The organism is Bacillus siamensis (assembly GCF_051628075.1).
Classification (GTDB): Bacteria; Bacillota; Bacilli; order Bacillales; family Bacillaceae; genus Bacillus; species Bacillus siamensis.
Genome location: NZ_CP155579.1, coordinates 2,276,888 through 2,392,230, shown reverse-complemented (window position 1 = coordinate 2,392,230; position 115,343 = coordinate 2,276,888). Strand labels below are relative to the sequence as shown.

Below are 115,343 nucleotides of genomic sequence, written 5' to 3'. Positions count from 1 at the left end.
CAGGATGACTTAGTTGACATGCTGAGAGAAGAAGGGTATAAGGTAACCCAGGCGACTGTTTCCAGGGACATTAAAGAACTGCATCTCGTAAAGGTGCCGACCAATAACGGTTCCTACAAATACAGCCTGCCGGCGGATCAGCGGTTCAACCCGCTGTCAAAACTGAAGCGTTCATTAATGGATGCGTTCGTAAAAATTGACTCAGCAAGCCATATGATCGTACTAAAAACGATGCCGGGGAATGCGCAGGCAATCGGCGCTTTGATGGATAATCTCGAATGGGAAGAAATCATGGGCACGATCTGCGGAGATGACACCATTTTAATCATCTGCAGGACGCCTGAAGATACGGAGGGCGTTCAAAGCCGTCTTTTGGAGCTGCTGTAGCGTAATTATCAGATAAAAGGTGGAATGCTGTTTGTTAGCTGAACTATCAATAAAAAACTTTGCCATTATAGAGGAACTGACGATTTCGTTTGAACGGGGGCTCACCGTCCTGACGGGAGAAACAGGGGCCGGCAAGTCAATTATTATAGATGCCGTTTCCCTGTTAGTCGGCGGCCGCGGGTCGTCTGAATTTGTCCGTTACGGTGAAACAAAGGCCGAGCTTGAAGGACTGTTTCTTTTGGACAGCGGCCATCCCGTTTTTGAGGTGTGCCGTGAGCAGGGAATAGACGTATCTGACGACATGATTGTCATGAGAAGAGACATTAATGCCGGGGGAAAAAGCGTCTGCCGTGTCAACGGAAAATTAGTAACGATTGCGGCTTTGAGGGAGATCGGCAGACTTTTATTAGATATTCACGGGCAGCATGACAACCAGCTGTTAATGGAAGATGACAAGCATTTAGAGCTTTTGGATAAATTTGCGGGTGCTGAGGCCGAATCAGCGCTTCAGGCATACCAAGAAGGCTACGACCGTTATATGAAGCTGCTCAAAAAAGTGAAGAAGCTGTCGGAAAGCGAACAGGAAATGGCGCATCGGTTAGATCTGATCCAGTTTCAGCTTGAAGAAATCGAATCAGCGAAGCTTGAATTGAATGAAGACGAGCTTCTTCAAGAAGAGCGGAAGCAGATATCCAACTTTGAAAAAATTTATGAATCATTGCAAAACGCCTATAATGCGCTCCGCAGCGAACAGGGGGGGCTTGACTGGGTCGGAATGGCCTCTGCCCAGCTTGAAGACATTTCGGATATCAATGAACCGTTGCAAAAGCTGTCAGAAAGTGTGTCAAGTTCCTATTATCTGCTGGAGGATGCAACCTTTCAAATGCGCAATCTGCTGGATGATCTGGAGTATGACCCGGAACGGCTGAATTTTATTGAAACCCGTTTAAATGAGATTAAACAGCTGAAGCGTAAATACGGAGCGACGGTCGAAGACATTCTGGAATACGGCTCCAAAATAGAAGAGGAAATCGATCAAATCGAAAACCGCGACAGCCACCTTGAAGCGCTGAAGAAGGAGCTGGAGTCCGTCGGCAAAGATGTGGCCGTAGAAGCCGCCAATTTATCAAAAATCAGAAAAGCCTGGGCCAAAAAACTGGCGGAAGCAATTCATCAGGAATTAAAAAGCCTGTATATGGGCAAATCAACGTTTGATACGGAATTCCTCGTGAAAACCGATCCGTCTGCCAGTGAAGCGCCGGTTGTCAACGGACAGCCTGTGCAGCTTACCCAAAAGGGGATTGACCTTGTGAAATTTTTAATTTCAACGAACACCGGTGAGCCCTTAAAACCGCTGTCAAAGGTCGCATCCGGCGGCGAACTTTCAAGGGTGATGCTGGCGCTGAAGAGTATTTTTTCTTCTCAGCAGGATGTCACCTCCATCATCTTTGATGAAGTGGACACCGGCGTAAGCGGGCGGGTTGCCCAAGCCATCGCGGAAAAAATCCATAAAGTATCGACCGGTTCACAGGTGCTCTGCATTACACACCTTCCGCAGGTTGCCGCTATGGCGGATACGCACCTTTTGATCGCAAAAGAATTCAAAGACGGACGGACGACAACGCATGTCACGCCGCTTTCCAAGCAGGATAAGGTAGCGGAAATCGGCCGCATGATTGCGGGTGTTGAAGTGACTGATCTGACAAAACGGCATGCGCAAGAGCTTTTAAAACAGGCCGGACAGGTAAAAACGACAGGATAAGCTGCTGATACAGGCAGCTTATTTTTTTGTTCCATTTCTCTAACAGTGTATCCAATGTTTTTCTTCGTATGCCGGTTATAAATCAAGCGCAGGAAGGCAAAAGTATAGATGTAGCAGAAAAAGAAAGTGGTGTGGGATAGGAGCGAGGAGAGTGAAGGAATGAATGCACGATAACATGAGGAAAGCAATAGGTGTAATTCTCCTTGTTTCTTTACTAAGTGTAGGCTTTTTTAAGCCGTTTAAAGAATATTTACTGATACCGTCAGAAATGAGCGTCTTTGAAAAACAGACACAAGCCGTTCCGGTCAATGCATCAATAAGCGCTGAAAAGGGCGAATTATCAGAAGCCTTTACGCTGAAAGAAGAGCACGGTCATGCAAACATAACGGGGCAAAAACAAGGCCGGTCAGAAGTAGTATATGATCTTGCCGGGTTTCCCATAAAAAAAACGAAAGTGCGTGTCCTTCCTGAATTGAAGGTCATTCCGGGCGGACAGTCCATCGGTGTAAAACTGCATTCAGTCGGTGTTTTGGTCGTCGGCTTTCACCAAGTGATGACAAAGGATGGGAAAAAGTCTCCGGGAGAACAAGCGGGAATTGAATCTGGCGACATCATTATTAAAATGAACGGACATAAAATTGAAAAAATGAGCGACATCGCCCCGTTTATTCAAAAAGCGGGTAAGACCGGGGAATCTTTGGATTTATTGGTGAAACGCGATAAGCAAAAAATCAAGACAAAGCTGATTCCGACAAAGGACGAAGCTGAGGGAAAATATCGAATCGGCCTTTATATCCGTGATTCGGCAGCCGGCATCGGCACGATGACATTTTATGAACCGAAAACAAAAAAATACGGCGCATTGGGCCACGTCATTTCTGATATGGATACGAAAAAACCGATTGTTGTGGAGGACGGCGAAATCGTCCGTTCAACTGTAACATCAATTGAAAAAGGAAAAGGCGGCAATCCCGGCGAAAAACTGGCAAGGTTTTCGTCAGAACGGAAAACGATCGGCGATATTAACCGCAACAGTCCGTTCGGCATTTTCGGGAAACTGCATCAGCCGATTAAAAACAACATCTCAGACAAAGCGCTTCCGATTGCTTTGTCAAATGAAGTGAAAAAAGGTCCGGCGAAAATGCTGACGGTTATTGAAAACGATAAAGTAGAGACATTTGATATTGAAATCGTCAGCACCACTCCGCAAAAATTCCCGGCGACTAAGGGAATGGTGTTAAAAGTGACCGATCCGAAACTGCTGAAAAAAACCGGCGGAATCGTTCAGGGAATGAGCGGAAGCCCGATCATCCAAAACGGGAAGGTCGTCGGAGCCGTAACCCACGTGTTTGTCAATGATCCGACAAGCGGCTACGGCGTTCATATCGAATGGATGCTTTCTGAAGCGGGTGTTGATGTTTATGGAAAAGACAAAGCAAGCTGACTGCCGGATCATCCGGCAGTTTTTTTATGTGCGCGTTCTTCACTTCTTTCCAGGATTCATGTAAAATAAGACATGAAGATTTTTCGACAAATTCACGTTTCCTGATTTGTCAAACTTAATTTTTAGTCGAAAAACCTAGAAAATGCTAGAAAAACAAAGATATTCCACTATTATTGGTAAATATGGATTTTTTAAAAGGGGAAGTAGTGGTTTTGTCGAATGTAACATGTAGCAGTCAAATAGGTTGTGTCCTGTTAATACATTGGGGGAGGAAGAAACGTGGAGAAAATTAAAGTTTGTGTTGCTGATGATAATCGAGAGCTTGTAAGCCTGTTGAGTGAATATATAGAGGGACAGGATGATATGGAAGTAATCGGCGTTGCTTATAACGGACAGGAATGTCTTTCTTTGTTTAAAGATAAAAATCCCGATGTGCTCGTTTTAGATATTATTATGCCGCATCTGGACGGACTTGCGGTTTTGGAGCGGCTCCGTGAATCAGAGCTTGAGAAACAGCCGAACGTTATCATGCTGACGGCATTCGGTCAGGAAGACGTTACGAAAAAAGCCGTCGATTTAGGCGCGTCCTATTTCATCCTGAAGCCGTTTGATATGGAAAACCTTGTCGGCCATATCCGCCAGGTAAGCGGAAATGTCAGCAGCGTCACACACCGTGCGCCGTCTGCACAAAGCAGCATCATCCGCAGCCAGCCGGAGCCGAAACGGAAAAATCTCGATGCCAGCATTACAAGCATTATCCATGAGATCGGTGTGCCTGCCCATATTAAAGGCTATCTTTATTTGCGGGAAGCCATTTCCATGGTGTACAACGATATTGAACTCCTCGGCAGCATCACAAAAGTCCTTTATCCCGACATCGCCAAAAAATTCAACACGACCGCAAGCCGTGTAGAACGGGCCATCCGCCACGCGATTGAAGTCGCTTGGAGCAGGGGAAATATTGATTCCATTTCTTCGCTGTTCGGGTATACCGTAAGCATGACAAAAGCAAAACCAACCAACTCAGAATTCATTGCGATGGTTGCTGATAAGCTGAGATTGGAGCATAAAGCTTCGTAACGCAAGCTTTATGGCAAGATGACGTTTTACGCCTTCTTTTCCGTGCATGAATGCGGAAGAGAAGGCGTTTTGAGTTTTTGATGACGAAGATCCCTCCGGCCCGAGGAACCTTGAAGCTGCATAAAAGCGGGATTTACGGCATCTACACATATAACACGGGAGCTGATACTTTGATGATTTCGCCGTCTCTGATATAAAAGCGGGGGACGCGGCGGCTTAACACAGATACGACTTCGTAGTTAATCGTACCGAGCATTTCGGCAATTTCATCAACGGAAATCTCGGCTCCTTTTTGTTTTCCGTAAATGACGACTTCTTCTCCTTGTTTGCCCTCACTATCACCCAAACTGACCATAATCATATCCATCGTCACTCTCCCTGCCACCGGCACTCTTCTGCCGCGGTGAAGAATAAACCCGCGGTTGGAAAGGGCGCGCGAGTAGCCGTCAGCATAGCCGATCGGAATTGTCGCGATGATTTCACCCGGTTCGGCGATATATGTGGCGCCATAACTGACGGTCCGGGGCTCTGTCACCATGGCTTTCACATAAGCGATACGCGCCTTTAAGCTGAGTGCGGGCGTGAGATCTACGAGGTTGAGATCCTTTATATAAGCGGACGGGTATAGTCCATATAAACCGATGCCTAAACGGATCATATCGGCGCTGAATTCGGGAAAAGCGATAGCGGCGGCTGTGTTGCACATATGGACAGTAGGCAGCGGGATGTCTTGATTTTTTAAAAAGCGGAGAAAGCTGATAAACTTTTCATGCTGCAGCATTGTCAATTCAGTATCAGGTTCATCCGCTGTTGAAAAATGGGTAAAGATCCCGTCCCATGACAGGTATGTACTCGACTTGAGCGCTTTTACAACTGCTAAAAGGTCTTCTTCTGTGCGTACACCCAGCCGGCCCATTCCGGTATCCACATTGATATGAATGGACAGCCGTTTCGAATCAGCTTCTTTTTCCAATATCTGATTTGCTTTTTTGACCCAGCTGACTTGAAACGCTGATAATGTTATATTCCAAACAGCAGATTTTTTCACACAGCTGAGAGCTGTAAAGCCGAGCACAAGGATAGGTGCTTTAATTCCCGCTCTCCGTAACACAATTCCCTCTTCGACGCTGGCAACTGCGAGCTCGCTCGCGCCGCTTTCCAGTGCCTGCCGCGCTACTTCCACAGAGCCGTGGCCATAGGCATTTGCTTTTACGACGGCCATAATCTTCGACTTCTTCGGAATATGGCGGCGGATCGCCCGTACATTCTTTTTGATCGCATCAAGGTCAACTTCAATCCAAACTTCCCGGCAAAGTTTTTTCATCGCGATTCCTTCTTTCCTTAATGAGATTCAGTACTGACGTGTTTTCATGCTTTCAATCTGCATTTTATTCACACCGAACTGAAATCATTCAAAACATGAGAAGGTGACCGCTGATGTTTAAAATCAAGTTCTCGGGAAATCAGTGCGCCTGCTTTATTTATGCAGTAAGGGCTGCATGGCAGCCCTTAAATTGACTTCACAATATTCTGATCTGAAAATTGGTGTTCAAACATTTTGGACTGGCTTACAGCATTGTTTTGAATGACAATGCCGATATTTCCCCCTCCGGCACCGAAAACGGTTTTTGATGCAGTCAGCGGACTGATGGATATGGCGCCGCCAACATTGACAACCCCGTTTCCTGATACGTTGTTTATCGTAATCGGGCAACCGCTCATTCTATTTTTTCTCCTTTCTCTCACAATCTACTATCTATATGTACGCTGTAATATGAAATAAGATTAAACAAAACGGCAAAAAAAACCGGCTGCTGTGAGCCGGAAAGGGAGGGAAATACAGATATCATAGTGTTTTCGTTACATTTTGATCAGAGAATTGCGAGTTTAAAGATTGAGCCGTGCTGGATTGGTTTAATTGCAGAACAATCCCTGTATTTCCTCCTCCTGAGCCGTAGACGGTTTTTGATACGGTTAAGGGGCTTATCGAAAACGCACCGCCGACATTGAGAACCCCGTTCCCGGAAAGACTGTTAATCGTAATAGGAAAACCAGCCATCATATACGGTCTCCTTTCTATTAATCTATTTACTATATGTACGCTGCGTATCAGAAATAGGAGTAAACAAAGCGGTAAAAAGTTATGAAACAAAAAAACTGCCGGACATCCGGCAGTTTTTTGATTACTTTTCAAACGGCACCCAGCCGCCTGTATTCTGGATCATTTCCCATAACGGTTCAGGAAGTCGGTATTTCTCAATTTCAGATGCTTTAATGGCTTTTTCAATTTCCTGTTCGCGGCCTTCTTTGACCAGCACCGCCCATTCAGGGTTAATTAAAATGACACGTCCCAGAGCCACCAGCGGAATCCCGCTTTCTAATACGGCGAGCGCTTCGTCCGCGGTATAGATGGAACCGACCGCCATCAGCGGCACTTTGTGGCCGACTCGTTCGTTTAATAAATCCATCCGTGTCCGTGAAGTATCTGCGCCGCGGCGGGCTTTGGAATTGACATCCATCAGTGAAATATGCAGATAATCCAAGTTTTCTTCCGCAAGCGCATCAACGAGCATGAATGTTTCTTTCATTGTAAGCCCCGGCGTTTCCGGCTCTTCCGGTGACAGGCGGTAGCCGAGAACAAATGGATGTTCAGCGTGTGCATCAATCGCCTGTTTGACAGCGTCAACGACTGCAAGCGGGAACGCAAGGCGCTTTTCATCGCTTCCGCCCCAGCGGTCTGTGCGCTGATTTGTTTTCGGAGAATAAAATTGTTGAATCAAGTATCCGTTTGCCCCGTGAATTTCAACACCGTCAAAGCCGGCTTCAATTGCTCTGCGTGTCGCTTCGCCGAATGCTTTTACAATGTGCTCAATCTCTTGTTCAGTGAGAGCCCGGGAAGTTTGTCTGCCGTCTTCTTCTGAACCGCTTGGGCTGACGACGTCGTTATTCGGCACGAGTTCAGGAGGGCATTCCAATCCGCCATGGTGAATCTGCACAACGGCTTTCGCTCCTTGAGACTGGATCGCTTGAGCGAGTTTTTTCAAGCCCGGAATGTGAGAATCATCATAGATGCCGGGCTGGCCGGGAAACGCTTTGCCGTCAGGCGTTACGTTTGCACATGCCGTAATGACCATGCCCATTTCTTTTGAACGGGGAGTAATGTAGCTCAATTCACGTTCGGAAATCGTTCCGTCATCGTTTGATGAATAGTGTGTCATCGGCGCAACGGAAATACGGTTTGGTATGGTAACGCCGCTTTCGAACGTAAAAGGTTCAAACAGCGGTTTATATGTTTGCTTCATGATTTCGCCTTCTTCCTTGAAAGTTTAACTCGTCCGTATTCTAGCTTATGTTTTAATTGTGTGCAATTATTTTGCTTGTTCTTCTTCCTGAGGGTTATGACCGGCCGAACCATTTAAACGACTGAAACGGTTTTCTCCGTTCCTTTTCAGGATCTTTATACCCGCCTGAAATTTGATGGCCGATCGAGCTGAATATGACAGCGGCGGCGAAGAGGAGAATGATTTTTTTCATATGCATATCTTCTTTCTTATCTTTTACAAGGTTATTTATAAGCATACGCTTGTGTGAAAAAACCGTCAAATTTGTTTTTTATTCTTTTTTCCACTTTCCTGCGGCGAATATCGTTCCGATCTGAATCACAACACTTAACAGAGCGCACACTGCCACAACTGTGTTGCTGTCCATAGAAGACACCTTCCTTTTTGTTAGGTTAATGTATCATATGACAGCTGTCTCTGTTTTGACAAAACTGTAATGCGGTGTTTCATATTTTTCAACAAAAAAGGGCGCTTTTTAGGCGCCTTTACTTTTTTTTCAGCCGATGCAAAGCGATTTGAACGGCGATGGCGTCATCCAGATAGCCGATCGGAAACATGTAATCCGGAATCACGTCTGTCGCTAAAATATAATACAGGAGCGCACTCCCGAGAATCGGGCGGTCTTCAGCCGGTGTTGATTCATCCATATATTGATGATGCATGTTTTTCAAGTGATCAATAAAAGGGCCGACACTTTCTTCATTATTCATTTTCTTTTGAAACTCATCACAAATCAGGCGATGGCCCTGCTGGGTTTTGGCATATTGTTCATATCTGGTCAGCTCGCGTTCAATTTGTTCACGGGAAAAAGGCTGATCAAACATCTCCGCCATGTTCAGCATATCCTGAATCGCGTGCATCGGATCTTGCGGCGCAGTCTCTTTTTCATGGCCGATGTCTATTCCTGACGCTTCAAGCAATTCCTCCAGCGGGGTGCGGAGGTGCTTTGAAAATTCCTGAAGATGCTTTAAATTGGCCTTTTGCTTGCCGTTTATAATCCGGGAGATGGTGGCCGTATCAATGTTGGCTAATGCGCCGAGTTTTCTCATGGAGAGAGAGTGCTTATCAAGCAGTGATTTTAAAAGGGGGCCCAATGTCTTATGTTCATTTTCTGCCAAGGGTGTCACCTCGTTTCCGCCGGAATGATGATAATCAGTCAATAATTTTTGCAGAAAAGGTACCTTTTCTGTGCTGATGAATAGGATAGTGTAGATTGGAACAGCACAACATGTTGAAAAGACATCAAAGAATGGGGAGAACATAACATGGCTTGGTTATTGATTTTAGGTTTGGCAGTGTCCTCGAGCATTGATAATTTAGGAGTGGGGATGTCATACGGCATCAGAAAGATCAAAATATCGCACGCATCAAATACAATGATCGCTTTTATCTGTTTTTTATTCAGTTATATCGGAATTTATTTCGGCAAATGGATTTCAGCCGTTTTACCGGGCTTTTTCCCCGTTTTGCTGGCGGCTTTTATTTTATCTGTGATCGGCATCCGCATCATCCTGCTGGCTGTGCCGAGAAAAAAAGGAAATACAGCGCCTGCTGACACGTCTGGAAAAAAAGGCCGTTTCGCCGGTCTGCTGCAAAATCCGGAGACAGCGGATGCTGACGGTTCGGGAGAAATCGGTATACTGGAATCCATGGTTCTCGGGGTGGCCGTATCCGCAAATGCGCTGACCAACGGATTAAGCGCGGGCCTGATCGGGCTTTCTCCCGCTGCCATTTCTATCACTGCGGCGATCGGAAGCTTTCTGACCATATGGATCGGCTGCCTGCTTGGGAAAAAAGCTGCGTCACTGCGCATCGGTTCTTTCCATGTCGGACAGTTCAGCACGGTGCTGAGCGGAGTGATTATTCTCATCATTGCCGTCAATACGCTGCTCTTTTAAGTTGTCCCGTTCATTTTATGAAAAGCTCAAAATAAATATGAATCATTCTATTCGGGAGAGCGCATGACGGGCTCTCTTTTTTTGCCGATCTGTCATTTTTTCAAAATGAATAGAAAGTCGGCCGTTTCCGTTAAATTTTGCATATCCGGCCATCAGACAGAACCTTTTTCATAGACGGATCAGCTCGCTTTCTTTCTAAGTTCAGGTAATCAGCGGGTCAGAAAGCCTTTATTCCAAATATGGAAAATCGCTGGAGGGACGAAGGCGCCCTTTACAAATCCGCCATTCTGTACAAAGATAAAGCCGAATGAGAAAACGTGAGGTGATCTGTGTGAAGTCTGTCATACTTCTGATCTTCACTGCATGGCTGCTATCAGGCTGCGAGTATACCGCTGAGGCGGATTCGGCGCCGTCATTTACACAGGAAGGAACATTTATAAAAGCGGCCGGAAACGATACGATCGCACTGGAAATTGACGGAGAGCGGCACGAGGTGAAGGTGCCTTTTGCTAAGCGGTTTGAATGTCAGTTTCTGCCTGAACATACGGCGGTGCAAATCACCTATAAAAAAGAGAGCAACGGACAATTACGGCTTGAAGAACTGAAAAAAGAAACAGATATGTGAAAAACGGGGAGGAAAAAACGTGGGCTTACTGACAAAAAGCGCTGCTGCCTTCGGTGCCGCCCTGCTTCTGCTTGCGCCGTCCGCTTATGCAGCCGAACCTTTGCAAGGGAAGACCATCTATATTGATGCCGGACATGGCGGAGAAGACAGCGGGGCCGGGGGAAATGGACTGCTGGAGAAAAACATCAATTTAGCGGTGTCAAACAAGGTAGCCGCCAAATTGGAAGCAGAAGGTGCAACACCTGTTGCGTCAAGGACTGACGATACTTTTTTAAGTTTGGACGAGCGGGTGGCGAAAGCAAGCGCCAGCCAATCCGATTTATTCGTCAGCCTTCATACGAACTCAGCCGTATCGACAGCATCGGGTACAGAAACGTATTTTAATTCAACATATGAAGGAGCAGATAGCGAAAGGCTTGCTTCTGATATCCAACAGCAGCTTGTTTCGTCTCTAGAGATGAGGGACAGAGGTGTAAAAGAAGCCCCTTTTTATGTCATTACATATTCAAAAATGCCTAGTGTGCTTGCTGAATTAGGCTTTATCACAAATCCTCAAGATGCGGACAAGCTGAAAAACGCTAACGGGCAAGAACACGCTGCCGACGCTATTGTAAATGGGATCGAGACCTATTACAGCGGCCAATAATCGTAAAATATGTGTAAATAGCGCCCTCCTTACGTGCATAACGATTATAATAGAGAAAACCGATGACAAACACCTGAGGTGACACATATGACGACTATTTTTGCCCACCGGGGGGCGTCGGGCGACTATCCCGAAAATACGATGCCCGCGTTCACAAAAGCGATTGAGGACGGGGCGGACGGAATCGAACTTGACGTACAGATGACAAAAGACGGCCGTATCGTGGTCATTCACGATGAAACCCTTGACCGAACGACGTCTTTACAAGGATTTGTGAAAGATACGGCGTATGACAAAATCAGAACCGCCGATGCCGCCGGAAAATGGAAAGATTCTTTTAAAGGAGTCAGAATTCCGCTTTTGTCAGACGTGCTGCGTTTTGCGGAGCGCGCCGATTTTCTGATCAATATTGAGCTGAAAAACAGTGTATTCCGCTACGAGGGAATGGAAGAAGAAGTGATCAAAAAAGTCAGGTATTACGGATTGGAAAAACGCGTTATTTTTTCTTCATTTAATCATGAGAGCCTCGCGCTTTGCCATGCCTTGGCGCCTGAGATTGAACGGGCGGTGCTGACGATGGATGTGCTGTACCGGCCTGAACGGTATCTCGCTTCAATCCCTGCTTCAGGTTATCATCCGAAGCTTGGTACGCCGGCGGTCAGCGCTGAAGCCGTCAGACATCTAATAAAACACCAAGTGAAGCTTCGTCCGTTCACCGTTAATCGTCCGGAAGATATGAAGCAGCTGATGAAAGCGGGAGCAGACGCATTTTTTACCGATTATCCAAAGCTGGCTGTTTCAATAAAAGAAGAATGCCGCCATTAAGAAGACTGTTCAGACAGTCTTTTTTTTATGGGCAGAAACCGGAGGGGCGATCATAACATGATCAGGAGGTTCATATAGTGTAACAGGGCGTTTTATGTAAGCGTTATCTTTTAATTTATTGAAAGTGAGGTAAAAGTGTGGGGAAAACGGTTATCGTCAGTGCGGCAAGAACACCGTTCGGAAAATTCGGCGGTGCATTAAAAGAGGTAAAAGCAGCCGAGCTTGGCGGCATTGCCATAAAAGAAGCAATCAAGCGCGCCGGCATCGGTGAAAGTGAAGCAGAAGGAGCTGTGATGGGAATGGTCGTCCAAGCGGGTGCGGGGCAGATTCCGGCACGGCAGGCTGCAAGGTATGCCGGGCTTCCATGGTCCGTTCCGGCTGAAACCATTAATAAGGTTTGTGCATCGGGGCTCAGAGCCGTTACTTTCTGTGATCAAATCATCCGGGCGAATGATGCGGACGTGCTGATTGCAGGCGGAATGGAAAGCATGAGCAACATCCCGTACGCCATACCGGCCGGCCGCTGGGGTATAAGAATGGGAGACGGGGTTTTTCAGGATTTAATGATTCATGACGGGCTGACCTGTGCGTTCGATCAGGTGCATATGGCTGTCCACGGAAGCGCTGCGGCCGAAAAGTACGGCATTTCCCGAGATGAACAGGATCATTACGCTCTTTTAAGCCAAAAACGCGCGGCTGAGGCAGCTGAGACGGGCAAATTGCAAGAAGAAATCGTTCCCGTCACCTGGACCGGCAAAAAGGGCAAACAGCATACTGTTACGCAGGATGAGGGGCTGCGCCCTGATACGAGCCTTGAGCAGCTCGCAAAGCTTAAGCCTATTTTTACAGCCGGCGGAACGGTAACAGCGGGAAACGCTCCCGGTGTAAATGACGGCGCCGGAGCATTTGTGCTGATGTCAGAGGAAAAGGCCGCGAAGCAGCATGTCAGACCGCTCGCTGCGATACTTGGCTTTGCGTCTGTCGGACTGGAAGCGTCTGAGCTTGCCAGCGCACCGGGAGAGGCGATCAGCCGGCTTTTGAAAAAAACCGGTCTGTCCGTTGACGATATTGATTTGTTTGAAGTAAACGAAGCATTTGCGTCCGTCGTGCTCGTAAGCGAAAAGATTGCCGGATTCAGCCGGGAGAAAGTGAATGTAAACGGAGGAGCGATCGCGTTCGGCCATCCGATCGGCGCAAGCGGCGCCAGAATCATCATGAGTTTGATATACGAATTAAAGCGGCGTGGGGGAGGTTTAGGCATAGCGGCTATATGCAGCGGAGCGGCCCAAGGAGACGCCGTCCTGCTCGAGGTGTACTGATATAACGAGGGGAGCGTCAGATGAAAATGAAAACAATCATGGTCGCAGGTGCGGGTCAGATGGGAGCAGGTATCGCACAGACGGCTGCAGAAGCTGGGTTTTCCGTCAGGTTATATGATGTGGAGCCGGAATCGGTGACAAAAGGCCTTTACCGCATAAAGACAAATCTGGAGAAAGATCAGGCGAAAGGACGCAAGACACGGCATGAAACAGAATCCGTTTTCAGCCGCATCTCCCCGGCAGCGCTCACAGAAGCGGGAGATGCTGATTTTGTAATAGAAGCCATTGCCGAAAACAAAACAGCAAAGACTGAATTACTCGGCACACTTGACAAAATGTGTCCCCCTCATACCGTATTGGCAAGCAATACGTCTTCTCTTCCTATTACGGAGCTTGCCGCTGTCACAAAAAGGCCTGACAAAGTAATCGGCATGCATTTTATGAATCCGGTTCCTGTCATGGAGCTTGTCGAGGTCATCAGAGGGCTTGCTACGTCGGAAGAAACGGCGGAAACAGTAAAGAAGCTTGCCGTCCGGATGAAAAAAACGCCTGTCGAAGTCAATGATTTTCCCGGTTTTATATCTAACCGTATATTAATGCCGATGATTAACGAGGCAGTATATTGCCTTTACGAAGGGGCGGCTTCAAAGGAAGCGATTGATGAAGTGATGAAGCTCGGCATGCGTCATCCGATGGGGCCTTTAACATTAGCCGACTTCATCGGATTGGATACATGCCTTTCCATCATGGAGGTTCTCTATGCGGGGTTCGGAGATTCGAAATACCGCCCATGCCCGCTGCTCAGAAAATATGTCAGCGCCGGCTGGCTCGGCAAAAAAAGCGGGCGCGGTTTTTATGAGTACAACAGATGACATAAAAATCATGGGGGAGGCCTGCAGCCGTGCATTTTACAGAAGAGCACATCATGATGAGAAAAATGGTGCGCGATTTTGCACGCAAGGAAATCGCACCGATGGTTGAGATCATGGAAACAACCGATGAATTTCCGGACCGGCTGATTAAAAAAATGGGAGAAGCGGGGTTAATGGGCATCCCCGTCCCGGAAGTATACGGCGGAGCGGGGGCTGATACAACATCTTACATTTTAGCGATTCATGAAATATCAAAAGTCAGCGCGGCTGTCGGCGTCATTTTATCCGTCCACACATCGGTAGGGACAAACCCGATTCTCCATTTCGGGACAGAAGACCAAAAACAAAGGTATATTCCAAAGCTGGCAGCGGGCGAATACGTCGGGGCTTTTGCGCTTACTGAGCCTCAATCCGGATCTGATGCGGGAAGCCTGAAAACAACGGCTGTGCGAAAAGGCGGTTCATATATTCTGAACGGTTCAAAAATCTTTATTACAAACGGCGGAGCGGCAGATCTGTATCTGACATTTGCCTTAACGGACCCGGATAAAGGGAGAAAGGGGATTTCCGCTTTTATCGTTGAAAAAAACACACCCGGCTTTTCTGTCGGAAAGAAAGAAAAAAAGCTCGGATTGTTAGGTTCCAATACTGTCGAATTGCAATTTGACCAAGCGGAAATTCCAATTGAAAACCGGCTCGGCGAAGAGGGCGAGGGTTTTTCAATCGCCATGAAAAACCTAGATGTCGGACGGATCGGCATAGCAGCTCAGGCGCTCGGAATTATCGAAGCGGCGCTCGGCTGCTCGGCGGAATACGCTAAAACCCGCAGCCAGTTCGGCAGGCCCATTGCCTCGAATCAGGCCGTTTCTTTTAAACTTTCTGACATGGCGACGAATGCGGAAGCTGCCAAACTATTAGTCTATCATGCCGCTGATCTGTATCAGCGCGGGCTTCCGTGCGGAAAAGAAGCATCGATGGCAAAGCAATTCGCGTCTGATGCGGCGATGAAAGCGGCAGTGGAGGCTGTGCAGATTCACGGCGGCTACGGCTATATGAAAGAGTATCCCGCGGAGCGTTTATTTCGGGATGCGAAGGTCACGCAAATCTATGAGGGCAGCAATGAGATTCAAAGGCTGATTATTTCTAAGTATCTTCTTCAATAAAAAGCGCGGAAAAGGAGCGAAACCATGGAATCTTATTCTCCCGGTTTAGATGGCGTCATTGCGGTGGAAACGGGAATTTCTTTTTTGGATACACAGCAGGGCAGGATTTTAATCAAAGGCCATGATCTGATCGAGCTTTCTAAAACGGCCGGCTATATGGACATTGTCCATCTCTTATTGGAAGACAGACTTCCTGATGCGAAAGAGAAGGCGGCGCTTGAAGATGACATCCGGCGCGGCGGAGACCTTCCCGAGGAAATCTTGCATATATGCCGTCTGCTGCCTGAACATACTCATCCGATGGACGGTCTGAGGACAGGCTTGTCCGCACTTGGCGGCTTTGACAAGGATATTAATGACCGCACCTCTTCTGTAAATCGGCACCGTGTCCGCGGGCTGATAGGCAAAATGCCCAATCTGACCGTCAACAGCTATCGTGTCATAAACGGTCAGGAACCTTTAGCGCCTGTCGGAACCTTATCGTACAGCGCAAACTTTTTATATATGATTACCGGAAAAACGCCGTCCTCCTTGGAAGAAGAAATATTCGACAGGTCGCTTCTTTTATACAGTGAGCATGAATTGCCGAACTCAACATTTACGGCCCGTGTCATCGCTTCGACGCAATCGGATATTTACGGCGCTCTCACCGGAGCCGTCGCCTCGCTTAAGGGAAACCTTCACGGCGGAGCGAACGAAGCGGTTATGTACATGCTTGAAGAAGCGAAGGATACAGACGGGTTTATTCAATTGTTAACTCAAAAACTCGCAAACAAAGAAAAAATCATGGGCTTCGGCCACCGTGTCTACATGAAAAAAATGGACCCGAGGGCGCTCATGATGAAAGAAGCGCTGAGAAAGCTGTCTGATCTCTCTGGGGATTTCCGTCTCTATCACATGTGTGAAGCCGGCGAAACCGTCATGCGGGAGAAAAAAGGCCTTTATCCGAATTTAGATTACTACGCAGCGCCGGTCTATTACATGCTCGGCATTCCGATACCGCTGTACACGCCTATATTCTTCAGCGCACGAACCGTCGGCCTGTGCGCGCACGTCATTGAACAGCACAGCAGAAACCGGCTTTTCCGCCCGCGTGTCCGCTATACCGGAGCGCGCCTGTAAACAGACAAGAAAGGAAGATGAAAACATGACAGAAACCCGCCGAATGGACGCCGTGATCGAAGAGATTTCTGATTACGTGCTCCATCAGGAGATTGACAGTTCAGAAGCTTTCACTACGGCAGGACATGTGCTTCTTGATACGATAGGCTGCGGCATTTTGGCACTCAGCTATCCCGAATGTACAAAACTGCTCGGCCCGATTGTCCCGGGAACCACTGTGCCGAACGGCAGCCGGGTCCCGGGCACGCCTTTTGTATTAGACCCCGTCACGGCCGCCTTTAATATCGGATGCATCAACAGGTGGCTCGATTATAATGATACGTGGCTTGCGGCTGAATGGGGTCATCCGTCTGACAATCTCGGAGGCATATTGGCTTGTGCGGACTATATTTCCAGAGTGAGAATGTCAGAAGGGAAAGAACCGCTTACCATACGCGATGTGCTTCGCGCAATGATCAAAGCGCACGAAATTCAAGGAATCCTCGCTTTAGAAAACAGTTTAAACAGAGTCGGGCTTGATCATGTGCTGTTTGTGAAAGTGGCGACTGCGGCTGTTTGCGCCCACATGTTGGGAGGCTCAAAAGCGGAAATCAATAACGCCGTATCTCACGCCTGGATTGATAATTCAAGCCTCAGAACGTACCGGCATGCGCCGAACACCGGATCGCGCAAATCATGGGCGGCCGGTGACGCGACAAGCAGAGGTGTGTATTTGGCCCTGATGGCGCAAAAAGGTGAAATGGGGTACCCGACGGCGCTGACCGCACCGGTGTGGGGATTTCAAGACGTATTATTTAATCGGCAGGAAATAAAGCTTGCCCGCCCGCTTGGGTCCTATGTGATGGAGAATGTATTGTTTAAAGTATCCTATCCGGCAGAATTCCACGCCCAGACAGCGGCGGAATGCGCGGTCCGGCTCCATCCGCAGGTGAAAGACCGCATCGGGGAAATCGAAAGGATCACGATTATGACGCATGAATCAGCAATCCGGATTATCGATAAAAAAGGGCCGCTTCACAATCCGGCAGACCGGGATCATTGCCTGCAGTACATTACGGCAATCGGGCTTCTTTTCGGAGATATAAAGGCAGATCATTATGAAGAGGAAACGGCGTCTGACCCGCGAATTGATACATTGCGGGGTAAAATGGAGGTGACGGAACACAAAGCGTACTCAAAGGATTACTTAGACCCGCATAAGCGATCTATCTCAAATGCCGTACAGGTGCATTTCACAGACGGCACAGCTACGGAACGGATCGAATGTGAATACCCGCTCGGGCACCGGTTCCGCAGAAACGAAGCCGTACCGAATATTCTTGCCAAGTTTTCAGCAAACATCAGCACTCATTTTTCATTGAAGCAGCAGCGTAAAATAGAAGAAGCCTGCAGACATAGCGGACGGATGCAGCAGCTCAGCGTTATTGAATTTATGGACTTATTTCTCATATAAAATAGGAGGGTGACAAACATGACGTGGATCGTCAGCAGGCAGTCGTCTCAAGAGGAGCTTGCAGAGCGGTTCCGTACGCTGATGACAGCGCCGGATATATTGCAGATCCCCGGCGCTCATGATGCGATGGCTGCTCTTATCGCCAAGAAAACGGGGTTTTCGGCTCTTTATTTATCAGGCGCGGCTTACACGGCGAGCAGAGGGCTGCCCGATTTAGGCATCATCACGTCGGCGGAAATGGCTGAACGGGTTAAAGATTTGGTCCGCTCGTCTGATCTGCCCGTCCTAGTGGACATTGATACGGGTTTCGGTGGTATCCTGAATGCTGCCCGGACGGCGAAAGAAATGTATGAAGCGCGCGCAGCCGCCGTGCAGATGGAGGATCAGCGCCTGCCGAAAAAATGCGGGCATCTGAATGGAAAGCAGCTCGTGCCGATTGAAGAAATGGCGCAGAAAATCAAAGCGATCAAGCAGGCCGCGCCGACTCTTCTCGTTGTTGCAAGGACAGACGCCAGACAGCAGGAAGGGCTGGAGGGCGCCATAAAAAGAGCGGACGCTTATATAAAAGCGGGGGCTGACGCTATTTTTCCGGAAGCGCTCCAATCAGAAAGCGAATTTAGAGCGTTTTCCAAACAAACCAGTGTGCCGGTTCTCGCAAATATGACCGAGTTCGGGAAAACGCCGTATTACAGTGCGGAAGAATTTTCCGATATGGGCTGTCACATGGTCATTTACCCGGTCACATCACTCAGAACGGCGGCCAAGGCTTTTGAGCGTATTTTCCGCCTTATAAAAGAAGAAGGCTCGCAAAAAGCGGGGCTTTCCGATATGCAGACGAGAAAAGAATTATATGAAACGATCGCTTATGATGACTATGAAGAACTGGATCAATCCATTGCCAAAACGATACTGCCGGACGACTGAAAAAGCCCTTTTTTACAAGGGCTTTTTTTACAGCTTTTTTTTCCTGAACCGCGGGCTGACTTGGTTGCGTTTCCGATCTCTGTACAGAATAAACCCGGCCAGAATATAAAGGCCGAATAAAAAAAACGCCAGTCCGGCAGCTCCCTGAAGAAAAAGGGACGGAAACGGGGCAAACACATGCCCGAATAATGCATCTCTCATCAACTTAATGCCGAGCGCCGCGACAGCGCCGGGGAGGACGAGAATCAAAAGCGCAACAAGCCGGCTCATATTCAGAAAACCCCTTTACGATGTGATTTCCTTTATTGTCCAATCGAAAAAATATTTTGTCAAGAGATGAAAACATGGTAACATAGGGGTTGTGCAAATTATTGCAACGGAAAATACAGGTGTGCAAATTTTTTCATATAAAGGGGTATCGGGATGCAGAAGGTGCTGATTATAGGTGCTGGTAAAGGAGGCACGGCGCTCTTACAGATTTTGATGAAAACAAAGCTGATCCAAATTATTGCGGTGGTTGATCAAGATCCGGAGGCGCAAGGGCTGCAAGAAGCCCGGAAATATGGAATTGCAACCTCATCAGATTGGAAATCTTACATAACCGAAGATATAGATATCATCATCCATACAACGGGCGACAAAGCGGTCATGGATGAGCTGCTCCAACAGAAAAAAGAGCAAACCATCGTCATGCCGGGAAAATTGGCGTACATGATGTTTCAGCTGATGGAGGAAAAACAGGAGCTTATTCAAATGCTGAAGTCCCAGACGTATAAGCATGACCGGATTTTTAATTCAACGCACGACGGCATGATTTTTATAGACGTCAATGAAACGATCATTTTATTTAATCAGATGGCTGAAAAAATGGTCGGTCAAAAACGGGAAGATGTCATCGGCCGCCAAATTAAAGACGTAGTGCCGAACACAAAACTGCCGCGGATTTTGGAAACGAGAGAGCCGGAGTATAACCAGAAGCAGCTCCTCGGAAAGCACCTTCAGATTGTCACGACAAGACTGCCGATCATTGATGAAGGCGGGAAGCTTCTCGGGGCGTTATGCGTGTTTAAAGACATCACGGACGCGGTTGAGCTGGCAGAAGAGGTCACGAACTTAAAACAAATCCGCACTATGCTTGAAGCGATTATTCAATCGTCAGACGAAGCCATTTCCGTCGTTGATGAAAACGGCATCGGAATGTTAATCAACAAAGCGTATACAAAAATGACCGGGCTGGCAGAAAGCGAAGTCATCGGAAAACCCGCCTCCACCGATATTTCGGAAGGGGAAAGCATGCATCTGAAAGTATTGGGGACAAGGCGGCCCGTACGGGGGGTAAGGATGAAAGTCGGCCCCAATAAAAAGGATGTCATCGTGAATGTTGCCCCCGTTATTGTTGACGGTATTTTAAAAGGCAGCGTCGGCGTCATTCACGATGTGTCAGAAATTAAAACGCTGACGGCTGAATTGAACCGGGCGCGCCAGATCATCCGCACGCTTGAAGCGAAATACACGTTTGATGACATTATCGGCACGAGTGAACAAATGCTGGTCGCCCTTGAACAGGCGAAGCTCGGGGCGAAAACGCCGGCGACGATTCTGCTGCGGGGAGAATCCGGCACCGGAAAAGAACTTTTCGCCCACGCCATCCATAATGAAAGCGACCGAAAATACAATAAATTCATCAGGGTCAATTGTGCGGCCCTGTCTGAATCACTGCTTGAATCCGAGCTTTTCGGCTATGAGGAAGGCGCGTTTACGGGCGCGAGGCGCGGGGGCAAAAAAGGGCTTTTTGAAGAAGCGAATAACGGCAGCATTTTCTTAGATGAAATCGGGGAGCTGACCCAAAGCACCCAGGCGAAGCTGCTCAGGGTTCTGCAGGAAAAAGAAATTATCAGAGTCGGCGGCGCTAAAGCGATTTCTGTCAATGTCAGAATTATCGCAGCGACAAATGTCAATATCGAAAAAGCCATGGCGGAAGGGACGTTCCGGGAAGACCTGTATTACCGGATTAACCGCTATCCGATTTCCATCCCGCCGCTTCGGCAGCGTAAAGAAGATATAGAAGCGCTGAGCATTAGGCTCATTGAAAAAATCAATCAGGATTACGGACGCAACGTAAAGGGACTCTCGCCCAACGCGCTGCGTGCTTTATCAGCCTACAGCTGGCCTGGAAACGTACGAGAGCTCGAAAATGTGCTCGGCCGGGCGATGATATTTTTAGAGCCGAACATGGAGCGGATCGAACAGCAGCATCTGCCTGTTTTTGAAACAGAGCTGAATGAAAAAAACGGCGCCCAGAGTGATTTTCCGGATGTGGAAGGAGAAAAACTCTCTCAAGCCGTTGAAAAATTTGAAGCGCATGTCATTCAAAAAACGCTTGAAAAGCACAAATTCAACCGAACCAAAACGGCAAAAGCGCTTGGTGTCAGCATTCGGAATCTGTACTACAAAATGGACAAGTACGGCCTTGCAAATGACGGCATGCAATAAATTGCAGAAACAGCGCAACCAGCTGCATGTTTTCTTGAAAAAAGGCCGGAATAACCCTCCCGCATATTTGGCACGGAACTTGCATTGATAAAAGCGGATTCGCACAAGGAAGGTGGTACAAAATGAAGCTGAGAGACCTAGTTGAAAAAGCCGCGGCAAAAAACGCAAAAACCATTGCAGTGGCCCACGCAGCAGATAAAGAAGTGATCCAAGCTGTCAAAATGGCGGCAGAACATTTATCGGCACGATTTTTACTGACGGGTGACAGTGAAAAGCTGAAAGAACTCCTGGCAAACGAGCCGAAGTTTAATGCTGAAATCGTCCACGCCGATTCACCCGAAGAATCTGCTGCAAAAGCAGTGCGAGCAGTGCGTGAACAAGAGGCTGATATTTTAATGAAAGGGAATCTGCCGAGCTCAACTCTTCTGAAATCAGTGTTAAACCGACAGGAAGGGCTGCGTTCAAAGAAGGTGTTATCACATGTAGCCGTTTTTGAGGTGCCGGACTATGACCGGCTGATGTATGTAACGGATTCGGCGCTGAACATTGCCCCGTCTCTTGAAGAGCTTCGGCATATTCTGCAAAATGCGGTTCATGTCGCGCATTCAGTAGGGAACCCTATGCCGAAAGCTGCAGTCCTTGCCGCAATTGAAACGGTCAACCCGAAAATGGAGGCGACGCTGAACGCCGCTGCAATCGTCCAAATGTGCAATAGAGGACAGATTACGGGCTGCATTGCGGACGGACCGCTCGCTTTGGATAATGCCGTATCCCAAGCGGCCGCGCTCCAAAAAGGAATTTCCGGAAGCGTTGCGGGCCAGGCGGATATTCTCTTGGTTCCTTCAATTGAGGCCGGAAATATACTTTATAAGTCAATGATTTATTTTGCGAAAGCAAATGTTGCTGCCGTCATCGCCGGTGCGAAGGCGCCGATTGCATTAACGAGTAGAGCGGATACCGCAGAAAATAAACTGTATTCAATTGCGCTTGCGATTTGCGCATCACAAGAACAGTAGGAGGAACGAACCTATGGAAATTTTTAAATATATGGAGACTTATGATTACGAACAATTGGTATTCTGCCAAGATGAACAATCTGGATTAAAAGCGATCATCGCGATTCACGATACCACGCTCGGTCCTGCACTCGGCGGAACAAGAATGTGGACATATGACAGTGAAGAAGCTGCGATTGAAGATGCATTAAGACTCGCAAAAGGCATGACTTATAAAAATGCGGCTGCCGGGCTAAACCTGGGCGGCGGGAAAACTGTTATTATCGGGGACCCGCGCAAGGATAAGAATGAAGAAATGTTCCGCGCATTCGGCCGGTACATCCAAGGCTTAAACGGAAGATATATTACGGCGGAAGACGTCGGCACCACCGTTGAAGATATGGATATTATTCATGATGAAACAGACTATGTAACAGGGATTTCTCCTGCATTCGGTTCCTCAGGAAATCCGTCTCCGGTTACGGCGTACGGCGTATACAAAGGGATGAAAGCTGCCGCTAAAGCGGCGTTCGGCACTGATTCACTGGAAGGAAAAACAATTGCCGTGCAAGGCGTGGGAAATGTGGCTTACAATCTTTGCCGCCACCTTCACGAAGAAGGTGCTTCTCTAATCGTGACGGATATCAATAAAGAATCTGTTAAACGTGCCGTTGAGGACTTTGGCGCCCGTGCAGTCGATCCGGACGACATTTACTCACAGGCGTGCGATATTTATGCCCCATGTGCTCTCGGTGCCGTCATTAACGATGACACGATTACACAGCTGAAGGCGAAAGTCATTGCGGGAGCGGCCAATAACCAGCTGAAAGAAACACGTCACGGTGATACCATTCATGAGATGGGAATCGTATACGCACCGGACTATGTCATCAATGCCGGCGGCGTCATCAATGTAGCAGATGAACTTTACGGCTACAATGCAGAGCGGGCTTTGAAAAAGGTTGAAGGCATCTATGCAAACATTGAACGGGTGCTCGATATTTCCGCGCGTGACGGCATTCCGACATACTTAGCGGCTGACCGTCTTGCTGAGGAACGAATTGAGCGCATGCGCCGTTCAAGAAGCCAGTTTTTGCAAAACGGCCAAAGCATATTAAGCAGACGGTAGGAATTTGATCTGGAGGTATGAAAATGTTCGAACAGGAAAAACGCATTCTCATTCTGAATCCAGGCTCAACATCAACGAAAATCGGCGTCTTTCACAATGAACGCTGTATATTTGAAAAGACGCTGCGGCACCCCGAAGAAGAGCTGAAAACATTTAACAGCATTATCGACCAATACGAATTTCGAAAAATAAGCATACTTGAGTCTCTTCACGAACAGGGCATCAACATTTCAAAGTTTGATGCCGTTTGCGCCAGAGGCGGCCTGCTCAGACCGATTGAGGGCGGCACATATGAAGTGAATGACGCCATGATCACTGATTTAAAAAACGGCTACAACGGCCAGCATGCTTCCAATCTGGGCGGAATTATTGCCAGGGAAATTGCTGACGGACTAAATATCCCGGCATATATCGTCGATCCGGTCGTGGTGGATGAGATGACTCCGCTCGCTAAAGTATCAGGGATGCCTGAAATCAAGCGGAAAAGCATTTTTCACGCTTTAAACCAAAAAGCCGTTGCCCGTCAGGCGGCGGCGTCCCTCGGCAAGCGGTATGAACAGATGAAGATGATCGTCACCCACATGGGCGGCGGCATCACAGTCGGTGTTCATGACTGCGGAAGGGTGACGGATGTCAACAACGGGCTTCACGGTGAAGGACCTTTAAGTCCGGAACGTGCGGGAACCGTTCCGGCCGGAGATCTGGTGGAAATGTGTTTTTCCGGCAAATATTCAAAAGCCGATATGATGAAAAAACTTGTCGGCACCGGCGGACTGTCCGGCTACCTGGGAACAACGGACGCGTTGAAAGTGGAAAAACGAATTCAGGACGGAGATGAGCATGCAAGGCTCATTTATGATGCCATGGCTTATCAAGTAGCAAAAGAAATCGGGGCGGCAAGCGCCGTTTTAAAAGGAAAAGTAGACATTATCGTCCTGACGGGCGGTTTAGCGTACGGGAAACGTTTCGTATCCGCCATCAGATCGTACATAGATTGGATTTCGGATGTACTGGTGTACCCGGGAGAAAATGAACTGCAATCTCTCGCGCAAGGCGCGCTTCGGGTTTTAGCCGGTGAGGAGCAGGCAAAACAATATCAGATCGGCGAAGGAGTGAAAACAGATGGCGACTGAGTATGATGTGGTCATTCTGGGCGGCGGAACGGGCGGTTATGTCGCCGCCATCAGAGCGGCCCAGCTCGGCTTAAAAACGGCCGTTGTAGAAAAAGAAAAACTCGGCGGAACATGCCTGCATAAAGGGTGTATTCCGAGTAAAGCGCTGTTAAGAAGCGCGGAAGTGTATCGGACCGCAAAGGAAGCGGCATCGTTCGGCATTGAAACGGAAGGTGTCTCCCTCCGTTTTGACAGTGTGCAAAAACGAAAGCAGGGAATCGTTGACCGGCTGGCCGGCGGTGTCGCCCACCTGATGAAAAAGGGGAAGATTGATGTATTCAACGGGTACGGACGTATGCTCGGCCCTTCCATCTTCTCACCTCTTCCAGGTACAGTTTCCGTTGAGTACGCAAATGGCGAAGAAAACGACATGCTGATACCGAAACAATTGATTATCGCAACCGGTTCGAGACCGAAAATGCTGCCGGGTTTAGAAGCTGACGGTATATATATTCTGACGTCAGATGAAGCGCTTGAGCTTGAACGTCTGCCCCAATCCATGATGATCGTCGGCGGCGGTGTCATCGGTATTGAATGGGCATCCATGCTGAACGATTTCGGCGTCGATATCACTGTGATCGAATATGCGGACCGCATTTTGCCGACTGAGGACCGTGATATTTCAAGCGAAATGGAAAAACTGTTAATGAAAAAAGGGATTAAGATCGTGACGGGTGCGAAAGTGCTTCCGGATACATTGAAAAAAGCGGACGGTGTTTCAATTGACGCTGAAAAGAATGGAAAAAGCGAAACGTATTATGCAGAAAAAATGCTTGTTTCCATCGGCCGCCAGCCGAACATTGAAGGAATCGGCCTTGAAAACACGGACATTGTAACGGAAAACGGTTCTGTCGTCGTAAATGAAGCCGGACAGACGAAGGAATCGCATATTTATGCGATCGGTGATGTTGTCGGCGGACTGCAGCTTGCACATGTGGCATCCCGTGAAGGCATCATTGCCGTTGAGCATATGGCGGGTCTTAATCCGGCGCCTCTTGATGCCGCTCTTGTGCCAAAATGCATTTATTCAAATCCGGAAGCGGCGAGTGTCGGTTTGACAGAAGAAGAAGCCGAACGCAAAGGACACGAACTTAAGATCGGAAAGTTTCCGTTCATGGCGATCGGAAAAGCGCTTGTTTACGGGGAAAGCGACGGCTTTGTCAAAATCGTCGCCGACCGGAACACAGATGATATTCTCGGAGTTCATATGATCGGTCCGCACGTCACCGATATGATCTCTGAAGCGGGGCTTGCCAAGGTGCTCGATGCGACGCCGTGGGAAATCGGCCAGTCCATACACCCGCACCCGTCGCTTTCAGAGGCAATTGGAGAAGCTGCACTAGCCGCAGACGGAAACGCGATTCATTTTTAAAAGGAAAGAAGGAGGGGTTTGAATGACTACAAACCGCCATCAAGCATTAGGGCTTTCTGACGCGGAAGCCGTTGAAATGTATAGAACCATGCTGTTAGCCAGAAAAATCGACGAAAGAATGTGGCTGTTAAACCGCTCGGGAAAAATTCCGTTCGTTATTTCATGTCAAGGACAGGAAGCGGCACAAGTAGGCGCGGCCTATGCTTTAAACCGCGATACCGACTATGTGCTTCCTTACTACAGAGATATGGGGGTTGTGCTTGCATTCGGTATGACTGCAAAGGATTTGATGATGTCCGGTTTTGCGAAAGCGGCTGACCCGAACTCAGGCGGAAGGCAGATGCCGGGACACTTCGGTCAAAAGAAAAACAGAATCGTAACGGGCTCCTCTCCTGTTACGACGCAGGTCCCTCACGCAGTCGGGATTGCGCTTGCGGGACGCATGGATAAAAAGGATATCGTTTCTTTCGTGACCTTTGGAGAAGGCTCTTCCAACCAGGGAGATTTTCACGAAGGGGCGAACTTTGCCGCCGTGCATAAATTGCCGGTCATTTTCATGTGTGAAAACAATAAGTATGCCATTTCTGTTCCGTATGACAAACAGGTGGCCTGCGAGAATATCTCCGACCGGGCGGTAGGCTACGGTATGCCGGGCGTCACTGTTGACGGAAACGATCTGCTGGAAGTTTATCGTGTTGTGAAAGAAGCGCGCGATCGTGCGTCTAAAGGCGAAGGCCCTACATTAATCGAAACGGTTTCCTACCGTTTGACGCCGCATTCGAGTGACGACGACGACAGCAGCTACAGAGAACGCAAAGAAGTAGAAGAAGCAAAGAAACAAGACCCGCTTCTTATATACAAAACATACCTTCAAGAAGCCGGGCTTCTTAGTGAAGAAGAAGAAAAGACCATGCTGGATGACATCATGGCTATCGTAAACGAAGCGACAGACGAAGCGGAGAAAGCGCCATATGCATCTCCTGAATCAACGCTTGATCACGTTTATGCGAAGTAGGGAGGAATACTTATGTCTGTAATGTCTTATATTGACAGTATTAATGCAGCAATGAAAGAAGAAATGGAAAGAGATCCGCGTGTTTTTGTTCTCGGGGAAGACGTCGGGAGAAAAGGCGGCGTGTTTAAAGCCACGGCAGGTCTCTATGAGCAGTTCGGAGAAGAGCGGGTGATGGATACGCCGCTTGCGGAATCAGCGATTGCCGGCGTCGGTATCGGCGCCGCCATGTACGGCATGCGTCCGATCGCGGAGATGCAGTTTGCCGATTTCATTCTTCCTGCGGTCAACCAAATCATTTCAGAAGCGGCAAAAATCCGCTACCGTTCAAACAATGATTGGAGCTGTCCGATGGTCATCAGAGCGCCTTATGGCGGCGGCGTGCACGGGGCGTTGTATCATTCCCAATCTGTGGAGGCCATCTTTGCCAACCAGCCGGGCCTTAAAATTGTCATGCCTTCAACTCCTTATGATGCAAAAGGGCTGTTAAAAGCTGCTGTCCGTGACGAAGACCCCGTACTGTTTTTCGAGCATAAGCGGGCGTACCGCCTGATTAAAGGCGAAGTCCCTGCTGACGATTACGTCCTTCCGATCGGAAAGGCGGATGTAAAACGCGAAGGCAGCGACATTACTGTCATTACGTACGGTTTATGCGTCCATTTCGCTCTGCAGGCTGCCGAGCGTCTTGAAAAAGACGGAATTTCCGCGCACATATTAGATTTGCGTACGGTCTATCCGTTAGATAAAGAAGCCATCATTGAAGCCGCATCTAAAACGGGTAAAGTATTGCTGATCACAGAAGATACGAAAGAAGGCGGCATTATGAGCGAAGTCGCCGCCATTATTTCTGAGAACTGCTTATTTGATTTAGACGCACCGATCAAGCGGCTTGCGGGTCCTGACGTTCCGGCGATGCCTTATGCGCCGGCAATGGAAAAATACTTCATGATGAATCCTGACAAAGCAGAAGCCGCGATGAGAGAATTAGCGGAGTTTTAAAGACGTAAGGAGGTTTTTGACATGGCGATTGAACAAATGGCTATGCCTCAGCTCGGAGAGAGCGTGACGGAAGGGACGATCAGCAAATGGCTGGTATCCCCGGGTGATCAAGTGAATAAATATGACCCCATCGCGGAGGTCATGACAGATAAAGTGAATGCGGAGGTGCCGTCTTCTTTTACCGGTACGATTACAGAACTAGTAGGGGAAGAAGGGCAGACTCTTGCAGTAGGCGAGATCATCTGCAAAATTGAAACAGAAGAAACGGCAGCCGAAGAGGCGCCGAAGCGGGAAGAAGTGCAAAATCCCCCTGCAGACACCGATTCAAACCGTGCAGGTAAAGATCAGTCAAATAAAGCGCGATATTCGCCGGCCGTGCTCAGATTAGCGGGAGAACACGGCATTCAGCTTGAAGAAGTTGAAGGAACGGGTGCAGGCGGAAGAATTACGCGAAAAGACATTCAAAAGATCATTGATTCGGGAATGCAGCAGAAGACGGAAGCACCGGCACCGGCTGCCGTCCAAACAACACAACAAGCACCCAAACAGCAGCAAAAACAAGCGCCGGCACCAGCTCTGTCAGCCGGTGATATTGAAATTCCGGTTACAGGCGTCAGAAAAGCCATTGCAGCCAATATGCATAAAAGCAAAACAGAAATTCCGCATGCCTGGACGATGATGGAAGTCGACGTCACGAACATGACGGCGTACAGAAACAGCATGAAAGACTCGTTTAAACAAAAAGAAGGCTTCAATTTAACATTCTTCGCTTTCTTTGTTAAAGCGGCGGCGCAGGCTCTTAAAGAGTTCCCGCAAATGAACAGCATGTGGGCGGGGGACAAAATCGTCCAAAAGAAAGACATCAACATCTCCATTGCCGTTGCCACAGAAGATTCGCTGTTTGTTCCGGTTATTAAGCATGCTGATGAAAAAACGATTAAAGGCATAGCCAGAGAAATAACGGATCTTGCGAAAAAAGTGAGAGACGGAAGACTTGCCGCCGATGATATGCAGGGCGGCACCTTTACCGTCAATAACACAGGATCTTTCGGGTCGGTTCAGTCTATGGGCATTATCAATCATCCGCAGGCGGCCATTCTTCAGGTAGAATCAATCGTCAAACGTCCGGTTGTCATGAATAACGGGATGATTGCCGTGCGTGATATGGTTAATCTTTGCTTGTCTTTAGATCACAGAGTGCTTGACGGGCTCGTATGCGGCCGTTTCCTCGGACGCGTCAAAGAGATCTTAGAAAACATTGACGAAAATACTTCAGTCTATTAAAAAAAACTCCTTTTGCCCTGACGGCAAAGGGAGTTTTTTCAGTTTCATTCTGAATCTTCGGGAACGAGCATAGTGAGATGATGTTTTTTCACTTCGATAGTGCAAGGCGCCTTTCCATATACCTCGCCGTCCGTATCCGCGTCCATCTCACGTCCGGTTTCGATCTCAACCTTGGAAGCCTGAATATACGAAAGCTCCCCTTTAAAATCATCAAATGAACCCTGCTCCATCGTCATCAGCTCCCGCAAAGCGGCAAGGCTTGTGCTGCGGCAGATTAACACATCGGCTAACCCGTCCTGAAGGCTGGCATCAGGCAGGGGAACTCTGTTTGTCCCGATAAAATGCCCGTTCATGACAAGCACCATAACGGCTTCGTCTTCTTTCACCTCACCGTCGATCGTCAATCTGACGGGAAAAGGGTTCGCGCTTGTCATCGTCCTTAAGGCGCTCGTGAAATAGCTGATTTTCCCGAGCAATGCTTTTTCTTTTTCATTAATATGGCTCGATGCTTCAGTGATCAGCCCGATCCCCCAGAAGTTCAAAAAATAGCCGTCATCCGATTTACAGACGTCTATCATTCGTTTATGCCCGGCTGCGAGCGCTTCAGCGGCTTTTTGAAGATTTTGCGGGATGCCGAGCGCCCGTGAAAAATCGTTGCACGTTCCCCCCGGCAAAATGCCGACAGCGGGTCTGTGATCAAGCTTGCTGATGCTGTTGATGCATTGATGCACCGTGCCGTCTCCGCCTAAAATGTATAAATGGTCAACCGAGCTGTCGAGATTTTCACAAAACTGACTGGCATCATCCTGATGTTTGGTCGGTTTAATCAAAAGCTCGTCAGCTGACTGGGCCAAAATGGGGACGACCGTACCGAGGGTTTTATCAATCTGTTTTTGACCGGCGTTTCCGTTATAAATTAATACTGCTTTCCGTTGGCTCATACGACTGCTCCTTTATTTCAGACAATCTCTTTAACAAGTTTCCCGTTTTTAAAAGGTCATAAACTTACATCGAAAACATAAAAGGGACAAAAATCAATCGGAGATGAGCGGTGTCATTTGCCGATAGGGCAGGTTCCTTGCTATCATAAGAGAAGATGATCAAAAAGGAGAGGTCCCAGTTGAATATGGATTTTAATTTATTTATGAATGATGTCGTGCGTCAAGCCCGCCAGGAAATCACAGCCGCCGGGTATACGGAGCTGAAAACCGCTGAGGAAGTGGACGAAGCGCTTTCGAAAAAAGGAACGACACTTGTTATGGTCAATTCTGTCTGCGGATGCGCAGGCGGAATTGCAAGACCTGCGGCGTACCATTCCGTACATTATGATAAACGCCCGGATCAGCTTGTGACGGTTTTTGCCGGACAGGACAAAGAAGCGACAGCAAAAGCGAGAGAGTACTTTGAAGGCTACCCGCCGTCTTCTCCGTCCTTTGCGATTTTAAAAGACGGGAAAATCATGAAAATGGTGGAACGCCATGAAATTGAAGGGCATGAGCCTATGGCCGTCGTGACAAAACTGCAGGAAGCCTTTGAAGAATATTGTGAAGAAGTATAAGTAAAAAGGAAAACCCCGGAGCCGAGCGCTTGCGGGGTTTTTTTATATGGTGTTTGTATAAATATAAATATTTATGCACCGGCAATCAGCTGTCACTCATTCGAAAAACAATGACTATAATAAATAAAGAAAGGGAATTATATTTTTTGAAAATAGTATTGCATAACTAGTAAAAAGTGTTTAAAATACAGATTAACGAATAAATATTCAAGTTTAAGAGATAAGCAGATATGGGGGAAAATAATCATGAAGAAATGGCTGTTGGTATTGACTGCCGCATGTATCACCTTTGCGCTGTCCGCCTGCGGATCAGGCAATTCAGGCTCAGAAGGCGGAAAGAACAAACTGATTATGGGTACATCGGCTGATTATAAACCGTTTGAATATAAAGACGGCGATCAGATCGTCGGATTTGACGTTGATCTGGCAAAAGCTTTGGGCAAAAAGACCGGCTATGACGTTGAGGTGCAGGACATGGACTTCAACAGTCTGATTACATCGCTGAAGTCTAAGCAGGTTGATATGATTTTATCAGGAATGACACCTACGCCGGAACGGAAAAAGCAAGTAGATTTCTCAGATATTTATTATACTGCTAACAATATGATCGTTACGAAAAAGGGAAGCAGCATTAAATCTCTGAATGATCTGAAAGGCAAAACCGTCGGTGTTCAGCTCGGCTCCATTCAAGAAGAAAAAGGCAAGAAGCTTGCTTCAAAATACGGTTTTCAGCTCGAAGACCGCAACCGCATTTCAGACTTAACGGAAGAGATTAAATCCGGACGCTTTGATGCCGCAATTATTGAAGACATCGTGGCACAGGGCTATTTCAGTTCAAATCATGATCTGCAGGGCTTTGTCTCAGCAGATGCGAAATCAGACGAATCGGGCTCCGCGATTGCGTTCCGCAAAGACAGTGATCTGACAGCGAAGTTTAACAAAGCGCTGAAAGAAATGGAGAAAAACGGAGAAATCGAAAAACTGAAGAAAAAATGGTTCACCAACGAGAAATAAAAGAAAGCTCAACTTTTCGTTGAGCTTTTTATCTTGAATATAGGTAAAGGAGATCACACGTATGAATTTGGATTTCTCAGCGACAATACCCCAAATTCCTTTTATATTGGAAGGCCTTGCCGTCACATTAAAAATTGTGCTCGTTTCAGCGGTCATCGGCCTTGTATTAGGCGTCATTCTCAGTCTGTTTAAAATCAGCACAATCAGTCCGCTGAAATGGATTGCGGATTTTTATACTTCAATTTTCCGCGGCACGCCGCTCGTGCTGCAGCTGATGATCATTTATTTCGGTATGCCGCAGCTCCTCGGCTTTCAGATCGACCAATTTTGGGCGGCGGTCACCGCCTTATCGCTCAATTCTGCCGCTTACGTCTCTGAAATTATCAGAGCGGGAATCAACGCGATTGACAAAGGACAAAAAGAGGCGGCCGTCGCTCTCGGCGTGCCGTACGGAAAAATGATGAAAGATCTGCTGCTGCCGCAGGCGTTCAAAAACATTTCTCCGGCCATTATTAACGAATTAATCACTTTGACGAAAGAATCGGCGATCGTCACGGTTATCGGTCTCGGCGATATCATGAGACGGGCCTACCAGTCCGGCGCCGCAACATACAACTATTTAGAGCCTCTTATTGTGGCGGGCTTAATCTATTACGTGCTCGTTTTGATCTTAGCATTCATCGGAAAAGGCGTAGAAAGGAAGCTGAAAGCCAATGATTAAGGTCGACAACCTTTCAAAATCATTCGGGAAACACGAAGTATTGAAAAACATTTCAACACAGATCCAAGAAGGTGAAGTCGTGGCCGTCATCGGGCCTTCCGGCTCGGGCAAATCAACGTTTCTGCGCTGCTTAAATCTGCTGGAAACCCCGAGCGGCGGAACGATTGCCATTAAGGAAAAAGAAATCACCGCCGCTAAAACGAATAAACTGAAAGTGCGGGAAAATATCGGCATGGTATTTCAGCATTTTCATCTGTTTCCTCATAAAACGGTGCTTGATAATATCACATACGCGCCGGTCAGTGTGAAGAAAGAGTCCAAAAAGGCGGCGGAAGAAAAGGCGTGCGCGCTCCTCGAAAAAGTCGGGCTGCTTGAAAAACGGAAGGACTATCCGAACCGCTTGTCAGGCGGGCAGAAGCAGCGTGTCGCCATCGCGCGGGCGCTTGCCATGAATCCTGATATCATGCTGTTTGATGAACCGACTTCAGCCCTTGACCCGGAAATGGTCAAAGAAGTCCTTGAGGTGATGAAAGAGCTCGCGCAGACGGGCATGACGATGGTGATCGTCACGCACGAAATGGGATTTGCCAAGGAAGTCGCAGACCGCGTATTATTCATGGATGAAGGCACAATAGTGGAAGACGGGCCGCCGGAAGAATTTTTTCTTTCTCCGAAGTCAAAAAGAGCACAGGACTTTTTAGAAAAAATATTATAAAATATAACTGTAAGAAAAGAAGAAGAATGCTCTTCTTCTTTTTTTTGAGAACGAAACAAACAGAATGGAGCAAGCAATGTTTAAAATCGGTTACCGCACACTAAAGACCGCACTTGGAACGGCGCTGGCCATTTATTTAGCCCAGCTGTTGCATCTGCAAAACTTCGCATCCGCAGGAATCATCACCATATTGTGCATCCAAATTACGCAAAAGCGGTCGCTTCAGGCCTCGTGGGCCCGATTTGCCGCCTGTTTATTGGCGATCGTCTTTTCATATGTCTTTTTCGGACTGATCGGCTATTATCCGTTTGTGATCGGAATATTGCTCGTGCTGTTCATTCCGACTACAGTCGTTTTAAAAATAAACGAGGGGATCGTCACCAGCTCAGTTATCATTCTTCATTTATATATGTCCGGCGGCATTACGCCGGCGTTTATCTGGAATGAGTTCCAGCTGATCACCGTAGGTATCGGCGTCGCGCTGTTAATGAATCTGTATATGCCGAGCCTCGACAGAAAACTTGCGGCGTACCGGAAAAAAATCGAGGACAACTTTGCCGTCATCTTCGCCGAAATCGAACGGTATTTGTTAACAGGTGAGCAAGATTGGACGGGGAAAGAAATACCGGAGACGCATCAGATGATTCAAGAGGCGAAAAACCTCGCGTACCGGGACGTGCAGAATCATATTTTGCGCCATGAAAATCTCTACTATCATTATTTTAAAATGAGACAGAAACAATTTGAAATTATCGAAAGGCTGCTGCCGAAGATTACCTCTGTTTCAATAACGGTGGAGCAGGGAAAAATGATTGCCCATTTTATCCATGAATTAAGGGAAGCCATTCATCCCGGCAATACCGCCCATAAATTTTTAAAAAGACTGGCGGAAATGAGAACGGAATTTGAAGAAATGCCGCTTCCGGCAACACGCGAGGAATTTGAAGCGCGGGCGGCTTTATTCCACCTGCTCGGTGAGATGGAACAATATCTCGTGATTAAAAGTTATTTCAAAGGCATCAAGCTGTAAAAAACATATGGATCATCGCATGAGTCCTCCTTTCATTGGTCATTCTAATGAAAAAAGGAGGGGAGCCCATGCGATTTTTTTTATTGTCAGCAATCCTGCTGCTGTCTCCGCTTTGGCCGCTTGGCGCGAATCCTTTGCCGGGTGACCCTTACATTATCGTCAATAAAACCACAAATGCGCTTGCGGTTGTGAAGGATAATCGAATAGAAGGCATTTATCAGGTGGCGACGGGAAAAACAGATGATCTGACGCCTGAAGGAGAATTTACGGTAACGGTCAAGGCTGTAAATCCGTATTACCGGAAGAAAAATGTAGAGGGAGGCGCGCCGGAAAATCCGCTCGGCGTCCGCTGGATCGGTTTTGATGCGAAAGGAACCGACGGCAGGATATACGGCATTCACGGGACAAACAGAGAAGAGCTGATCGGAGGGTTTGTATCAAATGGCTGCATCCGCATGAAAAACCGGGATGTCATCCATATTTTTCGGATTATCCCTCCCGGAACGAAAGTATTGATTACAAAAGAAAACCGCTCATTTGAGGACATTGCAAAAGAGCGGAAAGCCCTCATAAAAAAGCAGGAAACCCCCGTGCAATGAGGCGCCCGCTTTTTTATCGCAAATACATCATAATGCCTGAGAGGACTGTTGACAGTATAAATACGCCTAAAATGACGATGACAGCGCTTTTCATGAATTTCTGAGACATCGTTTCACTCCTTAAGATTACTGTCTATCATTTTAACGTGTTTTGCTTGTATGAACAAGCCATATCCTATGACAGAAAGCAGGTGGCCGCGCAATGAAAAAACTTGATCATATCGGTATTGCCGTCAGCTCTATTGATGCCGCAAGAGGATTTTATGAACGGATGCTGGGGCTTACGTATATAGGAGACGAGCTGGTAAACGGCCAAAATGTGAAAGTTGCTTTTTTAGAAGCGGGAAGCACAAAACTTGAGCTGATTGAGCCGCTGTCCGAAGCATCTCCCGTCAGCTCCTTTTTACAGAAAAGAGGCGAAGGGCTGCATCATTTGGCGTTCCGGTGCGCCGATCTTAAGGAAACGATCAAGGAGCTTGAATCAAGCCGCATGACTTTGACCAATCATGAACCGCAAAGCGGAGCAGGCGGGAAGAAGATCGCATTTCTCTCCCCGAAAGAGGCGAACGGGGTTTTGATTGAGCTTTGTGAAACAATTGAAAAAGGAGAAACTGGTTGATGAGCATGAGTGACCATATCAGACACTTAAACGAAAGACGTTCCTTTTTTACAAACGGCGGCGGTGCGGAAAGAAATGAAAAACAGCACAAAAAAGGCAAGCTGACGGCAAGAGAAAGAATTGCCTATTTATTGGATGAAGACAGTTTTTCAGAGCTTCAGCCGTTTGCCAAAAGCCGCATGCCCGAATGCCAACATGCTCCGGGAGACGGCGTCGTTACCGGATACGGCACAATTGACGGACGGCCCGTGTATTTATTTGCTCATGACTTTACCGTTCTCGGCGGGACGCTCGGTGAGACACATGCCGAAAAAATCGCGGCGGTGATGGATCTGGCGGCTAAAAATAAAACCCCGATCATCGGACTGAACGACTCAGGTGGTGCGAGAATTCAAGAGGGTGTGGTATCATTAAATGGCTACGGTCATATTTTTAGGCGGAACGTCCTTTACTCGGGAGTGATTCCGCAAATTTCTGTTATCCTCGGGCCATGTGCCGGCGGTGCTGTTTATTCACCCGCTCTGACGGATTTTGTGATTATGGCGGAACAGACGTCGCACATGTTTATTACAGGTCCTAAAGTCATTGAACAGGTGACGGGTGAACAGATTGACGCGGAGAGTTTAGGCGGTGCGGGAATACATAATGTGATAAGCGGAAATGCCCACTATTCCGCACGAACGGAAAAAGAGGCTCTTTCCGCGGTGAAAACCTTGCTTTCTTATCTCCCGCACGGCAGTCAGACGGCATTGCCCGTTAAAAAGGAAGACGCCAGGCCGTTATTAAACACCCTCGTTCCCGCGGACAGTTCGAAACCTTACGATGTGTTACAGGTGATAAAAGAACTGGCGGATGACGGAACGTTTTTTGACATTCAGCCGTATTTTGCCAAAAACATTGCTGTCGGTTTTCTGAAGCTCGGACGTCGCACTGTCGGTTTTGTCGCAAACCAGCCGAAACATTTGGCGGGGAGCCTCACGATTGATGCCGCTGACAAAGCGTCGAGATTCATCCGTTTTTGCGACGCATTTCATATTCCGCTGTTAACGATCGCTGATGTTCCCGGATTTCTGCCGGGCCTTCAGCAGGAGCATGCGGGAATCATCCGTCACGGAGCAAAATTGCTGTATGCTTTTGCCGAAGCGGCGGTGCCGAAAGTGACGCTCATCATCAGAAAAGCTTACGGAGGCGCTTATGTCGCCATGAATTCAAAAGGGCTCGGAGCTGATCTTGTTTTCGCCTGGCCCAATGCGGAAATTGCCGTGATGGGAGCAGAAGGCGCGGCATCGATTTTATACCGCAGAGACATACAGGCTTCTGACGATCCGGAAAAAACGAAGTGCGAAAAAAAAGCCATATATGAAAAGGAAAACGCCGGTCCGTATAAAGCGGCTGCCTGCGGTATGGTGGATGACATCATCCGGCCGGAAGACTCGAGGAAAAAATTGATTCAGGCATTTGACATGCTTGCGCATAAGGAAGAGGAAAGACCGAAAAAAAAGCACGGTAATATACCGCTTTAAACGGAGGAACTGAAAATGGTAAACGAAAAACGCCTGCTTGAAGAATTTCTGGAACTTGTTCAAATTGATTCAGAAACAAAACACGAAGCGGAAATCAGCAAGGTGCTCAAACAAAAATTCACTGATTTAGGATTGAGCGTAAAAGAAGACGATACAAAAGAAGTGACGGGGCATGGAGCCGGCAACTTAATCTGTACGTTAAAGGGCACAAAAGATGCGGATACGATTTATTTCACATCGCATATGGACACTGTTGTTCCGGGAAAAGGCGTTAAGCCGATTGTGGAAGACGGCTATGTCAAAACCGACGGCACGACGATTCTAGGCGCTGATGATAAGACGGGCCTTGCCGCAATGTTTGAAGCCATTAAAGTGCTGAAAGAACAAAACATCGAGCACGGAACGATTGAATTCATCATCACGGCCGGGGAAGAATCAGGATTAGTCGGAGCAAAAGCAATGGATCGTTCCGATATTACCGCGAAATACGGTTTTGCGCTTGATTCAGACGGAAAAGTCGGCAACATTATTGTAGCCGCGCCGACACAAGCGAAAGTGAGAGCAACCATTTTCGGAGAAACGGCTCATGCGGGAGTAGAACCGGAAAAAGGCATCTCCGCGATTACAATCGCATCAAAAGCAATCTCAAAAATGCCGCTCGGCCGTATTGATGAAGAAACAACGGCTAATATCGGACGTTTTGAAGGAGGCACGCAAACCAATATCGTCTGCGATCAAGTTGATATTCTGGCTGAAGCGCGTTCGTTAGTGCCTGAAAAAATGGAAGCGCAAGTGCAGAAAATGAAGGAAGCTTTCGAATCTGCGGCAGCTGAGATGGGAGGCCGCGCAGAAGTGGACATCGCAGTCATGTATCCGGGTTTCAAATACCAGGACGGCGATCAGGTTGTGGAAGTCGCGAAAAAAGCGGCGGCAAAAATCGGCCGGCCGAGCGAACTGCAGACGAGCGGCGGCGGAAGTGATGCGAACATCATTGCCGGCCACGGCATTCCGACAGTCAACCTGTCAGTAGGTTATGAACAAATCCATACGAAAAATGAAAAAATGCCGATTGAAGAGCTCGTCAAAACGGCGGAAATGGTCGTTGCCATTATCGAAACAGCAGCCAACTAAAAACGAAGCACCCAATGAATTGGGTGCTTTTTTTCGTAAGATCCACATGAAAAAACCTGCCGGAATTCACACGGCAGGTTCAATATTATGATTTTGCGGGCTCTGCCTGAGCCGCAGCTTGTTTCTTTTTATGATGCGTCTGCTGTAAAAGCACGTTCTGCACTGTTAAAAACAGTCCGCTTGTAAACCAGTAAAGCGGAAGCGCAGCCGGTACGTTAAGTGAAAAAATGGTCATCATGACAGGGAAAATAAAGACCATGATTTTTGCTGACTGCATCGCGGCCGGATTTTGAGCGGCCGGTGAATATTTCTCGTTTAATTTTTGGGAAATATAAGCCTGTAAGAAATACATGGCGCCCGCGCACAGTGATACAAGAATATCAGAATGCCCTAAGCTGAACCACAGAAATGAGTGTGAAGCAATTTCCGGCGTTGAGCGGATGGCGTAATAAAAACCGATCAAAATCGGGAATTGCACCAGCATCGGAAGGCATCCCATTGCCATCGGATTCAGATTATGCTCACGGTAAAGCTTCATCATTTCCATTTGCAGTTCTTTTTGTTTCTCCGCATCTTTCGTTTGTTTTATTTTAGCCTGAATGCTGTCGACCTGCGGTTTGATCACAGCCATTTTTTCCTGGAACACCCGCTGTTTCTTAAATTGGTTCACAAACAAAGGCAATACAACGATCCGGACGATAATCGTCACCAGAATAATAGACAGTCCGTACTCACCGTGGAACAGGCCCGCCACACCTTTTAAAAGTGCCGAAAACGGCTCGATCAGGTAATCGTGGAAAAACCCGATATTCCCGAGGCCCCCCGTCTGAGTCTGAGATGTCGCTGCAAAAGCCGAGCGGCCTGTGCACAGTACGATAAAAAATAATCCGAATGCTATCCATTTTTGATATGTTTTAGACAATTATGTCTCCTCCTTTTTATCTTCACTTGCCGTTATAAAAGGAGGAAGCTGACATCTTCATCATCATTCGCCGGTGAATTCATGCGGATGACTTTACGTATCCAAGTTGTAATGCGATGATATATAATAATAAGAAAGTCTGTTCGGTTCAGCTGAACGACTGCTTGATGTTCATCTATTCGTTTCGTTCTCCAATGCTCGCCTGCGCGGCGCTCACGCAAAAGAAAAGCGATGCCGATCGCGGTCAGAGCGGGAAGAATAATTGTGAAAAAATCGACTAAAAATAAAAAGTCATTCATTGACTCAAGAATCATTTTATCACATCCATTCAGCTCTTATTTTACTACATATATATAAGGTTGTCTATGAAAGGAAAGGAGGCGCCGGGAGTGGCCGGAAAAGGGAGAATTATATTTCATATCGATATGAACAGTTTTTATGCCTCTGTAGAAATGGCGTATGATCCGTCTTTAAAGGGAAAACCTCTCGCTGTTGCCGGAAACGTGAAGGAACGGCGAGGAATCATCGTCACCTGCAGCTACGAAGCGAGAGCGCGGGGCGTAAAGACCACCATGCCGGTGTGGCAGGCGAAGCGCCTCTGTCCGGAACTCATCGTCGTTCCTCCGAATTTTGACCGCTACCGGAGTTCGTCAAAAGAAATGTTCAGCATTCTGAGGGAGTATACGGATTTAGTCGAGCCTGTTTCTATTGATGAAGGATACATGGATATTACGGACACACCGCACGGACATAGGGCGTATGAGACAGCCGCAGACATTCAGGCAAGGCTGCAAAAAGAGCTTTTGCTTCCGTCAAGCATCGGCATCGCTCCGAATAAGTTTCTCGCCAAGATGGCGTCTGAAATGAAAAAACCGCTCGGCATCACCATTTTAAGAAAAAGAGAGCTGCCGGACATATTGTGGCCTCTCCCGATCGAAGAGATGCACGGTATAGGAACGAAAACTGCGGAAAAAATAAAAACGCTCGGCATCAAAACGATCGGTGATTTGGCAAAAGGAGATGAACGGGCGCTGAAAATGCTGCTCGGCATAAACGGGCCAAGGCTGAAGGATAAGGCGAACGGCATCCACCGCGCAGAAGTCGATCCCGAACGGATTTATGAATTTAAAAGCGTCGGCAACTCATCCACCCTTTCGCATGATTCGGCTGACTGGGATGAATTAACCGGCGTGTTTGACCGGCTCGCGCTGTCTGTAAGCGAACGGCTTCAGCGTAAGGAGGTCATGGCCTGCCGGCTGTTCATCATGATCCGCTATGCGGATTGGAAAACGGTCACAAGAAGCATGACTCTCAGCAATCCGGCTGATCAGAAAAAAGACATCATGAATGCGGCGATGGAACTGTTTGACAAGCACTGGAACCAAAAACCGGTGAGGCTTCTCGGCATCACCGGAACGGAACTGGTCGAAAAACAGCAGGCGTATAAACAGCTTGACCTGTTTTCATTCAAGGAGGATGCAAAGGACGAGCCGATTGTTCAGATGATGAACGAGCTGAATGAAAAATACGGCCGACACATGATCCGAAAAGGCGCCGTCATGAAAAAAGAAGAAAGCAAAACAAGGGGAACGAGCTTTAACAGAGACTTTTTTCAGGATGAAAAGAAAAGGTGAATAACTTGAAAAAAGGGGTTATGTATGATAATTTCTTTAGTATAAATATCATTTTATTTTAATTTAAATTTTAAAATGGTTAAACGTTTGAAGAAGGGACGTTAGAATATGTCAAAACAACAAATCGGAGTTATCGGTCTTGCGGTAATGGGTAAAAATCTGGCTCTTAACATTGAAAGCCGGGGATTTTCTGTGTCTGTATACAACAGATCAAGCAGCAAAACGGAAGAGTTTTTAGAAGAGGCAAAAGGCAAAAATGTTGTCGGTACATACAGCATTGAGGAGTTTGTCCAGTCTCTTGAAACACCCCGCAAAATTTTATTAATGGTTAAAGCGGGAACTGCAACGGATGCGACGATTCAATCTCTTCTTCCTCATCTGGAAAAAGACGATATTTTGATTGACGGCGGAAATACATACTATAAAGATACACAGCGCCGGAACAAAGAGCTTGCCGAAAGCGGCATTCACTTTATCGGAACGGGTGTATCAGGCGGTGAAGAGGGAGCGCTTAAGGGGCCTTCTATTATGCCGGGCGGCCAAAAGGAAGCGCACGAACTCGTGAAGCCGATTTTGGAAGCCATTTCTGCTAAAGTGGACGGAGAAGCTTGTACGACATACATCGGCCCGGACGGAGCGGGGCACTATGTAAAAATGGTGCACAACGGTATCGAATACGGTGACATGCAGCTGATCTCTGAGTCATACTTCATTCTGAAACAGGTGCTCGGACTGTCTGCCGAAGAGCTTCATGAAGTATTCGCTGAGTGGAACAAAGGAGAGCTTGACAGCTATCTGATCGAAATCACGGCTGACATTTTCACTAAAAAAGATGAAGAAACGGGCAAACCGCTTGTTGATGTCATCCTTGATAAAGCAGGCCAAAAAGGAACGGGTAAATGGACAAGCCAAAGCGCTCTTGACTTAGGCGTGCCGCTTCCGATTATCACTGAATCTGTTTTTGCGCGTTTCATTTCCGCAATGAAAGAAGAGCGTGTGAAAGCAAGCAGCCTGTTGTCCGGACCTGACGTTAAGCCGGTCACTGAAAACAAAGAAGAGCTGATTGAAGCGGTCAGAAAAGCGCTCTTCATGAGTAAAATCTGTTCTTACGCACAAGGTTTCGCCCAAATGAAAGCTGCATCTGAAGAATATAACTGGGATCTGAAATACGGTGAAATCGCGATGATCTTCCGCGGAGGCTGTATCATCCGCGCGGCGTTCCTGCAAAAGATCAAAGATGCGTATGACCGTGAACCGGAGCTTGACAACCTGCTGTTAGACAGCTATTTCAAAAACATTGCAGAAAGCTACCAAGGCGCCCTTCGCCAAGTGATTTCACTTGCCGTAGCCCAAGGCGTGCCAGTACCTTCGTTCTCAAGCGCACTTGCATATTACGACAGCTACCGTACGGCAGTGCTTCCTGCAAACTTGATTCAAGCGCAGCGTGACTACTTCGGCGCGCATACGTACGAACGCACGGATAAAGAAGGCATTTTCCATACTGAATGGATGAAGTAATGAAGAAGCCCCCGCAATAACTGCGGGGGCTTTTCTGATATGTAAAAACCGCGGGCCTTATGAACAGCGCCGCGGTTTTTTGATTTTTTCTTATATATTCCACCAGTGAAGGCCGTCTTTTTCTAAGAGGTCGTCTGAAGCCTTAGGTCCCATTGATCCGGCTGCATAATTCGGGGAAAGGGTTTTGTCGGCTGCCCATGTTTCGGAAATCGCGTCGACGAAATTCCAAGAAAGCGCCACTTCGTCCCAATGGGCAAAGTTCGTTGCATCGCCGAGCAGACAGTCGTGAATCAATTTTTCGTAAGCTTCCGGTGTATTCATTTCGTCACTGCAGTTGCTGCAGTAATCCAGCTTAATCGGCTGAGCATGTGCGGCTCCGCCTAATTTTTTAGCATTCAGATATAAAGTGATGCCTTCATCCGGCTGAATGTGGATGACAAGCAAGTTCGGATTTACATTCGTTTCATTGCCGTAATATAGGTTCATCGGAATGTCTTTAAATTGAACGACGATTTTCGTTGATTTTTCTTTCATCCGTTTCCCTGTTCGGATATAAAACGGAACGCCGGCCCAGCGGAAGTTGTCAATTAACAGCTTTCCGGATACGAATGTTTCCGTATTGGAATCCGGTGCTACGTTTTGCTCATCCGTATAGCTCGGTACAGAGTTTCCGTTGATCGTTCCCGCTTGGTATTGTCCGCGGACGAAGTAATCGCCCACTTCATTTGGAGCGACAGGGCGGAGAGCTCTCAGCACCTTCACTTTTTCGCTGCGGATTTCTTCTGTGTTCAGTTTAATAGGCGGTTCCATTGCTAAGAGAGCGACCATTTGTAAAATGTGATTTTGAACCATATCGCGGAGTGCGCCTGATTTTTCATAATATCTCGCACGATCCTCAACGCCGAGATCTTCACTTGACGTAATCTGGATGTTTGAGATGTAGCGGTTATTCCAAAGCGGTTCAAACAGTGCATTCGCAAAACGGATGACTTCGATGTTTTGAACCATTTGCTTGCCTAAGTAATGGTCGATCCGATAAATTTGATCTTCTGTGAAAGCTTCCCGTATTTCTTTGTTAAGCTCTTTCGCACTCGGCAGGTCATGGCCGAACGGTTTTTCAATTACGAGACGGGACCAGCCTTTTGTGGCTGTGACACCTTCATTTTTAAGCGATTTTGCGATAGTGCCGAAAAACTCAGGGGCCATTGCCAAGTAAAACATTCGGTTATTCGGGATTTCATATGTATGTTCAAGCTGATCAAGCAGGACATTCAGCTCCTGATAGGAACCCGGATTCGTTACATCAAACGGATGGTAATAAAAATGAGATGTGAAATCATCTATGTCTTTTTGCCCAGCCGAAGAAACAGACGTTTTAACGGTTTCACGGAGGTCCTCGTTTGACCAAGGTCTTCTTCCAACACCTACAACTGCAAACTCTTCACCAATCTGACCATTTTTATATAAACGGTGAATGGATGGGTAAAGTTTTCGTTTTGCCAAATCCCCTGTGGCACCAAATATTACAATTACTGCTTTTGGTTTGTCGTTTGTTTTCACTTAGAGTACCTCACTTTATCTGAAGCATGGTTTAAAACCCCGCATATTTCCTTCATTTTAAATCTAAAATTCGTTGAAAGCAAATGTTTCAGCCTGTTTTTTGAGGTTTGCAGAAAAAAATTAATCAGGCCGGAGAAGCCCCGGGTGAATTCACATTTTCAGCCTGATCCTGTATCCTTAGTAGTACAAAGATCTAGGAGGAAGCATTGTGGAATTATTATTTTTAGGGACGGGGGCCGGCATGCCGGCAAAGGTGAGAAACGTAACGTCCGTCGCGCTGAAGCTTCTTGAAGAAAGGCGTTCCGTATGGCTGTTTGATTGCGGAGAAGCCACTCAGCATCAGATATTACATACAACAATCAAACCGAGGAAAATCGAAAAGATTTTCATCACCCATCTTCACGGGGACCATGTTTACGGTCTTCCGGGTCTGTTGGGAAGCCGGTCATTTCAGGGCGGTGAAGAAGAGCTGACGATTTACGGGCCAAAAGGCATAAAAGCATTTATTGAAACAAGCCTGAATGTGACGGCGACTCATTTGACGTATCCTCTTACCGTACATGAAATTGAAGAGGGAACGGTTTTTGAAGATGAGCAATTCATCGTTACCGCAGCATCCGTCATTCACGGTGTAGAAGCGTTCGGCTACCGTGTACAGGAGAAAGATATTCCCGGTGCATTGCAGGCCGGCAGACTGAAGGAAATGAATATTCCGCCCGGTCCCGTCTATCAGAAGATCAAAAAAGGCGAAACAGTCACGCTTGATGATGGAAGAATTATTGATGGACAGGATTTTTTGGAGCCGCCGAAAAAGGGGAGGATCGTCGCTTTTTCAGGGGATACCCGGGCATCAGAGCGGGTAACGGAGCTTGCGCGCAATGCCGATGTACTTGTTCATGAAGCGACGTTTGCCAAAGAAGATGCAAAGCTTGCGCATAATTACTATCATGCGACGACAGAACAGGCCGCACAAACGGCAAAAAAAGCAGGCGCCAAACAGCTGATCTTAACTCATATCAGCGCAAGGTATCAAGGCGAATCGCCGATAGAGCGTCTGGAACATGAGGCGAAAGCGGTATTTGAAAACAGCAGGATCGCATTTGACTTCATGGAAGTCACCGTGGAACGCTCTTAAAAAATGGACGCTTGACATTTTAATTTGAGGGTATATAATAAAACGTAATTATTACGATTTAATTGAGAGGTGAAAATGATGCGTGTGAATGTAACATTGGCCTGCACAGAGACAGGGGACAGAAACTATATCACGACGAAGAACAAACGAACGAATCCGGATCGATTAGAAATGAAAAAGTATTCACCCCGGTTGAAAAAGTATACTTTACATCGTGAGACGAAGTAGATCACGATAAAAAAGCCATTGTGCTCCGGCACAATGGCTTTTGTTTTATGAGTTTACCGCCTGATAGGCCGGAGCATTCATTTGCTGGCGCGCCGCACACCAAACATCATAAATGGCAAGGTGGACGATATGCGGTTCATCGTGATGAATGGCGTGAGAACTGTTTTTGGCCTGAATCCATCCGCTTTGATAAGAGACATCGAGCATGCTTCTGTGCAGTTTCATCCATTCTTTATGAGCGTGCTTTAAGCGCTCATCACGCTCTCCCGATGATAAAATCAACAGCGGCATATCGCCGAAATGAATCTGCTGGTGCTTGATCTGCCGAAGGCTCGTCAAAAATTCCGCGTGTGATCCTTCTAATCTGAACTGCTTCAGGTAGGCCGCTTTCATTTCCGCGGGAAGAAGCGGAAGCACTTTCGTCTCCTGATCTTCAGAAACCGGGTCAAGGAGCACCATTCCGAGAATATCCCGTCGGTTTCGGCTCGCCCAAAGTCTGCTGATAATCGTGCCGTATGAATGCGAGACGACAAGGTAAGGAGGCTTGACGCCCGCCTTCAGCAGAAGGGCGTTTAATTCCTGTACCATGTGATCTGCCGTTCGCTTGTTTCTGCTTTGGCCGCTTTTGCCGATTCCGGCTCTGTCATATGTGAAAACCCCAAATTCTTCATCTATGTCAGTGAGTAATGGTGTCCATGTTTCAGAAGAAGTGCCGCAGCCGGCTTCAAAGACGATCGTCACTTCGCCGGCACCTTTACGGTGTTTTGTATAAAACGGACAGCCGTCAATCAGGTATGTCCTTTCCATCCATGCTGCTTTCATTGGAGTCATCCCCTCTAATTGGTTCTATAAGGAAGACGGAGATGCTTCGGCGATCGTTTCTCAAAAAATAAAAAAAGAGACAGCCGATGATAAAAATTTCCGGCTGTCTCTTCTGTCACCATGCTCTGTCGTATTGCACCGGCGACGGTATTTCTGTATTCAGCTGCTTCGCTGCACTTCTTGCAAAATGCGGATCGCGCAGAAGTTCTCTCGCGACAAAAATGAGGTCAGCGCGATTGTTTTGCAGAATTTCTTCGGCCATTGTTCCTGTCGTTATCAAACCGACGGCGCCTGTTGCGATTTCGGCCTGCTCACGGATTTTCTCCGCAAAGCTCACTTGATAGCCGGGGAAGACGTTAATATCAGCTTGAACGAGTGCGCCTGAGCTGCAATCAATCAGGTCGACTCCCTGCTCCTTCATCCACTTCGCAAAGCCGATATGATCGGCAATGTCCAGCCCCTTATCAGTATAATCAGATGCGGAAACACGGACAAATAGCGGTCCGTCCCAGACTTCCTTGACGGCTTCAATGGTCTCGCCTAAGAAGCGGTAGCGGTTTTCATGTGAGCCGCCGTATTCATCTGTACGGTGATTGGACAGCGGTGACAAAAATTCGTGCATTAAGTAGCCGTGTGCCGCATGAAGCTCGATAATGTCAAAGCCGGCTTTTTTCGCACGCGCCGCGGCCTGCTTGAATTCCTGAATGGTTTCTTTAATTTGTTCTATCGTCATTTCAGCCGGTGTTTTGGACTGCTCATCGAACGGAATGGCTGAAGGAGCGTAAATGTCTCCGTCAAGCTCTGCTTTACGTCCCGCGTGCGCGAGCTGAATGCCGATTTTAGACCCTTGCGCTTTCACTTGTTCTGTCAGTTTGGCAAAGCCTTCGATATGATCGTCGCTCCAAATGCCCAAATCCTGATCGGTAATTCGTCCCTGCGGATTAACGGCTGTCGCTTCAACGATAATCAGACCGACCTGACCGATTGCGCGAGATATATAGTGCGCCATATGAAAAGGCTGCAGCTTTCCGTCCTTCTCATGTGAGGAATACATGCACATCGGTGCCATAACAATACGGTTTTTGATCGTTACATCTTTAACGGTCCATGGTGTAAATAATTTTCTGGCCATTTATTTCGCCTCCCGGAATGTTTGTAGACATTAATTATAACAACTCACGATCATTCAGTCATATAAACTGCTCACAGCCGAACACATCGTTCTTATTGTTGTGAACGGGCATTTTTCTTATACACATCGGGGCCGTATCTTCATAACAGGCATTTACAGCCGATCATATAGCAAATATAGATGAGAAACGCACCGATGACTGCGCGGCGTCCTTTGAAGCAGTTTGTCAGGATGAAAATACTGCCTTGAAAACAAAAAGTCTGACCGTGACGGTGGTGAGCGGGGTTATTTTGATGTCGGGCTTTCGTCTGTTTATATAAAAAGGGCATCAACGGCACATGCTGTTGATGCTTTTTTTTTGAAATGCTAGGGTTTGGAGAGCACTTCAATTCCGACGTTGACCATTTTGTCCAGTCCCATAAAAGACAGGCAGATTTTGGCGCGTCTTTTTCTTTTATCGATCTTTTTAATAATGCCTTCCATTCCTTTAAGAGGTCCTGAGGCAACGGTTACTTTTGAATTTTCAATATAGACTTTTGAATAATCTACAGTGTCTCCTTCTCCGATCAGCCTGATAATAGGGAGGATTTCTTCATCCTTAATTGTCGTGAAATAGGTTTTACGCTCTTTGGAATAATATGCGCCGTTATTCACGATTCTGCATGAAATGGGGAGTTCTTTGATTTTATGAAATGTCCGCTCTGTCATCTTTGTTTTAAACAGCACATATCCCGGAAACATTTTTTTGAGTGCCTCGTATTTGATTCCGGCTTTTCGTTCTGTGACTTTTTTCTTGGGTATGATTGAGTAGAGAGCCTGCTCATCAAACTGCAGACGCAGAAATTTTTGCACTGCTTCTTCTTTTCCGGACTCTACAAAAAGTGCGTACCATTTCATGACTGGGTCCTCCTTAGAATAATAAGAAATTATTATACAAAGAAAGTATTTAATGGATAGTATTTAAAGTGATTAAAAAATTTTCTAATTCGTCTTTTTTTTACATAATATATGAAAATGAAAAATAAGTATAGACCCAATTGACAGAGAAGCGATGAATTTTCTTTGACATGAAAAGGGTTCAGGGAATTGTCTGACATTTTATCCGCCGAACATAAAACTGTGGAATAAATGTCAGAAAATAACGAAAAAAGGTCTTGACATTATTATCTATAAATTGATATTATTCTCTTTAAATAGCAACTATTTGTTAAATTTATTAAATTGATGTAAAGCACCTATTAAATTTCAATCGCTGTTTCGGCACGTTGAAGAGGAAATAGGGATTATAAAAATGATTGCAGTGTATATATCTACATATACATGATAAGGGAGAAGTGTGCCGTCATGGCTGTTTTCGGGCATATTGGCACTGCAGCTTGTCATGAGAAACATTCAGTAAACAAGTAATATGTTTTAATATAAATTATGTCAGAAAAGGAAAACACAATGCGTTTGCGATTTTTAAACCTGTGCTGAATCGCAAACGCGTTTGTGTTTTTATTTTTATGCCGGTGTTTACACCAGTCAATATATGAATATAAGAGACGTTTTTGTATGGAGAACCACATGTGATGTACAAAATTGGCGATGCGGAAAGGATGAGGATAAGATGCTTACGTTTGTTTTCCCGGGGCAGGGTTCTCAATTTAAAGGAATGGGAGCCGGACTGTTTGATGAATTTCAAGATCTGACACGGCAGGCTGATGACATATTAGGCTACTCTATAGAAGAATTGTGCCTGGAGGATCCGAATCACCAGCTGGGGAAAACGCAATTTACCCAGCCGGCGTTATATACGGTGAGTGCACTCAGTTATTTAAAGAAAATGAAAGAGTCCGGCAGAGAGCCTGATTACGCCGCAGGGCACAGTTTAGGAGAATATAATGCGTTATTTGCGGCCGGCTGCTTTGATTTTGAGACCGGTTTGCAGCTTGTAAAAAAAAGAGGGGAGCTCATGAGCAAGGCAGCTCCCGGAGGCATGGCGGCGGTTTTGGGGGTTACGGCTGAACAAGTAAAAGAGGTTCTATCCGATTATCATCTGACCGGCATTGATATTGCTAACCACAATTCACCTTCGCAAATTGTGATCGCCGGAACGAAACAAGACATTGAAAAAGCGGGCCCCGTCTTTGAAAAAGCCGGCGTGAGAATGTACCTTCCTTTAAATGTGAGCGGCGCCTTCCATTCCCGCTATATGAAAGATGCTGAAAAAGAGTTTGCAGATTATTTAGAAGAAACGGCGTTTTTGCCTCTTCGTTTTCCGGTGATCTCAAATCTTCATGCCGCACCTTATAAGAATGATGAAATCAAAACAAATCTGACTTTGCAAATGACCAATCAGGTAAAGTGGACGGACACGATACGCCGTCTGATGGGAATTGAAAATAATGAAATTGCAGAAGTCGGGCCCGGGGAAGTGCTGACAAAACTGACGCGGCAGATTAAAAAAGATGCCGTCCCATTACCTATGCCGAAAGAAGAGTCTGATACTGCTGATGTCAAAGCATCGGCAGCTGATTCACAAAAAACGGCGGGAATGAGATTAGGGAACGAAGATTTTAAAAAAGATTATAACATCCAATATGCTTACATGACGGGCTCCATGTACAGGGGAATTGCTTCGGAACAGATGGTCATTAAAGCGGCAAAAGCGGGAATGCTGGGCTTTTACGGAACGGGCGGATTGAGTATCGAACGGATCGGACAGGCCATCGGAACCATCAGATCTGCACTGCGGCAAGGGGAAACATTCGGAATGAACCTTCTTCATCATATGATGTCACCTGACAAGGAAGTCAGAATGATAGATTTATATTTGAAAAACGGCATTCATCTTATTGAAGCATCGGCATTTATGGGCATAACCCCCGCTCTCGTTATATACAGAGCAAAGGGATTAAGCAGGAATCATGACGGATCGGTGTCAGTTCAAAACAGAATCATCGCGAAAGTATCCCGGCCTGAAGTCGCTGAGGCCTTTCTGAATCCGGCTCCGGCTCATATGCTGGAAAGACTTGTGTCTGACAATCGGCTGACAGCCGGGGAAGCGGCGCTTGCAAAAGAAATTCCGATGGCTGATGACATTTGCGTTGAAGCGGATTCAGGAGGGCATACCGACCAAGGGATTCCGTATACATTAATGCCTGCCATGATCAGACTCAGAGACCGCATGATGGAGAAGCACGGGTATGCGAAAAAAGTAAGAATCGGCGCAGCCGGCGGAATCGGCACTCCGGAAGCGGCTGCTGCCGCGTTTCTGCTCGGCGCCGAATTTATCGGAACCGGTTCTATTAATCAATGCACGGTCGAAGCCGGGACAAGTGATTCAGTGAAAGATCTGCTTCAGGAAGCGAACGTGCAGGATACGTCATACGCTCCCGCGGGAGATATGTTTGAAGCGGGAGCAAGGGTGCAGGTGCTGAAAAAAGGCCTGTTTTTCCCGGCCAGAGCCAATAAACTCTTTGACTTGTACAGACAATACAATTCTTTAGATGAAATAGATGAAAAAACGAAAACATTAATTGAAGATAAGTATTTCCAGCGCAGTTTTGAAGAAGTGTATGAGCAGTTGAAACATGATAAATCTCCTGAACAGATCGCCAAAGCTGAACAGAATCCGAAACACAAAATGGCGATGGTATTTAAATGGTATTTTTCCCATACGACGAGGCTCGCTCTGGAAGGAAAAAGCGAAAGTAAAATAGATTACCAAATTCATTGCGGCCCTGCACTCGGCGCATTTAATCAATGGGTGAAAGGAACCCCGCTTGAAAATTGGAGAAACAGGCATGTCGATTTGATCGGCAAACAGCTCATGGAAGAAACAGCCGGCCTTCTTGCGCAAAGGCTGGTATCGATTACAGGCTGAGTATGACCGGACATTACATTTTTTCTGCGGAGGACAGACCATGCTGATTGAAAATCATGAATTAACGATGAGCCATGTCGGGTTAGGGAATTTGAATGAGTACGCGCTGCTGCTGTTATTCGGCAACGCACACAGTCACCATTTAACGGACGGAACGGGATTCCGGCCTGATCAGATGGCCGATCACCAAGGGCTGATTTTGTATCCGGCTTATTTTATGACACATCTCAAAGTTCCTTCAGATAAGCCTCTTGATCAGTACCGATTATGGGACGAGGTTTCCGTCGGAGTCGATATCTCCCGGTTTGGAGAAACCATATTAGAATCTGATTATTTGTTCGGGCCGAAAGGAGCGGTCAGCTCTGATAAAAGCGAGTGGGACCCCGGGCGGTTTCCTTCTATGAAAGCCAATAGTTTAATTGTCGTCGACGTCACACAAACAGAAGGTTCGACCCGCAAAGTCTCAGCGCCTAAGGCTGAATGCATTGCGGAACTTTCTAAGTTAGCCAAGCCGCCTTACGCGCTGATGCGGTCAAAGAAAATCAGAACAGATGCTTTCGGTATGAAGCCGGGCAACCTCAAAACAGCAGACCCCGTTTCATATCGGGTTCCTGTTGATCAGGATGCTGCGCCGGGGCATGCCATGGTGTTTGCGAAATTCAGCAAGATAATGGATGCGGCGGAATTTGAATGGATGACGCGCCGGTCGAAGCCGGGTTTTCCGGTTTCAATCGCGCGGCATTTATTTTTGCTTGAAAGAGAGACGTATTATTACGGAAATTGTTTTGCAGATGAAGAGCTTGATATTTATATGACGGGACACATTGAAGAATGCGATCCCGACTTTCACGGTGAGTCCCTCGGTATGATCTCAGTGGCGAAAATCAGCTATCAGATTGAAGTCTATATGAAAAGAAATCATACATTGCTGGCCATTTCCAAGGTGGATAAGCTGCTGGCGGTGCCGACCTCTTCACAAGATCATATTCCGGATTATAAACGGGTCATCAGAAGTTTATAAAATGAAGAATGGAGCTGAAAGCAAATGGAACAAACCAAGGAAATGAAGCAGATCATCGCTCAAATCATCCAGGACATTCAAGAACAGCAGTCATATCGGGCCGTCGAAGCGGGAGATGATGTGAGAGTCATAGAGGATCTGGGCTTCTCATCACTGGATATCGCTCAATTAGTCGCACAGATGGAGATGGAAACCGGAGTAGATCCTTTTTCCAAAGGAGAAACAATTTCCAGCATTACAACCGTCGGCAGCATTTGTGATATTTATCAAAAATATATGGACAGTGCTCAATCATGAAAACAGAAAGCGGGAGAGATATCAGCTGGGTGACTGATAAGCTTAGGGAAACGCAAGACAGTGAGTTTCTCATTTTTAAAGGGCAGACTTTTACGTATGATGATTTGCTGGCACGAATTAGCTTTTTTCAGAAAGAACTTGAACAAAACGGAATACGTGAAGGTGAATGTGTGGCGCTTATCGGGGATTATTCCCCGAACGCCATTTTTTTGCTGCTGGCGCTTCTGTTAAACCGAAATATCGTTGTCCCTCTCAGCAATGAATCAAGGGAAAAGCATCTCGATATGTTTGAAGACGCGAAAGTGAATCAAATCATTGAAATAAATGAAAATGACAGCTGGACGCTTCGTGAAGGTTCTAAAAGCGCCTCTCACCCTCTGCTTGATGACCTGCGAGAGAGAGGGGAGTCAGGCATTATTATTTTCACATCGGGAACCTCCGGCAAAAGCAAAGCATCCGTGTTAAGCGCCGGCCGGCTGCTTGAAAAATACAAAATGGCGAAGAGAAAACCGCTGCGTACGCTCATTTTTCTGAAATTGGATCATATAGGCGGCATTAATACGCTGTTTGCGATTCTGTTTAACGGGGGAACGATCGTCACATCAGACAGCAGAACGCCGAAGTCCGTTTATCAGGCGGTCGACAAACATGCTGTCCAAGTACTCCCCGCCACCCCGACCTTTTTAAACATGCTGCTGATGTCCAATGCGGATGCCGGCTATAACCTCTCTTCACTCCAGCTGATCACTTACGGCACAGAACCGATGCCCCTATCAACGCTGCGCGGCATTCATCGGCTGTTTCCGGGTGTACGGCTGAAACAAACATACGGATTAACTGAACTGGGTATATTCTCAACGAAATCAAAAGACAGCCAATCCACTTGGATGAAAGTAGGCGGTGCCGGAACAGAGACCAAAATTACCGGAGGCACGCTTTGGGTCCGTTCTGAGTCGGCGATGCTCGGCTATTTAAATGCACCGTCACCTTTCGATGAAGACGGCTGGTACGACACCGGTGACCAGGTGGAAACAGACGGCGAATATATAAGAATTCTCGGAAGAAAGAGTGAAATCATTAATGTGGGCGGAGAGAAAGTTTTTCCGGCAGAGGTGGAAAGCGTTTTTCTGGAGATACCGAATGTCCGGGACGTTCTCATAACGGGCAGAAAAAATCCGATTACGGGCGAGATTGTCGCGGCAGAGGCCGTACTTGAAAAAGAGGAAGATATCAAATCTTTCAGAAAGCGGGCCGTAGCTCATTGCAGACAGAAGCTGCAGCCATATCAGATACCGCAGATCATTTCTGTTACAGATCGGAAACTGTCTAATGACCGATTTAAAAAAATAAGAAACGTGTAAAACAGGAGGTACATATGAATAACGGAAAAGTAGCGGTAGTCAGCGGAGGAAGCCGGGGACTCGGAAAATCGATTGTACAGGCGCTTTTGGATGAGGATTACAAAGTAGCCGCTTTCAGCCGCAGTGAATCTGATTTTATTAACACATTGAGAGAGAGTGAAAAGTACCGCGGCCGCTTTTATTGGGAAGCGGCGGATGCGGCGGATGATGCCGCCATGAAACAGTTTGTTCTTCAAGTATACCGCAAGTTTTCCAGAATAGACGGCTTGGTCAATAACGCCGGTTTGAACCTTGATCAGCTGCTGCCCCTGACCAATGATGAAGACATTGACCGCATCCTTAATCTGAATATCGGTTCAGTCATCAAGCTGACCCGAAATGTTTCCCGGGTCATGCTGAAACAAAATTCCGGATCAATCGTTAACATAAGCTCCATTATCGGCTCAAGAGGATTTAAAGGCACTTCTGTCTACAGCGCATCCAAAGCGGCTCTTGACGGCTTGACGCGAAGCCTGGCCAGAGAGCTCGGGTCAAAAGGAATCCGTGTCAATTCACTTGCGCCCGGTTTTGTGGACACCGATATGACGAAAAATATGCCGGAAAAACAAAAATCGCAGATTATCAGAAGGACGCCGATGGGACGTTTAGGCGAAACAGACGATATGACCGGACTCGTTCGTTTCCTGCTTTCTCCTGAATCGTCCTTTATGACCGGACAGACAATAGCAATAGACGGCGGATTAACTTGTTAAAGCACAGAAAAATTCTTTTGTACAAGGGATGGTATCCTCATGAAATGTATTAACGAATTTTTAAGAACGGTAATAGCGCAAAAGCTGGGTGCCGAGGTGACCGAAGCAGAAGATAAAACCGCTTTTTTTACTCTTGGCGTGACGTCTCTCATCAGTGAAGAAATCATGACCATATTGCATAAAGAATTTACCGGCCTTTCTGAAACGCTGCTGTTTGAATATCCGAACATTGAGAAATTGAGTGAGTTTTTAAGTGCGCAGAAACGAAACCCCGAAAGCGTTCTTGAATTCAAAGAAACGGAGCCTGATACGGGAAGCCGGCAGGAAGAAGAATTGCTTCCTGTACAGGCGGCTGAAAAGGTGCCTGAACCGGGAACGGACAGGAGCTCTGATATTGCGGTTATCGGAATGAGCGGGATGTTTCCGAAAGCGGAAAACCAGCATGATTTTTGGAACAATTTAATGGAAAATAAAGATTGTGTCTCCGAAATCCCTGAGGACAGATGGGACAGCTCTTATTACTCGGAAGAGAAAACAGCAGAATACGCGTCATACAGTAAATGGGGAGGTTTTATTAATCATCCGGATCAATTTGACCCGCTGTTTTTTTCTGTTTCCCCGTGGGAAGCTGATTTAATGGACCCTCAGCAAAAATTGTATGTCACGTGCTGCTGGGAAGCAATGGAGGATGCCGGTTACGGGAACCCGGCGGCGAGGCCGACGGATCAAATCGGTGTATTCGCCGGAGTGACTTGGAATGAATATTCATTAATTGCACACGAAGAAGGTTTCCTCAAAGGTCAGTATAAAGGCCCCGGCTCCTTATATTGGGGCATTCCGAACCGGGTTTCTTATTTCCTTGATCTCCATGGGCCGAGCATCGCTGTTGATACGGCGTGTTCTTCATCGCTTGTCGCAGTCCATCAGGCTTGTCAGGCCATTATGTCGGGCGACTGTGAAATGGCGCTTGCCGGAGGCGTCAACCTCAGCTTACATCCGCAAAAATACATGTTTTTAAGCCAATCGCATTTCCTGTCTTCTGAAGGAAAATGCCGCAGTTTCGGTGAAGGCGGGGACGGTTACGTGCCCGGCGAAGGCGCGGGAGCCGTTTTATTAAAACCATTGAAAAAAGCGATTGCGGACAACGACCACATCTACGGTGTCATTAAGGGGTCCGCCACTAATCACGGCGGTAAAACGACCGGGTATACGGTGCCGAATCCGGAAGCGCACCGGGACCTGATTTTATCCGCTATAAACAGAGCCGCGGTAAGTCCGGCGGATATCAGCTACATTGAAGCTCACGGAACCGGCACAGCACTCGGCGATCCGATTGAGATACGCGGTCTGTCTATGGCATTTGATAAACAGACCGATGAGAAAAATTACTGCGGAATCGGCTCAGTGAAATCCAATATCGGACATTTGGAAGCGGCTGCAGGGATCGCCGGTTTAATCAAGGTGCTTTTAAGCATGAAACATGAAACGCTTCCCGCCAGTCTGAACTCCGAGGAACTGAACCGCAAGATTTCTTTTTCTGATTCGCCATTTTATGTCGTCCGAAACAACCGGCCGTGGCCGGCTGAAGGAGATAAACCGAGAATCGCCGCAATCAGTTCATTCGGCGCAGGAGGCTCTAATGCTCATCTGATCGTAGGTGCTTATCAGCCAAAACGGCAAGCGGACGGGAATACTGAGCAAAAACCGCATGCGGTCGTACTAAGCGCACATTCCGAACAGCAGCTGAAAGAATATGCCGGGAAATTAAGCTCTTTTCTTGCCCGATTGGAAAACCTGCCTTCTGCCGGCGGATACAGCCTGGAAAATATCGCTGCCACCCTATTGTCAGGCAGAGAGCCTTTCTCCTTCCGGCTTGCTGTCATTGCATCATCCCTTTCTGAGCTGAAACAGCGATTGAACAGATTTGTAAGCGGTCACAAAGACGGAAGGTATATTTACTTCGGAAAAGCGTCACCTGGGCGGCCGAACGTTTCAGGCCAATCCGTTTCAGATCCTGAGAAATTTGCCGCGCTATGGGTGAAAGGCTTTCAAGATTGCAAAAAGCCGGAAACGCCGTATCAGAAAGTTCCGCTTCCTACGTATCCGTTTTTAAAGGAAACGTCCTGGCTGACCGATCAAAAAAAGCGGTATACAAAAAAGCCCCAAAAGACCAAAAGGCGTGAAGCGCTGCATCCTCTGCTTGATGAGAATGTTTCATCCGCCCGGAAAGGGACGTTTCAAAAGATATTTTCCAAGGATGAATATTTCTTTAAAGATCATTTAGTGAACGAAAAATATGTGCTTCCCGGAGTCTGTCATCTGGAAATGGCGGCATACGGCGCGGGATTGTGGGGAGAACGCCCGGTCGTCTCTCTTCAAAGTGTGTGGTACATGGAGCCGATTGTGACAGGGACAGACCCAACATCCGTCATGGTAGAGTTTGAAGCAGAAAAAGAGCGTATAAGCTATGTCATTAAAGAAAAAGGAGCGGCCGGCACCCTCTTTTCGCAAGGAGAAGTGATTTGTAAAGAAAAAGGAGCGCCTTTTGAGGCCCCGGTCTTTCAGCTCCCGGCGCCATTTACGCAGAGAACGGAGCCGAAAGACATCTATCACTCGTTCTCTGAGGCGGGAATCGTGCAAAAGGACAGTTTTCAGGTCATCCGCGAATTCTCTTATACAGAAAGGAAAGCACTGGCCAAATTAACGCTCCCGTCACACTTGGAAGCCGATTTTAAACAGTACATCCTACACCCGTCCTTAATGGATGGCGCTGTTCAAACTGCAATGGCGCATGTGCTGCAATTTCAAAAAGAGCCTGCGCTTATCGTACCGTTTTCCTTCGGAGAAATACAGCTGCTTGAACCGTTAGCGAAAACCGTATTTGTGCATGCGGAAGTAAAAGCGGCCTCCGTTCACCAATTTGATCTGCATATTTGTGATGAGCGAGGCGTGCTGTTGGCGGCAGTGAAAGATTTTATCATAAAAGAGGTGCAGGAAAGCGCCGGGTTTAACCAAAAAGCCGGCGTCACGCCGAAGAAAAGCTGTGAAACGGAATTGCTTATGACACCGGTTTGGAACACCGTCACCATTCCGGAAACCGGCATGTCTTTCATGCGTGAAGAAAAAATAATCGTCATCGGGGCCGGGCCGGATTTTCAGCAGGCTTTGAAAGAGATGTATTCCGATGTCCGTTTTCCGGACATCACTTCTTTGGACAGCGCGGAACAAATGGCTGAAACACTGAAAGCGCAAGGCTCTTTTCAACACATGATATGGGCGGCACCGGATCATCCCATTCCATCCGTTTATGATGCGGATACGGCCGGCGGACAGGAGCACGGGGTCATGCAGCTTTTCCGGCTGGTAAAAGCGCTTCTGCTTCTGAATTTTGACACGGAACAACTATCATTGACAATCTGCACGTTTCAAGCACAGCCGATTCATGAACATGATGAGGTCAATCCGCTTCATGCAAGCATACACGGATTAGCGGGATCGCTCGCAAAAGAATACACCAATTGGAGCATCCGGCCTCTTGATTTGGAATCTCAAAGGGGAGACCGGCATCTTCCTGATGTCTTTTCTTTACCGGCGGACCCCGAGGGAAATCCGTGGGTCTTTCGTGCAGGTCAGTGGCACCGCCAGCAATTGGCCGTCTGCCAGCCTCATGCAGATGAGCCTTCGTTATACCGGCACGGCGGGGTTTATGTGATTATCGGCGGAGCAGGCGGAATAGGAGAAGTATGGACTGAATATATGATTCAGACCTATCAGGCGAAAATTGTCTGGATCGGGAGACGGAAAAAAGATACACAGATTGAAAGAAAGCTGAAAAGACTTGCGGCAATAGGTCCCGCACCGCAATATTTCAGCGCGGATGCAGCGGATTATGATTCTCTCAAGCGGGCGTATGACACCATTGTGAAGGAAAATGGACAGGTCCTCGGAATCATTCATTCCGCCATCGTGTTATCAGACAGAAGCTTTGCCAATATGGAAGAGGATCAGTTCCGCGCTTCACTTTCTGCAAAAACTGATGTCAGCTTGCAGATTGCCCGGATAGCTGAAGGGGAACCGCTGGATTTCTTGTTGTTTTTCTCTTCGATGATGTCGTTTCAAAAAGCGCCGGGACAGAGCAATTATGCCGCCGGGTGCACGTTTAAAGACGCTTTTGCTAAGCGGATCTCACAAAAAGCGCCGTATGCTGTAAAAGTTGTCAATTGGGGCTTTTGGGGAAGTGTCGGCGTTGTCGCTTCAGAACAATACCGGAAACGGATGGAGCGGGACGGAATCGCTTCTATTGAGGCGCCCGAAGCGATGAAAACGCTGGAAACCCTGCTTTCCGGACCTCATGACCAGCTGGCGCTGATCAAAATGACAGATCCGGTTTTTATGAAAGACGATCTGAAAGAACAAGTAACGGTTTATCCGGAAAAGATTCCTCCCGCACTCGGACAATTAGCGGTTAACATCACGCAGAATAACGAAGCTGAGCGGTTAAAAGCATCAAGTGTCATGAGCTGCATGAGAGAGATGGAGTCCCTCATTAAAAAAATGCTTGTATCAACCCTTTATGAGATGGGCGCAAGGCTTGATGAGACTTTGCCGTTATTTCAATCAGCTGCCGGCATAACGGAACAATACAGCAGATGGCTGAAAGAGAGCTTTGTCTTCCTGACTGAATTAGCGATTGCTCCGGAAAAAACGGATCTAGGGCAGATGTGGGAGGAATGGGAGCGGAAAAAAGAGACTTGGCTGCGCCAGAAAGACATGAGGGCGCATGTCAGATTGGCAGAAGAGACATTGCGTGTGCTTCCAGACATTTTAACCGGTAAGCTTCCGGCAACGGAAGTGATGTTCCCTGACTCCTCCTTCCGTCTTGTGGAAGGCATTTACCGCGATAATATCATTTCTGATTTTTTCAATGACAAGCTTGCTGACACATTGATTGCAGTTTTGCGGGAACGTCTGGAAAAAGACCCGCAGGTGAAAATCCGCATTTTAGAAATCGGGGCCGGAACGGGCGGGACGAGCGCCGCGGTCATGAGAAAATTGAAACCGTATGAAGCGCATATTGCCGAATATTGTTTCACGGATATTTCTAAAGCATTTCTTTTACATGCAGAAGACATATTCGGTCCGGAATATCCTTATGTCACTTATAAAATATTCAACGCTGAGCAGCCGGTATCAACAGAAGCGCCGGACATCGGCACGTATGACGCAGTGATCGCGACTAATGTGCTTCATGCGACAAAAAATATACGCTCTACGCTGCGCCATGCGAAAGCAATGCTGCAGAAAAACGGCCAGCTGTTTATAAATGAGATCAACAGCCGTACCATATTCAACCATGTGACGTTCGGCCTTCTTGAAGGCTGGTGGCTGTATGAAGATCATGATTTACGGATTCCGGGCTGTCCGGGGGTTGAGCCGGCCGGCTGGACGGAAGCGCTTTCGCTTGAAGGATTCGTCCATCCTCTGTTTCCGGCCGAAGCCGCACACGACTTAGGCCAGCAGATTATAGCGGCTGAAAGTGACGGAATGGTCAGGCTTGCCCTCCCGCAGGCGTCAGAAGAAAAACCGGAGCGCCGTCCGTATGACGCAGATGGTCTTTCGGATGATACCTTGCATTTCAGCTTGAGAGAAAAAAGCGTTGAACTGATGAAGAAGTTAATCGGTGAAGCGCTTAAAGTGCCGGCGCATCGTCTTTTATCCCATGAACCGTTAACCGCATACGGATTGGATTCCATACTGGTCGTCAGACTGACCAATGCGTTAAAAGACGTCTTCGGTTCTGTCAGCAGCACTTTGTTTTTTGAATATCAAACCATTGATGAGCTTGCTGATTACTTTCTGTCTTCCCGTAAAGAAGCGCTCGAGCGGCAATTAGGGAATGGACGGGCTCATTTCGAAAACGCCGGACGGGTGGAGGCTCCCGCGGAAAGCGCCGCGCCGATTCCAAACGTAAGAGAACGGGGCATCACATATCTGACGGAATTAATAGGAAAAACGCTGAAGATTCCGAGCGGGAGAATGGATCCGTCGGTTTCCTTAACCGCATACGGTTTGGATTCTATTCTGGTCGTCACGCTCACAAATGCCTTTCGTAACGTGTTTGACCAAATGACCAGCACCCTCTTTTTTGAATATCAGACGATAGAAGAAATCGCGGATTACCTGCTTCTTTCTCAGCGGGGAGCATTTATGAAAGCGATGGGTGTGCGTGAGGAGCAGCTGTCTGATCACACAGATAACCTGAATGTAAAACAAAACAAGATTCCTCAAAACGAGGAAGGCAGCAGGACAAACGGAGATCCCTATATCCAGGATATCGCTGTCATCGGTCTGTCAGGCCGGTATCCGGGCGCCGATCACGTTGATGAGCTGTGGGAAAATGTAAAAGCCGGCAGGCATTCTATTACTGAAGTGCCGAAAGATCGCTGGGACTGGAAAACGTTTTATAACGAGGAACGCGGAAAATGGGGGGCCATTTATTCAAAATGGGGCGGTTTTCTCGATGACATTGATAAATTTGATCCGCTGTTTTTCCGTATATCTCCCGCGGAAGCTGAAAGGATGGATCCGCAGGAAAGGTTGTTTCTGCAGACTGCTTATTCAAGCATTGAAGATGCGGGGTACACCCCGGCCACGCTTTGTGACAGCCGGAAAATCGGAGTCTTTGTCGGTGTGATGAACAGCAATTACCCGACAGTTCCCAGCGACTGGTCTATCGCAAACAGAGTATCGTTTTTGTTCAATTTTCAAGGGCCGAGTATGGCTGTGGATACAGCATGCTCTTCTTCTTTAACAGCTGTCCATCTCGCCGCAGAAAGCCTGCGGAGCGGAATGAGTGAAACAGCGATTGCCGGCGGAGTCAATCTTATCGTTGATCCGGCCCACTATGAGCGGCTGTCTGCTTTTTCAATGCTGTCTCCCGGTGATAAATGCAAATCTTTCGGAGACAGTGCGGACGGTTTTGTTGACGGTGAAGGAGTAGGGGCGATTGTGTTAAAGCCGCTTGCTCAAGCGGAGAAAGACGGCGATCATATTTACGGTGTTATCAAAGGAAGCATGCTGAACGCAGCAGGCAGGACAAACGCTTATATGGTGCCGAATCCGAAAGCGCAGTTTGATCTGATCGCAGAGACGTTAAAACGGACAGACATTCACCCGAGAACGGTCAGTTACTTGGAAGCCCACGGAACGGGCACTGCGCTCGGTGATCCGATTGAAATCGACGGGTTAACGAAAGCTTTTCGCCTGACAACAGAAGACAGGCAGTTTTGTTCCATCGGTTCAATTAAATCAAATATCGGACATTTAGAAAGCGCTGCCGGGATTGCGGGGATCACCAAACTGCTTTTGCAATTGAAACATAAGAGGATTGCCCCTTCATTGCATGCGGCGGAATTGAATCCGAATATTGAGTTTGAGCACACTCCGTTTTTCGTACAGCAAAAAGAAACGGAATGGAAACGCCCTGTCTTGAATATCACGGGTGAAATGAAGGAATATCCGCGAATTGCCGGTATTTCCTCGTTTGGAGCAGGAGGTTCAAACGCACATGTCATCATTCAGGAATATGTGCCGTCTGACAGCCTGAAACCAATGGAAAACGCGTCTGTTTCTCCGCAAAAACCGGCTGTTATTATTTTATCAGCGCGAAATGAGCAGCAATTGACAGAGCGCGCCCGCCAGCTTCTGGATGATGTCATAAGAAAAAAACGTACTGACGGGGATTTGACCAAGATCGCTTACACGCTTCAGGCGGGAAGAGAACCGATGGCTGAGCGGCTTGCATTTACGGCCGAGTCGATAGAAGAACTGAAAATGAAGCTTATGAGTTTCTCAAACGATCATAATATCGAACATGCTCATATCTGGCGGGGCAGGACAGCCAAACATCATTCATTGGCGGCTTCGCTTACTTCTGATGAAGATATGGCGCTTACCATAAATGCCTGGTTGAAAAAAGGGAAATACGCAAAGCTGCTTGACCTTTGGGTTAAAGGACTTGACGTCGATTGGTCAGCTCTTTATCAGCGTAACCCGGGCCGCATCAGTCTCCCGGCCTACCCTTTTGCCAAAGACCGATATTGGGTCACAAAAGCTGATGTGTCACTTGATAAAACAGGCTCTGCGGAAAGTGAGAAAGCAGCCAGACTTCACCCGCTGCTCCATGCGAATACATCGACCTTTACCGCCCAGCGCTTTACTTCTGTTTTTTCAGGGCGTGAACCGTTTTTTGCCGATCATATCGTCAATGGAAAACCGGTGCTTCCGGGCGCGGCTGCTTTAGAAATGGCCCGGGCCGCCGTTATGTTTGCCGCCGAAGACTTGCCGGGCGGGAAAGCGGGTGTCCGGCTCAAACAGATCGTTTGGCTCCGTCCGGTGACGGCGCTTTCTGAAGGAGTGACGCTTCATGTAAAGCTTCAGCCGGAAGAAAACGGAGACATCGCTTTTGAAGCGTATGCCGAAGGGGAAGAGCCGCTTGTCTTTTTCCAGGGAAAGGCCGTGCTCGAAGAGACGGAGCGTGCTCCTGTACTCGATGTGGAAGCGGTTCAGGCGCGCTGCTGTGGCCGGCGCATGTCAAAGGCTGAGTGCTATGAAGCATTCGACAGCCTCGGCATCACCTACGGACCGTCTCATCAGGCGCTTGACGCCGTCTATGCCGGGAGCGGAGAAGTGCTCGCGAAGCTCACTCTTCCGCCGTCCGCCCGTGAAGAAAAGGAGCCGTTCATCCTGCATCCGAGCATGCTGGACGCCGCCCTTCAGGCTTCTATCGGTCTCGTGCTCTCAGACGGTTCCGCGTCCGGACGGCCGTTTCTGCCGTTTGCCCTGCAGGATATGCAGGTGTTTTCTGCGTGCCGGGAGACGATGTGGGCGGTGCTTTCCTCAGCGGACGGCGCCTATCATATTGAGCTGTGTGATGAAAACGGCGCGGTATGTGTCCGATTGACGGGACTCACCGCCCGTTTTCTGGAAGAGGAAACGGAGGAAAAACCGCTCTTGCTTCAGCCAAAGTGGCAGGAAAAACCGCCGGGTGAAGGCGGACAAGAAGCTTTCAGATACGTGACGCTGTATGGCGGAATGAATGCGGAGGACATAAGCGGCGCCGTATGTGCGGCTGACGGCGAAGGTCCGATTGAAGACCGTTATGACGCCTGCGCGGCGGAGCTGTCAGCGATCGTCACGCGTCTTATCAAAGAAAAACAGAAGAAAAAAACGCTGATCCAGCTTCTTGTCCCCGACAGGGGGGAAGACAATGTATTGGCGGGGCTGGCCGCTTTTCTGAAAACGGCTCACCTTGAACATCCGAAGCTGTACGGCCAAGTCATCCAAGCCGATCCGGACGAGCCAGCATCATCGCTTCTTGCCAAACTGAAAGAAAACCGGGTGCATCCTGAACAAGCGGAAATCCGTTATGAAGACGGCAAACGTCTCGTCAGAAACTGGCGTCATCTGCCGGCCTCTCAAAGCGGCGCCGTTCCGTGGAAAGACGAAGGGGTTTACCTCCTCACCGGGGGAGCGGGCGGCATCGGACTGATTTTCGCTGAAGAAATAGCCTCCCGCGTCAAAAACGCCGTCCTCGTATTAACGGGAAGGGCGGAAGCGCTTGATGAAGACCGCTCCGCCCGCTTACGGCGCTTGGAAGCGTCGGGTGCCCGCGTATTGTATCAACCGGTTGACGTGACAGACAGAGCGGCGGTCATCGCCCTCGTCCGCGGCATACAGGAGGAGCACGGAACGCTCGACGGGATCATTCACGGCGCCGGCGTGATCGCTGACAACTACATTCTGAACCAGACAGAAAATGAACGGAAGACCGTCATGGCGCCGAAAGTGAAAGGGCTTATCAATCTTGATGAAGCAGCGAAAGATGTGCGGCTGGACTTTTTCATTCTGTTTTCTTCCTTGGCGGGAGGCATGGGAAATCCGGGGCAGGCCGGTTATGCGGCAGCCAACGCATTTATGGATGTTTATGCAGCCCGCCGAAACCGTCTCGTGCGGGACAACAAGCGGAGCGGGCAGACCCTGTCCGTCAACTGGCCGCTTTGGGAAGAGGGCGGTATGCGCGTGGACAAAGAGACCGAACGGCTGATGTATGAACAGACCGGAATGAAAGCCATGCGATCGGCTTCAGGCATCCAAGCGCTTTATGCCGCTTTTGCCTCCGGAGAACACCAGGTCATGGTGGCGGAGGGCGATGAAAAACGGATTCGAAAAAACCTGATGCCTGAAGCGCCGGAACCGTCCCGCAGCATTCATGTGTCAAGGAAGACGCACGTCCATCTGCCAAATAAAGTACAAGCAGAACTCAAACATATGATATCAGGCATTCTGAAGGTGAAAGAAGAAGAAATAGATGCTGAATCAGAGATGAGAGATTATGGCTTTGATTCGGTTTCATTCACGCAGTTTGCAAATGAACTAAATAAAATGTATGGGCTTGAACTGACACCGGCCGTGTTTTTTGAATACCCGACAGTCTTTCGTTTTGCCCAATACTTGCTGGCGGAACATCCGAATACATTCGGCTCACAGGCAGAAACAGAAACGGAGAAACCGGTTGTGCGTAAAAAAATGAAGACGGAGCCATTCTCGATTCCGTCCCGCCTTCCTAAAACAAAAACCGCAGCTGCACCTGAAGAGCCCGTGGCGATAATCGGAATCAGCTGTGCATTTCCAATGGCTGAAAATCCGGAAATGTTTTGGGAGAATTTAGCCGGAGAAAAGGACTGCATTTCTGAAATACCGCCGGAGCGCTGGGACTGGAGACAGTATTACGGAGATCCGCAGAAAGATAAAAATGCGAGCAATGTAAAGTGGGGCGGCTTCATTGATGAAACCGCTCAATTTGATCCTTTATTTTTCGGTATTTCTCCGCATGAAGCCGAAATGATGGATCCTCAGCAAAGACTTTTAATGATGCATGTATGGAAAGCGATTGAAGATGCCGGCTGCTCTGCCAAAAGCCTGTCAGGTACAAATACAGGCATTTTTGCAGGCACGACAAACAGCGGTTACGCTCAGGAAGCTTCAAAGTTCCATATAGAGATTGAGGGTTCTTCCGCCGCCGGAACGGTTCCGTCAATCGGTCCGAACCGCATGAGCTATTTTCTGAATATACATGGGCCGAGCGAACCGATTGAAACCGCCTGTTCAAGCTCATTGGTCGCTGTTCACCGTGCGGTCAGGGCAATTCAGGCCGGAGACTGCAGCATCGCGATTGCAGGAGGCGTCAATGCTATTGTGTCGCCGGATATGCATATCAGCTTTAATAAAGCGGGAATGCTCAGTGAAGACGGGCGCTGCAAAACATTTTCCGATCAAGCGGACGGGTATGTCAGAGCTGAAGGGGCCGGCATGATTGTTTTGAAAACATTATCCGATGCGGAACGTGACGGCGACCGTATTTATGCCGTTATTCGCGGAACGTCGGAAAATCATGGCGGAAGGGCGGCTTCCCTTACATCGCCGAATCCGAAAGCACAGACAGAAGTCATGATAAAAGCTTATCAGCAAGCGAACATCGACCCCCGTACAGTGAGTTATATTGAAGCCCACGGCACGGGAACGGCGCTCGGAGATCCGATAGAAATCAACGGACTCAAAGCGGCTTTTGCAGCGCTTTATCAGAAAGCCGGAGTAACGGCACCCGATCAGCCCCATTGCGGCCTCGGTTCCGTCAAAACGAATATCGGCCACACAGAGCTTGCCGCCGGCATGGCCGGTCTTTTAAAAATTATTTTGCAGATGCAGCACAAAACGCTCGTTAAAAGTCTGCATTGTGAAACCGTTAATCCGTATATCAGCCTCGACGGCAGCCCGTTTTATTTCGTCCGCGACACTCAGCCGTGGAAAGCGGCGACAGATGATAGCGGAAATGAACTGCCGCGGAGAGCGGGTGTCAGCTCGTTCGGATTTGGCGGTGTCAACGCTCATGTCGTGCTCGAAGAATATGTTTCTCCTGTTGAAGAGAAACAATGGACGGCCGGTGAACTTCAGCCGTCCTTATTCATTCTCTCGGCAAAGACGGCGGAACAGCTGAAGGAACGTGCGGAACAGCTGAAGGAACGTGCGGAACAGCTGCGCAGATATTTGGAAAAGTCACATTCAGCTGACGGAGCTCTTGCGGGTATCGCTTATACGCTTCAGCTTGGCCGGGATGAAATGGAAGAGCGCCTTGCCGTCATTGCTGAAACAAAAGAAGAGCTTACGAACGCGCTGAATGATTTCCTCAGCGGCAAGGAGACGGGGCAGAATTTCTTTACAGGCCGGAACAAAGCGATGAAACAGCTGTTTACAGAGATGACGGACAACGCAGAAATGAGCGGGACCGTAGATCAATGGATTGAAGCAGGAAAGTATGCAATGCTTGCAAAATTATGGGTGCAAGGTTTACATGTCGACTGGAATAAATTATATCCGGACGAAAGGCCAAAAAAAGTCAGCCTGCCCGTCTATCCTTTTGCGAAAACACATTGCTGGATACCGCACAGTGCGCAGCATATAAGGCACCGGGAGACTTACGAGACTGATACGTCCCCGCTTGAGACTTATGAGCGCCTGCTTGATGAATTGGAGAAAAACGAAATAAGCATAGAAACCGCTGTAAAAAGAACGATCGGTTTTTACAGGGATTAGCGTAATGGAGGAAACCATATGAAAGAGTTTCTGCACCGGGTTTTTTCTGACGTCAAAAATAAAAAAATGACAAAACAGGATGCGATCGGCATTTTGCGCGATTATGATATGCGGATGGGACTTCGCCAAGCGGCTTCCCTTCATCCGCTTGCTCAGCAGCATATTTCCGATGAAACGGGGCAGGGATTCTCGGCAGCTTTCAGCGGCCGGGAATTTTTTCTCGCTGATGTTTCTTTACAGCATAAAAAGCTTATGCCTGGAGAACTTCTTTTGGAAATGGCGAGAGCTGCGGCTGTTTTGACAGTAAAGGAGACTGCGGCTGTCCGGCTGACGAATATTGTGTGGTCAAAGCCCATTCTGACTGAGGCTGAGCCGTTCCATATCGAAATCAGGCTGATACCCGCAGAGGGTGAAGCCAAAAGGTTTGAGATTTATAATCCGTTTTCTGCCGATTCCGGTCATCATGATGTGTACAGCCAAGGGACGATTCAGCCAGTTGAAGCTGCGCCTGGCATGCTGGATATCAGCCGCTTGAAGGAAAACAGCGGTTCCCTGATGGATCAGCAGCAAATTGAAGCCATCACTCAGAACGATACTGTTCAATACAGTGAGCACATGAAAGGAATTGAGCGTATTTACGCCTCAGCAGGACGGATGCTGGCAGACATATCAATTCCATTGACAAACCAAAAAGAATCCTCCCGATTCGGCCTCCCTCCCTGTGTGATGCAAAGTGTGACAGAGGCATGCGCGCTGCTTGGCGGCAAAGAATATAAAACGCTCGCCCCGGTTTCATTGGACGAGCTTTTGTTTTATGAATCTTGTCCTGACAAGGTATGGGCCGAGATACAAGAGAAGGCGGGGAGCTTTTATATTGATTTATGTGACGAAGAAGGAAAAATATGGGCTTCCCTGTCGGGGTTGAAGCTGCAGCCTGTCATCAAGGCGGGCGCTCCCGAAAAAACCAATGCCGAACACCACAGTGAACGTTTGTATGAACAAACGCTTCTTCAGCTCAAAACGCTATTTGCCCTGACTACAAAAATGGCTGTTTCCAACATAGACACTGAAGAGCCGCTGGAAACCTACGGAATCGACTCAGTCACTGTGACGAAATTGAACCGCGAATTGTCTCTGCTTTTCGGTGACCTTTCCAAAACGGTTTTTTACGAATATAAGACACTGGGCTCCCTGGCAGCTCACTTTGTCACGGATTATCCAAAAGAATGCCGAAAATGGACAAATGATGATGAGCACCGTTCAGGCATATCAGAACAGGTTTTGGCAAATGAAGATTTTCCGGTGCTTCCGTCGTTTATCAAGCGAAAGAAACGGCCTTCTTTTTCCAATGAGAACCAGACAAAAGAAGGGATTGCGATTATCGGAGTCAGCGGATGTTATCCGCAAGCTGAAACACTTGAAGAGTACTGGGATAACTTAGCAGCCGGAAAAGACTGTGTGACGGAAATTCCCAAAGAGCGGTGGGAAAAGGACAAATACTATAACCCTGATCCCGAAGCGGCCGTGAAAGCAGGGAAAAGTTACAGTAAGCGGGGCGGGTTTCTGAAAGATGCCGCTTTCTTTGATCCGCTGTTTTTTCAAATTTCACCCCGTGATGCTTTGAATATGGACCCGCAGGAGCGTCTCTTTATTGAAATGTGCTGGCAAGTACTGGAGGATGCCGGTTATACGAAGGAACAGCTTGAAAATCTGTATAACGGCCGGGTCGGCGTTTTTGCTGGCATTACGAAAAACGGGTACGGAATGTACTGGAAAAACGGCGGCACCCTGCAGCCGAAAACGTCGTTCAGTTCAGCGGCCAACAGAGTTTCCTATTTTCTTAATCTGAAAGGGCCGAGCATGCCGGTTGATACGATGTGCTCGTCTTCGCTGACTGCAATTCATGAAGCGTGTGAAAACATCCTTCGCGGCGAATGTGACATGGCGATTGCCGGCGGTGTGAATGTGTATACGCATCCTTCGGCTTATGCGGAGCTCAGCGCCTATCGAATGCTTTCAAAAGACGGAACGTGCAAAAGTTTCGGTGAAGGCGGAGACGGATTTGTTCCCGGTGAAGGCGTCGGGGCTGTGCTGTTAAAGCCGCTGTCAAAAGCGATGGCTGATAAGGACCATATTTACGGGGTGATTCGCGGCACTCATATCAATCACGGCGGCAGAACAAACGGGTATACAGTGCCGAGTCCGAGCGCCCAGGCTGACGTGATTTCCGGCGCGCTTGAAAAATCAGAAATACATCCGCGGATGATAAGCTGTATCGAAGCCCACGGCACGGGCACTGAACTCGGAGATCCGATCGAAATTGACGGTTTGACTCGCGCATTTCAAACGAAAACGTCAGATAAAGGCTTTTGCGCCATCAGTTCAGTTAAATCCAATATCGGGCATTTGGAAGCTGCGGCAGGCATTGCCGGTGTAACGAAACTGCTGCTCCAGTTTCAAAAACGCAAGCTGGCCCCCTCTTTACATTGCCGGAAATTGAATCCGAATATTGCATTCGACCGGACGCCGTTTGTGGTGCAGCGTGAATTGGCAGACTGGAAACGGCCGGTCATTGAGGAAAACGGAGCGCAGAAAGAAATTTCGAGAATCGCGGGAATCTCTTCTTTTGGCGCGGGCGGGGCAAATGCCCACATATTGATAGAAGAATATATTGAACCTGATAGGGAGATTTCTAAGCCATTCACAGATGAAGACCCCGCAGTCATTTTATTATCCGCCAAACAGGAGGCCAGCCTGAAGCGGCGGGCGCAGCAGCTTCTTCAAGCGATCAGAAAAAATGACGTCACAGACCGCAGCCTCCGGGATGCGGCTTACACCCTTCAAACCGGAAGAGAAGCGATGGAAGAACGTGCGGCGTTTATTGTGACGTCGACGGAGCAGTTAGCGGAAAAACTGCAGCGTTTTATTGACGGCGGGACAGACGGCTGCTTCAGGGGAAAAAGCAAACAGTATAAAGACATTCTAGCCGTTTTTAAGGATGAAGATATGCAGGAAGCCGTCCGTAAATGGATGAAAAGAAAAAAATTCGCAAAGCTTCTGGAACTTTGGGTAAAAGGGCTGAAGATTGATTGGTCAGAGCTTTATAACGGCAGCCTGCCGCACCGCATCAGCCTTCCAGGTTATCCATTTATAAAGGATCGTTATTGGCCGGACGATGCAGCGCCGGACAATGTTCGTGATGCTGAAACACATGCTGAAACATTTCGTGAAATCCGCTTTTTACAGAAAAGCTGGGCAGAAAGCAGCCGTGTTCCGGCTAAGGAAGTGCGGGGCGTCATCGGAATAGCTGCTGATCACCAGACAGGAAATTTGGCCGTTGAGCTGTCCCGTTATTTCCACGAGTCTGAAATCATTGACGCTGCATCATCGGAAATATCCGGGGACGCGGCCCGGTTTGGCGGTCTGATTGATGTGACCGGATGCGGGATGGAAATCAAGCATGATGACGGCTGGATTCATCGTCTGCAGTCTCTCATTGACAACAGAAACCGCGGCCGAAAGCTTCAGCTGCTTTGTGTAACAAAGGGGCTTGAACCTTTTGCAAATGAAACGATAAATCTCTCAGGTGCAAAAAAGGCCGGATTGTACCGGATGCTCCAAAGTGAGTATAAGGATATCCGCTCGCGGCATATGGATGCAGAACGGACTGCTGAAGCTCCTGAGCTGGCAAACCAGATCGCAGAGGAGTTTTTTCGCGATTCTGAAGACATCGAAGTGTGTTACCGAAACGGTGTGCGCTATCATGCGCGGTTAAAGGAAACAAACAGCTTAGCTGAAAAAGAATTTTCATTTCCGAAAGACCATGTGCTCTGGATCACCGGAGGGACCCAAGGACTCGGATATTTATTCGCCCGGCATTTTGCCGAACGTTACGGAGTCACGAAACTCGTGCTTACCGGAAAAGAAACAATGCCTCCGAAAGCGGAGTGGGATGACCATACCAAACGGAATTCCCCGTTTTCCGATAAAGTGAGGAGAATCAGAGAGCTCGAACAAAAAGGTGTCCGAACGGAAGTGCTGTCTGTATCTTCCGGCCCTGAATATGAGCAGGCCGTCAGCCGGGTGAAAGAGAAGATGGGGCCGATAGGAGGCGTGATACACGCAGCGGGAGCCGTAGATCTCGATCATCCCGCCTTTATCCGCAAAACAAAAGAGCAGATGATGCCCGTGCTTGAACCTAAAACAGACGGACTGGACCTTTTGTATCAAGCGCTGCACAAGGAACCTCTCCGGTTTTTTGCGCTGTTTTCTTCAGTGTCCGGCGTGATGCCGGAATTAGGAGCGGGACAAAGCGATTATGCCATGGCTAACGCCTATATGGATTATTTTGCGGCCGCAAAAGGTTTTCCGGTGCTGAGCATTCAATGGCCGAGCTGGAAAGAAACGGGTATGGGCGAATCAAAAAGCCGGGTCTATCAGAAAAGCGGTTTAAAGAGCATCACTGACAGAGAAGGACTGAGCCTGTTTGATGCCATTATGGCAGGCGATTGCGGATCTGTTATTATGCCGGCCGTCATTCACCCGGAAAAATGGGAGCCTGACCGTCTGCTGCTTTCATCCGGCCTTACCGAAACAAAGCAGCAGGAACAGGCCGATACAGAAAGCGTTGAGGAATGGCTGACGGGCATTTGCTGCCGGGAATTAAGACTGGAGCCGTCAAGATTTGAATCTGATACACCTTTTCAAGATTACGGAGCCGATTCCATCATGCTTGCCCAAGTGTCCAGAGCGATCGGAAAGAGGATCAAAGCTGACCTTGACCCGGCGGTGCTGTATGAATACCCTACGGTTGCTGCGCTGGCGGGATGGCTTGAAACAGCATATCCGGAAATCAAAGCTGCCGTTTCAAAACCGGTGCAGCCTGTAATCCCGTACGTTCCCAAACAAACAGCAGCCGCTGTCATTCAGCCTTCTGGTGCTGCAGCGGCGCAAGACATCGCTGTTGTCGGAATGTCCTGCCGTTTTCCGGGAGCTGAATCAATTGAAGCTTATTGGAAGCTGCTGTCTGAAGGAACGTCGGCCATTCAAAGGGTGCCGAAAGAACGCTGGAAAACGGAGAAGGCGGATTATGCGGGCCTTTTAAAAAATGTAACGCATTTTGACCCGGGGTTTTTCCTTATTCCCGAAGAAGACATCAAGGCAATGAATATCAAGTCCTTTCTTATATTAGAAGAGGCGCTCCATCTGTTCAGAGACAGCGGTTACTCTTTACAAGAAATGAAAGGCAGGTCAGCCGGTGTCTATTTAGGAGGACGCGGCGGCAGTATGCCTGACGAAAACCGTCTGAAGCATGCAAAAAATCCGATAGTCGCCGCCGGCCCGAATTACTTAGCGGCCAATCTTTCTCAATTCTTTGATTTGAAGGGGCCGAGTCTCGTTTTGGATACGGCCTGTTCTTCAGCGCTTGTCGGTATGAATATGGCGATACAGGCGCTTTCTTGCGGCGAAATCGACTCAGCGGTGGTCGGGGGAGTCAGTCTGCTGGAATCCGGTCAAACCCACCGGATGTTTGAACTTCGCAATCTGTTAAGCGAAGAGCCTGCGTTTCATATTTTTGACCGCCGCACCGGCGGCATCGTATTGGGAGAAGGCGTCGGAATGGTGTATTTAAAAACAGCGGCCCAAGCTGTAAAAGACGGGGACCGGATTCATGCGGTCATTAAAGGCATTTCCGTAAACAATGACGGCAGAACCGCGGGGCCTGCCACACCGAATATACAGGCGCAAAAAGAAGTGATGGCCAAGGCGCTTGCCAAAAGCGGCAGAAAAGCGGAGGATATCAGCTACATTGAAGCAAACGGTTCAGGCTCTGAAGTAACAGACCTTTTGGAACTAAGGGCGATTGAAGCGGTGTACCGTATGCAAAACAGCGCGCCTTGCGAATTGGGGTCGATGAAGCCGAATATTGGACACCCGTTATGCGCTGAAGGGATTGCCGGATTCATTAAAACAGTGCTTATGCTCTCGCGCCGAATGCGTGTGCCTTTCCTTTCGGGCAAAGAGCCGATGACGCATTACGATTTGTCCGCCTCGCCGTTTTATTTTTCGCACGCTCTGCGTGAATGGACGGATTCACCGCGGATTGCCGCTGTCAGCAGCTTCGCTGACGGCGGGACGAATGCCCATGTCATAGTGGAAGCTTGGGAACAAAAGGCGTATACCCCGGTTAGAAAGCCTTTGCCGAGACAGGAATTAAAACGCCGGCCCATTCGTCCGGACAAAGCCGAAAGCCTGCATGAAAACGCACATAAGTCCCGCCCGAATACGTTTTGGAAACAAATGAAGACTTACTGATTGCGCTGAAAATTGAACGTCGATATGGAGGAAGTTCATATGCAAGAGCAGCTTCTTATTAACAATCAGCATCCCGTTCTGAAACATCATAAAGCCTATGGAAAGGAACTGCTGCCGGGTCTGGCTTATATTGACCTGATCTATCAGACTTTCAGAGAAAACGGTTTATTTCATGCCGGCCTTGAACTCAGGCACTTATCGATTTTTCACCCTTTAGCTCCTGAACAGGGAGAATCAATCCTGCTTTCCGTTGATTGTACAGTGAGCGGCGAAGAGCAGTGGAAGGTGGAGGTGAAAGGGCAAAAACAAGGTGACGAAGCAGCAGGGACAAAGGTATATGCCGCGGCGCACATGCATTCCGTCAAGCCCGCCGGCTTCCAAGAGAGCGTCCGGATGGATGCCGTAAAACAAACGGCGGCAGAAATACCGCTTGAGGACATTTACGCGGAATGCAGGGATCAAGAACTGGTTCATTCAGGAATGATGAAAGGCTGCGGAAGCGTCTACCAAACTGAAAAAGAGATTTATATTGATCTGTCGGTGCAAAAGGATCAGCTGGAACATGCAGAAGAGGCGATGTTTCATCCCGCATTGATAGATGCGAGCAGCATCGGCTCCAATGTATATCTCGCTCCTTTGACGAGAGAGGAGGGGCAATTATTTCTGCCGCTGTTTTATGAATCGTTTTATTGCGCCGAATTGCTGCAGACGACATGTATCACCAAGATAAAAAAAGAATCCGTCACCCGTAAGAAAGATCTCGTTTACGTGACAATGGAGTTTTTCAATGAGGAAGGCAGAAAAGTCGGCGAACTGAAAAACTTCGCCAATAAACTGGTGAGGGACCCGGAACTGATCAATCAGAAACGGCAAAAGAAAGAACCTGACGGGCGGAATGCCGTCCCGGCTCCGCAAGCGGAACCGGCGCCTTCCGAGCCCCGATTTGCGGAGGCTTCCGCCGGTCTTACTGAACAGTGCATCGTTTATTTAAAAGAATTGCTTGCCGCCCGATTGAACAAACCTGTGAAAGAGATTGACCCGGCTATCGGATACTATGAAATGGGGCTGGATTCTCCGGGGCTGTTGGACATGGTAAAGGAAATTGAACGGAAAATCGGAACGCAGCTTCTGCCGACGCTGTTATTTGAATACACGACAATCACGGAATTGGCGGGGTATTTGTGCGAACATTACGGAGCCGGTTTCGGCCATACTCAAAGCGGACATTCAAATGCTGAACCTTTGCACCGGGAAAAAAAGAGGACGACCCAAATCCGCGTGAAAAAATCGGCGTCAGCCGGAACGCAGAATGGAGATATTGCCATCGTCGGGATGGCGGGACGGTACCCCGGCGCCAAAAATCTTCGTGAATTCTGGGCAAATTTAAAAAATGGAGAAAACAGCGTAACGGAAGTGCCTCGTTCCCGCTGGGATACGAGGAAATATGAGCATTTGCGATCGCCGTCCGGCAAGCCGATTTCCAAATGGGGCGGTTTTATAGACGATCCGGATTGTTTTGATGCGAAATTTTTCCGGATTTCTCCGCGGGAGGCAGAAGCTAAAGATCCGCAAGAACGATTGTTTTTAGAAACATGCTGGGAAACGATTGAGGATGCGGGCTACACCCCGGAAACAATCGTTCAGCCGAAAGGGCCGAATAAGAGAATGAACGTCGGTGTGTTTGCCGGGGTGATGCATTTGGATTATTCTCTCGTCGGCGCTGAAGCTGCAGCCAAAGGGCTGGTCTTTCCTTATCCCTTGAACTATGCGCCGATCGCAAACCGGGTTTCATATTTTTGCAATTTTCACGGGCCGAGCATGGCGGTTGACACGGTGTGTTCGTCATCTCTGACGGCCGTCCATATGGCGGCGGAAAGTCTGAGACGCGGTGAATGTGAAGCAGCTCTTGCCGGGGGCGTCAATTTATCATTGCACCCGACAAAATATATCACATACGGCTTGATGGATATGCATTCGAGTGACGGGCTGTGCCGCACGTTCGGCGAAGGCGGCACAGGCTATGTCTCAGCTGACGGCATCGGGGCAGTGCTGCTGAAGCCGCTTCACAAAGCCGAAGAAGATAAGGATCATATTTATGCGGTGATAAAAGACAGCGCCGTCAATCACGTGGGAACCGTCAGCGGGATTACCGTGCCGAGCCCCGTGGCGCAGGGGGATATGATAGCTGAATGCTTTGAAAAAACGGGGATCGATCCCCGGACGATTTCTTATGTGGAAGCGCATGGAACCGGAACTTCTTTAGGAGATCCGATTGAAATACAAGGTCTTGTTAAAGCTTACCGCACGTTTACGGAGGATCGGCAATTTTGTGCGATCGGTTCCGTTAAATCGAATATCGGACATGCGGAATCAGCCGCCGGGATCAGCGGGCTTCATAAAACGGTTTTGCAGCTGTTTCACAAAACGCTTGTCCCTTCTTTGCACTCAGAGACGATTAATCCGTATCTTCGTTTAGAGGACTCGCCATTTTACGTGCAGCAAAAAACCGAGTCATGGAAAAAGCCGGCGTATACAGAGAACGGCAGTGAACATTTCTGTCCGAGACGCGCAGGCATCAGTTCATTCGGGGCGACGGGTTCAAACGTTCATCTCATTTTAGAAGAGTACAAGCCTAAAAACCCCGGCATTACAGAGAATCAAGAGAGGCCGTATATCGTGCCTCTATCAGCGAAAAATCCGGAGCGGCTGAAGGAATACGCTGCCCGCCTGCTGATATTTCTCAAAGATAAAGCGCTTGAAGGAAGCGGTCCGCTTCATAACAAAATAGATACAATGCAAAATCAGCTGGAAAATGCGTTGCGGGGTGTTCTGGCGGAAGTTCTGCATGTAGCGGCCGGCTCGGTAGATGGTGAACACGATTGGAAGGAATACGGCTTGGATGTCATGCAGCTGACTCAGTTTTCTGAGCTGATGACGGATCAATATGAGCTGGAAATAGACATGTCTGATCTCATACAGCATACTTCCGTCCGGACTTTAGCAGAATGTCTTACAAAAGATGAGAAACATAAGAATATTCTTTCCAATCTTTTCGGTCAGTCCGGCTTAGATAAGCAGCCTGATGAACCTTTTTCCTTGCGGTCACTGGCGTATACGCTGCAAACGGGACGGCTGGCAATGGAAGAACGGCTTGTTTTTTTAGTGAACGATCAAGCGGACCTGATCAGGAAATTAACCGAATTTACAGAACGAAAACGGCAGATTGACGGCTGCTTTCAAGGGCGGTCTGGTAGCGGAACGGAAATCAGGGGTTTCCTGAATGATGATCAGGATACGGAGGAGCTGATCCGAAAATGGATGGACAGCGGCACTTACAAAAAACTTGCGGAGCTGTGGTCAAAAGGATTTGAGATAGACTGGACGCGGCTGTATCAGGAGGAGAAACCGCGCAGGATGAGTCTGCCGACGTATCCGTTTGCAAAGGAACAATATTGGATACCGGAGCCTGATCATCCCGTTACTTCCGTAAATACAGAAAGCAGGCTTCACCCGCTGCTTCACCGCAATACATCAGATTTGTTAGAACAAAAATTCAGCACGGTACTGAACGGAGATGAATTCTTCTTAGCCGATCATATCGTCCAAAACAAGCGTGTTCTCCCCGGGGCGGCTTATCTTGAAATGGCGAGAGCCGCGGCTGAACTGGCTGCCGCGCCGTTAGCCGCTGAATACACGGCTAAAACCGGCATTTCGCTGCGGTATATCAGCTGGATACGCCAGGCCGTTCATAAAAAAGAGCCGCTGCGAATGACGACAGGGCTTTCCTTGGAGGATAACGGCAATGTTTCATTTCAAGTGTACAGCAATGAAAACGATTCAGACATTTATTGTGAAGGCAGTGCTGTGATTGAGCCGCTGTCTGAGGCGCCGGTCTTGCATATTGAACAGCTGAAAGCGCGATGCCGCAAAAAAGTGCTGTCAAAAGAAGACTGCTATGCGGCGTTTGCAAAGGCGGAAATTGTATACGGACCTTCACATCAAGGAATTGATCACATTTATCGCGGGGAAAAAGCAGCCTTGGCTAAATTGGTGCTCCCTGCTTCCGTTTCTGATGAGGCCGAACAGTTTGTGCTCCATCCTAGTCTGATTGATTCCGCTTTTCAGGCGGCCATCGGCGTTATGAATGAAGATCAAGCGGATTATCCGGAGCAGCCGTTAATGCCTTTTGAATTGCATGAACTGACCGTTTTTCATCCGTGCAGTCCAAACATGTGGGCGGCCGTGTTTGTGACGCATGAAACACCAGCCGTGCGAAGAATGGACATTGATATATGTGATGAACGCGGCAATGTGTGTGTAAGGATAAAAGGGTTTTCTGCCCGGATGGCCGAAAGTGCGCCGCCCGTAACCGATAATAAGCAATACGATCTGCCGGGTGACCTTACCGGAGCCGTCAAACTGATGCAGGTATGGGACGCGGAACCGATAGACAACCAAACCGGCTTCCCCATTTCTGAAGCAAAAGCTCTCATTATAGGCGGTACAGACGGGCAGGCCGACGCGGTTTTACGATTGTTTCCTAAAGCTGTGCGATTTGACAGCAGACAAAGTGCTTCCGTTGAAGTGATATCTGATCGGCTCCGCCGTCTCGGTGAGATTCAGCATATGATCTGGTTTGCCCCTCAGCCAGCTGACATCCATGATCAAAAAAGCGGGGTACTGCAAATTTTCAGAGCGGCCAAAGCTCTTATCGGTCTCGGGTATGGAAAAGAGCAGCTCGGGATTACGGTGATTACGCACCAAGCACAGCCTATCACCCAATATGATGAGGCGCGTCCCGCTCATTCCAGTGTGCACGGTTTTGTCGGGTCTCTCGCTAAAGAACATCCGAGCTGGCACATCCGTCTGGTCGATCTTGAAGAGGGGGGGGATTTCCCCGCAGAAGACATATTCAGCCTGCCCCGCGACCGTACGGGTAAAGCATGGGTGCGCAGACATCAGGAATGGTACCGGCCTCAATTGCTTCCGGTCCAAAGCGAGCCGTCTGAAAGTGTTCCTTACCGCTATGGAGGCGTATATGTCATCATCGGCGGTGCGGGAGGCATCGGAGAGGTTTGGACAGATTATATGGTGACGACGTATAAAGCCCGAATCGTCTGGATCGGGAGGCGGCCGCTGGACAGCCGGATACGCCAAAAAATAGACCGGTACCGGCCATCAGGCCCGGCTCCCGAATATATATCCGCAGATGCTTCTGATCTTCCATCGCTTCAGCGCGCCTATGAACAGATTAAAAACAAATACGGCACTATCAGCGGCGTCGTTCATTCAGCGATGGTATTTGCGAATGAAAGCGTAAAAGATATGGAAGAATCACAGTTTCACGCCGGCCTTAAGGCGAAAGTGGATATTTCCGTCAACATTGCCGAAGTATTTGCGAAAGAGTCTTTGGACTTTATTCTTTTTTTCTCTTCGGTTATTTCATATATTAAGAATCCGAATCAAAGTCATTATGCGGCGGGGTGCGCATTTAAAGACGCATTTGCCCATGAGCTTTCCGGACGGCTGTCATGCCGGGTCAAAGTGATGAACTGGGGTTATTGGGAGCGGGCTGACAATCACATTTCTGAAGAGTTTGACAGACTGAGCCAAATCGGTCTAGGGCTGATCAGCCGGGCGGAAGGGATGCAGGCGCTGGAAACTTTGCTGACGCAGCCGATCTCCCGTATGGGGCTGATGAAGCTGACCAAGCCGATTCCGATCGAGGGAATGAACCCTCATGAATTTGTGACTATCTGATTGCCTGTCAAAATGACGGAGCAAATTTAATTTTCTTAGGAGGATAAGGTTTTGGGTAAGGGAGACAAACAAAAAGACCGTACACAGTTATCCTTAAGAACAGAAATAAGCAATGAAATGAAAGAATTGAATCGGCTTTTGCTGCAAGTGCTGCGGGTGACGCTGCGTTCAATGGGTCTGACCGGCGAAGCGCCGGCGGCTTCCTGTCTGCCTTTATATGAGCGCTGGCTGGAAGAAAGCATCCGTCTTTTAGACAGCGATCTTAACAGCGGTGAAACGGCCGCGGTTTGGGAAGAGTGGCATAAGAAGAAAAACGAATGGCTGAAAGATCCGGATATGAAAGCGCAGGCTCTGCTGACGGATACCGTCATTCAAGCTTTGCCTGACATTTTAACAGGCAAAATAAAAGCGACTGACGTGATGTTTCCCGATTCTTCAATGGAGCTTGTTGAAGGAATCTATAAGCATAACATTCTCGCTGATTATTACAACGATGTGCTGGCAAATGAAGCGTGTATGTATGTGGAAAATGTAATTAAAAACAATCCTGATGCAAACATCCGTCTGCTGGAGATCGGAGCGGGCACCGGCGGAACGAGCAGCACACTGTTTAAAAAGCTCCGCCCCTATCAAAACCATATTCAGGAATACTGTTATACCGACTTGTCAAAAGCTTTTTTAATGCATGCCGAAAAGGAATACGGCGCGGACAATCCGTATTTGACGTATCAGCTGTTTAATGTGGAGAAGCCTGCGGCGGGCCAGGGATTACATCTGAGAACCTACGATATCGCTATTGCCGCAAACGTGCTGCATGCCACCAAAAATATCCGGAAAACCTTACGGACGGCAAAAGCCGTATTGAAAAAGGACGGTTTGCTGCTCGTTAATGAACTGGGCGGGCATACGCCGTTTACACATGTTACATTCGGCTTATTAGAGGGCTGGTGGCTGTACGAAGACGAGGCGCTGCGGATTCCGGGGTGCCCCGGTCTTTATCCGGAAACATGGAAATCCGTTTTAATGGCTGAAGGCTTTCATTCCATTCAATTTCCGGCTGAAAACGAACGTCTGCACACCCAGCAGATTATCACGGCGAAAAGCAACGGGGTCATCAGGCAGAGCAGGGAAGCTTACACCGCGCAAAAGCGCCAATCAAACGTACCGCAAACATCCTCTGATCGTCAGCTCCCCATCAAACAAGCGGGAGAGGGGCTTTCGGAAAAGACAGCGGCTTTTCTGATAAGGGTTGCGGCAAAAGTATTAAAAATGCCGGCAGAAGAGATAAATCCGCTGGCTCCTCTGGATGAATACGGCATTGACTCTATTCTGATCGTTCAGCTGACGAATGAGCTGCGGGATCTCGTCCCTGATATCAGCAGCACGCTGTTTTTTGAATACCGGACGATAGAAGAGCTTGCCGCATACTTGACTGAAACGAAGGAGCGCGAACTGCATGCGCAATTTTCTGAAGAAGTCCGTCATACTGAAGCGGTATCATCCGGCTCTTTGCTTGAAAAAAGCACAGAGTACCTGAAACAGATCGTCAGCACCATCTTAAAGATGCCGATTGAGGACGTTCAAGCCCATACGCCCCTTGAAGAATACGGAATCGATTCCATCTTAATCGTACAGCTGACCAACCGCTTGCGGGAAGACGTTCCTGATATCAGCAGCACATTGTTCTTCGAGTATCCGACAATCGGCGGATTAGCGGAATATCTCGTCAGCTCAAGACAGGAAGATATGGCTGGGATTTTCAAGACAAATAAAGAAGCCGAAAAGACGCCGCACACTTTACAGAAAAAGCAAAGCCGCAAAAAAAGCGCCGGATTGACGAAGCGCCAAGCGGCATCTTTTTCTGAAAAAGCGCCGCCCGCTTCCGAGCCGCCGTCAAAACACCTTGAAGTGGCAATTGTCGGTCTTGCCGGGAGGTATCCCGGAGCTGAAAATGTTAATGAGTTCTGGGAACGGTTAAAGACCGGTGAACACGGAATCACCGAAATTCCGAAAGACCGCTGGGATTGGCGGGACTACTATGATGAGACAAAAGGGAAGGAAGGCCGGATGTATACAAAGTGGGGCGGCTTTTTAACAGATATTGATAAATTTGACCCGCTGTTCTTTAAAATCTCCCCGAAAGAAGCGGAGCGCATGGATCCGCAGGAGAGACTGTTTCTGGAAATCGCTTATGCGGCCCTTGAGGATGCCGGATATACCCCTGATTCACTATGCGCCGGTAAAAAGGTTGGCGTCTTTGCGGGTGTCATGAACGGCAACTATCCGACAGGGGCCCACTACCACTTTATCCCGAACCGCGTATCCTATGTGTTTGATTTTCACGGTCCGAGCATTGCGGTCGATACCGCATGCTCCTCATCCTTAACCGCCATTCATCTCGCCGCAGAAAGCATCAGAACAGGTGCATCAGAATGCGCGATTGCCGGCGGCGTAAATCTGATTACAGATCCGGTTCATTATATCGGACTTTCTTCTATGAGAATGCTGTCACCGTCAAACGCGTGCAAAGCGTTCGGTGATAAGGCTGACGGGTTTGTTGACGGAGAGGGCGTCGGCTGTATCGTGTTAAAGCCGTTGAAGAAGGCTGTTGCAGATCATGATCATATATACGGTGTCATTAAAGGAAGCGCTCTGAACGCGGGCGGCAAAACGAACGGGTTCACCGTTCCGAATCCGAATGCACAAGGGGAAGTGATCGCAGAGGCGATGGAGCGGGCAGGGATTGACCCGAGAGCAGTCAGCTATCTGGAAGCCCACGGCACCGGCACTTCTTTAGGAGATCCGATTGAAATCGCAGGGTTAACCAAGGCTTTCCGCCGCTATACGGATGCAGCGCAATTTTGTTCCATCGGTTCTGTTAAATCCAATATCGGACACCTGGAAAGTGCGGCGGGTGTTGCTGCGGTCACTAAAATTCTTCTTCAGATGAAACATGGATATCTGGTGCCGTCGCTGCACTCAAAGCAGCTGAATCCGGAAATTGATTTTGAAACTTCCCCTTTTATCGTGCAGCAGGAAACGGCGGAATGGAGACGGCCGGTCATAGAATCTGAAGGAGTAACACAGGAATATCCGAGAATCGCGGGTACATCTTCTTTCGGAGCGGGCGGAGCGAATGCCCACCTGCTGATAGAAGAGTATGAACCGGCTGAAATGACTTCGGCAGACTCCGGCCGTCCGGCGCTTTTTGTTTTATCGGCAAAAGATAAAGACCGCTTGCGCGAGCGGGCTCTGTTGCTGTCGGATGCCGCCGGAAACGGAACAATTACAGATGCAAATCTGCTTGACGCGGCATTTACCCTTCAAGTCGGCAGAGTCCCGATGGAGGAACGGCTGGCGATGACAGCGGACTCTGTTTCTGAATTGGAACAGAAGCTGACTGCTTTTCTGAATAATGCTGGTTCCGTAAGCGGGGTGTTTACAGGCCGGGGTGATGATGCTGTCACAGAGACGGAAGGCACAGTCAGTGATTGGATGGAAAAACGTCAATTTGACAGTCTTTTGAATGCCTGGGTTCACGGGGCCCACGTCGATTGGGCATCTTTATATAAAGGCGCGCTGCCGCATCGTATCAGTCTGCCGTCTTATCCATTTGCAAAAGAAAGCTACTGGATGAAGCGGGAAGAACCAAAAACAGGAACAACTGAATATGTGCATCCTCTTCTGCATGAAAATACGTCAACCTTGGCGGAGCAAAGCTATCATACATCTTTTACAGGCCGGGAACACGTTTTCCAGAATGTGAAAGGGGAGCGGGTTCTGTCGGCAGCCGTTTATTTAGAAATGGCGCTAGCAGCTTATCATCATGCGGCAGACAGCTCTGAAGAAAAAGAGATATGGATCCGAACGGCGGCATGGACTGACCCGATTACCGGAGGACATCAAGGTGCGGGCGTCAATCTCTCCCTTTTGTCTGAAGACGAGGAAGGCATCCATTATGAAATATACAGTGACGTAGAGAAGCTGCATCATTATGGAATCGTCGGACAAGGGAACATACAGCCATCCCGCGTGCTTGATATTGTCTCCTTACAAAAAGACTGCCGCCCGCTGTCATTCGATTATGAAACACCAGGCACATCAGGTGTAACCATCAGTAAGGAGTTCCGCACCGTTGAAAAGCTTTATGCGGGAGAAAATGCGGTTTGGGCGAAGCTTGCTCTTATAGATGAAAGCGGCAGCCGTAATCCGGGATATCATATACCGCCGGAATTTTTGGACGCAGCTTTTCATGTCCTGGCAAAAACGGAGCCGTCAGTCCATATCGTGCCTGAAGCAGTTGAAGAACTGCGCGTCATGCGTCCGTGTTCATCGGGCATGTGGATGTATATTAATAAAAAGAATCAAACCGGCTGTGACATTCAATTTTGTGATGAAACCGGCATTGTCTGCGCAGAAATCAAAGGGGTGAGAATGAGACAGCCGTCTCAGCAGGATCACGGGCAAGAGGAACAATCCGAGATGATGATATTTGAAGAAATGTGGACTCAGCAGCCTCTGATGAAATCCATTCATGAAGAGCTGAAAACGGTCATCTGTTTTCTTACGGGAGAAGCTGCCAGAAAGCATGCTTATCGGTCTTTACAATCCCTTTATCCGGGAACCGGCGTGTTTTTTATTTCACAGGGTGAGGAAACTCAAAAGCTTTCAAACACGCATTATCAAATTAAAATCACTGACGGACAAGCATATCAAGAAACGTTTCGACATATTGAAACGGCTGCTGGCAAAGCGGATGCCGTTTTATATGGATGGCCGCTTGAAGATGAAAAGGCCGTGAAAGACTTTTCTATTCTCTATCATGTGATCCGCGCAGCTGCTTCTTTGCGTTCTAAACCGAGGCGAATCCTTCTTTCCGCTCAGTGCGGGACCGGTACCGATATCAGTTACGCCGAGTCATGGATCGGGTTGGAACGGTCGCTGAAACTGATTCTGCCGGAGACGGATACGGCCGCGGTTTATTTTGGACAAAAAGGACCGTTTGAAAAGCTGATCCATAACACATGTGAAGAGCTTCACAGCGAGTCGTTCCGCAGTGTCATGTACAGCGGGGAAATCCGTCACGTCATGGAAATGAAGCAGACGGATATTGCCCCTGTTGAGAAGCGTGTGATAAAAAGCGGAAAAACGTACTTGATTACCGGCGGATGCGGGGGATTAGGCTTGTTATTTGCCAGGTATTTTGCTGAAAAAGGATCGGTTACGCTCATTTTGACGGGGAGATCAGCGGCAGGCGGCCCGGTGCTGAACAAGATCAAGAGATTGGAAGAATCAGGCGCCAAGGTGTTTTACGTGCAGGCGGATGCCGCAGACCAGGCTCAGATGGAGAAAGGTTTGCAAGAAGCTAAAGAGAAAGGATGCGGGCCGATTCACGGTGTCATTCACGCTGCAGGTCTTCAAGGCACTGAAAGCATTCTGGAGAAAGATCTGCAAACCTTTCAGCAAGTCTTAGCGCCAAAAGCGGACGGCACCGCGGTGTTAGATCAGGTTCTGTCACGGGAGCCGCTTGACTTCTTCTGTTGTTTCTCTTCTTCTTCAGCGATTTTAGGAGACTTCGGTTCTTGTGACTACGCAATGGGGAACCGCTTCCAAATGGCTTTTGTCCGTCATCGGGATAAACTTGTGAGCCGCGGACTCAGAAGCGGCAAGTCACTTGCCATCAATTGGCCGCTTTGGAAAGAAGGAGGGATGCATGTCGGCACGGCGGAAAGCACCGATATGTATTTAAAATCAAGCGGACAGCGTTATTTATACACAGAGGAAGGACTCGAAGCTTTTGAAACATTGTTAGTCCAGCCGTCCAGCCAGTATCTCGTCCTGGCCGGTTTTCCGTCGAGGGCCAAACGCTTCCTGCAGATAGATCAAGGCGAACGGCCGATTTCGGGTTCTGTAAACCGGAACGTCCCGTTTTCAGGAAGGCGGAGTGAAATGAAAGGCTTTACACTGGAAGAATGCGTAAGCTGGGATGTGAAGGAACTGGCGGCGGGGCTTTTGAAAATAGACAAGAACAGACTGACGGACGCTGACAATCTGGCTGATTTCGGCTTTGATTCTATCAGTTTGGCGGAATTCGCCTCTTCTTTGTCCGCTCATTACGGAATTGAAGTGACACCGTCCCTGTTTTTCGGACATTCCACACTGGAGAAGGTCGTCCGCTATTTTCTGACGGAACACAAGTCCGTCATGGAGCATGTCTATGAAGAAAAGAAACCTGAATCCGCAGATCAATCTGTCTTTGAAAAGGCAGGAACGGAAAAGCGAAAGAAGCAGAGGGGAAGAAATAAGCTGAACGCCGGAACCGAGGGCATTCAGGCAGCTGATTCCATTGCCATTATCGGCATGAGCGGCCGATTTCCTCAGGCGCGCACGGCGGACGAGCTCTGGGACATTCTGTTTCAGGAAAAGGACGTTGTCGCACCGGTCGCAAAAAAAGGCTTCACAAGTTCAAAATGGAAACTCGGCGCTGTACCGGGGGCGGACGAATTCGACCCTTTATTTTTTGAAATATCGCCGAGGGAAGCTGAAACGATGGATCCGAAGCAGCGGCTGCTTCTTCAGGAAGCGTGGAGGGCCCTTGAGGACGCCGGCTACGGCGCCAGTCACATCAGGCAGCAGACGATCGGTATGTTTGTGGGGGCGGAAGAAGGAGATTATCACCTTTTAACACGGGACAAAGGCAATGTCACGTCTCATCATAACGGTATTTTGGCGGCGCGGCTGGCTTATCACTTGAATTTGTCAGGTCCTGTGATGGCGATAAATACTGCATGTTCTTCGGGGCTCGTTTCTGTCCATCAGGCGGTATTAAGCCTGCAGAATAAAGAGTGCACAACAGCTGTTGCGGCCGGGGTGAATATCATGAATACCCCGGACTTTTTTGAAACGATAGATAAAGCCGGAATGCTGTCGGAAAACGGGAAATGCTTCGCGTTTGATAAAAGGGCTGACGGCATGGTTCCGGGGGAAGCGGCCGCGGCGGTTGTTCTTAAGCCGCTGAGAGAGGCGGAAGCGGATGGTGATCCGATTTACGGGGTGATTCGGGCGAGCGGCATCAATTATGATGGGAAAACAAACGGAATTACCGCTCCGAGCGGCGTCGCGCAGACCCGGCTGCTTACTTCCGTATATGACCGGGGCCGTATCAACCCTGAAGATATCGAATATATCGTCACACACGGCACGGGGACAAAACTCGGTGATCCGGTGGAAATTAACGCGCTTTATGACGCGTTTTCTGCCTATACAGACAAAGAAGCATTTTGCGCGCTCACATCAATTAAAACCAATATCGGCCACACGTTTGCCGCGTCAGGCATTGTCAGTTTGATCAGTCTTTTACAGGCGTTCTCCCGTGAAATGATTCCCGCCAGTCTGCATTGCAGCGGGGAAAACCGCTATATCAGCTGGGAGAAGAGTCCTTTTTATGTGAATAAAACGGGTAAACCGTGGCCTTCTCTGCCGGATAAAAACCGAATGGGGGCAGTCAGCGCATTCGGGATGAGCGGAACAAACGCCCATGTCGTTATGGAAAGCTATAAGCGCAGCGTTTCACCTCATCGGGATGCCCCTGCATATTTACTGACTTTGTCTGCAAAAACAAAGGATGCCCTTCAGGAAAAAATCGAAGATATGATCACTTGGGCGGGAAATGGCGGACTGAAAGAAAATGATCTAGCCCAGCTCAGCTATACGTTGCTAAAAGGACGGCATCACTTTAACCATCGCGCCGCCATCGTGGTTCAAGATGCTGATGACGCAGTGTATGTATGGAAGCAGGCAAAGCTTAATGAACATCACCCTTATGCGTTTTCGGGAAAAGCACCGCAGCACTTTGCAGGCCGTCAGCATATTCAGGAGCACATAATAGAAGTGCTCGGCAAGTGCAGCGCCTCATATTCTGACCATAGAAAACATCAGGAGCTGTTATGCGTGCTGGCAGATTTTTATTGTCAAGGTTATGAAATCGAAGGGGACTTGCTTTATGGCGGACCTTTGCCGCGAATCGGCAATCTGCCGGGCTACCCGTTTGCCAGGCAGACGTATTGGGCGTCCGATCTTCAGAGAGAGCTAGAAAGCCGGACTTCAGCTGAACGTGAAAAGCTTCACCCGCTGCTCCATGCGAATACATCGACCTTTACCGCCCAGCGCTTTACTTCTGTTTTCTCAGGGCGTGAACCGTTTTTTGCCGATCATATCGTCCATGGAAAACCGGTGCTTCCGGGCGCGGCTGCTTTAGAAATGGCCCGGGCTGCCGTTACGCTTGCCGCTGAAGACTTGCCGGGCGGGAAAGCGGGTGTCCGGCTCAAACAGATCGTTTGGCTCCGTCCGGTGACGGCGCTTTCTGAAGGAGTGACGCTTCATGTAAAGCTTCAGCCGGAAGAAAACGGAGACATCGCTTTTGAAGCGTATGCCGAAGGAGAAGAGCCGCTTGTCTTTTTCCAGGGAAAGGCCGTGCTCAAAGAGACGGAGCGTGCTCCGGTACTCGATGTGGAAGCGGTTCAGGCGCGCTGCTGTGGCCGGCGCATGTCAAAGGCTGAGTGCTATGAAGCATTCGACAGCCTCGGCATTACCTACGGACCGTCTCATCAGGCGCTTGACGCCGTCTATGCCGGGAGCGGAGAAGTGCTCGCGAAGCTCACTCTTCCGCCGTCCGCCCGCGAAGAAAAGGAACCGTTCATCCTGCATCCGAGCATGCTGGACGCCGCCCTTCAGGCTTCTATCGGTCTCGTGCTCTCAGACGGTTCCGCGTCCGGACGGCCGTTTCTGCCGTTTGCCCTGCAGGATATGCAGGTATTTTCTCCGTGCCGGGAGACGATGTGGGCGGTGCTTTCCTCAGCGGACGGCGCCTATCATATTGAGCTGTGTGATGAAAACGGCGCGGTATGTGTCCGATTGACGGGACTCACCGCCCGTTTTCTGGAAGAGGAAACGGAGGAAAAACCGCTCTTGCTTCAGCCAAAGTGGCAGGAATCACCGCCGGGTGAAGGCGGACAAGAAGAGTCTTTCAGATACGTGACGCTGTATGGCGGAATGAATGCGGAAGACATAAGCGGCGCCGTACGTGCGGCTGACGGCGAAGGTCCGCTTGAGGACCGTTATGACGCCTGCGCGGCGGAGCTGTCAGCGATCGTCACGCGTCTTATCAAAGAAAAACAGAAGAAAAAAACGCTGATCCAGCTTCTTGTCCCCGACAGGGGGGAAGACAATGTATTGGCGGGGCTGGCCGCTTTCCTGAAAACGGCTCACCTTGAACATCCGAAGCTGTACGGCCAAGTCATCCAAGCCGATCCGGACGAGCCAGCATCATCGCTTCTTGCCAAACTGAAAGAAAACCGGGTGCATCCTGAACAAGCGGAAATCCGTTATGAAGACGGCAAACGTCTCGTCAGAAACTGGCGTCATCTGCCGGCCTCTCAAAGCGGCGCCGTTCCGTGGAAAGACGAAGGGGTTTACCTCCTCACCGGGGGAGCGGGCGGCATCGGACTGATTTTCGCTGAAGAAATAGCCTCCCGCGTCAAAAACGCCGTCCTCGTATTAACGGGAAGGGCGGAAGCGCTTGATGAAGACCGCTCCGCCCGCTTACGGCGCTTGGAAGCGTCGGGTGCCCGCGTATTGTATCAACCGGTTGACGTGACAGACAGAGCGGCGGTCATCGCCCTCGTCCGCGGCATACAGGAGGAGCACGGAACACTCGACGGGATCATTCACGGCGCCGGCGTGATCGCTGACAACTACATTCTGAACCAGACAGAAAACGAACGGAAGACCGTCATGGCGCCGAAAGTGAAAGGGCTTATCAATCTTGATGAAGCAGCGAAAGATGTGCGGCTGGACTTTTTCATTCTGTTTTCTTCCTTGGCGGGAGGCATGGGAAATCCGGGGCAGGCCGGTTATGCGGCAGCCAACGCATTTATGGATGTTTATGCAGCCCGCCGAAACCGTCTCGTGCGGGACAACAAGCGGAGCGGGCAGACCCTGTCCGTCAACTGGCCGCTTTGGGAAGAGGGCGGTATGCACGTGGACAAAGAGACAGAACGGCTGATGTATGAACAGACCGGAATGAAAGCCATGCGATCGGCTTCAGGCATCCAAGCGCTTTATACCGCTTTTGCCTCCGGAGAACACCAGGTCATGGTGGCAGAGGGCGACGAAAAACGGATTCGCAGCCATATTTTCGATCTGGGCGAAGAACAAAGCGCCGCCGGACAAGCTGCGGCAGAGACAGATGCAAGAGATCTGAAAGATCGGGTTCAAGAGAAACTAAAGCGGCATGTATCAGATCTTTTAAAGGTAAGCATTAAAGATATTGAGGCTGACAGCGAACTGACGGAATACGGATTTGATTCGATCATCTTCACTGAATTTACAAATCTATTAAATCGGTCTTACCAGCTTGAGCTCAGCCCGACTATCTTCTTTGAATTTCCGACATTGCGCAAACTGAGCGGCCATTTGATATCAGAATGGAAAGAAGCATTCAGCGGCTTAGAAAGAGAGAGTTTAAAAACCGCCCCAAAAGCCGGAAAAAGAAAAGCTGAAGCTCCGGCGGCCGTTCATGTCAAGCGGGAAACGCCCGTATCCGTAAAAGGAAAATCAGAAGAAAAAACCGAACCGATAGCCATTATCGGAATCAGCGGTATTTTTCCGCAAGCGAAAGACATAGATGAATTCTGGACACGTTTATCAAAAGGAGAGCATTGCATCACAGAAATTCCCCGAGATCGCTGGGATTGGCGTGAATATGACGGCGATCCGGCAGCGGATGCAAATAAAACGTCAATTAAATGGGGCGGTTTTATAGATGGAATCGCCGGGTTTGACCCGCTGTTTTTCGGGATATCTCCGAAAGAAGCTGAAATGATGGATCCTCAGCAGCGTCTATTAATGATGTATGTGTGGAAAGCCATTGAAGACGCGGGGTACTCAGCAAAACGGATTGCCGGAACAAAAACCGGCATTTTCACCGGCACATTGGGAAGCGGATATCAAACCTTAATCAATAAGGCGGGTCTTCCTGTCGAGGGGTATACGATGACTGGAATCGTGCCGTCCGTCGGGCCGAACCGGATGAGTTATTTTCTTGATATTCACGGGCCGAGCGAGCCGGTAGAAACCGCTTGTTCAAGCTCTTTAGTCGCCATTCACCGAGCGGTAAAAGCCATTGAAACGGGAGATTGTGATATGGCGGTCGCAGGGGGCGTCAACACGATCGTCACGCCTGAAGGGCATATCGGTTTTCAAAAAGCAGGCATGCTCAGTGAAGACGGGCGCTGCAAAACATTTTCTGACCAGGCTGACGGTTATGTCAGAGGAGAGGGTGCCGGCATGATTGTCTTGAAAAAGCTTTCAGAGGCTGAGCATGACAGGGATCACATCTACGGTCTCATCCGCGGTACAGCGGAAAATCACGGCGGACGCTCAGCGTCACTTACCGCGCCGAACCCGCAGGCTCAGACGGATGTGCTGAAAAGCGCTTATCAAAAAGCCGGTATTCACCCGTCAACGATCACTTATATAGAAGCGCACGGAACCGGAACGGCACTCGGAGATCCGATTGAAATCAATGCATTGAAAAAAGCTTTCCAAACAGACGGTGCTCCGGGCGGGTATTGCGGGATAGGCTCAGTGAAGACAAATATCGGACATTTGGAGCTCGCAGCAGGCATTGCGGGCGTTATCAAAGTATTGATGCAGCTGAAACATCAGACGCTCGCCAAAAGTCTGCATTGCGAGAACATTAATCCCCATATCAAATTGAAGGACAGTCCGTTTTACATTGTGACAGAAACAAAGGAGTGGGAAGCGCTGCGTGATGAAAACGGCCGGGTCCTGCCCCGCCGGGCGGGTGTAAGCTCATTCGGTTTCGGAGGTGTCAATGCGCATATTGTTATTGAAGAATACATGGGCAAAAGTGAGACGGAACAGCCGGAAACCCGTGAGAAAGCGTCATCTCTTTTTGTTTTGTCGGCTAAAAATGAAGAGCGGCTGAAAGAAAGAGCGCGTCTCCTTCGCGATTTTATCAAAAACGGATCATCCCGCCATATCGATCTTGCAGATGCCGCATACACACTGCAGACCGGACGGGACGCGATGGAAGCGAGGCTGGGAATCATTGCAGACTCCGCAGAGGAACTGACTGAAAAACTGAACGCGTTTCTGTTGGGAAAAAACAGCGAAGATATCATCAGCGGCCGTAAAAAACGCGAGAATAACACGATCTCCATGTTCTCAGACGATGAAGACGCTGCTGACCTCGTCAGCGCCTGGATTGAGAAAAAGAAATACAAGAAAGTGCTGCGGCTCTGGGCAAACGGATTTGATACGGATTGGGAGCAGCTGTATACGGACAGTAAGCCGCGCCGCATCAGCCTGCCCTCCTATCCGTTCAGAGCAGACCGCTATTGGGTGCCGAAACTGGAGCAGCTGCCGCTTTCGAATCAAAAAACAGTATTATTGCAGAAAACATGGGAGCCTTGCGTGGCAGTGTCTTCATCCGAGCCGTTCAGCAAATTAGCGCTCATCGTCTCCGAGGATACAAAAGACCTTGCCGCCGAGGTGAAAAAACAGCTGAATGATGCTGACATTGTGCAGGAAAATCAGCTCATCTCTTTCTTACAGGATCCGAATGCGGCCATCTATTCCGGGTTTATTGACTTCACCGGCTGCGGCTCCCGGCAAAAGTGGCAGGACATCAGCTGGGCGGCATCGCTGCAGCAGCTGATTGAATACGGCCGCGGACAAGAAAACATGAAAATGCTTTATCTTACAAAAGGGCTTGAATCTTTCAAAAATAAGGCTGCCGCTATGCATGGTATTGAAAAAGCGGGGCTTTATCGCATGCTGCGGCATGAATACAGCCATATTCTCACCTGTCACGCCGATATTGATCCTGAAGAGCCGCTGGAGCAGACAGCCGCTTTTATTAAAAAAGAAATTGAATCAGACTTAACGGAGTCTGCTGTTTGCTACAGGGACGGCATGCGCTTCAGCTATGTTCTTCGGCAGACTGATCAGATTGAACCAGAAGCCGTGCAAACAGACCGGACTGTGTTTCCAAAAGGCGCCGTCCTGATGATAACCGGAGGAACGCGCGGACTCGGCGCTTTATGCGCCAAGCATTTCGTTTCCGCATACGGTGTGAAGAAACTGCTTCTGACAGGCAGAAAGGAGCTGCCGCCGAAAACCGAGTGGGATCTTGAGCAAACAGACCCTGTTGTTTCGGAAAAAATACAGCTTATCCGGCAGCTGGAATCACAAGGCGTAAAAGTGTGCGTCTCAGCAGTTGATCTGACGGATAAGCAGGCCGTCGGACGGCTTATAAAAGAGGTAACCTCAACGCTCGGACCTGTCGGAGGCATTCTGCATTGCGCGGGAATTGCGGACCGTGAAAACCCTGCTTTTCTCCGCAAATCCAAAGACAGTATCGCTCGGGTGCTCGCCCCGAAAGCAGACGGCCTCCACGGTCTGTATGAGAGTGTAAAGGATGATGCGCCGGCATTTTTCGTCCTGTTTTCATCTGTCTCGGCAGCCGTCCCGATTCTTGCGGCGGGTCAGAGCGATTATGCGATGGCTAATTCTTATATGGACTATTTTGCAGAAAACAATGAGAGCGGCATCATTAGCATACAATGGCCGGCATGGGATGAGACGGGCATGAGCAGGGATACAAAAAGCGGAATGTATCAGCAAACGGGATTGCTGCGGCACTCTGACGCGGAAGGTCTCAAGATGCTTGATTACATTTTAAGAGAAAGACCCGGAGCTGTCGTGCTGCCGGCACAAGTGAAACATGATTGGGACATCAAATCGCTGGAAAACGCCAAGCCAGCCGCCCATAAAGGAATGAGAACAGCTGCCAAACCTCCTGAAACAAAAAAACGGGAACATAACCGGATTGATATTCAATCTTGGCTGAAGTCGCTTTTGGCAAAAGAGCTGAGTATCGATGAAACGCATATGGATATCGATGTGCCTTTTCAGGAATACGGAATGGATTCTATCTTTCTGGCGCAAGTGCTGACAAAGATTGATCAAAAACTGCCGTCTGTTTCAATTGATCCGACTGTCCTTCTGGAACACCCTACTATAGAACAGCTCGCGGATTATTTAGCCGCACATTGTCCGGAAGCTTTTTCGGCAGATGCAGCGGTTCCCGCGGAGAAGTTCCCTTTGCAGAAGACACCGAAACGGAGCAAAAAAACGGCAGATAAGCCCGGGAAACGGGGAAAGGTTGCGATCATCGGCATGGCCTGTCATTTTCCGAAAGCGGGGGATATAAAAGAATTTTGGAAGAATCTCCGCAGCGGAACGGATGCCGTCACTGAAGTTCCGTCGGACAGATGGAACGCCGGGGAACATTATCGGCCGGGTGAATATCAAGAAGGAAAAAGCATCAGTAAATGGGGCGGTTTTATTCACGATATTGATCAATTTGACCCGGGGTATTTTAATATTTCAGAAACGCTGGCACCGATGATAGATCCGCTGCAAAGGCAGTGGCTCGAAGTGAGCGCGGAAGCTTTGGCCGATGCCGGTTATAAAAAAGAGGATCTCTGGGGCCGCCGTATCGGCGTTTTTGCCGGTGCAAGGGCAGGTGCGTTTCATCAGAAATTTCAATATTTGCAAAAAGACGCGATTATCGGCGCGGGGCAAAATTTTATTACCGCACATATGGCGCACATTTATAACTTTACAGGGCCCAACCTGGTCGTAGATACGGCCTGCTCCAGTTCGCTTACGGCAATTCATTTGGCCGTGCAGGCTATTCAAAATGGAGAAGCGGAGGCGGCCTTTGCGGGCGGGGTTGACATTTTGCTTGATGAAAAACCTTTTCTCACAATGAGCGCGGCGAGAATCTTATCGCCAAATGGCCGTTCAAAATCTTTCGATGCCGATGCGGACGGAACAGGAATCGGAGAGGGCTGCGGCGTGCTGATGCTGAAGCCGCTCGAAAAAGCGATAGAAGACGAAGATAAAATATACGGCGTTATTGACGGATCTGCGATAAATAATGACGGCAGCACAATGGGCGTGACGACGCCGAATCCCCGGGCGCAGCAGGACTTGATTGAGCAGGCGGTTCAATCGGCGGAAATCGATCCGGACACCATGACGTACGTAGAGACGCACGGAACCGGTACATTGATCGGCGACCCGATTGAATTAAAAGGATTAACCAATGTCTTGTCTGCTTATTCCGATGAAAAACAATTTTGCGGTGTAGGAAGCGTCAAAAGCAATATCGGCCACTTGCTGAGTGCGGCGGGTGCGGCGGGAATCATCAAAGTTTTGCTGGCGATTGCCAATGAAGAACTGCCGCCGACTTTGCATTGCCATAAACCGAACCCCCGCTTTCAATTTAATGATTCGCCGCTTTATCCTGTGCTTGAGCTGAAGCGGTGGAACGGAAAAAAAGAGATACTCAGGGCCGGGGTCAGCGCGTTCGGTTTGGGCGGGAATAACGCTCATATTATTGTCAGCAACGAAGGAATTCCGAAAGAACGAAAAGCGGCCATGGAACCGAAAGGCGGCCAGACAGTATACCGAAAACAGCGGTATTGGCCTGAAAAAGCACAGTTGTCCGATGCGGAAGAAAATGAGGCGGGCACAGAAGCAATGTTTGAAATAAGCGAGGTGTGATAGATTGGCAGTTGCTACCGATCAGGTCAAAACGTTCCTGCAGAAAATCAGCCATACGAATTATATCGTCCGGGATCATCGCGTTCATCAAATCCGCGTCCTCCCGGGCGTGACTTTAATAGATATGCTGTATCGGCTCGCCGCCGGGTATCTCGGTGAACGGCCTATAGAATTAAGACAGATTATTTTTAAGCAGCCTGTTGTAACATCTGAAGAGTTTGATAAACACCTGTATGTCACCTTTACGCCGGCGCGTGACAGCTGGAAAGTTGAGATCACAAGCGAAAAAGCAAAAAACGGCACACCGCTTGGCGGAAAACGGGATGAGAATATGGAATGTCAGCTTTATTTGCAAAAAAACACGCCCCGGGCAAAAGAGCTGAATATTGAAGCATTCATAAAAAACGCAAGCCGAAAATGGGATATGCATGACATTTACGGAATTGCAAGAAGAAGCCATATTGAGCATGGCGAGTTTATGAAAAATGAAGGGGCCGTTTATCAGCTTCAGGATAAAGAAGAATTAATGGAGCTCAGTCTGAGTGATTTGGCTGAAGGATTCCGGGAGAAATTTAAGGCGCATCCGGCTTTTTTAGATGCGTCCACCCTTGCCGGCTCTTCCTTTGCATTGTCAGCCCAAAAGCAGAATGACACACCTTATATTCCTTTTATGATCAATCGTTTTTGCATATATCAGCCGTTTCCGAAAACGATTTACACTTATTCTGCGAAAAACAGCCGCACTGAAAGCGGCGCATCAGATAGGGAACCTGATTTTTATTCGGCCGACTTCACGATTTACGACAGGGCAGGGAACGTATTGGCTGAATGTGAGAAACTGACAGTAAAAAGGGTCAGACAAGCGAATATGATTACCCATCTGATAGACAAAGAGAAGCCGCCTCAGCAGAACAGAAGCGGCCGTGGCGAGCCCGAAAGTCCTGTTGTCGCAGAAGACGTGTCTGAACAGCAAACGCCGGAACAAAACATGGTGACTTACATAAAGTCGGAAATCGCCAGGTTGATCAATCGTCCGGCACAGGATATTGATGTGCGGAAAGGCTTTTATGATATGGGGCTTGACTCGGCGCATTTGCTGAAGCTTGTAAAGATATTAGAGCAGACTTTTCAGCAGCAGTTTTATCCGACACTGCTTTTTGAATATTCGTCTGTCCGCCGCCTTGCGGATTACCTTATCAATGAAGCGGGCTGTGTGCTGAAAGATTCAGCTGAAGAACGGCATACATCAGACGCTGACATTGCTGATGAGGTTCTGTTTTTTGAACCCGCCTGGAAAGATCAGCCGCTGGAAACGGCGGTGCGGAACGGGCAAAAACACACCCGTCATCTCATTATCGCTGCCGATGCAGGACCCCGTCTCACCGATGAACTCGGCACATATTGCCCGGAAGCGGAAGTGATAGAACTAAAAAGGGAGCATGAGGTTGCAGATGAGCAGTTTGAAGCAGATGCCGAGCGCATATTTCGTATGCTCAAACGGGAACTGACAGACCATCCGAAAGAACATACATTGATTCAGCTTGTATGCGCCGCTGAGAATGGAGCGGCATTGTCTTCCGCTCTCGGGGCTATGCTGAAAACGGCACATCTTGAAAATCCGGCTTTTCGCACTCAGGTGATCACCTTCTGTAACAAGAATGAGAGATTGCCAAGTGAGACGGCCGCAATCATTAGAACAGAAGCAGACTGCTCTTATGCGGGCTGCACAGACATTCGGTATAAAGACAATATGCGGCAGATCAGATTGTTCGAACGTATTGAGAAACCGGGCGGCCAGACACAGTCTCCTTGGAAACAAAACGGCGTATATGTCATTACAGGAGGCCTCGGCGGTCTTGGATTTCTGCTTGCCCGTCACCTTGCAGAAAAAGAAAAGGTGAAGCTGGCACTCATCGGCCGTTCGCCGGAACAGTCTGAGAAGATCAGCAGACTGAAAGCATTAGGCGCAGAAGTTCTTTACGTTCAAGCGGACATCGGCAGCAAAGCCGAAACAGAGCGGGCATTTGCTCTGATTACAGAAACTTTCGGCCGGCTGACGGGCATTTTTCATTGCGCCGGTGTTTTAAAAGATCAATTTATCATCCAAAAAGACAGTTCTGACTTTAAGCGGGTGTTCCTGCCGAAAATCAGCGGCCTGATTCATGCGGACGAAGCTTCACGGCATGAACCGCTTGAGTTTTTCGCCGTATTTTCCTCATTCTCGGCGTTGGCCGGAAATGCGGGCCAGACAGATTACGCCGCAGCGAACGCTTTTATGGATGAATATATGAAATATCGCGATTGCAAAGCGGAAAAAGGCGAACGGGCCGGGGCTTCTATGACGATCAACTGGCCGCTTTGGGAAGATGGCGGCATGCAGGTTGACAGCTTGATGAAAGAGATCATAAATGATGCAACTGGCACCAGCCCGATTCCGGCCGGGGAAGGGATGGCTTCACTTGAATATATGCTGCGTCTCGGCAAGCTGCAATCCGTTATTTTATACGGGAAGGAGCCGGCTGTAACTGAAAGCATGGCCCGATTGGTTCCGATGGCAGACAAGAACCGCTCTTCATTATCCCATGCAGCTGTCAAGAGAAGGAGCCGAAAACAAGAGAGACACACAGAAGAGCACGATATTGCGGTCATCGGATTGGCGGGAAGATACCCGCAGGCGGGAAGCATCGATGAATTTTACCAAAATCTGCGCTCAGGTAAAGACAGCATCACAACAATGCCGAAAGACAGATGGAAAGGTTATCCTTTCACATATGAAGCAGATCAGTTCTATCGTTACGGAGGATTTTTAGATCGCATAGACTGCTTTGATCCGCTGTTTTTCAATCTGACTCCGCGCCAGGCTGAAATGATGGACCCGCAGGCACGGCTTTTTTTAGAGACGGCTTGGGAAGCTTGTGAAGATGCCGGTTTTTATCAGGACAGAACGGTGCGCGGGCTATCTTCACAAAAGAGAAAACGCGTCGGGGTATTCGCAGGTGTGTTTTGGAGCCATTATGAGCTGTTCGGCGCTGAGATCACACAGCGGGGCACACAGCTGTCTATGGGCGTGACGCCTGCCTCTGTTCCGAATATCGTGTCTCACTGCCTGAACTTTACAGGACCGTCAATGGCTGTTGATACGATGTGCTCTTCTTCGCTCACATCCATACATTTGGCATGTGAAAGCATTAAAAGGGGAGAGTGCGAATTCGCCATTGCCGGCGGTGTTAATGCGGTCACACATCCGCATAAATATGCGTTTTTGGCGAATGCCGGATTTCTGTCTTCAGAAGGCGTCTGCAAAAGCTTCGCCGCCGGCGGTGACGGCTATGTGCCGGGAGAAGGCGTCGGCGCGGTGTTGCTGACAACCGTTCAAGAAGCGGAAAGAATGGGCTGTCCGATATATGGCGTCATAAAAGGCTCCGCTTTAAACCATGTCGGAAAAACATCCGGTTTAACAGTGCCTGATCCGGCATCACAGGCGGAAGTCATTACAGATTCTTTTCAGAGTGCCGGCGTTGATCCGGAGACACTGAGCTATATTGAAGCCCACGGAACAGGCACGTCTCTGGGTGATCCGATTGAAATTGAAGGGCTGAGCCGCGCATTCCGCAAATGGACAAACAAGAAGCGGTTTTGCGCCATCGGCTCTGCCAAATCAAATATCGGCCATTTAGAAGGAGCCGCCGGAATCGCCGGATTAACAAAGGTGCTTTTGCAGCTGAAGCATGGAGAAATCTTTCCGTCATTGCACGCGGGCACGCTGAATCCCCATATTCCATTTTCGGACACGCCGTTTTATGTGGCGGACCGGCTGGTAAAATGGGAACGGCCGTTACATCCTGACCAGCCGAGAAGAGCGGGTTTAAGTTCTTTTGGCGCCAGCGGGAGCAATGCCCATTTTGTCATAGAAGAATATCTGCCGCCGCAGGCTGAAAAGAAATCGGTGAGTATACGGGAAGACGAGCCGGTTCTGTTTCTGCTTTCGGCAAAAAATGAAGAACGCCTATTGGAATATATAAAACGGTATGACCGCTTTTTACGGGAAAAAGAAGTCGACCTTAAAGACCTGGCCTACACGCTTCAAGCTGGCAGAGAAGCGATGCCTGAACGGCTGGCATTTATCGTTACATCCGTTTGCGGCCTGCAAGCGAAACTGAAGGATGTGCTTGAACGGAAAACAGAAATTGAAGGGTGTTTCCGCGGACGTGCTCAAGATGATATGTCATCAAGTGGAATGGCCGAGCTTTTGAAAAACAAGCAATATTCCGGATTGCTCACTGAGTGGACAAAAGGAGCCGCCGTTGACTGGAGCCAGTTATACGAAGGAGAGAAGCCGAAACGGGTCAGCCTTCCTGTATATCCGTTCGCGAAGGAGCGGTATTGGGTGCCTGTGCCTGCGGATATCCGGAAACAGACAGACGAATCGGTAGAAAACCAAAAGATCATTCTGCAAAAAGACTGGAAGCAGCAAGATCCGGCGGAATCTGAAGCATTATCAGGAACAGTAATGATACTTGCAACTGATAAGACGAGACGATTGGCCGATGCTCTTTTTAAAGGAAACGGCCATATTGAAACGATCCGCTTCATCCATCAGGCAAAAGACGGCGCCGATTATTACGCTGCCGCATCGGGGCGAAACCTTTACGGCAGAGTGCGGGAGTCTCTTAAAAACAAACAGATACTCGGGGTCATCGACATAACCGCATATGATGCGGAATATGAACGGCAGGAAGAGATAGAACACGGAAAGCTTGCCTTTTTACAGCAGGCTCTTGAATCATTCCGTCATAGAGGCGCTGTGTTCAGTCAAGTGACACACCGCCTCCAGCCTTTCAAGGAAAGTAAACCTCTGATGCAAGGGGCGAAAACGGCGGGGCTGTACCGGATGCTGGGCGCTGAGTATACCAACATCCATTCTTTTACGATAGATAGCGATTGTGAGATTGAGCATACAGAAGAATTAAGCAGACAGATTGAGACTGAATTTTTACAGCCGCGGGCCAAAAGCGGCAGTGAATGCTGCTACAGGCTGAATCGCCGTTATGTGCCGTTTCTGAAGCAGGGTATGAATGTTTCGGCGGCGCCTGAGCTTTCCTATTCGTCTGATGATGTGCTGTTAATAACGGGCGGATCGCGCGGGATCGGCGCAATTGCGGCGGAGCATGCCGTTTCACGCGGATGCAGGAAACTGGTCATCATGGGGCGGGAGCTGCTTCCCGATTCCTCAGAGTGGGCAGACATGAAAAAGGACGGCATTCTCCCGGAAAAAGCCGAGCGGATGCAGAGGTTAGCCGAGCGGGGCGCGGAGATCCGTTATTACAGCGTTTCTCTTACGGATCAAAAGGGCCTCCGGAAAATGACGGACAGCATCCGCGGCACGATGGGACCGATTACCGGCGTTTTTCATTGCGCGGGTGCAATGGGAGAACACCCCGCTTTTTATAACAAAACCGAAACGGAAATCGAAAGCGTTTGCGTGCCGAAAGTAACAGGGCTTCGCGGTCTCTATGAAGCCGTTCAGAATGAGCCGCTGTCGTTTTTTATTTTGTTCTCATCCGTTTCGGGGCAGATCCCTTCGCTTGCTGCGGGGCAAAGTGACTACGCGATGGCTAATTCATTTATGGACTCATTTGCAAATCATCAAGCAGGTAAAGGGAACGTGTTTGTTAAAGCCGTTCAATGGCCCGTCTGGAAAGAAACCGGCATGGCTGAAGGCCTGCCGGAAACACCTGCTTATCAAAAATCAGGACTTTCCAGACTGTCTGCCGAGGACGGACTGAAGTTTTTAGATTACATCATATTAAACGGACAAAGCTGCGGAATTCCTTGTGTTCCCGAAGACAGTGAGGCTGATTTTGGTGATCTTTTGAAGGTGAAGAAATCTGAAGCTCCCGTGAAAAAAAGCATTTCCAGTGACCAAAAGGTGAAGGATACGATTCGCCAATGGGTGCGCACCGTTTTCAGCGAAGAACTGAAAATGACGGATGAGCAGATAAAAGATGATATGCCGTTTGATGAATACGGGATTGACTCAATACTCTTTGCGGAATTGGTTCAATCATTGCAAAAACGCATCAGCATAAAGTTAACACCGTCCTTAATGCTTCAATATCAAACGATTACAGAAATGGTTGACTATTTCGCAGTGCATCATGAAGCCGATTTTGTGACAAAAGAAAATGGTTTCGTTCAAGACAGGGACCTCCAGCCTGATTTAACCGCCTCCGCTGAAGAGAGAACATCCATGAAGCCGAAAGCGGATACCGAAGACGATATTGCCGTCGTCGGCATGTCCTGCCGTTTTCCGGGGGCGGGCGGAACGGATGCTTTTTGGGAGCTGCTGATGAAAGGGAACACCGCCATCCGGCCTGTCCCCGCATCGCGCTGGCATGCAACAGCACATACAAAGGATTATGCGGGGTGGATAGATGATATCGACATGTTTGATGCAGGCTTTTTCGGCATCTCTGAAAAAGACGCGGCAATTATGGACCCGCAGGCGCGGATCATATTAGAAGAAGCGGTTCATTCCGTTTATGATGCCGGGTACGGCCAAAACGATTTGTCGGGCCGGAAAGTCGGCGTGTACATCGGCGGCAGGGCGCAGCCTTCAGCCGGTATGGAACATATCCTGCAGGCGCCTAACCCGATTTTGGGAGCGGGGCAAAACTATTTGGCGGCCAATATTTCACGATTTTTTAATGTCACAGGGCCGAGCCTTGTCGTGGATACAGCATGTTCCTCAGGTCTGATCGGGCTGTCCTTTGCAAAAGATGCCCTTTTGGCCGGAAGGATTGACGCGGCCTTAGTCGGTTCAGTGAGTCTGCTCTTATCTCCGTCCGCGCACCGGTTATTCGGAGCGCGCCATATTTTAAATGAGAACGGCGTGTTTCATATATTCGACCGTGAATCAGCGGGAGAAGTGCTCGGAGAAGGAGCAGGGGCGGTGTTTATCAAGCGATTGAGCGATGCGGTGCGGGACGGAGACCGCATTTACGGCGTCATAAAAGCCGTCTCGGTAAACAATGACGGCCGGACGCTCGGTCCCGGTTCACCGAATATAAGAGCGCAGAGAGACGTCATTCAAACTGCGCTTAATATGGCGGAAAAGTCGCCCGAAGACATTGGATATATAGAAGTGAACGGAGGCGGTTCCCCAATCGTTGATTCAGTGGAAATCAAGGCGCTCTCAGATGTCTATCAGCTGAACCGGAAAACGCTTCTGCCCTGCCGGATCGGATCGGTGAAACCGAATGTAGGGCATTTGCTTCTGTCTTCAGGTCTTGCGGGCTTCATCCGATGTGTGCTGAGCGTCTACCATAAGCGGATTCCGCCTTTCTTATCAGCGCGTGAGCCATTTGAACATTATGACTTTGAAGCGTCGCGTATTCATTTTAATCGTGAACCCGTTGATTGGCATTCAGAGAAGAAACCCCGCGTCGCAGCTCAGAGTTCATTTCCTGACGGCGGGACAAATGCTCATATCCTCGTTGAAGAATACAGAGGTGAAAGGCAGCGGGAACATCACCGAACGCCCCAGCCGCCGGAATTCAGAAAAAAACACTACCCGCTTTTGGGCGGCTGGAACAGCACGGAGAATGAAGCGGAAAAAACAAGTAATGAAAAAACGGACATTGCGGATCTTTTAAAGAGATATGAGAAAAAAGCAGAGACAAGCACTGCACCTGCAGACTCGTTTTGGCAGGTGACAACGTGACGTTTTTAAAAGGGGACTAACCATGAAAAAAACAGTGAATCTGCGCCTGACGGCAGAACATCCCATTATGAAAAACCATCTTGTTCACGGTGAATCTGTCATGCCCGGTCTGGCCTACATTGATATGCTGTATCAGCTGGCAAAGCAATGCCTTGATCTTTCATTCCGTTCCATCTGTCTGAAAAGAGTGACCATTTATCATCCTTTATCAGTGAAACGGTCAGAGCGGCTTGATGTGAGTGTCATATTCAGTAAAGAAAAGGAGTTCTGGACAGCCTCGATTTGCGGTGCGGATTCCGGGACGGTTTTCTTATCAGCGGAGGTGCATGAAGGAGTCTTCTCATCAGATAGGCGCCTTGACGCAGGGGAGAAAAAACAACAAGCCGCACTTCCGTCAGTCTCTTTGCATACAGTTTACGAAGCCGCGAGAAGCCGCGGACTGTCGCATGACGGGCTGATGAAACCGGAGGGAGAGATCTATGCAAATGAAGAGGAATGTTTCCTTGATATTCGGCAGTCTGATTCATGCCAGGAAAATCTCCCCGGCGCTCTCTTTCACCCCGCGCTGATGGACGGTGCCGCTATGGCCTCCGGCGTATTGCAGACAGCTGCAGGCGCCGGTTTGTTTTTACCGATTTATTATGAGTCGTTTATTGCTGCTGAGATCGTTACGGAGCGCTGTTATGCGGTGATTTCGAAAAAATCCGGCACACCTTCAGAAATGGTGAAAATGGATATTGACTTTTACAACCCCAGCGGTGTGCATATTGCTTCACTGCTCGGCCTGACAGCCAAAAAGGTGCGGACAGACCGGCAGCTGATACCAGGCGTTCAGCAGATGGAGGAAACCTTATACCGCATTTTCTCGACATACGCAGGCCGTCCTGTCACAAGAAATGATGCGCACACCGTGTTTTTTGAATTAGGGCTTGAATCGTCACAGCTTCTGGCCATTATTAAAGACATCGAAGGGGCGTTTGAACTGCGGCTGAATCCGACTCTGTTATTTGAGTGCAGCAGCATATCCGAACTGCTTGAAGACATAAAAACAAAAGGAACAGATGAATCTTCCGGCCTTGTCGCGGATGCAGCACCGGTTTCTGAAACGCAATCGGGCAGTCAGACATTTACTTTCTATGAACATGAAGCATTCCTTCAGGATCATCTGGTTTTCGGCAAACCGGCACTGATGGGTGTAGTGTATCCGTGTCTGGTGCTTGAAGCATCCGGAGCGTCTCATTCCGGCACGTATCCCGCCGAGCTGAAAGATATCCGTTTTACGGGAGGGCCCGTCACCCTGGAGCCGGGAGAGGCCGCACAGATTGACATTTCAATTACGGCAGAAAAGAGTGCCGAACGCTTTACCGCAAGCTGCACTGTCTCCGGTAAAGAAAGCCGGAAGACATGTGCCGAAGGAGAAATAAGCAGATATACAGAGGCACCCATAAAAAAATCATATGACGTTGAACAAATGAAGTCGCATGCACAAAAGGTGGCGCCGGATGTCATTTCCCGTCTGTACGATTCGGTTGCCGACTTCATGATAGGCCCGATGCTGAAAACGGTAACGGCGGGATACAAAATGAGTGAGAGCTCTTTTTTATTGCAGCTGGACTTATCAGGAAAAAAAGAAAAAGGCGATCTGCATCACTTTGCATTTGACCCGCTTATATTGAATTCTTGTTATATGTCGCTCGGTGAAGAAGAGTTGCAGCTGAAAAAGCGGATTCACGTCCCGCTCATGATTGAGAGGCTGACGCTTTACGGACCAGTCATGTCTGATACCGTCTATGTGGTGAATACAATCAAACATAAAAAAGACGGGTTTCTCTCATTTGATGCCGCAGTCCTCAGTCATACCGGGGAACAGCTGGCGGAATTGAAAAATGCGTCTGTGAAAGAAGTGCTTCAGCCAAATCGGCTTGAAAATGCGTCTTTTGCCCCGTCCGGGAATCAAAGCCGTCAGAAAACGAAAGGAAACCCGCTGGATATTGCCGTTGTCGGAATTTCCGGCAAGTATCCGCAGGCAGATAATATCGATGCGTTTTGGGATAATCTCAAACAAGGAAAGGATTGTATTACCGAAATTCCGAAAGACCGCTGGAAATGGGAACATTACTTTTCCGAGGACCGGACGGCGCCGGGAGCGATCTACAGCAAATGGGGCGGATTCATTGACGGGATCGCCGATTTTGATCCTGAGTTCTTTAAGATTTCCCCCCGTGAAGCAGAACACCTTGATCCTCAGGAACGGCTGTTTTTAATGCATGCGTGGATGGCCATGGAGGATGCGGGATATACGAGGACATCACCTGAACTGGGCCGTCAGGTAGGTGTGTATGCCGGTGTCATGTATCAGGAATACCCGCTATTCGCGGCTGAAGTGGGAGTGAAAGGACGGCATATCGGGCTCCCAGGCGGGATTTCATCCATTGCTAACCGTGTCTCCTATTTTTGTGATTTTCAAGGGCCGAGCATTTCGGTCGATACGATGTGTTCAGGTTCGCTGACTTCTTTGTACATGGCGTGCCGGGATCTGCGGGATCATCGGATTCGCGCGGCGCTTGCCGGCGGAGTGAATCTCACCGTTCATCCTAACAAGTACTTCATGCTGAGCCAAGGGCAGTTCATCTCATCTAAAGGACATTGCGGGAGTTTCGGCGCCGGGGGTGACGGCTATATTCCGGCAGAAGGGGTCGGAGTGCTGCTTCTTAAACGTTTAGAAGACGCCGTACAAGACGGAGATCGGATTTACGGCGTCATTAAAGGAGCTGCCATCAATCATGGCGGGAGAGCGAGCGGTTACACCGTACCGAACCCCAAGGCGCAAAGCGAAGTCATATCTCTTGCTTTACAGGAGGCGGCGGTATCTCCGGGCCAGATCAGCTATGTGGAAGCGCACGGGACAGGGACGAAATTAGGCGATCCGATTGAAATCCGGGCTTTAACCGATGCATTCGGTGATGTTCCTGAAACATGTCTCATCGGGTCTGTCAAATCAAATATCGGACATGGGGAATCGGCAGCAGGCATCGCTGCTGTCACAAAAGTGCTGCTGCAGATGAAGCACAAACAAATCGCCCCATCTTTGCATGCAGATATTTTAAATCCGAATATCCAATTTGATGAAGGACCGTTTTCCGTCTGCCGTGAATTAACAGATTGGAAACGGATTTCAGCAGACGGAGAAGAACAGCCGCTCAGGGCGGGGATCAGCAGCTTTGGTGCGGGCGGTTCTAACGCGCATATCATTATTGAAGAATATGAGGCTCCTGTAAAACAAGCAATCAGCAGCCAAGAGCCGGCTGTCATTCTGCTGTCTGCAAAAAATGGGGAGCGTCTGACAGAATATGCGGAGCGCCTTCTTGCTTTTCTTCAAAAGAAGCATACGGATAAGCCGGACTTATTTGATGTCGCATATACTTTACAAGCGGGGCGGGAAGCGATGGATGAGCGGCTGGCTCTCATTGCGGACTCCCTTAAGGAGCTGGAGGACAAGCTCAGATCGTACTTGGAAAATGAAAACGCACCGCATCTTTACAGGGGGCGGGCGAAGCGAAATCATGAGACAGTGGCTGTGTTTGAATCTGATGAAGATTTGCAGGAAGCCATGGTCAAATGGCTGAAAAAGAGAAAGTACGGTCATTTGCTGAACATGTGGGTGCAGGGAGTCGATGTGGACTGGAACTTGTTATATTCGGGACAAAAACCCCGGAGAATCAGTCTTCCCGCCTATCCGTTTGCAAAGGTCAGGTGCTGGATTCAAGATGAAGCCGAGGCGGTTCCAAAAAGGGATGACGGCAAAACGGTGATCCATCCGCTGCTTCATGAAAACACATCCGATCTTTGGGAGCTGAAATTCACCTCTGTTTTTACCGGACGGGAATTCTTTTTCACTGATCACACAGTCAATGGGCAGAAGGTGCTCCCGGGAGCCGCCATGATCGAAATGGTCAGGGCGGCCGTTGAGCGTGCCGCATACGCTGTGCCGGACGAACGTAAAGGAATGTATTTGAAAGATCTCATATGGATGAGGCCTGTTGTTCATAAGGGGACAGATGTAGAAGTCCATATCAGCCTTATCCTTAAGGAAAATGAAGACATTGAATTTACGATTTACAGCCTATCGGAAAAACCTGGGGGAGAACGGCTGTTATACAGTAAAGGCACCGCGGTATCAGGAGAGATAGCAGCGGTTCCCTCAGTTCACTTAGAGGGCTGGCTGTCCGGCTGCAGCCAATCGGTTATGACGTCTGATGAGGTTTATCAGGCTTTCCGGCATGCGGGTATGATATACGGGCCGAGCCATCAAGGAATTGACCAGCTGATGATCGGAGAGAGGGGTGCTGCAGCCCGGCTGTCGCTGCCGGAAACGGCAGACAGTACCGCCGATCAGTTTGTCATCCATCCGAGCCTTCTAGATGCCGCGTTTCAGGCGTCACTGGGTGCCGGTTCAGATACTGCCGGAGACACTCCGATGCTGCCGTTTTCCCTGCGGCAGGCAGAAATATTTCAGCCGACTCAGAAAACGGTGTGGGCGCTTGTCCGCAAACAGAGCGATCGGTCAGGTAACGAAGCGCTGACGCTGGATATTGATTTATGTGATGAAAACGGTGCTGTTTGTATGAGATTGACAGGCTTCTCCTGCCGGGCTGTCCGGCAGACAAACCAAACCGAAAGCAAACGGCAGGAAGTTCAGACGGCGATGCTTGCCCCTGTTTGGGACAAAACTTTCTTTACTCTGGAAGAAAATCGAGCGGTTGATCAGGAACAATTGCTGATCATCGGTAAGCCGGGAAATACCATAAAGGCTGCGGCAAAAATGTGGCCCCGCGCCCATCTGGAGGAGACGCCGGATCATTCAAGTGAGCAAACATTACGTGAATTGACAGCCGGGTATCAGGATATCCGCCATTTCTTATGGATTGCGCCCGATCGTTTCGCACCCGCATCCGTCAGTCAGGAAATGCTTGATGAGCAGGAGAATGGGGTGATTCAATGTTTCCGTTTCATCAAAGCGCTGCTGTCACTCGGGTATGGAAACCGAAACATCAGCTTTACGGCGGTCACCCGGCAGACACAGTCCGTGTATCTGGGTGATCTGCCGCAGCCTGAGCATGCAGGCGTACACGGTTTGATCGGTTCATTGGCAAAAGAATATCCGAACTGGGACATCAGGCTGATTGATGCAGAAGAAGGCAGTGATTCGTCTGAGATGAAAAACATCTGGAGCCTTCCTCCAGATCCGGACGGAAATGCTGCCGCGTACCGTAACGGAGCTTGGCACAAGCAAAAAACAGTCCGGGTGCTGACAAGTTCCGCTCCGCGTATGTCGTACAGAGAAGGCGGCGTTTATGCTGTCATCGGCGGAGCGGGCGGCATCGGAGAAGCATGGAGCAAATACATGATCACCCGTTACAAGGCACGGATTATATGGATCGGCAGGCGGCCGAAGGATCAGGAGATTCAGAGCAAAATAGACAGGCTGGCGCTATCAGGCCCCGCGCCGCATTATATACAGGCTGATGCTCAAGATGCCGCCGCGCTTAAAGCGGCCGTCCGTTCCGTAAGAGAGCAGTACGGCAATATAACGGGAGTCATCCATTCCGCAATAACGCTTGCCGACAAAAGTATGGCGAATATGGATGAAGCTTCTTTCAGAAACGCTTTTTCAGCTAAGGTGAATACGAGCGTCCGAATGATCGAAGCTTTTAAGGGAGAACCGCTTGATTTTGTGCTGTTTTTCTCATCCGTTAATTCTTTCACAAAAAATGCCGGGCAAAGCAACTATGCGGCAGGGTGTACATTTCAAGACGCCTTTGCCCGCCATATCGCTTCCTTTGTTGATTGTGAAGTGAAAGTCATGAATTGGGGATATTGGGGCAGTCTGGGCGTTGTCTCAGACCCATCTTACAGAAAACGGATGGAGGCGTCAGGGATCGGTTCTATTGAACCCGATGAAGCAATGGAGGCGCTGGAAGTCTTACTATCAGAACCGTTCAGCCAAGCGGCATTCATCAAAGCTGCTCCGCACGGCTTAGCCGCACTGACGAATCAAGATGCAATAACGGTTGTATCCGGCCCGGAGCCTTCATTTATGGAAAGCGTCAAGCGGCAAAATCCGGATCGGAATGAACGGCTTGAGACTTTAAAACGAGAAATGGAGTTGCGCATATGAACAGCCTTCTTTGCAAACTGCTATTTTACCAATTACAATCACTCGGTTTTTTCAGCGAGCCTGTCACCACAGCTGCAGCATCCATGCGGAACGCCGGCGTGATCGGCACATACGGAAAATGGCTGGAAGAAAGCCTGAATCTATTAAAAGAAAACGGATATATTGCGTATGACGGATACACGATCACTCTTCTCACGGATCAGCGCCCGGACGGCCGCACAGTCTGGAATGAGTGGAATGCCCATAAACGCCTGCTTCCAAATGGGGAGCTTGCGCAAGCTGAATTGGCCGAGGCGACGATAAAATCGATGCCTTCAATTTTAAAAGGGGAACGTCCGGCTACGGATATCGTATTTCCCGATTCATCAATGCGGCTCGTTGAAGGTGTTTATAAGCATAATCCCGTTGCGGATTATTTTAATGAAGTGTTAGCAGATTCCGCGGCCGCTTACCTGAAAGCCTATCTTACAGAACACCCCGATGCCGGCATCAGGCTGATAGAAGTAGGGGCCGGGACGGGCGGAACGAGCGCCATGCTGTTTACAAAACTGCAACCATTTGCAAGACAGATTGCGGAATATTGTTATACGGACGTTTCTAAAGCTTTTTTAATGCATGCCGAACAGGAATACGGACCTGATGTGCCGTATTTGACAACAGCCTTGTTTAATGCGGAGGAGCCTTGCGAATCACAAAATATCAAAACGGGTGTTTACGATATTGTCATCGCCGCCAATGTGCTTCACGCCACAAAAAATATCGGTTTGACACTGCGCCGTCTGAAAGCGCTCCTGAAATACAACGGGATGATTCTGATAAACGAAATCAGCGATCGTTCTGTTTTTACCCATTTAACCTTCGGGCTGCTTGACGGCTGGTGGTCCTATGAGGATGCTGAGCTTCGGATTCCGGGAAGTCCCGGCTTATATCCAAAATCGTGGGAGCGTGTGCTGCATTCGGAAGGATACAGAGCGGTTTGTTTCCCTGCTGAAACGGCTCATGATTTAGGTCAGCAGATTATCGCAGCTGAGAGTGACGGACTCGTCCGGATGCAAGGGATCAGAGACGGCAGAAAGCCATACGCCGCCCCGGCCGAAGTTTTTCGAAAGCCCGCACAGCCTGTTTCCCGCAGCCGCGCGCCAGAGGAGCATCAAGCTGTTAAGGCTGATGGCGAATCGGTCGCTTCCCATGTCCGCTCTGTCATCAAAACAAGTATTGCCGATGTATTAAAAATGAAAGAAGAGGATATTCAGGAAGAACTGAATTTCTCTGAATACGGCATTGATTCCATTTTGGCCGTCAATGTGATTAACGAGATTAATAAGCGATTGAATCTTACACTGCAGACAACGATTTTATTTGATTATTATCATGTGAAACTGCTGACCGGTTATATCTCGGCAGAATATGAAACCACCATAGCCTCATCTCTGGAGACCGAAAGAGCGAAAATCCGCCCGGCGCTTCAGGAAGAACGGCCTGCTGAAAAACCTTTGCAGACGGAAAGAAAGGAAAACGGTTATCAGAAACCGAAACAAGAACGTATGCCGCCTTCTTTCGCAAAGTCCGATGACTCGGGAATGTTCCGGGTTGTGATTGACCGTCCGGGCGGCATTGAAGATCTGACGATTGCCCGCAGTGAAGTGCCCGAGACAAAAGATGACGAAGTTCAAATAGCCGTCCGCGCCTTTTCTTTAAACTTCGGAGACTTGCTTTGTGTCAGAGGGCTGTACCCGACGATGCCGCCTTATCCGTTCACTCCGGGATTTGAAGCAAGCGGCGTCGTGATCAAGACAGGGAGGCATGTAACATCCGTTATTCCAGGTGATGAAGTGATTGTCGGCATGGGAGAGGAATTTGGATCTCAGGCGAATCTCATCACATGTAAAGAACATCAAGTCTATCATAAACCGGCCCGGCTGACCTTTGAAGAAGCATGCGCTCTTCCCACCGTGGCGGTGACAATGATAGACGCCTTCCGGAAAGCCGGACTTAAAAAAGGCGAAAAAATATTAATTCAGACCGCGACGGGAGGAACGGGACTGATCGCGGTGCAAATGGCCCGGCATATCGGCGCGGAAATATATGCCACGGCCGGATCACAGAAAAAAATTGAGTATTTGCATTCGCTCGGGATCCGCAATACCATTTGCTATTTAGAAGAAGACTTTGAAACGGAAATCATGCGAATGACCGGCGGCCGCGGGGTGGACGTAGTCATTAATACCCTGGCCGGTGATGCCATGCAAAAAGGAATGAATTGCCTGGCGCCGGGCGGAAGATATATCGAAATTGCCATGACTGCGCTGAAATCCGCTAAATCAGTCGACTTGTCCGTCCTTCATAACAATCAATCGTTTCACAGCGTGGATTTGCGGAAGCTGTCCCTTCAAAATCCGGATCAGGTCAAGGACTATCAATTGGAACTGCAGCGGCTGGCGGAAGAGGGAGTCATTCAGCCTGTCATCTCAAAAATCTTTTCCTTTGAAGACATAAAAGAAGCGTATCACTGTCTGGATGACCGCGGAAATATCGGGAAAATCGTCATCAGCGTTTCTGAACCGTATCAAAGGACGTACCGCCCCAAACAAAAGGATCCGGCCGATACAGTAAAATCAGCAGCTGTGTTACCTGAAAAAGAACCGATCGCGATTATCGGGATGAGCGGGCGGTTTGCTGAATCGGAGAATGTCCATGAGTTTTGGGAAAACTTAGCCGCCGGACGGGATCTGATTAAAAAAGCAGACAGATGGGATGTCTCTGACAGCCAATGCCAGTATGGCAGTTTTATAGAGGACATTGAATGTTTTGACCCCGTTTTCTTTAATATATCGGGACGTGAAGCGACCTATATGGACCCTCAGCAGAGGCTGTTTTTGGAAGAAACATGGAAAGCGCTTGAAGATGCGGGATATGCGGGAGACTCGGTAAGAGGCAGGGAATGCGGCGTGTATGCAGGCTCCTGCGGCGGAGATTACCAGGCCATTTTTAAACAGCAGGGGCCCGCGCAGGCTTTTTGGGGCAATCATAATTCTGTCACTCCGGCAAGGATCGCCTATCACCTTAATTTACAAGGTCCGGCGATCACTGTTGATACAGCATGTTCCAGTTCGCTGACAGCCATTCATTTGGCATGTCAGGGGCTCTGGACGAAAGAAACGGAAATGGCGGTGGCGGGCGGGGTTTTCATTCAATCCACTCCCGCTTTTTATCAGTCGTCAAATAAGGCGAATATGCTGTCACCGACCGGACGCTGCCATACGTTTGATCAAAGCGCGGACGGCTTCGTGCCGGGTGAAGGCGTGGGAGCCGTGGTGCTGAAACGTCTTAGCGACGCCGTTAGTGACGGAGATCATGTGTACGGCGTCATAAAAGGCTCTGCAATGAATCAGGACGGCACTACAAACGGAATAACCGCTCCAAGCGCGCTTTCTCAAGAACGATTGGAGCGGCATGTCTATGATACTTTTCACATTGATCCGGAAACCATTCAAATGGTGGAAGCTCACGGAACGGGCACTGCACTGGGCGACCCGATCGAATTCGGCGCCTTAACGCGCGCTTTCCGCCGCTATACGGATAAAAAAAGATATTGCGCCATCGGCTCTGTGAAAACCAATCTCGGACATGCCGCTGCGGCCGCGGGGATGGCCGGACTGTTTAAAATCCTGCTGTCGCTGAAGCATCGGCAGATTCCGGCTTCCCTGCATTTTCATCAAGCCAATCAGCATATTCAAATTGCGGACAGTCCGTTTTTTGTTAATGAAAAGCTGATACCGTGGGAACGGAATCCGGATGCACCGCGCAGAGCCGCCATCAGTTCATTCGGATTCAGCGGAACAAATGCCCATCTTGTTATTGAAGAGGCGCCGCAAACCGGGCGCCGGTCACCGGCAAAACCGGCCTGCCTCATTCCTTTATCTGCGCGGACGGAGCGTCAGCTGGAAATTCAGGCAGAACGCCTGCTGGATGTTCTCAGTAAGAACAAAGATAGCGATCTGGGAAATATAAGTTATACCCTCCTCCTCGGCAGAAAGCATCTGCATCACCGGTTTGCCTGTATCGTAAGCAGCGCGGACGAACTGAAGCGGGTATTATCGGAGTGGCTTGTAAAAAGAGAGCTTCCGAGTGTGTTTGTGTCCAATTTGAAGGATCAGAAGCCGGCAGAAGAAGCCGGAATGAAAACATTCGGAATGGAGTGCATTGAACAGTGCCGCTCGGCGGCTTCGCCCGCACAGTACAGAGAAAGCCTGGCACATATCGCTGACCTTTTTTGCAGAGGATATGACCTTCCTTTTACACGGCTTTTTGATGGAGGGCAATATTATAAAACGCCGCTGCCTGCCTACCCGTTTTTAAAAGAAAGGTATTGGGCGGCTGATATAAACAGTTCTTTATCAGGTCAAGCCATGAAAAAGTCTGAAACGCAAACCGTTCTCCCGTCTTCGCCACAGCCTGAACATGAAGGACTGATTTCTCTGAGTCCTTTAACTGAGATCGAAATGACAGCGTTTGAACCGGAGACATTGCAAAAACCGATCGTGTTACAGCCTTTGGATTGTACTGGTTCTGTCCAGCAGCCAGAAAAAGCCGTTTCCGAAGACAATAGAACATTGCTGGAAGAATTGAGGATAAGCCTGGCAGATATTTTATTTTTGTCACCGGAAGATATTGATGCTGAAGAGCCTTTCATCGATATGGGGCTTGACTCCATTATCGGGGTTGAATGGATACAAACAGTAAATAAAACGTACCACACTGAGATTACAGCCAATAAGGTGTATGAACACCCGACGCTTGAGGAGCTTGCGGAATATATAGCGGGGCAAATAAAGAAACCCGAGTATGCTGAAGCGGAGGAAACAGCGGTACGTCCGCAAATCCCGGAAGCAGAAACCCTCCTTGCCGGCATCTCTGACGGCACTTTGCGCAAAGAGCTCAAAGAAAGCCTTGCGGACATCCTGTTTCTGAAGCCGGAAGATATTGATGAGCATGAGGCATTCATTGATATGGGGCTGGATTCTATTATCGGTGTGGAATGGGTTCAGTCCATTAATAAAACCTATCAAGCGTCTATTACGGCAAATCTGGTCTATGAATATCCGACAATCGCAAAATTAGCCGGGTATCTGACCGGTTCTGTCCAAAAAGACACTGAGGAAGTACATGGGGAACATATGAAACAAAACGATATATCAGAAGAGACAGATGATCAAGAGCCGCCCGAGCTGATCTGTCTTAACCCGGAAGGAAAGGGAAGACCGATTTTCTGGTTTCATTCCGCGCTGGGGGCAGTGGAGCTGTACCAGCCTGTTGCCGAACGGACCGGGCGTCCTTTTTACGGAATTCAGGCAAGAGGATGGATGACAGACCGGGAACCGATCCGCGGCATTAAACACATGGCGGAATATTACGTTAAGCTCATACGTACCGTGCAGCCCCGGGGTCCTTACGATGTAGGCGGCTATTCATTAGGGGGCATGCTCGCTTATGAAGTCACCCGGCAATTGCAGCTGGCTGGAGAAACCGTTGAATCAATCGTCATGCTCGACTCCTTTGACGCGGCGGGTGCGCGGGAAATAAACATTCCTGATGAATTATTTGATAAAAATATGATGCTGCAGACGGTGAACATGGCTTTATTTGCACCAATTTATCAACATCCGGAACGCATTTCTGAAACCTTGATTCACCGTGATGAACTAGATGCCGATCTTCATGAAGACATATTTTTAGAGCAATTAATAGCAAAAGCCAAACAGCGGGGGTTAACGAAGACGGACGCGTTGGTGAAAAATCTGATCAGGCAGAATATAAACGTTCAGGACGCTTACGAAATCACTGATTACGAACTCCTGCCGCTTCCGGATCCGAACGGGGTGACATGCTATTATTTCCGAAATAAAAACGGTATTTTCTTGGGTGAGCTTGATCCGTATTTTACGATCAGGGCCGATATTTTATCTGCTGATTTCGTCAACTACTGGAGCCAGTGGGAAGAGCATATGACAAATATCGCCATCATGGATGTGGCAGTATCCAACCATATGACGTTATTGGCTGAAGACAGCGCAGCCGAAACGATTTCTGAATTTTGCGGCGTTTTATATTCGGCAGACGGAATGACAGAACACAGCTTCCTGCAGCTGCAGGAAAAGATAATGAACGTGCATGGTGAGATGCAAAAGCAGCCCGCCAAAACAAGACCGTAAATTCACATATCCGCCCGCCGGGTTTACCCGTAAGCTTTGGCGGGTCTTTTCAAATCTTGGACACATCTTGGAGGAATGAAAATGACCAGTTTAACAAAAATCAGACAGCAGCAGCCGTACAAGTGGTACCAAACGATGAGAGAAACCTCTCCCGTTCATTACAATGAAAAGGAAGATTGCTGGGAAATCTTCACCTATGATGAAGTGAAGCGGGTGATTTCTGACTACAGTCATTTTTCTTCCGATCATAAATACTTAAGTGCGGACAAGCAGGAAAAAATGATCCGGCATATTAACAAAGACAGCCTTTTGAAAATGGACCCGCCTGAACACACCGTCTTCAGAAAATTGGTCAATCAGCCGTTCA

62 protein-coding genes and 1 pseudogene (2 of these 63 running past the window's edge) are annotated in these 115,343 nt (G+C 48.7%); 48 read left to right on the top strand and 15 right to left on the bottom strand.

All coding sequences use genetic code 11. The features are described 5' to 3' along the window. From ahrC to spo0A, 4 genes are all read left to right on the top strand, one after another. Positions 1-387: the 3' portion of a transcriptional regulator AhrC/ArgR gene (gene ahrC, locus ABDB98_RS11500; RefSeq protein WP_003153173.1), read on the top strand. 63 nt of this gene lie to the left of the window's left edge; the window shows 387 of its 450 coding nt (coding positions 64-450); the start codon falls outside the window, past its left edge; the stop codon is at positions 385-387. 31 nt (positions 388-418) lie between these two features. Next, positions 419-2,149, top strand: a complete 1,731-nt coding sequence (gene recN, locus ABDB98_RS11495; RefSeq protein ID WP_016939007.1) for a DNA repair protein RecN — start codon at positions 419-421, stop codon at positions 2,147-2,149. 163 nt (positions 2,150-2,312) lie between these two features. Beyond that, positions 2,313-3,593: a SpoIVB peptidase gene (gene spoIVB, locus ABDB98_RS11490; protein WP_438420207.1), complete on the top strand. Its 1,281-nt coding sequence runs from the start codon at positions 2,313-2,315 to the stop codon at positions 3,591-3,593. A gap of 279 nt (positions 3,594-3,872) precedes the next feature. After that, positions 3,873-4,673: a sporulation transcription factor Spo0A gene (spo0A, locus tag ABDB98_RS11485; RefSeq protein ID WP_003153177.1), complete on the top strand. Its 801-nt coding sequence runs from the start codon at positions 3,873-3,875 to the stop codon at positions 4,671-4,673. Positions 4,674-4,815: 142 nt separating this feature from the next. Here spo0A and alr read toward each other — a convergent pair whose 3' ends face one another. From alr to ABDB98_RS11455, 6 genes are all read right to left on the bottom strand, one after another. Next, positions 4,816-5,997 (bottom strand): alanine racemase, encoded by a 1,182-nt coding sequence (gene alr, locus ABDB98_RS11480; RefSeq protein ID WP_438420206.1) that lies wholly within the window; start codon positions 5,995-5,997, stop codon positions 4,816-4,818. A gap of 185 nt (positions 5,998-6,182) precedes the next feature. Next, positions 6,183-6,395 carry a spore germination protein gene (locus ABDB98_RS11475; protein ID WP_003153181.1) on the bottom strand — a complete coding sequence of 71 codons (213 nt, stop codon included), beginning with the start codon at positions 6,393-6,395 and terminating at the stop codon, positions 6,183-6,185. A gap of 124 nt (positions 6,396-6,519) precedes the next feature. Further along, positions 6,520-6,732, bottom strand: a complete 213-nt coding sequence (locus ABDB98_RS11470; RefSeq protein WP_438420205.1) for a spore germination protein — start codon at positions 6,730-6,732, stop codon at positions 6,520-6,522. Between the two features lie 124 nt (positions 6,733-6,856). After that, positions 6,857-7,975, bottom strand: a complete 1,119-nt coding sequence (locus tag ABDB98_RS11465) for an NADH-dependent flavin oxidoreductase (RefSeq protein WP_438420204.1) — start codon at positions 7,973-7,975, stop codon at positions 6,857-6,859. Between the two features lie 94 nt (positions 7,976-8,069). Continuing rightward, positions 8,070-8,207, bottom strand: coding sequence for a hypothetical protein (locus ABDB98_RS11460; RefSeq protein ID WP_162829239.1), 138 nt, complete (start codon positions 8,205-8,207; stop codon positions 8,070-8,072). A gap of 292 nt (positions 8,208-8,499) precedes the next feature. Beyond that, a complete protein-coding gene (locus tag ABDB98_RS11455; RefSeq protein WP_016939014.1) occupies positions 8,500-9,132 on the bottom strand; it encodes a helix-turn-helix domain-containing protein in 633 nt (210 codons plus the stop codon). A gap of 147 nt (positions 9,133-9,279) precedes the next feature. On the opposite strand from ABDB98_RS11455, the gene ytaF reads away from it, so the two are divergent. The 10 genes from ytaF (at position 9,280) to prpB (ending at position 18,861) form a co-directional block, all read left to right on the top strand. Next, positions 9,280-9,912, top strand: a complete 633-nt coding sequence (gene ytaF / locus ABDB98_RS11450) for a sporulation membrane protein YtaF (protein WP_438420203.1) — start codon at positions 9,280-9,282, stop codon at positions 9,910-9,912. Positions 9,913-10,219: 307 nt separating this feature from the next. After that, a complete protein-coding gene (locus ABDB98_RS11445; protein ID WP_438420202.1) occupies positions 10,220-10,537 on the top strand; it encodes a hypothetical protein in 318 nt (105 codons plus the stop codon). 19 nt (positions 10,538-10,556) lie between these two features. Then, on the top strand, positions 10,557-11,183 hold the full coding sequence (locus ABDB98_RS11440; protein ID WP_198697861.1) for an N-acetylmuramoyl-L-alanine amidase family protein: 627 nt from the start codon (positions 10,557-10,559) through the stop codon (positions 11,181-11,183). Between the two features lie 87 nt (positions 11,184-11,270). After that, positions 11,271-12,008, top strand: a complete 738-nt coding sequence (locus ABDB98_RS11435; RefSeq protein WP_438420201.1) for a glycerophosphodiester phosphodiesterase — start codon at positions 11,271-11,273, stop codon at positions 12,006-12,008. A 137-nt stretch (positions 12,009-12,145) separates the two neighbouring features. After that, the gene (locus ABDB98_RS11430) at positions 12,146-13,327 is read left to right on the top strand and encodes an acetyl-CoA C-acetyltransferase (RefSeq protein ID WP_438420200.1); all 1,182 of its coding nucleotides are present in this window, start codon (positions 12,146-12,148) and stop codon (positions 13,325-13,327) included. Positions 13,328-13,347: 20 nt separating this feature from the next. Beyond that, entirely contained in the window at positions 13,348-14,199 is an 852-nt protein-coding gene (locus tag ABDB98_RS11425) for a 3-hydroxybutyryl-CoA dehydrogenase (protein ID WP_438420199.1), read from the top strand. Between the two features lie 29 nt (positions 14,200-14,228). Beyond that, a complete protein-coding gene (locus ABDB98_RS11420; protein ID WP_438420198.1) occupies positions 14,229-15,362 on the top strand; it encodes an acyl-CoA dehydrogenase in 1,134 nt (377 codons plus the stop codon). A 24-nt stretch (positions 15,363-15,386) separates the two neighbouring features. After that, the gene (mmgD, locus tag ABDB98_RS11415; protein ID WP_438420197.1) at positions 15,387-16,484 is read left to right on the top strand and encodes a citrate synthase; all 1,098 of its coding nucleotides are present in this window, start codon (positions 15,387-15,389) and stop codon (positions 16,482-16,484) included. A gap of 25 nt (positions 16,485-16,509) precedes the next feature. Further along, the gene (locus ABDB98_RS11410; RefSeq protein WP_438420196.1) at positions 16,510-17,937 is read left to right on the top strand and encodes a bifunctional 2-methylcitrate dehydratase/aconitate hydratase; all 1,428 of its coding nucleotides are present in this window, start codon (positions 16,510-16,512) and stop codon (positions 17,935-17,937) included. Positions 17,938-17,955: 18 nt separating this feature from the next. Then, positions 17,956-18,861: a methylisocitrate lyase gene (prpB, locus tag ABDB98_RS11405; RefSeq protein ID WP_438420195.1), complete on the top strand. Its 906-nt coding sequence runs from the start codon at positions 17,956-17,958 to the stop codon at positions 18,859-18,861. A gap of 27 nt (positions 18,862-18,888) precedes the next feature. Here prpB and ABDB98_RS11400 read toward each other — a convergent pair whose 3' ends face one another. Beyond that, the gene (locus ABDB98_RS11400) at positions 18,889-19,131 is read right to left on the bottom strand and encodes a DUF2627 domain-containing protein (RefSeq protein ID WP_016939026.1); all 243 of its coding nucleotides are present in this window, start codon (positions 19,129-19,131) and stop codon (positions 18,889-18,891) included. Positions 19,132-19,284: 153 nt separating this feature from the next. Between ABDB98_RS11400 and ABDB98_RS11395 the strand changes: the two genes are divergently transcribed. The 8 genes from ABDB98_RS11395 (at position 19,285) to ABDB98_RS11360 (ending at position 29,317) form a co-directional block, all read left to right on the top strand. Further along, on the top strand, positions 19,285-21,354 hold the full coding sequence (locus tag ABDB98_RS11395; protein WP_060964804.1) for a sigma-54 interaction domain-containing protein: 2,070 nt from the start codon (positions 19,285-19,287) through the stop codon (positions 21,352-21,354). Between the two features lie 122 nt (positions 21,355-21,476). Next, positions 21,477-22,370, top strand: a complete 894-nt coding sequence (gene yqiS / locus ABDB98_RS11390; protein WP_438420194.1) for a phosphate butyryltransferase — start codon at positions 21,477-21,479, stop codon at positions 22,368-22,370. A 13-nt stretch (positions 22,371-22,383) separates the two neighbouring features. Further along, on the top strand, positions 22,384-23,478 hold the full coding sequence (gene bcd, locus ABDB98_RS11385; protein ID WP_060964806.1) for a branched-chain amino acid dehydrogenase: 1,095 nt from the start codon (positions 22,384-22,386) through the stop codon (positions 23,476-23,478). Between the two features lie 17 nt (positions 23,479-23,495). Further along, entirely contained in the window at positions 23,496-24,611 is a 1,116-nt protein-coding gene (gene buk / locus ABDB98_RS11380; protein WP_101605447.1) for a butyrate kinase, read from the top strand. Beyond that, positions 24,601-26,022, top strand: a complete 1,422-nt coding sequence (gene lpdA, locus ABDB98_RS11375) for a dihydrolipoyl dehydrogenase (RefSeq protein ID WP_438420193.1) — start codon at positions 24,601-24,603, stop codon at positions 26,020-26,022. Before buk ends, lpdA begins: the two co-directional genes overlap by 11 nt. 22 nt (positions 26,023-26,044) lie before the next feature. Beyond that, positions 26,045-27,037 (top strand): thiamine pyrophosphate-dependent dehydrogenase E1 component subunit alpha, encoded by a 993-nt coding sequence (locus ABDB98_RS11370; protein ID WP_438420192.1) that lies wholly within the window; start codon positions 26,045-26,047, stop codon positions 27,035-27,037. 12 nt (positions 27,038-27,049) lie between these two features. Then, positions 27,050-28,033: a 3-methyl-2-oxobutanoate dehydrogenase subunit beta gene (gene bfmBAB, locus ABDB98_RS11365; RefSeq protein ID WP_045927155.1), complete on the top strand. Its 984-nt coding sequence runs from the start codon at positions 27,050-27,052 to the stop codon at positions 28,031-28,033. Positions 28,034-28,054: 21 nt separating this feature from the next. Continuing rightward, positions 28,055-29,317, top strand: a complete 1,263-nt coding sequence (locus ABDB98_RS11360) for a dihydrolipoamide acetyltransferase family protein (protein WP_198697855.1) — start codon at positions 28,055-28,057, stop codon at positions 29,315-29,317. Between the two features lie 44 nt (positions 29,318-29,361). Here ABDB98_RS11360 and ABDB98_RS11355 read toward each other — a convergent pair whose 3' ends face one another. After that, the gene (locus tag ABDB98_RS11355) at positions 29,362-30,258 is read right to left on the bottom strand and encodes a YegS/Rv2252/BmrU family lipid kinase (protein ID WP_438420191.1); all 897 of its coding nucleotides are present in this window, start codon (positions 30,256-30,258) and stop codon (positions 29,362-29,364) included. 179 nt (positions 30,259-30,437) lie between these two features. On the opposite strand from ABDB98_RS11355, the gene brxB reads away from it, so the two are divergent. The 6 genes from brxB to ABDB98_RS11325 all read left to right on the top strand — a co-directional run bounded on the left by brxB (position 30,438) and on the right by ABDB98_RS11325 (position 34,954). Further along, positions 30,438-30,875, top strand: a complete 438-nt coding sequence (brxB, locus tag ABDB98_RS11350) for a bacilliredoxin BrxB (protein WP_003153223.1) — start codon at positions 30,438-30,440, stop codon at positions 30,873-30,875. 246 nt (positions 30,876-31,121) lie between these two features. Next, positions 31,122-31,889, top strand: a complete 768-nt coding sequence (locus ABDB98_RS11345; protein WP_016939035.1) for a transporter substrate-binding domain-containing protein — start codon at positions 31,122-31,124, stop codon at positions 31,887-31,889. A gap of 61 nt (positions 31,890-31,950) precedes the next feature. Further along, positions 31,951-32,610, top strand: coding sequence for an amino acid ABC transporter permease (locus ABDB98_RS11340; RefSeq protein WP_438420190.1), 660 nt, complete (start codon positions 31,951-31,953; stop codon positions 32,608-32,610). Then, positions 32,603-33,325 carry an amino acid ABC transporter ATP-binding protein gene (locus ABDB98_RS11335; RefSeq protein ID WP_438420189.1) on the top strand — a complete coding sequence of 241 codons (723 nt, stop codon included), beginning with the start codon at positions 32,603-32,605 and terminating at the stop codon, positions 33,323-33,325. Before ABDB98_RS11340 ends, ABDB98_RS11335 begins: the two co-directional genes overlap by 8 nt. 76 nt (positions 33,326-33,401) lie before the next feature. Further along, a complete protein-coding gene (locus tag ABDB98_RS11330; RefSeq protein WP_016939038.1) occupies positions 33,402-34,355 on the top strand; it encodes an aromatic acid exporter family protein in 954 nt (317 codons plus the stop codon). 68 nt (positions 34,356-34,423) lie between these two features. Continuing rightward, on the top strand, positions 34,424-34,954 hold the full coding sequence (locus ABDB98_RS11325; protein WP_047475667.1) for a L,D-transpeptidase: 531 nt from the start codon (positions 34,424-34,426) through the stop codon (positions 34,952-34,954). A gap of 13 nt (positions 34,955-34,967) precedes the next feature. Here ABDB98_RS11325 and prli42 read toward each other — a convergent pair whose 3' ends face one another. Next, positions 34,968-35,063, bottom strand: coding sequence for a stressosome-associated protein Prli42 (gene prli42 / locus ABDB98_RS11320; protein ID WP_016939040.1), 96 nt, complete (start codon positions 35,061-35,063; stop codon positions 34,968-34,970). 93 nt (positions 35,064-35,156) lie between these two features. On the opposite strand from prli42, the pseudogene mce reads away from it, so the two are divergent. From mce to ABDB98_RS11305, 3 genes and pseudogenes are all read left to right on the top strand, one after another. Then, positions 35,157-35,586 (top strand): annotated as a pseudogene (mce, locus tag ABDB98_RS11315) (methylmalonyl-CoA epimerase). Continuing rightward, entirely contained in the window at positions 35,579-37,096 is a 1,518-nt protein-coding gene (locus ABDB98_RS11310) for an acyl-CoA carboxylase subunit beta (RefSeq protein WP_438422140.1), read from the top strand. Before mce ends, ABDB98_RS11310 begins: the two are co-directional and overlap by 8 nt. A 15-nt stretch (positions 37,097-37,111) precedes the next feature. After that, entirely contained in the window at positions 37,112-38,227 is a 1,116-nt protein-coding gene (locus ABDB98_RS11305) for a M20/M25/M40 family metallo-hydrolase (RefSeq protein ID WP_060964816.1), read from the top strand. 85 nt (positions 38,228-38,312) lie between these two features. Here the strand turns inward: ABDB98_RS11305 and ABDB98_RS11300 are convergent, their stop codons facing one another. Together ABDB98_RS11300 and ABDB98_RS11295 are read right to left on the bottom strand one after the other, a co-directional pair. Then, complete coding sequence (locus ABDB98_RS11300; protein ID WP_038459107.1) at positions 38,313-39,149, bottom strand: membrane protein insertase YidC; 837 nt, start codon at positions 39,147-39,149, stop codon at positions 38,313-38,315. 32 nt (positions 39,150-39,181) lie between these two features. Next, positions 39,182-39,463, bottom strand: a complete 282-nt coding sequence (locus ABDB98_RS11295; protein WP_003153239.1) for a hypothetical protein — start codon at positions 39,461-39,463, stop codon at positions 39,182-39,184. Between the two features lie 75 nt (positions 39,464-39,538). On the opposite strand from ABDB98_RS11295, the gene ABDB98_RS11290 reads away from it, so the two are divergent. Together ABDB98_RS11290 and gndA are read left to right on the top strand one after the other, a co-directional pair. Further along, positions 39,539-40,783 carry a DNA polymerase IV gene (locus ABDB98_RS11290; protein ID WP_438420188.1) on the top strand — a complete coding sequence of 415 codons (1,245 nt, stop codon included), beginning with the start codon at positions 39,539-39,541 and terminating at the stop codon, positions 40,781-40,783. Between the two features lie 108 nt (positions 40,784-40,891). Then, positions 40,892-42,301 (top strand): NADP-dependent phosphogluconate dehydrogenase, encoded by a 1,410-nt coding sequence (gene gndA, locus ABDB98_RS11285; RefSeq protein WP_007408395.1) that lies wholly within the window; start codon positions 40,892-40,894, stop codon positions 42,299-42,301. A 90-nt stretch (positions 42,302-42,391) separates the two neighbouring features. Here the strand turns inward: gndA and zwf are convergent, their stop codons facing one another. Then, positions 42,392-43,861 carry a glucose-6-phosphate dehydrogenase gene (gene zwf, locus ABDB98_RS11280; protein WP_438420187.1) on the bottom strand — a complete coding sequence of 490 codons (1,470 nt, stop codon included), beginning with the start codon at positions 43,859-43,861 and terminating at the stop codon, positions 42,392-42,394. A gap of 208 nt (positions 43,862-44,069) precedes the next feature. Between zwf and rnz the strand changes: the two genes are divergently transcribed. Then, positions 44,070-44,996, top strand: a complete 927-nt coding sequence (gene rnz, locus ABDB98_RS11275) for a ribonuclease Z (RefSeq protein ID WP_438420186.1) — start codon at positions 44,070-44,072, stop codon at positions 44,994-44,996. A gap of 78 nt (positions 44,997-45,074) precedes the next feature. After that, on the top strand, positions 45,075-45,224 hold the full coding sequence (gene rpmG, locus ABDB98_RS11270) for a 50S ribosomal protein L33 (RefSeq protein WP_003153246.1): 150 nt from the start codon (positions 45,075-45,077) through the stop codon (positions 45,222-45,224). A gap of 45 nt (positions 45,225-45,269) precedes the next feature. Here the strand turns inward: rpmG and ABDB98_RS11265 are convergent, their stop codons facing one another. The 3 genes from ABDB98_RS11265 to loaP form a co-directional block, all read right to left on the bottom strand. Continuing rightward, positions 45,270-46,046, bottom strand: a complete 777-nt coding sequence (locus tag ABDB98_RS11265) for an alpha/beta fold hydrolase (RefSeq protein WP_438420185.1) — start codon at positions 46,044-46,046, stop codon at positions 45,270-45,272. Between the two features lie 115 nt (positions 46,047-46,161). Then, a complete protein-coding gene (gene namA / locus ABDB98_RS11260) occupies positions 46,162-47,178 on the bottom strand; it encodes an NADPH dehydrogenase NamA (RefSeq protein WP_060964821.1) in 1,017 nt (338 codons plus the stop codon). 366 nt (positions 47,179-47,544) lie between these two features. Further along, positions 47,545-48,075: an antiterminator LoaP gene (loaP, locus tag ABDB98_RS11255; protein ID WP_003153257.1), complete on the bottom strand. Its 531-nt coding sequence runs from the start codon at positions 48,073-48,075 to the stop codon at positions 47,545-47,547. Positions 48,076-48,787: 712 nt separating this feature from the next. On the opposite strand from loaP, the gene fabD reads away from it, so the two are divergent. The 13 genes from fabD to ABDB98_RS11190 form a co-directional block, all read left to right on the top strand. Then, positions 48,788-51,046, top strand: coding sequence for an ACP S-malonyltransferase (fabD, locus tag ABDB98_RS11250; RefSeq protein WP_438420184.1), 2,259 nt, complete (start codon positions 48,788-48,790; stop codon positions 51,044-51,046). A gap of 40 nt (positions 51,047-51,086) precedes the next feature. Further along, positions 51,087-52,067, top strand: coding sequence for an LnmK family bifunctional acyltransferase/decarboxylase (locus ABDB98_RS11245; RefSeq protein WP_060964823.1), 981 nt, complete (start codon positions 51,087-51,089; stop codon positions 52,065-52,067). Positions 52,068-52,091: 24 nt separating this feature from the next. Further along, the gene (locus ABDB98_RS11240) at positions 52,092-52,364 is read left to right on the top strand and encodes an acyl carrier protein (protein WP_327815294.1); all 273 of its coding nucleotides are present in this window, start codon (positions 52,092-52,094) and stop codon (positions 52,362-52,364) included. Beyond that, entirely contained in the window at positions 52,361-53,725 is a 1,365-nt protein-coding gene (locus ABDB98_RS11235; RefSeq protein WP_438420183.1) for a long-chain fatty acid--CoA ligase, read from the top strand. Before ABDB98_RS11240 ends, ABDB98_RS11235 begins: the two co-directional genes overlap by 4 nt. A gap of 14 nt (positions 53,726-53,739) precedes the next feature. Then, positions 53,740-54,477, top strand: coding sequence for an SDR family oxidoreductase (locus ABDB98_RS11230; protein WP_438420182.1), 738 nt, complete (start codon positions 53,740-53,742; stop codon positions 54,475-54,477). Positions 54,478-54,516: 39 nt separating this feature from the next. Further along, on the top strand, positions 54,517-67,128 hold the full coding sequence (locus ABDB98_RS11225; RefSeq protein ID WP_438420181.1) for an SDR family NAD(P)-dependent oxidoreductase: 12,612 nt from the start codon (positions 54,517-54,519) through the stop codon (positions 67,126-67,128). 18 nt (positions 67,129-67,146) lie between these two features. After that, positions 67,147-73,443, top strand: coding sequence for a beta-ketoacyl synthase N-terminal-like domain-containing protein (locus ABDB98_RS11220; RefSeq protein ID WP_438420180.1), 6,297 nt, complete (start codon positions 67,147-67,149; stop codon positions 73,441-73,443). A gap of 39 nt (positions 73,444-73,482) precedes the next feature. Then, complete coding sequence (locus tag ABDB98_RS11215) at positions 73,483-79,203, top strand: SDR family NAD(P)-dependent oxidoreductase (protein ID WP_438420179.1); 5,721 nt, start codon at positions 73,483-73,485, stop codon at positions 79,201-79,203. Between the two features lie 51 nt (positions 79,204-79,254). Further along, complete coding sequence (locus ABDB98_RS11210) at positions 79,255-94,863, top strand: SDR family NAD(P)-dependent oxidoreductase (RefSeq protein ID WP_438420178.1); 15,609 nt, start codon at positions 79,255-79,257, stop codon at positions 94,861-94,863. A gap of 4 nt (positions 94,864-94,867) precedes the next feature. Continuing rightward, a complete protein-coding gene (locus ABDB98_RS11205; RefSeq protein ID WP_438420177.1) occupies positions 94,868-102,586 on the top strand; it encodes an SDR family NAD(P)-dependent oxidoreductase in 7,719 nt (2,572 codons plus the stop codon). Between the two features lie 22 nt (positions 102,587-102,608). After that, the gene (locus ABDB98_RS11200; protein ID WP_438420176.1) at positions 102,609-108,764 is read left to right on the top strand and encodes an SDR family NAD(P)-dependent oxidoreductase; all 6,156 of its coding nucleotides are present in this window, start codon (positions 102,609-102,611) and stop codon (positions 108,762-108,764) included. Further along, positions 108,761-114,976 carry a beta-ketoacyl synthase N-terminal-like domain-containing protein gene (locus ABDB98_RS11195; RefSeq protein WP_438420175.1) on the top strand — a complete coding sequence of 2,072 codons (6,216 nt, stop codon included), beginning with the start codon at positions 108,761-108,763 and terminating at the stop codon, positions 114,974-114,976. Before ABDB98_RS11200 ends, ABDB98_RS11195 begins: the two co-directional genes overlap by 4 nt. A gap of 81 nt (positions 114,977-115,057) precedes the next feature. Beyond that, on the top strand, positions 115,058-115,343 hold the 5' end (the start) of the coding sequence (locus tag ABDB98_RS11190; protein WP_438420174.1) for a cytochrome P450. It continues 869 nt past the right edge of the window; only the first 286 of its 1,155 coding nucleotides appear in the window; its start codon is at positions 115,058-115,060; the stop codon falls past the right edge of the window.

What these genes read in the sequence shown, in the direction of transcription:
- spoIVB (WP_438420207.1), top strand. Translation starts at nt 2,313, where the DNA reads ATGCACGATAACATGAGGAAAGCAATAGGTGTAATTCTCCTTGTTTCT.
- alr (WP_438420206.1), bottom strand. Translation starts at nt 5,997, where the DNA reads ATGAAAAAACTTTGCCGGGAAGTTTGGATTGAAGTTGACCTTGATGCG.
- ABDB98_RS11475 (WP_003153181.1), bottom strand. Translation starts at nt 6,395, where the DNA reads ATGAGCGGTTGCCCGATTACGATAAACAACGTATCAGGAAACGGGGTT.
- ABDB98_RS11470 (WP_438420205.1), bottom strand. Translation starts at nt 6,732, where the DNA reads ATGGCTGGTTTTCCTATTACGATTAACAGTCTTTCCGGGAACGGGGTT.
- ABDB98_RS11465 (WP_438420204.1), bottom strand. Translation starts at nt 7,975, where the DNA reads ATGAAGCAAACATATAAACCGCTGTTTGAACCTTTTACGTTCGAAAGC.
- ABDB98_RS11460 (WP_162829239.1), bottom strand. Translation starts at nt 8,207, where the DNA reads ATGAAAAAAATCATTCTCCTCTTCGCCGCCGCTGTCATATTCAGCTCG.
- ytaF (WP_438420203.1), top strand. Translation starts at nt 9,280, where the DNA reads ATGGCTTGGTTATTGATTTTAGGTTTGGCAGTGTCCTCGAGCATTGAT.
- ABDB98_RS11445 (WP_438420202.1), top strand. Translation starts at nt 10,220, where the DNA reads ATGAGAAAACGTGAGGTGATCTGTGTGAAGTCTGTCATACTTCTGATC.
- ABDB98_RS11435 (WP_438420201.1), top strand. Translation starts at nt 11,271, where the DNA reads ATGACGACTATTTTTGCCCACCGGGGGGCGTCGGGCGACTATCCCGAA.
- ABDB98_RS11425 (WP_438420199.1), top strand. Translation starts at nt 13,348, where the DNA reads ATGAAAATGAAAACAATCATGGTCGCAGGTGCGGGTCAGATGGGAGCA.
- mmgD (WP_438420197.1), top strand. Translation starts at nt 15,387, where the DNA reads ATGGAATCTTATTCTCCCGGTTTAGATGGCGTCATTGCGGTGGAAACG.
- ABDB98_RS11410 (WP_438420196.1), top strand. Translation starts at nt 16,510, where the DNA reads ATGACAGAAACCCGCCGAATGGACGCCGTGATCGAAGAGATTTCTGAT.
- prpB (WP_438420195.1), top strand. Translation starts at nt 17,956, where the DNA reads ATGACGTGGATCGTCAGCAGGCAGTCGTCTCAAGAGGAGCTTGCAGAG.
- ABDB98_RS11400 (WP_016939026.1), bottom strand. Translation starts at nt 19,131, where the DNA reads ATGAGCCGGCTTGTTGCGCTTTTGATTCTCGTCCTCCCCGGCGCTGTC.
- ABDB98_RS11395 (WP_060964804.1), top strand. Translation starts at nt 19,285, where the DNA reads ATGCAGAAGGTGCTGATTATAGGTGCTGGTAAAGGAGGCACGGCGCTC.
- yqiS (WP_438420194.1), top strand. Translation starts at nt 21,477, where the DNA reads ATGAAGCTGAGAGACCTAGTTGAAAAAGCCGCGGCAAAAAACGCAAAA.
- bcd (WP_060964806.1), top strand. Translation starts at nt 22,384, where the DNA reads ATGGAAATTTTTAAATATATGGAGACTTATGATTACGAACAATTGGTA.
- buk (WP_101605447.1), top strand. Translation starts at nt 23,496, where the DNA reads ATGAAAATGTTCGAACAGGAAAAACGCATTCTCATTCTGAATCCAGGC.
- lpdA (WP_438420193.1), top strand. Translation starts at nt 24,601, where the DNA reads ATGGCGACTGAGTATGATGTGGTCATTCTGGGCGGCGGAACGGGCGGT.
- ABDB98_RS11370 (WP_438420192.1), top strand. Translation starts at nt 26,045, where the DNA reads ATGACTACAAACCGCCATCAAGCATTAGGGCTTTCTGACGCGGAAGCC.
- bfmBAB (WP_045927155.1), top strand. Translation starts at nt 27,050, where the DNA reads ATGTCTGTAATGTCTTATATTGACAGTATTAATGCAGCAATGAAAGAA.
- ABDB98_RS11360 (WP_198697855.1), top strand. Translation starts at nt 28,055, where the DNA reads ATGGCGATTGAACAAATGGCTATGCCTCAGCTCGGAGAGAGCGTGACG.
- ABDB98_RS11355 (WP_438420191.1), bottom strand. Translation starts at nt 30,258, where the DNA reads ATGAGCCAACGGAAAGCAGTATTAATTTATAACGGAAACGCCGGTCAA.
- ABDB98_RS11345 (WP_016939035.1), top strand. Translation starts at nt 31,122, where the DNA reads ATGAAGAAATGGCTGTTGGTATTGACTGCCGCATGTATCACCTTTGCG.
- ABDB98_RS11340 (WP_438420190.1), top strand. Translation starts at nt 31,951, where the DNA reads ATGAATTTGGATTTCTCAGCGACAATACCCCAAATTCCTTTTATATTG.
- ABDB98_RS11335 (WP_438420189.1), top strand. Translation starts at nt 32,603, where the DNA reads ATGATTAAGGTCGACAACCTTTCAAAATCATTCGGGAAACACGAAGTA.
- ABDB98_RS11330 (WP_016939038.1), top strand. Translation starts at nt 33,402, where the DNA reads ATGTTTAAAATCGGTTACCGCACACTAAAGACCGCACTTGGAACGGCG.
- ABDB98_RS11325 (WP_047475667.1), top strand. Translation starts at nt 34,424, where the DNA reads ATGCGATTTTTTTTATTGTCAGCAATCCTGCTGCTGTCTCCGCTTTGG.
- prli42 (WP_016939040.1), bottom strand. Translation starts at nt 35,063, where the DNA reads ATGTCTCAGAAATTCATGAAAAGCGCTGTCATCGTCATTTTAGGCGTA.
- ABDB98_RS11310 (WP_438422140.1), top strand. Translation starts at nt 35,579, where the DNA reads ATGAGTGACCATATCAGACACTTAAACGAAAGACGTTCCTTTTTTACA.
- ABDB98_RS11305 (WP_060964816.1), top strand. Translation starts at nt 37,112, where the DNA reads ATGGTAAACGAAAAACGCCTGCTTGAAGAATTTCTGGAACTTGTTCAA.
- ABDB98_RS11295 (WP_003153239.1), bottom strand. Translation starts at nt 39,463, where the DNA reads ATGATTCTTGAGTCAATGAATGACTTTTTATTTTTAGTCGATTTTTTC.
- gndA (WP_007408395.1), top strand. Translation starts at nt 40,892, where the DNA reads ATGTCAAAACAACAAATCGGAGTTATCGGTCTTGCGGTAATGGGTAAA.
- rpmG (WP_003153246.1), top strand. Translation starts at nt 45,075, where the DNA reads ATGCGTGTGAATGTAACATTGGCCTGCACAGAGACAGGGGACAGAAAC.
- ABDB98_RS11265 (WP_438420185.1), bottom strand. Translation starts at nt 46,046, where the DNA reads ATGAAAGCAGCATGGATGGAAAGGACATACCTGATTGACGGCTGTCCG.
- namA (WP_060964821.1), bottom strand. Translation starts at nt 47,178, where the DNA reads ATGGCCAGAAAATTATTTACACCATGGACCGTTAAAGATGTAACGATC.
- loaP (WP_003153257.1), bottom strand. Translation starts at nt 48,075, where the DNA reads ATGAAATGGTACGCACTTTTTGTAGAGTCCGGAAAAGAAGAAGCAGTG.
- fabD (WP_438420184.1), top strand. Translation starts at nt 48,788, where the DNA reads ATGCTTACGTTTGTTTTCCCGGGGCAGGGTTCTCAATTTAAAGGAATG.
- ABDB98_RS11245 (WP_060964823.1), top strand. Translation starts at nt 51,087, where the DNA reads ATGCTGATTGAAAATCATGAATTAACGATGAGCCATGTCGGGTTAGGG.
- ABDB98_RS11240 (WP_327815294.1), top strand. Translation starts at nt 52,092, where the DNA reads ATGGAACAAACCAAGGAAATGAAGCAGATCATCGCTCAAATCATCCAG.
- ABDB98_RS11235 (WP_438420183.1), top strand. Translation starts at nt 52,361, where the DNA reads ATGAAAACAGAAAGCGGGAGAGATATCAGCTGGGTGACTGATAAGCTT.
- ABDB98_RS11230 (WP_438420182.1), top strand. Translation starts at nt 53,740, where the DNA reads ATGAATAACGGAAAAGTAGCGGTAGTCAGCGGAGGAAGCCGGGGACTC.
- ABDB98_RS11225 (WP_438420181.1), top strand. Translation starts at nt 54,517, where the DNA reads ATGAAATGTATTAACGAATTTTTAAGAACGGTAATAGCGCAAAAGCTG.
- ABDB98_RS11220 (WP_438420180.1), top strand. Translation starts at nt 67,147, where the DNA reads ATGAAAGAGTTTCTGCACCGGGTTTTTTCTGACGTCAAAAATAAAAAA.
- ABDB98_RS11215 (WP_438420179.1), top strand. Translation starts at nt 73,483, where the DNA reads ATGCAAGAGCAGCTTCTTATTAACAATCAGCATCCCGTTCTGAAACAT.
- ABDB98_RS11200 (WP_438420176.1), top strand. Translation starts at nt 102,609, where the DNA reads ATGAAAAAAACAGTGAATCTGCGCCTGACGGCAGAACATCCCATTATG.
- ABDB98_RS11195 (WP_438420175.1), top strand. Translation starts at nt 108,761, where the DNA reads ATGAACAGCCTTCTTTGCAAACTGCTATTTTACCAATTACAATCACTC.